General features: G+C 45.5%; 98 protein-coding genes and 1 tRNA gene (1 of these 99 running past the window's edge). 30 read left to right on the forward strand and 69 right to left on the reverse strand.

What is annotated here, in order from left to right:
* Positions 1-503 precede the first annotated feature (503 nt).
* Positions 504-1379, reverse strand: coding sequence for a Tim44 domain-containing protein (locus tag V1U08_RS18495; protein WP_014231241.1), 876 nt, complete (start codon positions 1377-1379; stop codon positions 504-506).
* A 316-nt stretch (positions 1380-1695) separates the two neighbouring features.
* On the opposite strand from V1U08_RS18495, the gene V1U08_RS18500 reads away from it, so the two are divergent.
* The 3 genes from V1U08_RS18500 to V1U08_RS18510 all read left to right on the forward strand — a co-directional run bounded on the left by V1U08_RS18500 (position 1696) and on the right by V1U08_RS18510 (position 5239).
* On the forward strand, positions 1696-2286 hold the full coding sequence (locus tag V1U08_RS18500) for a TetR/AcrR family transcriptional regulator (RefSeq protein WP_014231240.1): 591 nt from the start codon (positions 1696-1698) through the stop codon (positions 2284-2286).
* Positions 2287-2299: 13 nt separating this feature from the next.
* The gene (locus tag V1U08_RS18505; protein WP_065302123.1) at positions 2300-4174 is read left to right on the forward strand and encodes an MFS transporter; all 1875 of its coding nucleotides are present in this window, start codon (positions 2300-2302) and stop codon (positions 4172-4174) included.
* Positions 4175-4333: 159 nt separating this feature from the next.
* Positions 4334-5239 (forward strand): YeiH family protein, encoded by a 906-nt coding sequence (locus tag V1U08_RS18510; protein WP_443089737.1) that lies wholly within the window; start codon positions 4334-4336, stop codon positions 5237-5239.
* 25 nt (positions 5240-5264) lie between these two features.
* Here the strand turns inward: V1U08_RS18510 and V1U08_RS18515 are convergent, their stop codons facing one another.
* The 7 genes from V1U08_RS18515 to V1U08_RS18545 form a co-directional block, all read right to left on the reverse strand.
* On the reverse strand, positions 5265-5444 hold the full coding sequence (locus V1U08_RS18515; protein WP_020336157.1) for a hypothetical protein: 180 nt from the start codon (positions 5442-5444) through the stop codon (positions 5265-5267).
* A 120-nt stretch (positions 5445-5564) separates the two neighbouring features.
* Complete coding sequence (menE, locus tag V1U08_RS18520; protein WP_065302121.1) at positions 5565-6998, reverse strand: o-succinylbenzoate--CoA ligase; 1434 nt, start codon at positions 6996-6998, stop codon at positions 5565-5567.
* Complete coding sequence (menC, locus tag V1U08_RS18525) at positions 6983-7972, reverse strand: o-succinylbenzoate synthase (RefSeq protein ID WP_020336155.1); 990 nt, start codon at positions 7970-7972, stop codon at positions 6983-6985. The genes menE and menC overlap by 16 nt, the downstream gene beginning before the upstream one ends.
* A gap of 126 nt (positions 7973-8098) precedes the next feature.
* Positions 8099-8965: a 1,4-dihydroxy-2-naphthoyl-CoA synthase gene (gene menB, locus V1U08_RS18530; RefSeq protein ID WP_014231234.1), complete on the reverse strand. Its 867-nt coding sequence runs from the start codon at positions 8963-8965 to the stop codon at positions 8099-8101.
* 26 nt (positions 8966-8991) lie between these two features.
* The gene (gene menH, locus V1U08_RS18535; protein WP_330471216.1) at positions 8992-9786 is read right to left on the reverse strand and encodes a 2-succinyl-6-hydroxy-2,4-cyclohexadiene-1-carboxylate synthase; all 795 of its coding nucleotides are present in this window, start codon (positions 9784-9786) and stop codon (positions 8992-8994) included.
* On the reverse strand, positions 9773-11491 hold the full coding sequence (menD, locus tag V1U08_RS18540) for a 2-succinyl-5-enolpyruvyl-6-hydroxy-3-cyclohexene-1-carboxylic-acid synthase (RefSeq protein WP_330471217.1): 1719 nt from the start codon (positions 11489-11491) through the stop codon (positions 9773-9775). The genes menH and menD overlap by 14 nt, the downstream gene beginning before the upstream one ends.
* A complete protein-coding gene (locus V1U08_RS18545) occupies positions 11488-12795 on the reverse strand; it encodes an isochorismate synthase (protein ID WP_330471218.1) in 1308 nt (435 codons plus the stop codon). The genes menD and V1U08_RS18545 overlap by 4 nt, the downstream gene beginning before the upstream one ends.
* A gap of 217 nt (positions 12796-13012) precedes the next feature.
* On the opposite strand from V1U08_RS18545, the gene V1U08_RS18550 reads away from it, so the two are divergent.
* The 3 genes from V1U08_RS18550 (at position 13013) to V1U08_RS18560 (ending at position 16248) form a co-directional block, all read left to right on the forward strand.
* Positions 13013-14227 (forward strand): pyridoxal phosphate-dependent aminotransferase, encoded by a 1215-nt coding sequence (locus V1U08_RS18550; RefSeq protein WP_014231230.1) that lies wholly within the window; start codon positions 13013-13015, stop codon positions 14225-14227.
* Positions 14228-14317: 90 nt separating this feature from the next.
* The gene (gene yfbR / locus V1U08_RS18555) at positions 14318-14902 is read left to right on the forward strand and encodes a 5'-deoxynucleotidase (RefSeq protein ID WP_014231229.1); all 585 of its coding nucleotides are present in this window, start codon (positions 14318-14320) and stop codon (positions 14900-14902) included.
* A gap of 23 nt (positions 14903-14925) precedes the next feature.
* Positions 14926-16248 (forward strand): anti-phage deoxyguanosine triphosphatase, encoded by a 1323-nt coding sequence (locus tag V1U08_RS18560; RefSeq protein ID WP_239948929.1) that lies wholly within the window; start codon positions 14926-14928, stop codon positions 16246-16248.
* On the opposite strand, the gene V1U08_RS18565 is transcribed toward V1U08_RS18560, so the two are convergent.
* The gene (locus V1U08_RS18565) at positions 16245-16868 is read right to left on the reverse strand and encodes a tRNA-uridine aminocarboxypropyltransferase (RefSeq protein WP_065296543.1); all 624 of its coding nucleotides are present in this window, start codon (positions 16866-16868) and stop codon (positions 16245-16247) included. The two genes, V1U08_RS18560 and V1U08_RS18565, sit on opposite strands and share 4 nt — an antisense overlap.
* A 3-nt stretch (positions 16869-16871) precedes the next feature.
* Between V1U08_RS18565 and rrtA the strand changes: the two genes are divergently transcribed.
* On the forward strand, positions 16872-17423 hold the full coding sequence (gene rrtA / locus V1U08_RS18570) for a rhombosortase (RefSeq protein ID WP_020336146.1): 552 nt from the start codon (positions 16872-16874) through the stop codon (positions 17421-17423).
* An 81-nt stretch (positions 17424-17504) separates the two neighbouring features.
* On the opposite strand, the gene V1U08_RS18575 is transcribed toward rrtA, so the two are convergent.
* From V1U08_RS18575 to V1U08_RS18610, 8 genes are all read right to left on the reverse strand, one after another.
* Complete coding sequence (locus V1U08_RS18575; protein WP_031779272.1) at positions 17505-17789, reverse strand: ComEA family DNA-binding protein; 285 nt, start codon at positions 17787-17789, stop codon at positions 17505-17507.
* Positions 17790-17976: 187 nt separating this feature from the next.
* Positions 17977-19836, reverse strand: a complete 1860-nt coding sequence (gene ppiD, locus V1U08_RS18580) for a peptidylprolyl isomerase (protein ID WP_020336144.1) — start codon at positions 19834-19836, stop codon at positions 17977-17979.
* A gap of 203 nt (positions 19837-20039) precedes the next feature.
* Positions 20040-20312 (reverse strand): HU family DNA-binding protein, encoded by a 273-nt coding sequence (locus V1U08_RS18585; protein ID WP_014231223.1) that lies wholly within the window; start codon positions 20310-20312, stop codon positions 20040-20042.
* 191 nt (positions 20313-20503) lie between these two features.
* On the reverse strand, positions 20504-22855 hold the full coding sequence (gene lon, locus V1U08_RS18590) for an endopeptidase La (RefSeq protein ID WP_330471219.1): 2352 nt from the start codon (positions 22853-22855) through the stop codon (positions 20504-20506).
* Positions 22856-22985: 130 nt separating this feature from the next.
* A complete protein-coding gene (gene clpX / locus V1U08_RS18595) occupies positions 22986-24266 on the reverse strand; it encodes an ATP-dependent protease ATP-binding subunit ClpX (RefSeq protein ID WP_014231221.1) in 1281 nt (426 codons plus the stop codon).
* 70 nt (positions 24267-24336) lie between these two features.
* Complete coding sequence (gene clpP, locus V1U08_RS18600; protein WP_014231220.1) at positions 24337-24963, reverse strand: ATP-dependent Clp endopeptidase proteolytic subunit ClpP; 627 nt, start codon at positions 24961-24963, stop codon at positions 24337-24339.
* A 105-nt stretch (positions 24964-25068) separates the two neighbouring features.
* Positions 25069-26373, reverse strand: coding sequence for a trigger factor (gene tig, locus V1U08_RS18605; RefSeq protein WP_014231219.1), 1305 nt, complete (start codon positions 26371-26373; stop codon positions 25069-25071).
* A 292-nt stretch (positions 26374-26665) separates the two neighbouring features.
* Positions 26666-26851 carry a hypothetical protein gene (locus V1U08_RS18610; protein ID WP_020336142.1) on the reverse strand — a complete coding sequence of 62 codons (186 nt, stop codon included), beginning with the start codon at positions 26849-26851 and terminating at the stop codon, positions 26666-26668.
* 46 nt (positions 26852-26897) lie between these two features.
* On the opposite strand from V1U08_RS18610, the gene V1U08_RS18615 reads away from it, so the two are divergent.
* From V1U08_RS18615 to V1U08_RS18625, 3 genes are all read left to right on the forward strand, one after another.
* Positions 26898-28706 (forward strand): ATP-binding protein, encoded by a 1809-nt coding sequence (locus V1U08_RS18615; RefSeq protein ID WP_330471220.1) that lies wholly within the window; start codon positions 26898-26900, stop codon positions 28704-28706.
* Between the two features lie 2 nt (positions 28707-28708).
* Entirely contained in the window at positions 28709-30046 is a 1338-nt protein-coding gene (locus tag V1U08_RS18620; protein WP_330471221.1) for a sigma-54-dependent transcriptional regulator, read from the forward strand.
* A gap of 75 nt (positions 30047-30121) precedes the next feature.
* The gene (locus V1U08_RS18625; protein ID WP_065299294.1) at positions 30122-30304 is read left to right on the forward strand and encodes a hypothetical protein; all 183 of its coding nucleotides are present in this window, start codon (positions 30122-30124) and stop codon (positions 30302-30304) included.
* A gap of 39 nt (positions 30305-30343) precedes the next feature.
* On the opposite strand, the gene V1U08_RS18630 is transcribed toward V1U08_RS18625, so the two are convergent.
* The 14 genes from V1U08_RS18630 to V1U08_RS18695 form a co-directional block, all read right to left on the reverse strand.
* A complete protein-coding gene (locus V1U08_RS18630; RefSeq protein WP_014231214.1) occupies positions 30344-31705 on the reverse strand; it encodes a TRAP transporter large permease in 1362 nt (453 codons plus the stop codon).
* Positions 31706-31708: 3 nt separating this feature from the next.
* Positions 31709-32398, reverse strand: a complete 690-nt coding sequence (locus tag V1U08_RS18635; protein WP_065296539.1) for a TRAP transporter small permease — start codon at positions 32396-32398, stop codon at positions 31709-31711.
* Between the two features lie 69 nt (positions 32399-32467).
* Entirely contained in the window at positions 32468-33466 is a 999-nt protein-coding gene (locus V1U08_RS18640) for a TRAP transporter substrate-binding protein (RefSeq protein WP_020336137.1), read from the reverse strand.
* Between the two features lie 299 nt (positions 33467-33765).
* The gene (locus V1U08_RS18645) at positions 33766-34881 is read right to left on the reverse strand and encodes an ABC transporter ATP-binding protein (RefSeq protein ID WP_239948921.1); all 1116 of its coding nucleotides are present in this window, start codon (positions 34879-34881) and stop codon (positions 33766-33768) included.
* A gap of 5 nt (positions 34882-34886) precedes the next feature.
* Positions 34887-35744: a carbohydrate ABC transporter permease gene (locus V1U08_RS18650; protein WP_014231210.1), complete on the reverse strand. Its 858-nt coding sequence runs from the start codon at positions 35742-35744 to the stop codon at positions 34887-34889.
* Positions 35741-36664 (reverse strand): carbohydrate ABC transporter permease, encoded by a 924-nt coding sequence (locus V1U08_RS18655; protein WP_014231209.1) that lies wholly within the window; start codon positions 36662-36664, stop codon positions 35741-35743. Before V1U08_RS18655 ends, V1U08_RS18650 begins: the two co-directional genes overlap by 4 nt.
* Positions 36665-36746: 82 nt before the next feature.
* Entirely contained in the window at positions 36747-37994 is a 1248-nt protein-coding gene (locus tag V1U08_RS18660) for an ABC transporter substrate-binding protein (protein ID WP_330471222.1), read from the reverse strand.
* A gap of 161 nt (positions 37995-38155) precedes the next feature.
* Positions 38156-39598, reverse strand: coding sequence for an ATP-binding protein (locus V1U08_RS18665; RefSeq protein WP_330471223.1), 1443 nt, complete (start codon positions 39596-39598; stop codon positions 38156-38158).
* Complete coding sequence (locus tag V1U08_RS18670) at positions 39588-40313, reverse strand: response regulator (RefSeq protein WP_020336132.1); 726 nt, start codon at positions 40311-40313, stop codon at positions 39588-39590. Before V1U08_RS18670 ends, V1U08_RS18665 begins: the two co-directional genes overlap by 11 nt.
* A gap of 140 nt (positions 40314-40453) precedes the next feature.
* Positions 40454-41923 (reverse strand): protein adenylyltransferase SelO, encoded by a 1470-nt coding sequence (locus V1U08_RS18675; RefSeq protein ID WP_330471224.1) that lies wholly within the window; start codon positions 41921-41923, stop codon positions 40454-40456.
* Between the two features lie 159 nt (positions 41924-42082).
* Complete coding sequence (locus V1U08_RS18680; protein WP_330471225.1) at positions 42083-45076, reverse strand: M6 family metalloprotease domain-containing protein; 2994 nt, start codon at positions 45074-45076, stop codon at positions 42083-42085.
* Positions 45077-45345: 269 nt separating this feature from the next.
* A complete protein-coding gene (locus tag V1U08_RS18685) occupies positions 45346-46713 on the reverse strand; it encodes a TrkH family potassium uptake protein (protein ID WP_065296532.1) in 1368 nt (455 codons plus the stop codon).
* A complete protein-coding gene (locus tag V1U08_RS18690) occupies positions 46710-47372 on the reverse strand; it encodes a potassium channel family protein (protein WP_014231202.1) in 663 nt (220 codons plus the stop codon). Before V1U08_RS18690 ends, V1U08_RS18685 begins: the two co-directional genes overlap by 4 nt.
* Before the next feature lie 244 nt (positions 47373-47616).
* On the reverse strand, positions 47617-48846 hold the full coding sequence (locus V1U08_RS18695; protein WP_243976337.1) for a DEAD/DEAH box helicase: 1230 nt from the start codon (positions 48844-48846) through the stop codon (positions 47617-47619).
* Between the two features lie 194 nt (positions 48847-49040).
* Here V1U08_RS18695 and V1U08_RS18700 point away from each other — a divergent pair, with 194 nt between their 5' ends.
* Positions 49041-50354, forward strand: coding sequence for a hemolysin family protein (locus tag V1U08_RS18700; RefSeq protein WP_330471226.1), 1314 nt, complete (start codon positions 49041-49043; stop codon positions 50352-50354).
* A 64-nt stretch (positions 50355-50418) separates the two neighbouring features.
* Here the strand turns inward: V1U08_RS18700 and V1U08_RS18705 are convergent, their stop codons facing one another.
* Positions 50419-52380 carry a TonB-dependent receptor plug domain-containing protein gene (locus V1U08_RS18705; RefSeq protein WP_330471227.1) on the reverse strand — a complete coding sequence of 654 codons (1962 nt, stop codon included), beginning with the start codon at positions 52378-52380 and terminating at the stop codon, positions 50419-50421.
* A gap of 119 nt (positions 52381-52499) precedes the next feature.
* Here V1U08_RS18705 and V1U08_RS18710 point away from each other — a divergent pair, with 119 nt between their 5' ends.
* Entirely contained in the window at positions 52500-53228 is a 729-nt protein-coding gene (locus V1U08_RS18710; protein ID WP_330471228.1) for a 4'-phosphopantetheinyl transferase family protein, read from the forward strand.
* Between the two features lie 14 nt (positions 53229-53242).
* Here V1U08_RS18710 and V1U08_RS18715 read toward each other — a convergent pair whose 3' ends face one another.
* The 6 genes from V1U08_RS18715 to V1U08_RS18740 all read right to left on the reverse strand — a co-directional run bounded on the left by V1U08_RS18715 (position 53243) and on the right by V1U08_RS18740 (position 63293).
* The gene (locus V1U08_RS18715) at positions 53243-54187 is read right to left on the reverse strand and encodes a hypothetical protein (RefSeq protein ID WP_330471229.1); all 945 of its coding nucleotides are present in this window, start codon (positions 54185-54187) and stop codon (positions 53243-53245) included.
* Entirely contained in the window at positions 54180-58127 is a 3948-nt protein-coding gene (locus V1U08_RS18720; RefSeq protein WP_330471230.1) for an enterobactin synthase subunit F, read from the reverse strand. Before V1U08_RS18720 ends, V1U08_RS18715 begins: the two co-directional genes overlap by 8 nt.
* Positions 58128-58160: 33 nt before the next feature.
* The gene (locus V1U08_RS18725; RefSeq protein ID WP_330471231.1) at positions 58161-59039 is read right to left on the reverse strand and encodes an isochorismatase family protein; all 879 of its coding nucleotides are present in this window, start codon (positions 59037-59039) and stop codon (positions 58161-58163) included.
* A gap of 51 nt (positions 59040-59090) precedes the next feature.
* Positions 59091-60695: a (2,3-dihydroxybenzoyl)adenylate synthase gene (locus V1U08_RS18730; RefSeq protein WP_330471279.1), complete on the reverse strand. Its 1605-nt coding sequence runs from the start codon at positions 60693-60695 to the stop codon at positions 59091-59093.
* An 11-nt stretch (positions 60696-60706) separates the two neighbouring features.
* A complete protein-coding gene (locus tag V1U08_RS18735; protein ID WP_330471232.1) occupies positions 60707-61927 on the reverse strand; it encodes an isochorismate synthase in 1221 nt (406 codons plus the stop codon).
* Positions 61928-62195: 268 nt separating this feature from the next.
* Positions 62196-63293, reverse strand: a complete 1098-nt coding sequence (locus tag V1U08_RS18740) for a hypothetical protein (RefSeq protein ID WP_330471233.1) — start codon at positions 63291-63293, stop codon at positions 62196-62198.
* Positions 63294-63394: 101 nt separating this feature from the next.
* Here V1U08_RS18740 and V1U08_RS18745 point away from each other — a divergent pair, with 101 nt between their 5' ends.
* Positions 63395-64186, forward strand: a complete 792-nt coding sequence (locus tag V1U08_RS18745) for a 2,3-dihydro-2,3-dihydroxybenzoate dehydrogenase (RefSeq protein ID WP_330471234.1) — start codon at positions 63395-63397, stop codon at positions 64184-64186.
* A gap of 56 nt (positions 64187-64242) precedes the next feature.
* Here V1U08_RS18745 and V1U08_RS18750 read toward each other — a convergent pair.
* Positions 64243-64319: transfer RNA gene (locus V1U08_RS18750), tRNA-Arg, on the reverse strand.
* 204 nt (positions 64320-64523) lie between these two features.
* On the opposite strand from V1U08_RS18750, the gene folD reads away from it, so the two are divergent.
* Positions 64524-65384 (forward strand): bifunctional methylenetetrahydrofolate dehydrogenase/methenyltetrahydrofolate cyclohydrolase FolD, encoded by an 861-nt coding sequence (gene folD, locus V1U08_RS18755; RefSeq protein WP_014231181.1) that lies wholly within the window; start codon positions 64524-64526, stop codon positions 65382-65384.
* Positions 65385-65460: 76 nt separating this feature from the next.
* Here the strand turns inward: folD and V1U08_RS18760 are convergent, their stop codons facing one another.
* From V1U08_RS18760 to V1U08_RS18775, 4 genes are all read right to left on the reverse strand, one after another.
* Positions 65461-66660: a NupC/NupG family nucleoside CNT transporter gene (locus V1U08_RS18760; protein ID WP_014231180.1), complete on the reverse strand. Its 1200-nt coding sequence runs from the start codon at positions 66658-66660 to the stop codon at positions 65461-65463.
* Positions 66661-66900: 240 nt separating this feature from the next.
* Positions 66901-67848, reverse strand: a complete 948-nt coding sequence (locus V1U08_RS18765; protein WP_330471235.1) for a LysR family transcriptional regulator — start codon at positions 67846-67848, stop codon at positions 66901-66903.
* 74 nt (positions 67849-67922) lie between these two features.
* A complete protein-coding gene (locus V1U08_RS18770) occupies positions 67923-68894 on the reverse strand; it encodes a lytic murein transglycosylase (RefSeq protein ID WP_329346286.1) in 972 nt (323 codons plus the stop codon).
* Between the two features lie 44 nt (positions 68895-68938).
* The gene (locus V1U08_RS18775) at positions 68939-69223 is read right to left on the reverse strand and encodes a YcgL domain-containing protein (protein ID WP_014231177.1); all 285 of its coding nucleotides are present in this window, start codon (positions 69221-69223) and stop codon (positions 68939-68941) included.
* A gap of 197 nt (positions 69224-69420) precedes the next feature.
* Here V1U08_RS18775 and minC point away from each other — a divergent pair, with 197 nt between their 5' ends.
* From minC to minE, 3 genes are read left to right on the forward strand one after another with little or no spacing between them, the layout of a single operon-like run.
* Positions 69421-70083, forward strand: a complete 663-nt coding sequence (gene minC, locus V1U08_RS18780; RefSeq protein WP_020336114.1) for a septum site-determining protein MinC — start codon at positions 69421-69423, stop codon at positions 70081-70083.
* 17 nt (positions 70084-70100) lie between these two features.
* Entirely contained in the window at positions 70101-70913 is an 813-nt protein-coding gene (gene minD / locus V1U08_RS18785; protein ID WP_014231175.1) for a septum site-determining protein MinD, read from the forward strand.
* A gap of 2 nt (positions 70914-70915) precedes the next feature.
* Entirely contained in the window at positions 70916-71179 is a 264-nt protein-coding gene (minE, locus tag V1U08_RS18790; protein ID WP_014231174.1) for a cell division topological specificity factor MinE, read from the forward strand.
* Positions 71180-71306: 127 nt separating this feature from the next.
* Here the strand turns inward: minE and rnd are convergent, their stop codons facing one another.
* The 7 genes from rnd to V1U08_RS18825 form a co-directional block, all read right to left on the reverse strand.
* Positions 71307-72425 (reverse strand): ribonuclease D, encoded by a 1119-nt coding sequence (gene rnd / locus V1U08_RS18795; protein ID WP_041170305.1) that lies wholly within the window; start codon positions 72423-72425, stop codon positions 71307-71309.
* 79 nt (positions 72426-72504) lie between these two features.
* Positions 72505-74196 (reverse strand): long-chain-fatty-acid--CoA ligase FadD, encoded by a 1692-nt coding sequence (fadD, locus tag V1U08_RS18800; RefSeq protein WP_020336111.1) that lies wholly within the window; start codon positions 74194-74196, stop codon positions 72505-72507.
* A 105-nt stretch (positions 74197-74301) separates the two neighbouring features.
* A complete protein-coding gene (locus V1U08_RS18805) occupies positions 74302-75156 on the reverse strand; it encodes an alpha/beta hydrolase (protein WP_330471236.1) in 855 nt (284 codons plus the stop codon).
* 6 nt (positions 75157-75162) lie between these two features.
* Positions 75163-75720: a Slp family lipoprotein gene (locus V1U08_RS18810; RefSeq protein ID WP_330471237.1), complete on the reverse strand. Its 558-nt coding sequence runs from the start codon at positions 75718-75720 to the stop codon at positions 75163-75165.
* Between the two features lie 47 nt (positions 75721-75767).
* The gene (locus tag V1U08_RS18815) at positions 75768-76073 is read right to left on the reverse strand and encodes a hypothetical protein (protein ID WP_014231169.1); all 306 of its coding nucleotides are present in this window, start codon (positions 76071-76073) and stop codon (positions 75768-75770) included.
* Positions 76074-76122: 49 nt separating this feature from the next.
* The gene (gene tsaB, locus V1U08_RS18820; protein WP_330471238.1) at positions 76123-76824 is read right to left on the reverse strand and encodes a tRNA (adenosine(37)-N6)-threonylcarbamoyltransferase complex dimerization subunit type 1 TsaB; all 702 of its coding nucleotides are present in this window, start codon (positions 76822-76824) and stop codon (positions 76123-76125) included.
* A 57-nt stretch (positions 76825-76881) separates the two neighbouring features.
* Positions 76882-78792 (reverse strand): ATP-dependent DNA helicase, encoded by a 1911-nt coding sequence (locus V1U08_RS18825; RefSeq protein WP_014231167.1) that lies wholly within the window; start codon positions 78790-78792, stop codon positions 76882-76884.
* A 215-nt stretch (positions 78793-79007) separates the two neighbouring features.
* On the opposite strand from V1U08_RS18825, the gene purU reads away from it, so the two are divergent.
* The 3 genes from purU to V1U08_RS18840 all read left to right on the forward strand — a co-directional run bounded on the left by purU (position 79008) and on the right by V1U08_RS18840 (position 82048).
* Complete coding sequence (purU, locus tag V1U08_RS18830; protein WP_118117939.1) at positions 79008-79841, forward strand: formyltetrahydrofolate deformylase; 834 nt, start codon at positions 79008-79010, stop codon at positions 79839-79841.
* Between the two features lie 208 nt (positions 79842-80049).
* On the forward strand, positions 80050-81672 hold the full coding sequence (locus V1U08_RS18835; RefSeq protein ID WP_330471239.1) for a trypsin-like serine protease: 1623 nt from the start codon (positions 80050-80052) through the stop codon (positions 81670-81672).
* Positions 81673-81676: 4 nt separating this feature from the next.
* Positions 81677-82048 (forward strand): hypothetical protein, encoded by a 372-nt coding sequence (locus tag V1U08_RS18840; RefSeq protein WP_330471240.1) that lies wholly within the window; start codon positions 81677-81679, stop codon positions 82046-82048.
* Positions 82049-82166: 118 nt separating this feature from the next.
* Here the strand turns inward: V1U08_RS18840 and V1U08_RS18845 are convergent, their stop codons facing one another.
* Positions 82167-82760, reverse strand: a complete 594-nt coding sequence (locus V1U08_RS18845) for a VOC family protein (RefSeq protein WP_330471241.1) — start codon at positions 82758-82760, stop codon at positions 82167-82169.
* Positions 82761-83034: 274 nt separating this feature from the next.
* Here V1U08_RS18845 and argS point away from each other — a divergent pair, with 274 nt between their 5' ends.
* Both argS and V1U08_RS18855 read left to right on the forward strand, forming a co-directional pair.
* Positions 83035-84768 (forward strand): arginine--tRNA ligase, encoded by a 1734-nt coding sequence (argS, locus tag V1U08_RS18850; protein ID WP_014231162.1) that lies wholly within the window; start codon positions 83035-83037, stop codon positions 84766-84768.
* A 105-nt stretch (positions 84769-84873) separates the two neighbouring features.
* A complete protein-coding gene (locus V1U08_RS18855) occupies positions 84874-85302 on the forward strand; it encodes an HIT domain-containing protein (protein WP_330471242.1) in 429 nt (142 codons plus the stop codon).
* A 67-nt stretch (positions 85303-85369) separates the two neighbouring features.
* Here V1U08_RS18855 and V1U08_RS18860 read toward each other — a convergent pair whose 3' ends face one another.
* The 5 genes from V1U08_RS18860 to znuA form a co-directional block, all read right to left on the reverse strand.
* The gene (locus tag V1U08_RS18860) at positions 85370-85600 is read right to left on the reverse strand and encodes a FeoC-like transcriptional regulator (RefSeq protein ID WP_330471243.1); all 231 of its coding nucleotides are present in this window, start codon (positions 85598-85600) and stop codon (positions 85370-85372) included.
* Positions 85597-87873: a Fe(2+) transporter permease subunit FeoB gene (gene feoB, locus V1U08_RS18865; protein ID WP_330471244.1), complete on the reverse strand. Its 2277-nt coding sequence runs from the start codon at positions 87871-87873 to the stop codon at positions 85597-85599. Before feoB ends, V1U08_RS18860 begins: the two co-directional genes overlap by 4 nt.
* Positions 87873-88100, reverse strand: a complete 228-nt coding sequence (locus tag V1U08_RS18870) for a FeoA family protein (RefSeq protein ID WP_014231158.1) — start codon at positions 88098-88100, stop codon at positions 87873-87875. Before V1U08_RS18870 ends, feoB begins: the two co-directional genes overlap by 1 nt.
* 873 nt (positions 88101-88973) lie before the next feature.
* Positions 88974-92342, reverse strand: a complete 3369-nt coding sequence (locus V1U08_RS18875; RefSeq protein WP_330471245.1) for a helix-turn-helix domain-containing protein — start codon at positions 92340-92342, stop codon at positions 88974-88976.
* Positions 92343-92543: 201 nt separating this feature from the next.
* A complete protein-coding gene (gene znuA, locus V1U08_RS18880) occupies positions 92544-93425 on the reverse strand; it encodes a zinc ABC transporter substrate-binding protein ZnuA (RefSeq protein ID WP_239949853.1) in 882 nt (293 codons plus the stop codon).
* Positions 93426-93503: 78 nt separating this feature from the next.
* Here znuA and znuC point away from each other — a divergent pair, with 78 nt between their 5' ends.
* Both znuC and znuB read left to right on the forward strand, forming a co-directional pair.
* Complete coding sequence (znuC, locus tag V1U08_RS18885; protein WP_014231155.1) at positions 93504-94289, forward strand: zinc ABC transporter ATP-binding protein ZnuC; 786 nt, start codon at positions 93504-93506, stop codon at positions 94287-94289.
* Complete coding sequence (gene znuB / locus V1U08_RS18890) at positions 94282-95067, forward strand: zinc ABC transporter permease subunit ZnuB (RefSeq protein WP_020336308.1); 786 nt, start codon at positions 94282-94284, stop codon at positions 95065-95067. Before znuC ends, znuB begins: the two co-directional genes overlap by 8 nt.
* A gap of 128 nt (positions 95068-95195) precedes the next feature.
* Here the strand turns inward: znuB and sucD are convergent, their stop codons facing one another.
* The 8 genes from sucD to sdhC all read right to left on the reverse strand — a co-directional run bounded on the left by sucD (position 95196) and on the right by sdhC (position 104880).
* Entirely contained in the window at positions 95196-96068 is an 873-nt protein-coding gene (gene sucD / locus V1U08_RS18895) for a succinate--CoA ligase subunit alpha (RefSeq protein ID WP_014231153.1), read from the reverse strand.
* Positions 96068-97234: an ADP-forming succinate--CoA ligase subunit beta gene (gene sucC / locus V1U08_RS18900; RefSeq protein WP_014231152.1), complete on the reverse strand. Its 1167-nt coding sequence runs from the start codon at positions 97232-97234 to the stop codon at positions 96068-96070. The genes sucD and sucC overlap by 1 nt, the downstream gene beginning before the upstream one ends.
* 194 nt (positions 97235-97428) lie before the next feature.
* A complete protein-coding gene (gene odhB, locus V1U08_RS18905) occupies positions 97429-98634 on the reverse strand; it encodes a 2-oxoglutarate dehydrogenase complex dihydrolipoyllysine-residue succinyltransferase (protein ID WP_330471246.1) in 1206 nt (401 codons plus the stop codon).
* A 28-nt stretch (positions 98635-98662) separates the two neighbouring features.
* Complete coding sequence (gene sucA, locus V1U08_RS18910) at positions 98663-101488, reverse strand: 2-oxoglutarate dehydrogenase E1 component (RefSeq protein WP_020336307.1); 2826 nt, start codon at positions 101486-101488, stop codon at positions 98663-98665.
* A gap of 169 nt (positions 101489-101657) precedes the next feature.
* Positions 101658-102368 carry a succinate dehydrogenase iron-sulfur subunit gene (locus tag V1U08_RS18915; RefSeq protein ID WP_014231149.1) on the reverse strand — a complete coding sequence of 237 codons (711 nt, stop codon included), beginning with the start codon at positions 102366-102368 and terminating at the stop codon, positions 101658-101660.
* Positions 102369-102382: 14 nt separating this feature from the next.
* Complete coding sequence (sdhA, locus tag V1U08_RS18920; protein ID WP_014231148.1) at positions 102383-104149, reverse strand: succinate dehydrogenase flavoprotein subunit; 1767 nt, start codon at positions 104147-104149, stop codon at positions 102383-102385.
* Complete coding sequence (gene sdhD, locus V1U08_RS18925) at positions 104150-104494, reverse strand: succinate dehydrogenase, hydrophobic membrane anchor protein (protein ID WP_014231147.1); 345 nt, start codon at positions 104492-104494, stop codon at positions 104150-104152.
* Positions 104488-104880, reverse strand: a complete 393-nt coding sequence (sdhC, locus tag V1U08_RS18930; RefSeq protein ID WP_014231146.1) for a succinate dehydrogenase cytochrome b556 subunit — start codon at positions 104878-104880, stop codon at positions 104488-104490. The genes sdhD and sdhC overlap by 7 nt, the downstream gene beginning before the upstream one ends.
* 394 nt (positions 104881-105274) lie before the next feature.
* On the opposite strand from sdhC, the gene V1U08_RS18935 reads away from it, so the two are divergent.
* Entirely contained in the window at positions 105275-106564 is a 1290-nt protein-coding gene (locus V1U08_RS18935) for a citrate synthase (protein WP_014231145.1), read from the forward strand.
* Positions 106565-106640: 76 nt separating this feature from the next.
* On the opposite strand, the gene V1U08_RS18940 is transcribed toward V1U08_RS18935, so the two are convergent.
* The gene (locus V1U08_RS18940) at positions 106641-107399 is read right to left on the reverse strand and encodes a Nif3-like dinuclear metal center hexameric protein (RefSeq protein ID WP_014231144.1); all 759 of its coding nucleotides are present in this window, start codon (positions 107397-107399) and stop codon (positions 106641-106643) included.
* A 149-nt stretch (positions 107400-107548) separates the two neighbouring features.
* Between V1U08_RS18940 and V1U08_RS18945 the strand changes: the two genes are divergently transcribed.
* Complete coding sequence (locus tag V1U08_RS18945) at positions 107549-108301, forward strand: DUF1853 family protein (RefSeq protein WP_330471247.1); 753 nt, start codon at positions 107549-107551, stop codon at positions 108299-108301.
* Positions 108302-108407: 106 nt separating this feature from the next.
* On the opposite strand, the gene pgm is transcribed toward V1U08_RS18945, so the two are convergent.
* Positions 108408-110054 carry a phosphoglucomutase (alpha-D-glucose-1,6-bisphosphate-dependent) gene (gene pgm / locus V1U08_RS18950; RefSeq protein ID WP_330471248.1) on the reverse strand — a complete coding sequence of 549 codons (1647 nt, stop codon included), beginning with the start codon at positions 110052-110054 and terminating at the stop codon, positions 108408-108410.
* 89 nt (positions 110055-110143) lie between these two features.
* Complete coding sequence (gene seqA, locus V1U08_RS18955; protein WP_020333373.1) at positions 110144-110686, reverse strand: replication initiation negative regulator SeqA; 543 nt, start codon at positions 110684-110686, stop codon at positions 110144-110146.
* A gap of 152 nt (positions 110687-110838) precedes the next feature.
* Here seqA and V1U08_RS18960 point away from each other — a divergent pair, with 152 nt between their 5' ends.
* The 3 genes from V1U08_RS18960 to fldA all read left to right on the forward strand — a co-directional run bounded on the left by V1U08_RS18960 (position 110839) and on the right by fldA (position 112521).
* Positions 110839-111606, forward strand: a complete 768-nt coding sequence (locus V1U08_RS18960; RefSeq protein ID WP_330471249.1) for an alpha/beta fold hydrolase — start codon at positions 110839-110841, stop codon at positions 111604-111606.
* A 111-nt stretch (positions 111607-111717) separates the two neighbouring features.
* Positions 111718-111939, forward strand: coding sequence for a DUF2788 domain-containing protein (locus V1U08_RS18965; RefSeq protein ID WP_005461613.1), 222 nt, complete (start codon positions 111718-111720; stop codon positions 111937-111939).
* A 48-nt stretch (positions 111940-111987) separates the two neighbouring features.
* Positions 111988-112521 carry a flavodoxin FldA gene (gene fldA, locus V1U08_RS18970; protein ID WP_014231139.1) on the forward strand — a complete coding sequence of 178 codons (534 nt, stop codon included), beginning with the start codon at positions 111988-111990 and terminating at the stop codon, positions 112519-112521.
* Positions 112522-112574: 53 nt separating this feature from the next.
* Here fldA and V1U08_RS18975 read toward each other — a convergent pair whose 3' ends face one another.
* The gene (locus V1U08_RS18975) at positions 112575-113078 is read right to left on the reverse strand and encodes a DUF4442 domain-containing protein (RefSeq protein ID WP_330471250.1); all 504 of its coding nucleotides are present in this window, start codon (positions 113076-113078) and stop codon (positions 112575-112577) included.
* Positions 113079-113280: 202 nt separating this feature from the next.
* Here V1U08_RS18975 and fcrX point away from each other — a divergent pair, with 202 nt between their 5' ends.
* Entirely contained in the window at positions 113281-113730 is a 450-nt protein-coding gene (fcrX, locus tag V1U08_RS18980) for a ferric iron uptake transcriptional regulator FcrX (protein WP_329346395.1), read from the forward strand.
* 110 nt (positions 113731-113840) lie between these two features.
* Here fcrX and glnS read toward each other — a convergent pair whose 3' ends face one another.
* Positions 113841-115343 carry the 3' portion of a glutamine--tRNA ligase gene (gene glnS, locus V1U08_RS18985; protein ID WP_329346398.1) on the reverse strand. The gene runs 168 nt beyond the window's last position, so only the last 1503 of its 1671 coding nucleotides appear in the window; the start codon falls outside the window, past its right edge; the stop codon is at positions 113841-113843.

The raw sequence follows: 115343 nt of genomic DNA on the forward strand, positions 1-115343 counted from the left end.
GAGTGGCCAAAGGGAGCAGACTGTAAATCTGCCGGCACTGCCTTCGATGGTTCGAATCCGTCCCCCTCCACCATATTGAAAAGCCAGCTCATTGAGCTGGCTTTTTCGTTTTGCCCCTCGTTAACCTACAGACTTATAAACGTTATTTCCCTTCATTCACCTTCTCACTACTCATTCAGATATTGCGGCTCTTCAACACAGCTAAATACAAAGTAACAGACCGTTATTTATCCCCCTATGGCTAATACCCATAGTCCAAAATAACGGCAAGTTATTGAGCTAGAAGAAGCATGAGAAACAAGGTGTAAATTGCAGTAACGAGTTTATCGCATTACACGGGTCTAACGTGGCTAACACCGAGAGTAACCAAACACATGAATGAGAGTTTTTCTGGTACTGGTATTACTAGACTGCCCACCAAAACTTAATGGTAACTTTCAGGTACAAAAAATCCCGCTATAAAAGCGGGATTTTATTGATACTAAATTGAACGCTGTTGAAGATTAACCTTGAATACCAACAATCAACCAAGGTGCGTTAGGTACAGTTAGATCACGTTCAAGGTGCCAGATATCAGTGATATCTTCTTCGATACCTTCGACAGCATCGCGGTAACGGCCGCTAAACTGCAAGCTAAGCTCAGCTTTGTTTGCGTCGTAATCCGCACGAACAATCTCTGCATCAACGTACATCACATCAGTATGTTGTTCGCCATCCAGTTTCGCGCGCTCTGCTTTTAGATCATCAAGTAAGCTCGGAGAAACATATTCTTCAATCGTTTCTAGCTGGTTATGGTTCCACGCGCCTTGTAGGATTCGGTAGTGTTCGCGAGCACCATTCACAAATCCTGCCTGGTCAAAGCCCGGAGGAAAGTTATGTGGAACGTCACTTTGTGCACCGAAGCCACCAAAACCACCAGCATTTACGTTTGGCTGCTGCTCAAAATTTTGAGTGTTCGGCTGTTCGAACTTCGAGCTGTTACCACCAAATGCAGGCTGCTGACGATGCTGATTCATACTGCCCTGCTTCGCAGCCAACATGCCTCGCATCAGTTTAAAGATTAGGAAGGCAATCAAGCCAATAATAAGGATATCCATAAATTGGATACCTTCAAAAGCACCACCAAAGAATGCTGCCAGAAGGCCACCAGCTAAAAGACCTCCGAGTAAACCACCCATCAAGCCTTTCTTGCTTGAAGATTTGGCGGTTTGATCTTTACCGACGGTACTCGTGTTTGTTGTTTGCTTCTGTGTTGGCGCAGGCGCAGTCTTGTAGCTCTTACCAAAAGACTTACCACCACCAAACTTTTTCGCTTCTGCAATAGGTGTTACAGCAACGGTGAACATTAGCAGAGCAACAATCGAAAATATGCGTTTCATCGTTATCCTTACAATTGACGATAGTTATCCAAGAATGTGCCCAACTGAATCATCAGTTCTAGTGTTCAGATAGTGGCACGTCAAAGATGAGTGTTGAATCATCATACTCCGTATGCATGCTCATTAAAACAATCTAACCCGTCTGACATGTATCAGAATATTGCCAAAGTTACACTCGCTGATCATTTCTTATGCAAGTATCAGTAACAACAGACAAATCCACCTCTCGTTATGCTCATTTGGATACAGGATTTATTGACGGTGAATAACTAGCCGACTATCATATTGAACAATGTTCAATAAAGCAGTTTGAAGTATGGCGCGCAGAAACGATCACACCAGAGAAGAGTTAATAAACCTAACCTTAGCAACCGTTAAAGATTTTTTAGAAGAGAACTCTTATCACGAGCTTAGTCTTCGTAAGATCGCTAACATGATCGGTTACGTGCCAAGTACATTAGTTAACATTTTCGGTAACTACAACTTACTACTTTTACATGTTGTAGCTCAGACTCTGGATGAGTTATCCCAGGAGTCAAGAAAAGCGACAAGTGATTGTAAAAACGCAAACGAAGCACTGTTTGAACTGGCCTATTGTTACCACGATTTTGCCCTTAAACATCCATACCGATGGCAATTAGTATTCGAGCATAACATGAACGGCGCAGAGCTCCCTGAATGGCAAGCAAAACGCATTGATGGTATGACAGGGATATTAGAGTCACTTCTCGCGGAAATTGCGCCTCACCGCACAGACTCTGAAGTAATTCAAGCCAGTCGTGTGTTGTGGTCTGGCGTACATGGCATTACCCTACTCAGCGTAGATGATAAATTTTTCTCGAGTGAACCAGTGGACGGTAAAGTTTTAATAAGTAACCTGCTATCTAACTACCTCAATAACTGGTAATAAAGGATTCGACATGTCATCGGACAGACATCCCTCCTTACTTAGACAAAGAAAGTTCCTGCCTTATTTCATTACTCAGTTTTTCGGCGCTTTCAATGACAACATTTTTAAGAACGTTTTACTGCTTTTTGTCGCCTTTGCTGGTGCCGGAGCCTTACCTATTTCCAGCAACCTGTTCATCAATTTAGCCGCGGGTTTATTCATTCTTCCTTTCTTTCTGTTTTCAGCCTCAGCAGGTGTATTAGCAGACAAGTACGAAAAGTCCTGGTTTATCCGCAAGGTAAAGCTATTTGAAATTGCAATAATGGCTTTGGGCGCCATTGGCTTTATTACCGAAAGTTATGGCGTGTTATTACTGCTGCTGTTTTTGATGGGCACTCAGTCCGCATTTTTTGGCCCGGTAAAGTACGCTCTGCTGCCACAAAACCTGAATGATAAAGAATTGGTTCCGGGTAACGCCTTAGTCGAAGCCGGTACCTTTATCGCAATTCTGATTGGGACGCTGGGAGCCGGCATTATTGCCTCATCAGAGAATGCCAAATACCTCGCGGCATTTTGTGTGGTGCTATTTGCGCTGCTCGGTTATTTATCGAGTCGTTTTATCCCATTTTCAGCCGCTAGTGCACCGAACCTGACCTTCCGCTGGCAACCATATCAACAAACTAAGCACACCCTCTCGATCTGTAAGTCTGATCGGGTAGTCTTTCAGTGTATTATGGCAATCAGTTGGTTCTGGTTCCTGGGTGCTGCTTACCTGACCCAATTTCCAAACTTTACGAAAGTGTATCTGAACGGCACAGAAAGCGCGGTTTCCTTCTTACTTGCCCTCTTTTCAATCGGTATTGCGCTGGGGTCATTGCTTTGTAACTGGATTTCCAATCACCGAATTGAAGTCGGTATCGTGCCAATTGGCGCGCTGGGTATCACAATATTCGGTTACTTGATGGCGACCTCGATTCCAGGCGACTTACCTCAATTTCAAACTTTTAGTGAATTCATCGCCTTCCAGGATTACTGGCTTCTGTTTTTCTACCTATTGATGATTGGTGCATCAGGCGGGTTATTCATTGTTCCTCTTTACGCGTTAATGCAGCACCGAGCAAAAGAAACCGAACGTGCTCAGGTCATTGCTGGGCTCAACATCTTTAACTCGTTCTTTATGGTGGGTAGCGCGGTGTTAGGCATTGTCTGCTTAAGCGTGATTGAAATGACGATTCCGCAGTTGTTTGCGTTACTTGCAGTACTCAACCTCCTTGTCACTGTGTACCTGTTTATGCAGGTACCTATCTTCGTCGTCCGTTTTGTTGTTTGGATGCTGACTCACACTATTTACCGAGTCAAACACAAGAACCTGCATCATTTGCCAGAAAGCGGCGGTGCCTTGATTGTGTGTAATCACGTCAGTTATATGGACGCATTACTTTTAAGTGCGGTATGCCCTCGCCTAATTCGCTTTGTAATGGAAGAAGATTACGCCAACCTGACGCCGATACGCGGCTTCTTGCGCCGAACGGGTGTGATACCTATTTCAGCCAGTAATCGAAATTCAATCCGAAGAGCGTTCAATGACGTCGAACAAGCATTAGCCGAAGGCGATATCGTGTGTATTTTCCCGGAAGGTAAGCTGACCTCTGACGGAGAGATCCAAGAGTTCATGCGCGGTATTGATATTATTCTGCGCCGCAGTCCTGTCCCTGTTATTCCAGTAGCATTAAAAGGGCTTTGGGGTAGCTACTTTAGCCGATGCAAAGGCAGAGCTTGTAAAGGGCTTCCAACCAGATTCTGGTCGAAGCTGGAAATAGAAGCAGGCTCGCCAGTCCAGCCAAACGACGCAACGGCTCAATTGATGTTTGAGAAGGTGCGAGAATTACGCGGTGATTGGCGCTGATAAGCCCCGTTGAATCTATTCATTTGAACACATGTTTAGGATAACTGAACATGTGTTCAAATCATTAAGACAAACTGACCATAAGTGATGCGATATACTCACACTTTCACAAACAATAACGAATAATAAACCTTGAATAAAAAGTATCTTCTTTTTGGATTGGCGCTGCTGTTTTGCCTGACCCCTTTTGTATCCTCACCTATCGCGCTGGTTATTGGCTTTTTACTGACTAGCTTTGGCTTTGTGCCAGGCGAACTGCCGATCGCGTCTTTCACCAAAAAGCTACTGTCTTATTCCATTATCGGTTTAGGGTTTGGGATTAATTTCGAGCAGGCTCTGGCGGTTACGTCTGATGGTATTGGTCTTATCATCGCTACCATACTCGGTACATTGGTGATCGGTTCGCTCATTGCCAAAGCCATTAAACTTGAAACAACGACGGCGTACTTAATTTCTTCCGGCACTGCGATTTGTGGTGGCAGTGCTATCGCAGCCGTTGCCCCCGCGATTAGAGCCAAAGATGAACAGATTGGTTTAGCACTGGCAACTGTATTCGTCCTAAACTCAGTCGCCCTATTCGTATTCCCCGTAATTGGCCATGCGCTGGAACTAGACCAACATACGTTTGGCACATGGGCAGCCATTGCCATTCATGACACCTCTTCTGTGGTCGGCGCCGCATCGGCTTATGGTGAGGAAGCGCTTACCACAGCAACGACCCTCAAATTAGCTCGCGCGCTTTGGATCATTCCGGTTGCATTAATTAGTGCTGTGATTTTCTCGCGAGATAATGGAGAAGATGGTTCAAGTAAGATTGCGATTCCTTACTTTATTTTTTGGTATTGCGCGGCCATCGCGTTCAGTGACTTTTTACCTCAATTCGAGATGCTCTATCACGGTATCTTTACCGTTGCCAAGCAGGCATTGGTGGTGTGCTTATTCTTGATAGGATGCAGTATTTCCGTTTCCAAGCTGAAGTCTGCTGGTGCTAAGCCATTGCTGTTTGGTGTCAGTTTGTGGGTTTTAGTTTCCGTATCATCACTGATATGGCTATTGATTCACTGAGCCAATCAACCGTAGAAAGTATTAATCAAACGCTTTCTGACTCAGTTCTGCCTGACGCACGATCACTTCGTTGCTTATGAATAAAAACTAAAGCGATCGCGATAAGAAATGCGGTCAGTTCAGCTAAAGAGCGTGCTAACCCTTCACTGTTGAGTGAGATGCCTATTTGTAGCAGAACTGCCGCTACTAACGCAGTCTTGACCATACTGAACCTTATGCTTTTATTCTCTAGAATGAAGCGTAATTATGATTCAGTGTTATAAGGATACAAAATTCCCTTTCTGACTAACACATAGCAAAATTGACTAACCTTACTTAAGATTGGTCAATTCCCCTGCAGCCACTCTTTTACCGCTTTGCGAGAGACCTTTATTCCACCTGCTAATAATGTCTTTGGCATCGAGTGATACGCGATTGGCCACTTGAACTTCTCAAGTTTGGCCTGCAGGAAATGTTCGTAGTACTCTGAACTCATCAATTGGTCGGTTTGAATCACCGCTACAGGTCGATGTCCGAACTCCTTATCTTTAACGGGCACCACAATACTTTGCACCACAGTCTCGATCTGGTTCAGAACCGCCTCTATCTCTTCGCAATGAATGTTTTCACCACCTGAGATGAACTGATTATCAGCCCGACCAATAATCTTCAGCTCATTGCCCTGCCATTCTCCTAAATCCTTGCTGTCAAACCAGCCTGATTCGTCCACCAACGGCGTAATGTCACCCTGAAAAAAATAGCCAGATGCTAAGGTTTGCCCACCGATAAAAATACGACCATCAACTAACTTGATGTCGCGATTTTGGAGCACGTGGCCAGCATTGCTGATTTTGTCGATTTGCTTTGCTGTCACTGTAGACGCCGCTTCTGTCATGCCGTAGCCCAGCCAGGTTTCAATCCCCTGACTTGCTGCACGCAAAGCCAACTCATGATCGACATGGCTCCCTCCCAGCAAAACATGAGACAAAGACAGCTCTGCCTTGTCATCCAATAATCGTTTAAGTTGTGTAGGCACCAGTGAGGCATGAGAGACGCCTAAAATATCCTGTGCCAGTTGACCATCACCAATCTTCAGCGTTGCACCAACAAACAACCAACGATACATAATCGCCAGCCCAGAAACGTGATAGAGAGGCAATGACAACAACCAAGTATCCTGCTGAGTGAACGTAAACTCACTCAACAAACCTTGTGCTGAGGCGTAATGTTGTCGATGAGTATGCACCACGGCTTTCGGCACGCCAGTTGAGCCTGAAGTGAAGACAATCGACGCCGCATTATCAAGGCGATAACCGCTCTCTTGCTTGGCGTTTAATGATTGTGATGTATTCTTGGGACAGTTCAGTAATGTGCCGTTCAGAGCGGTTTGATCTTGTTTAGAATAAGAGGCCAATACTTCTTCGGTAAACCACATGAAACGCGGCTGTTTTGGCTGGTACAAAGTGTGCAACTTGCCGTTAAGTGCCTCGAACGGCTGTGGCATAGTTAATGCCGCAATAGCGCCTATCTGCTGCGCCGCCAGATATAACAACACCGTCTCAGCTTGATTCTTGCCGACGAGCGTAACAACACTTCCGCACCCTACTCCTTGCTCCCGCAAATAGTGAGCATAATGTTCAATACGAGATTCAAGCTGCTGCCAGGTTAAGGACTCTTCCGGAGTCACTAATGCAGTCGAAAATGGGCTCGTCTGAGCCCAGTAATTCCAAGGTGCAATCGCGCTATTTTCTGTCGCGAATGGCTCTACGCTGATTGCCACACTAATTCCTGCTCAGCGAGAGGGGCAATTGGAAGTTCACACTCTGGCCAACCTTGCTCTAACTGTGATTTAAACAGTCCGATGGTGTCTAATCCCGGAACTTCATCAGGAAGTTGCCATTTGGCAAAACGTGCAAGTTGAGTCAATCCTAAACTGGATTCGATACTTGAACTGATCACCGCTTTCATGCCCAGAGACTTTGCTTTTTCGATTAGCTTAATACAAAAATCAACGGAGCCAATCAGAGTCGGCTTAATGATGATAGCTTTTACGCCGGTTAGATCTTCGAGACGGAAATCTTCACGGCGAGACGCATCCTGTAGGGTTTCATCCCAAGCGATGGCGATACCAGTATTAATAGCGAACGATAGACTGTCGCCCGGTGAACGGCAAGGCTCCTCTAAGAATGAGATCCGTTGACGCAACGATGGTGTTACATACTTGGCGAACTGTTGAGCTTTTTCTGGTGTCCACGCTCGATTAGCATCAAGTCGCAAAGTGAGCTGAGGAATGGACTCCAGAAACAGGTTCACCAACATACCATCGCGAATAGGCTCATAAAGCCCTACTTTGATCTTGGCGACTTTGTCCCCTTCCATCTCGTTCAATTTGGGAATCAGTTCGTCAGGATCACCGGTACAAAGTGGCGCTGCTTGATATTGACCATCACGAGGCAACTCTCCAGCTAATTCAAGCTGAGCCATTGATAAGCCGAAAGCAACCGACGGCACCATATTGGCGTAATCAATCGGCAATCCAGCAACCCAACGTTCAGCCTGGTCCTGAAGCTGCATACCCGCCTCATCGCTAGTTTCGTGGCTAAACCCCACAAGAGGGGCAACTTCACCAAGGCCAACCTGCTCACCATCAGTTAACTCAATAACGTAACCGACACGCTCGGTCAATTTGTTATCACGCAGTATTACGCCACTATCCATGGGAAGGCAGTAACGGTAAATTTTCGCTTTACGCATAATCCTCTCCTAGTAGTCCGTATAGCCCAAGCACGCTAAAAGAAAAATCAGCGTCCTCCCGAAGGACAAGATCCTTGGGCTCTAAATTCAATTCAGAGAAGCCTTATGGCTTCTCTTCTATACGGATTAAGGGTTACGAGGGAATTTATCGAAGTCTGGGCGACGCTTCTCGTTAAAGGCGTTACGGCCTTCCTGACCTTCATCGGTCATGTAGAACATCATGGTCGCGTTGCCTGCCAGTTCTTGTAAGCCTGCTTGACCATCACAGTCAGCATTCAACGCCGCTTTCAGACAACGCAACGCCATTGGGCTGTGCTGAAGTACTTCACGACACCAGCGAACGGTTTCTTTCTCAAGATCTTCCAGTGGTACAACGGTATTCACTAAGCCCATATCTAATGCTTCTTGCGCATTGTAGAAACGACACAGGAACCAGATCTCGCGTGCTTTTTTCTGACCGACGATACGAGCCATGTAAGAGGCACCCCAACCGCCGTCAAACGAACCAACTTTAGGACCAGTCTGACCAAACTGCGCATTATCAGCTGCAATGGTTAAATCACACATCATGTGCAGAACATGACCACCACCGACAGCCCAGCCAGCAACAGAAGCAATGACTGGTTTTGGACAGGTACGGATGTCACGTTGGAAGTCCAGAACATTCAAATGGTGGGTGCCCTGATCATCTTTGTAACCGCCGTAATCACCACGGATCTTCTGGTCACCACCAGAACAGAACGCATCTTCACCCAAACCGGTTAAAATAATCACACCAACAGCAGAGTCATAACGTGCGTCTGCTAATGCATCAATCATCTCTTTCACTGTTTGAGGGCGGAACGCATTACGCACTTGTGGACGCGCGATGGTTATTTTCGCAATGCCATCTACAGACTTGTGATAATGGATATCATCGTATTTTTCGCTGCAATCTTTCCATTCAACCGGAGCGTAAAGTTCTTCTTCAGAAATGCCTACTGTTTTTGCCATGGTGATTCCCATTGTTATCGTTACTCTCACTTTAAGTGAGATTGAATTATTTGCTTTATATACATCGCAAATTGTTTGGGTTGCTCTTGATGGACGTTGTGTCCGGCTCCCTCAATTTGTCGATACATCAACCCGCTATTTGCTGCCAGTTGACAGAATTTTTTATCTTTCGCACCACAAAGGTAATAAACCGGTACTGGTTGCGCTTGTAATGCTGGTAACAGATACGACTGTGTTGCCAGCGATGTCGCACGTAACATCTTCGCGACAGCATCGCCAAGATTAGCACTACGCGTTGCAATCAATGTTTGTCTTTGCTCATGGTTTAGTGAAGAAAACACCGTTTGCTGATACCAATCGCTCAAAACATGTTCAATAGGTTCGATTTCAAAGCGCGACGCCCAGCGATAGTCGTTTTCAAACCTCGCTCGTTTCTCTGACTCTGTTTGAAGCCCGAAGTTTCCCCCCTCAATAAACGCGGCGCAAATATTGAGATCTGGAAAGCAGTTCTTGGCTAATCCATGCATGGCAATTCGGCCACCCATGGAGTAACCAATCAAAACAAGCGGTTGGTGAGAAGAAAATAATAAAGATAGTGTGGAATTAAGGGATTTGCAGCAATCATCTAAATCGGAGCAACAGGTAGCCTGGCTAGCCCCATGGCCGGGTAGGTCTATGGTCACCCGTTCAAACTCGGTCAACTCATCGATACAGGTTTGCCAATCCTCCCCACTTCCTAACAAGCCATGCAAAAACACCAAAGTAGGGAGTTTGACGCTTTGGTGTTTTCCAGTTGCCGTAAAGTATTTAGAACTTAGCATGCAGGTTTTTATTAAATATTTTAATCAGTTCCACCGCTTGGCTAGGTGGTGTTTGTACTTCTACTACCAGTGTGCCTTCGCCACGCTCAAAGTGATCGGAGACCAGTGCCTGATACTGTTCTAACGTTTTGGGCTGTTGGTAACTCAAGCCAAATTGTTTTGCTGCGTGTTCAAACTGATAACCATGCGGCATTTGGTAATAGGTCTGGCGATGCTCCTGTGGCACAGGGAGAATATCAAAAATGGCACCGCCGTCATTATTGGTAATAACGATAACAGCAGGCCGCTTCGCATGAGTAAACAGCGACAGAGAGTTAAGATCGTACAACGCGGATGTATCACCAATATAAACCAGTAATGGATTGTCACGAGAGCGCTGTACGCCAGATGCCGTAGCCAGAATTCCATCAATACCAGAAGCGCCACGATTAGAAAACACCTCACTTTTGCCCAGACGGCCAAACATATCGACTAAACGGACAAACAGGCTATTGCCAAGAAATACGTCTACGTTTTGCGCTCTTTCTTCGATATCAACCGCCACGGCAACTTCATTTAAGTCGAAGGTCGATACACCTAAAAACGAGTGTCTAATGTGCTGGCTGATTTGCTCAACGTCTGTTTTTAGCTGGCTTGCCCATCCAGACTCAATTGAATTTTCAGCAGAGACACGTTCCACCCAACTTTTTGGCGACTCAACCCAATGCAGTTGCGGCAGATGGCTTTGGTTATTTCGGCCTGGGCGCTGGGAAATATACCAATATTCAGTTTCTCGCTCTGCAACTCCCCGGGTAACCTGAGTTTCAATCCAATGATTAAGACGCTTGGAGATAATGCGGCTGCCGAACTGGATGATCAGTTCACACAATTCAAGCTGCTGTACCAGATTCGGCAAGGTCAACCATAAATCGTAGTGTCCCCACTCGGAGCTGACACCACTTTGTGGATCAGCCAATACCGGCCAACCCATCTTTTGAGCAAATGAAAGCGCAGCTTCGGACTCTTCTAAAGGCAAGCTACCAATGATCACAACACCTTTTTTCTGTTCCAAACAAGGGATGTCGCTGACTGCGAGAGACGAAAAACGCTGAGTGTAAGTACGGTGGCTCTCCCTCCAAGCGGTGACAGAGCTTAGATAGTGCTGATATTCGCGTTTAGAGCCTGTTGAATAGAGAGGCTCAGGGAAAGCACAGTTAATATGTACAGCGCTTCCTTCCCGCTGCTGTGTAAACATCACGTCATCAACGGATGTAAGCAACCAGTTAAGCGGCGTAGTTTCTGTCGGACTTGGCAGATTCAAGCTCGCAGACACATGTTGAGAAAAAATGCCCAATTGATTGATGGCTTGATTCGCTCCACAGCCAACCAGTTCTACCGGACGATCTGCGGTTAACAGCACCAGCTTCTCACCGGTTAATTTAGCTTCCGCAATCGCTGGCAGTAAATTCGCGACAGCAGTACCAGAAGTCACAATGACCGCTACCGGACTTTGACTGGCTTTCGCTAAGCCCAACGCCATAAAGCCTAATCCACGCTCATCAAAATGGGTATGAATCGTAAAATTAGGATTATCGGCGGCTTCCAGCGTTAACGGTGTTGAACGTGAACCAGGCGCGATGCACACATGCTCAACTCCAAATCGATTCAGCTCTATCAACAGTGTTTCAGACCAAATACGATTTAGTACGGCTTGATCATGACTCATGATGCCACTCCAAGTGGCGGGTGCTCAGAGATGAGCGTTAACAACGTTGACATTTTCTTATCCAGTTCAGCCCATTCATGCTCGGCAACTGAGCCAGGTACGATCCCTGCCCCAGCAAACAACTGAACTTGATCACCAAGTACCAAAGCACTTCTTATCGCGACACAAAACTCCGCACGTTCGTGACTAATGTACCCCATAGAACCTGCGTACCAACCTCGAGCAAACGGCTCATTTTCAAGGATGAACTGCATAGACTCTTGGCGAGGTAAACCAGCAACGGCCGCGGTAGGCTGTAATGCAGAAAGCAGCTGCACACCATTTATGCCAGCTTTGAGGCTTGCGTGGATATTACGTTTGAGATGCTGCACTTTTCTCAGTCGCACCAATCGGGGCTCCGTTTCCACCTCGACTGATTCAGAGTGAGGGGATAAACGCTCAACAATATCATCCACAACATACTGATTTTCTTTCAGGTTTTTAAGGTCTTGCGATAGCCAGTTAGCCAGTTCCATATCATGGGTCGCATTATCCCCACGACCAATGGTTCCAGCTAAAGCTTCAGTATGAAGTTCATGCCCCACCCGCACATAGAGACGCTCTGGAGTAGAGCCCATAAAGCTGTGCTTACGATCCAAACTGAACAGAAAATGGAAACTATGATGATTTTGGCTGGCACTTGCTTTGAGCAATTGTGCTGCACTCAACTCTCTATCGAGCTGAAGCGTGGAACGACGTGCCAGAACGACCTTTTTAAAGTCATCATTTTCAATACCATTGAGTACTTTGTCTACCAGGTCTCCCCACTCAGGCTGAGTCGGAGTATGCTCTATTAACCGTATGTGAGTAGAAATTGGCGTTAAGGCTGCGACATCACAAGCCAGCTTGTGTAATCCAGCTAATGTACGTGATGTATCTTCAGCAACATTAACCGCTAAAGACCATTGTTCATCAAAGCGAATCAGTTCTATTTGCGGCAAAAAGAAAAACGAGGTCATGCAGCGACGGTTTTTCTCATGCTGACCGTCAAAAGAGCGCCCGCCCCAAACTCGCTGGCCCTCCCCCAGAATCGTGTAGGCTGAACCAGGGTCGACAAAAGAATGCAATTGTCCTAGAGCGACAACTTCTTCACGAGTATCACGGGATTGCCAATAAAACTTGGGAAAAAGTGGTTGCGCATCAAGCCAATCAATCAATGAAAAGTGTGGTTTCTCGCCAAGAGGCTCGACCAAACGCATTGGATTGCCTTGTGCTTTCTGAACTCGCTTGATAATTCTTTGTACGGCTTGATGGAACTGTGACAAATCAACCTCGTAGTATGTGAGGATAAAGGGTAACTTATGGCTACTCTAAGTTTAGACCTAAAGCAAATCAAGGCTGTATGCGATCTTTTGCAAACTCGTAGAACAGCAAAGGTGCAAAACAAAGACTATAAACAGATAATTTACAGATATATATTCTATTAAAATACAAATTATTGTATTTTAATAAAGAAATTAACGAATTTTTAGGAATTAAACAATGCAAAATATCGGGATGTCGTCAAAACTCGATAATGTCTGCTACGACATTAGGGGTCCTGTACTCAAACATGCTAAGCGCATGGAGGAAGAAGGGCATAAAATCCTAAAGCTAAACATTGGTAACCCCGCCCCATTTGGTTTTGACGCCCCTGATGAGATTTTAGTCGATGTAATCCGAAATCTGCCAACTTCTCAAGGTTACTGCGATTCCAAAGGGATCTATTCGGCTCGTAAAGCCGTGGTTCAGCATTATCAGCGTAAAGGCATTCGCTCTCTAGACGTAGAAGATGTCTATGTAGGCAATGGTGTATCAGAATTGATCATGATGTCGATGCAGGCGCTGTTAAACAATGGTGACGAGCTGCTAATTCCTGCTCCGGATTACCCATTGTGGACTGCTTCTGTGGCACTATCGGGTGGTAAACCGGTTCACTATATTTGTGATGAGGAATCAGACTGGTATCCAGATTTAGAAGATATCAAGAGTAAAATCACACCGAAAACTCGCGGCATCGTTTTAATCAACCCGAACAACCCAACGGGTGCGGTTTACAGCCGTGATTTCCTACTTGAATTCATTGAAATTGCGCGTCAGCACAATCTGATTATTTTTGCAGACGAAATCTACGATAAAGTTCTTTACGACGGTGCGACACACACCTCTGTTGCGACACTAACTGAAGACGTACTCGTGATGACGTTCAACGGCCTGTCAAAAGCATACCGTGTATGTGGCTTCCGCGGTGGCTGGATGTTCCTTACAGGGCCAAAGCACCTCGCACCTGGCTATATAAAAGGCCTGGAGCTGCTCTCGTCAATGCGTTTGTGTGCAAACGTGCCAATGCAGCACGCGATCCAAACTGCACTGGGTGGATACCAGAGTATCAATGAACTGATTTTACCTGGTGGTCGCCTGCTCGAGCAGCGTAATCGCGCTTATGAGCTGATCACGCAAATCCCGGGGGTATCGTGCGTTAAGCCGAAAGGAGCTATGTATCTGTTCCCGAAAATTGATACCAAGATGTACAACATCAAAAACGATCAGCAAATGGTGTTGGACTTCCTGAAACAAGAAAAAGTACTTTTGGTTCAGGGTACCGGCTTTAACTGGCCTAAACCGGATCACTTCCGCATCGTGACACTCCCACATGTCGAAGATCTTGAAACCGCAATCGGACGATTCGAGCGCTTCTTAACGACTTATAGCCAGTAATGAATCACTGGTAGTAATTAGTCCTGATCTCTCATATGCTTAGAGGAACTCCTAGTGAGTTCCTTTTTTACACCAGAAACGGAGAAAGCTATGAAAGAGAGCCATTTTTTCGCCCACTTGGCAAGAATGAAGCTGATCCAACGCTGGCCTTTGATGCGCTCTGTATCACCAGAAAACGTTTCGGAACATAGCTTACAAGTCGCTTTTGTTGCCCATGCCCTCGCGTTAATCAAAAACAAGAAGTTCGGAGGCGCTCTGAACCCTGAACGCATTGCCCTTCTCGCGATGTATCACGATTCAAGTGAAGTGCTTACTGGTGATTTACCAACGCCTGTTAAGTACTACAATCCAGAAATCGCGAAAGAATATAAAAAGATTGAAGCCGCTGCAGAGCAAAAGCTTCTGTCTATGCTTCCTGAAGAATTTCATGAAGACTTTGCCCCATTTCTTCTCTCTCACTCTGCACACGAAGAAGACGCAAAAATTGTCAAACAAGCGGATTCTATTTGCGCCTATTTGAAATGCTTAGAGGAATTGAGTGCAGGTAACCACGAGTTTGCTTTAGCGAAAAAGAGACTTGAAGTGACATTGCAAGAGCGTCACACACCAGAAATGGATTACTTTCTGACTACCTTTGCACCAAGCTTTGAGTTGTCACTGGATGAAATCAGTTAAGGTCTTAGTCAAAGGAGATATTCGTGTCATTTGAATTGCACTCACAATGGCAACAACGCCATGACGATGAACATAAGATCCGTCGAGATGATCATCGAAGTCCTTATCAGCGTGACAGAGCCCGAATCCTGCACTCTGCCGCATTCCGTCGCCTACAGGCTAAAACCCAGGTGCACGGTAACAGCTTAGAAGACTTTCACCGCACCCGTTTAACCCATTCACTTGAAGCGGCTCAGCTGGGAACGGGAATCGTTGCTCAGCTCAAAAAGAAACAAGCAGAATTTCGCGACCTATTACCATCAGATAGCCTGATAGATTCGCTCTGTCTGGCACATGACATCGGTCATCCTCCATACGGGCATGGTGGTGAAATCGCGCTAAATTACATGATGCGAGAACATGGTGGCTTTGAGGGTAATGCACAAACTTTTCGCATCGTGACCAAGCTAGAGCCGTATACAGAACACTTTGGCATGAACTTGTCGCGCCGAACTCTGCTTGGCCTAATAAAGTACCCCGCTCTAATAAGCCAGACTCGCTCAACCGTTTTACCTGCGCCAGCAGAACACCAACGAAAACTGAAAGCGCACGAATGGTACCCAGCGAAAGGAATATACGACTGCGACAAAGCGCTGTTCGACTGGGTACTCGAGCCGCTTACAGACGATGACAAAGCTCAACTTAGCCAAATGCGCAATGAGCCAGAATCCGATTTGGAACACAGCAAAACGCGCTTTAAATCGCTTGATTGCTCCATCATGGAGTTAGCCGATGATATCGCTTATGGCGTTCATGATTTAGAAGATGCGATTGTTCTCGGCATGGTGACACGCCATCAATGGCAAGAAGGCGCTGCCAGCCAGTTAGCCGACTGTGGTGACCCGTGGTTTGAGGCACATATCGACTCCATTGGGCAAATGCTGTTCAGTGGTAAACACCATGAACGAAAAGACGCGATTGGCGGTATGGTCAATGCATTGCTGACCAGCATTTCAATTAAGCCCGTTGATGTCGCCTTCACTAGTCCGCTTCTCGCCTGGAATGCTTGTTTAGAGCCGCAAACAGCAAAAGCCCTCGATGTTTTGAAACACTTCGTTAGCCAGTACGTCATCCAGGTTCCACAAGTGCAAATTGTGGAGTACAAAGGTCAACAAATCATCATGGATATCTTTGAAGCGCTGACGGCTGCGCCTGAACGTTTACTTCCGATACACACCAAAGAGCTTTGGTGTCAGGCTGACACTGAAAGCGACAAAATGAGGGTCATTGCTGACTACATTTCAGCCATGACCGACAGCCATGCGCAGAAACTGCATCGACAATTATTCTCGTCGATCGTGCTTTAGTCGTTACTGTCCTTCAGATAATTCTTTTCAAAAACGCCCGGAGGCATCTGGGCGATTTGAAACTCAATCATCTTTTCAAACACATTCAGCAGAGGCGTAAAGTTCTGTTGAGGTTCAAGTATGCTTAGTGCATAAAAGCCCGCTTCGACCGTCGATAAACTGTTCTGAGAAGGTGCTTTTCGGATCGTATAACCACCCTGAAGGTTTGCAGGCAACTTAACCGTTGGTAAATCATGTAGGTTGGTTGAAAGCTGCCACATCTTGTACGCTTTCTTCCAGGTTCCATCCAACAAGATAAGACGAATTTTCTTGTTGTTTATACGCTTCTCTTCTTCAACTTCAGACAGGCATACGGATTGCTCCGATGGGTAGAGAATCAAATGCTCATAATCGCCATCCGCCAGTAAGTTGTTTAAGGATTCATCCTGAGAAAAATCTTCACCGATCAAACAAGTACAGTTGTCTAAGCTTAATTTTAGAATCCGTGCCGTACCAAGTGGCCGATGCTCTTCACTACTATGTTGAAGAATGATAAGTTCGACTTCGCTTTCTAGCGGTACAATCCAAGAGCAAATACAAGCTTTGCGCGATTTTCCACACTGAGAACAATAACGAGACATAGAGTGAACCTTTATACTTTGCTGACTATCATCAGCGTTATCTGCGTAGCACTGCAATTTGAACCAATGGCGAGCCTGAGCGAGTGGCACGCCTATAATATTCGCCACGGTGAATGGTGGCGAATCGTAACAGGAAATTTAACTCATACCAACTTTGCTCATTTAGGCATGAACCTGGCCGGACTATGGATTATTAGCTTTGTTTTCCGCCCGAGTACAAAAAACTTCCTCATTGTCTTTCTACTGCTGTGTACTTTCGTCGGTGCTTTGAATTTGTTCACCAACATGAAAGTCTATGTGGGACTTTCTGGTGTGCTGCATGGCCTGTTTGGCTTTTGGGCGTTAAGAGAGGTGTTCGAAGCCAGAAGAAGCAGCTTATTACTCGTTGGCGGTTTGATAGCTAAAGTGGTTTGGGAACAGCTTTACGGCCCATCAACAAGCACAGCAGCAATGATTGGTGCACGCGTCGCAATTGATGCCCACCTATTTGGGACGATTGGCGGTCTGGGAATGGCACTGCTAGAAAAAGGCAGTCGTCGCCGTTTGTTTGGGTAAAAAAACCGAGCCAAGAAATAACTTGGCTCGAAAAACAGTAACCGGATACTAAACTCAATAATACAATGAAAAAAGCCGTGGCTAGAGGATGATGCGACCTTCGTTTTTCTTCAAAGTAGCATCTCCGATTCCCTTAACATTCCCCAGGTCACTCACTGTTTTAAATGGGCCATGCTCTGTACGATAATCGACAATATCTTGCGCTTTCTTTTCACCAATCCCTTTCAGCATTGTTGCAATCTCTTCAGCTGTCGCTGAATTGATGTTTACGGTAATTTCAATTCCTTCATATTTATCCGCTGTTGTATCTGCTGCCAACCCAAACGGTGCAAATACGCATAACAATAAAGTTAAAACCCATTTCATATTAAACATATGCTCTCCCTATTAGTTGAGATATAAATTTCAACGATGGTCTCAGTATTGTTGCTGGTAAAAACATCGGAACTAATTTAGGTAAAGCTCGCTATTCATTGAAGTTTGTTGAGCAGAAAATAAAACGGGCCGCTTGCGCGACCCGTTTTAGTTAACATGCAAATTACATTATTAATGCTTAGTTGCTCACAACAAAGTATTCGATGTCGGTATTCGCTCGTAGTACTGCCAGTACAGAAGACAGATCTTGTTGCGAAGATGAACGTTCCATCTGCATTGCTACTTGATCCTCTAGGGCACTATCTAGCTCAGAGTTAACCGCATCCAGTTCAATAACAACAACGTTGCCTTCTAGATCTTTCGATTGCGCGTATACAGGCTTACCTTCAACTGGTTTTGCCATAGCAAATACAGTCTGTGCAAACGGAGAGCGACGATCTACTGTTTCTTTCTCGCCGAACGCTAAGTTATTTTCAGCAAGAACTTCCGTTTTGCCTTCTTTCAGAGCCGCGACAACTTTTGTACCAAGCTCTAGTGCACCTTGCTCACCTTTCACTCGTGAAAGTTCAGTAACCACTTGGTCTTTCACTTCGTCAAGAGGAAGAACCGTCTCAGGGCGAGCCTCTTCAACACGAACAACGACAATGTGTTCAGGTGCCACTTCGATCGCTTCAGAGTTAAGGCCGTCTTCTTTAACTTCAGGGCTTAGGATAGCTTGCATCACAGCAGGGTTACGAAGTACTTCTGGTGCATCCGCTTGAGAGACAAAGCCAGTCGTTTTCACTTCTTGATCTACCGCTTTCGATGCGTCGTCCAATGAATCTGGGTATTCAAAGGCAACACGTTCAAGCTCATTCTGTAGCTCATAGAATTTATCAACCGCTTTCTGATCAACCAGTTCTTGTTTGATTTCAGCAGCTACATCAGCAAATGGTTTTGCAACTGAATCTTTTAGCTCTTCAAGCTTGATAATGTGGTAGCCGAAATCAGACTTCACTAGCTCTGACACATCGCCAACGTTCTCAAGTGCGAAAGCCGCTTCCTCGAACGCCGGGTCCATTACATCACGCTCAATCCAACCTAAGTCACCACCAATTTCAGCGCTGCCAAAGTCATCAGATTTTTCTTCTGCAAGTGTTGCGAACTCAGCACCGTTATTTAACTCATCCAAAATAGCTTGAGCTTTCGCTTCATCATCACCTTCTACCAGAATATGAGCGACACGACGCTGCTCTTCTGAAGAGTATTTATCAAGGTGCTCGTCGTAGTACTTTTGCACTTCTTCATCAGATACTTCGATCTGTGTTTTCAGCGCTTCAGCAGACAGTTCAATGTAAGCCACTTTAGCTTGCTCTGGGCGAGTAAAGTTATCTTGGTTTGCTTTGTAGTAGTCTTGAATTTCTTCATCGGTTAGTTCTACGTTTTTCGCAAACTCTTCGAAATCGATAGCAACAGTGCGAATATCACGAGTTTGAGTGAAAAGCTCACCTTGAACTTGTACTTCACCAGGAAGAGTGAACTCACTGGTTTGTAGAGCATTAAGCAGCTGCTCACGAACGAGCTCACGACGCATGTATTCAGCAAAAGTATCTGGAGAGAAACCTGCGCGACGTAAAGACGCTTGGTAGATTTCCTGATCGAATTGGCCGTTTGACTGGAACTGAGGCATTTCCAGAATCATGCTACGAACCTGCTCATCGCTGATTCGAAGACCAAGTGCTTCTGCTTGCTGATCAAGCAACACATCATTGATCATACGATCAAGAACCGATTTGCGGAAAGATTCAACGTAGGCCGGATCTGCCAGCATTTGAGAGAAGTAGTCACCCAATTGAGCTTGCATGCGGTTACGCTCATTTTGGTAAGCCATCTCGAACTCGCCACGAGGGATATCCGTGTTACCAACTTTCGCTGCTGCGTTGTTAGTGCCACCAACAATGTAGCTACCTACACCTGCGAATACGAAAGACAGGATGATAAGCCCAAGGATAATTTTGACCGCGATGCTATTCACGCCTTCGCGTAGTCGATCCATCATAATTTAATTGCTCTCCACAATTGAAGCCTACTGCTTCTATCTAATAGAAATAATGCCGCAATAGTACCAGAAAAAGAAATGCGCATCAGTATGATGCGCATAATTTAAGAAAGTTCGGCCCGAAGATTGTAAATTTTTGTTCGAAACGAATTGTTTGAGCAAAAGTTATTCAAATAGCCTTTATAGAGTCAAAGCCCTATGAATTAGTTCACTGAATCTTTTAGTGCTTTACCAGCTTTGAATGAAGGCACTTTTGCTTCTGCGATTTGGATTTCTTCACCAGTTTTTGGATTACGACCAGTACGTGCAGCGCGAGTACGAACGCTGAAAGTACCGAAACCAACTAGAGCAACTTGGTCACCTGTTTGAAGCGTACCGCTTACTGCTTCAATGAATGCATCTAGTGCACGACCTGCTGACGCTTTAGAAATATCTGCATTTTCTGCGATTTGTTCAACTAACTGAGTTTTATTCACTGTAATTTCCCCTTTGTGCCATCTGTGATTATTTTTGTGATGACTTTTCGTTCCATAATTAATAAATATGCTTCACCCCTTATACATAAAGGGCTGAGAGCTATCAAAACTAACTTAGCGCCCAAAAAAAACGCTGACAAGCCTTTTTAGGCTTATCAGCGCAAACTTTTACTTATTTTTGCTACACATCACTATTTTTTAGCTTCAAACTCAACGCCCGTCGGGTCTCGCTCGAGTGCAACTTTCAGTACTTCATCAATCCACTGAACCGGGATAACTGTCAGATCTGCGATAACATTCTCTGGAATATCTTCCAAATCACGCTCGTTATCTTTTGGAATCAGTACCGTTTTAATGCCGCCACGATGTGCCGCAAGTAATTTTTCTTTTAGACCGCCGATAGGCAAAACTTCACCACGTAGTGTGATTTCACCCGTCATTGCCACTTCCGCTTTCACTGGGTTACCAGTTAATGCCGAGACCAAAGCAGTGCACATTGCTGTACCAGCACTTGGGCCATCTTTTGGTGTCGCACCTTCAGGAACATGCACGTGGATGTCTTTCTTCTCGTAGAAATCGGTGTTGATACCCAGCTTTTCAGCACGAGAGCGAACAACTGTCATGGCCGCTTGGATAGACTCTTGCATCACGTCGCCAAGAGAACCCGTCTGTGTCAGTTTACCTTTACCCGGCATAGACTGAGTTTCAATCGTTAGCAAATCACCACCAACTTCAGTCCAAGCCAAACCAGTCACCTGACCAATACGGTTGCTTTCGTCAGCTTTACCATAGTCAAAACGCTGAACACCCAAGTACTCTTTCAGGTTATCCATGGATACGGTCACAGACTTGATGTCTTTATCCAGCAAGATATTCTTCACCGCCTTACGACAGATCTTAGAAATTTCACGCTCTAGGTTACGTACACCCGCTTCACGAGTGTAGTAACGAATAATGCCGACAATCGCTGAATCCTCGATAACAATCTCGTTTGGCTTCAGTCCGTTACGCTTCAACTGCTTATCTACCAAGTGGCGTTTCGCGATGTTCAGTTTTTCATCTTCTGTGTAACCAGAAAGACGTATAACTTCCATACGGTCAAGAAGCGGACCTGGGATATTCATCGAGTTAGACGTCGCAACAAACATTACATCCGACAGATCGTAATCTACTTCTAAGTAGTGATCGTTGAATGAGTTGTTTTGTTCAGGATCCAAAACTTCTAGCAGTGCAGATGCTGGATCACCGCGCATGTCAGAAGACATCTTATCGATCTCATCTAGAAGGAATAGCGGGTTTTTAACCCCAACTTTAGACATTTTCTGGATAAGCTTACCCGGTAGTGAGCCGATGTAAGTACGACGGTGGCCACGAATCTCAGCTTCGTCACGCACACCACCAAGCGCCATACGCACATATTTACGCCCAGTCGCAGATGCGATTGAACGGCCAAGTGAGGTTTTACCCACACCTGGAGGACCAACAAGACAAAGGATTGGACCTTTCAGCTTGTTAATACGGTTTTGTACTGCCAAGTATTCCAGAATGCGCTCTTTGACGCGCTCCAGACCGTAATGATCTTCGTTTAGAATCTCTTCTGCCTTAGCCAGGTTCTTTTTCACTTTAGAACGCTTAGCCCAAGGAACGCTCACCATCCAATCGATGTAGCTACGCACCACTGTTGCTTCCGCAGACATTGGAGACATCATCTTAAGCTTTTGTAGCTCTTGCTCTGTCTTTTCGCGCGCCTCTTGAGGCATTTTGGACTCTTCGATTTTATTCTGCAGCGTTTCAAATTCATCCGGCGCATCTTCCATCTCACCTAGCTCTTTCTGAATCGCTTTCATTTGCTCATTCAGATAGTACTCGCGCTGAGACTTCTCCATTTGCTTTTTAACGCGGCCACGGATGCGTTTTTCAACTTGCAGAAGATCGATTTCCGACTCCATTTGGCCCATCAGGAATTCCAAACGCTCGGTAACGTCGATGATCTCAAGTACCTGTTGCTTGTCGACCAATTTCAAAGGCATGTGAGCTGCGATGGTATCGGCTAGACGCGCGGCTTCATCAATCCCATTTAGCGAAGTCAGAACTTCTGGTGGGATTTTTTTGTTCAGCTTGATAAAGCCTTCGAACTGGTTGATCGCACTACGAACAATAACTTCTTGCTCACGCTCATCCAGCTCAGGTGTCACGATGAATTCAGCTTCAGCCAAGAAGAAATCACTCTCTTTAAAGTGATTAATCTTCGCACGCTGCTGACCTTCAACCAGTACTTTTACTGTGCCATCAGGAAGCTTTAAAAGCTGAAGAATGGTGGCTACCGTACCTACCTCAAATAGGTCGTCAACCGTTGGCTCGTCTGTATCCGCTTGCTTTTGTGCCACAAGCAGAACTTGTTTGTTTGTTTCCATCGCTGTTTCTAGACAGCTAATCGATTTTTCACGACCAACAAACAATGGAATGACCATGTGCGGGTAGACCACTACGTCACGTAGAGGTAGTACCGGGATCTCGATACTCTCGGAACGTTCCAAGTTCATATAATTCTCTCTTCCGCTTTCACGTTTAACGTATTACTTAAGGCAGTATATGGGGGCTAATTGTTTGGATTCAATAAGAGAAATAAAAAAAGGAGGTAATTACTTACCTCCTTTTTATTCATGGCTTGATTTACTCTGCTCCAGCGGCCTGATTATCGGCGTTGCTGTAAATAAGCAGCGGTTCTGACTCGCCATTGATGACTGATTCATCAATAACCACTTTACTCACATCTGTTGCAGATGGTAGCTCGTACATGGTTTCAAGTAGAACACCTTCCAGAATTGAACGTAGACCACGAGCACCCGTTTTACGCTCCATCGCTTTCTTAGCAATCGCGCGTAGTGCGTCTTCACGGAACTCAAGCTCAGCATTTTCTAATTCAAACAATGCTGCATACTGCTTAGTCAACGCATTCTTCGGTTCACATAGAATCTGAATAAGCGCTTCTTCATCAAGCTCTGTCAATGTAGTAGTTACTGGCAGACGGCCGATGAATTCAGGAATCAGACCGTATTTCACTAGATCTTCAGGCTCAACCTGAGTAAATAGCTCACCGACAGTTTTGGTTTCATTCTTAGAACGAACTTCAGCACCAAAACCTATACCAGTACCTGTTGCTACACGTTGTTCAATCACTTTATCAAGGCCTGCGAATGCACCACCACAGATGAACAGGATCTTAGACGTGTCCACTTGTAGGAATTCTTGCTGAGGATGCTTACGACCACCTTGAGGTGGAACAGAAGCAACCGTGCCTTCGATAAGTTTTAACAGTGCCTGCTGAACACCTTCACCAGATACGTCACGCGTAATGGATGGGTTTTCAGCTTTGCGTGAAATTTTATCAATTTCATCAATGTATACGATGCCGCGTTCAGCCTTAGCTACATCGTAATCACATTTTTGCAGAAGCTTTTGGATGATGTTTTCTACGTCTTCACCCACGTAACCTGCTTCGGTTAACGTAGTTGCGTCAGCCATTGTAAATGGCACATCCAAGAATCGAGCTAACGTCTCAGCAAGCAATGTTTTACCACTACCTGTAGGACCAATTAGAAGGATATTACTCTTACCAAGCTCTACACCTTCGCTCGTTGTATCACCATTGCGTAAACGCTTGTAGTGGTTATATACCGCAACTGCAAGCACTTTTTTCGCGTAATCTTGCCCGATCACATAGTCGTCAAGGTGTTCGCGGATCTGTTTTGGCGTTGGTAACGCTTCAGATTCTTTCTTAGGGAGAACATCCTTAATTTCTTCGCGAATTATATCGTTACATAAGTCGACACATTCGTCGCAAATGTACACTGACGGACCTGCGATTAGCTTGCGAACTTCGTGCTGACTTTTGCCGCAGAAAGAACAGTACAGCAATTTACCGCTGCCACTTTCTTTGCTTTTATCTGTCATTCGCTAACCTCTTAGCCTTTACTCTTCATGAATGAGTGTATATCAATTTTTGCCAAAATGCGCTGGCAAATTACTCGCCGCGATGGCGTAACACTGCATCCACGATACCGTATTCCACAGCCTGCTCTGCTGACATGAAGTTGTCACGATCAGTATCGCGCTCAATCACTTCAAGTGGCTGGCCTGTATGTTCTGCTAACAACTTGTTTAGCTTCTGCTTGATAGTCAGGATTTCCTGAGCATGGATTTGGATATCAGAAGCCTGACCCTGGAAACCACCTAGCGGTTGGTGGATCATCACACGTGAGTTAGGCAGAACGTAACGCTTACCCGGAGCACCACCAGCAAGTAGGAAGGCACCCATTGAGCATGCTTGGCCCATACATACTGTGCTTACATTCGGTTTAATAAACTGCATGGTGTCATAAATAGACATACCTGCTGTTACGCTGCCGCCTGGAGAGTTGATGTATAGGAAAATATCTTTATCTGGATTTTCAGATTCTAGGAAAAGTAGTTGAGCCACGACAAGGTTTGCCATGTGGTCTTCCACTTGACCTGTTAAAAAAATCACACGCTCTTTTAGCAATCGGGAATAGATGTCGTAAGAACGTTCGCCTCGGGAAGTTTGTTCAACCACCATTGGTACTAGTGCGTCCATAATTGGCGACATTGCATTTTTTTCTTGGTAGCTCATATTCTTATGTCCCTAAAATAAATGGTCCGGATGATGAGTATCATACGGACCATTGTTAGCAGAATAGTTAACGTGAAGTCAACCTTCTACGCAAGATATTGCTTATTAAGCAGGTTGTTGCTGGTTAAGTAGCTCGTTGAAGCCTACTTCTTTCTCAGAAACTTGTGCTTTAGCGATGATCGCGTCGATTGCTTGCTCTTCTAGCGCTACGTTACGCATGTTGTTCATCATTTGCTCGTTTTGCTCGTAGTAAGCAATAACTTCTGATGGATCTTCGTATGCAGTCGCCATTTCTTCGATTAGCGCTTTAACTTTCTCGTCGTCCGCTTTTAGCTCTTCAGACTTGATTACTTCACCAAGTAGAAGACCTACAACTACGCGACGTTTAGCTTGCTCTTCGAACAGTTCACGTGGAAGCTGTGCAGCTGCTTCTGGGTTACCACCGAAGCGTTGTGCAGCTTGCTGACGTAGAACTTGGATTTCTTGGTCGATAAGTGCAGCAGGTACGTCGATTTCGTTTTGCTCAACTAGACCGTCAAGAGCTTGCTCTTTGATGCGGTTCTTAACAGCTTGCTTAAGTTCGCGTTCCATGTTCTTACGAACTTCAGCTTTAAGCGCTTCTACACCGCCTTCAGCAACACCGAACTTAGAAACGAATTCGTCGTTAAGCTCTGGAAGTTCACGTGCTTCAACTTTGTTCACTTTGATAGCGAATTTCGCTGCTTTACCTTTTAGGTTCTCAGCGTGGTAGTCTTCTGGGAAAGTCACGTCGATGTCGAATTCCATACCAGCAGTCTTACCTGCGATACCGTCTTCGAAACCAGGGATCATGCGACCAGCGCCCATTTCTAGTGGGAAGTTCTCAGCTTTTCCGCCTTCGAACTCTTCACCGTCGATAGAACCAACGAAGTCGATGCTTACGCGCTTGCCGTCTTCTGCTGCTTCTTCAACTTCAGTCCAAGTTGCTTGCTGCTTACGTAGAGTATCGATCATCTCTTCTACGTCTGCATCTTTAACTTCAGTTACAGGCTTCTCTACAGAAATGTTTTCTAGGCCTTTAAGCTCTACTTCTGGGTAAACTTCAAAAGTTGCTGTGAAAACTAGGTCTGCACCTTCTTTGTTTTCTACAGGAGCGAAAGTTGGCGCGCCAGCTGGGTTAATTTTCTCTTTTACGATCGCTTCGATGAAATGACGTTGCATAACTTCACCAAGAACGTCTTGACGTACTGCTTTGCCGTACATCTGAGCAACCATTTTTAGAGGCACTTTACCCTTACGGAAACCATCGAAACGACGGTTTTTAGCGATGTTGCGTAGTTCAGCTGTTACAGCGTCTTCGATGTTTGCAGCTGGAACAGTAATGTTTAGACGGCGCTCTAGGCCCTCTAGCGTTTCAACAGTAACTTGCATTATATATAAACCTCTAAAGTGGCTCGGTTTTCCGAGCGTATGAGCGTAACTCACCTGAGTTAACGCTTCATCCTTGTGTTGTGTTCTGTCCGAGCACCTAATTTAAATCGAGTATCGATACTGTTCATCAGTACCGGACTAATCAGTGATATCTTCAGTGTCATCACCAAAGGTATCTCCTATTAGCCTCAAGACAGATTTTTAGACGCGACATTCTAGCGATCTGTTACTACCCTGTCGAGCCAATAGCCACTATGTGGACATTGTCTGCACTAAATTCTCGAATGTTGCCTCATTTTTTGTAAAAAATGCGATAAAACACCCGCATCAGAAACATCGGCATATCTAGAATGGGGACAATAGCGACTTTTTCAAGGGAATCGACCGCTTTTTTTATTGAAAAGCGTAAAAAGAGATCTTGCTCTTGTTTTACTCCACAGACTTGGCAACTAAATCCCCAATCTAACCTACAAGCCATTAACATTTCTTAATTACGAAGAAGTAGCAAAGTCAGGAACGAAGGAATGTCACAACGAAACCGTATTCTACTGATTTTTTTCGCCTTATATTTCCTGTGTGCGTTTGTTGGCGGCCACTGGGTCTGGAAAAACAGTTATCAATCGCTACTGGATAAACACCAGTCTCAGCTTGAACAGTTTTCTAGCCATATTAAGAACAAATTGGATAAGTACGCTCATATACCTAACCTACTGGCAAAAGATGCACCTTTGTTTGAGGCATTGCTGCACCCAAAAAATAGCGCTCAACTTGAAGTGACGAATCGCTACCTGGAATCAGTAAATCAAGTCATTGCGGCTTCCGACACTTATCTCATTGATCAATGGGGAACCACCATCGCCTCCAGTAACTGGCGGCAAAGGCATTCATTTGTCGGGCGCAATTTTGCTTTTCGTCCTTATTTCAAACAAGCCATCATCGGTGAGCAGAGCCAATACTACGCGCTTGGGTCAACGTCTGGTAAGCGGGGCTACTACTACTCTTCTCCCATCGTTTACGCAGGCGGCGTGATTGGCGTTGTGGTCGTAAAAATGGATTTGAGTAAAATCGAAGACAACTGGCAGCAGCCAGATAGCGTATTTGTCGCCAGTGATCCTAACGGCATTGTGTTCATGAGCAGCAGAACGGACTGGCTACTCAAAAGTTTACAACCGCTTAGTGAGGTAGAAAAAAAACAAGTTTGGGCCAGCCGACAATACCTCGAAACGCAAATTCGTAGTTTAAATTTCGTCGGAGATCTGAGCCTACCTATTAGCGAATTAAAGCAAGGTTACCCATACAATAAAGGCACTCTGGTGGTTTCTTCTCTCGCTCTTCCCGAGATAAAACTGACCATGAGGGTATTGTCACCTAAACAATCAATCGTTTGGATAACCTTAGGTTACCTGCTGGTACTTACTCTCATTTTTACCATTCTATTCCTTATCGGCCAGCTGATTTATCACCGCCAACAGCGCCATTTGCAACTCGAGCTGATTCAGCAAGAAGCCAATCAAAAACTGGAATATCAAGTAATGGCTCGTACTGCGGAATTGCAAGCAGAGATAGCTCAACGAACAGAGGCAGAGCAAACACTGCGTGTCACTCAGGATGAGTTGGTTCAGGCAGCAAAACTCGCTGTACTGGGTCAAATGTCCGCAAGCATTAGCCATGAGCTGAATAATCCCCTTGCGGCAATTCGCAGTTTCGCGGAAAACGGTAAGCTATTCTTACAAAAAGAAAAATTTGAACGAGTCGAAGACAATTTAAGCCGTATTTCAGCGCTCACTGATCGTATGGCGAATATCAGCCAACAACTGCGCTCATTTGCCAAGAAAACCAGTGGTACTGAGCTAACCAAAACTCGACTGTTACCTGTCGTCGCCTCTGCCAAAGAGTTAATGAAGCCTGCTTTCAAGTCAGCCCGCGTAAACTTGTCGACCGATCTAATGACACAGGATGCAGAGGTTTTTATCAACACGATTCAGCTGGAACAAGTCCTAGTCAACCTGCTAAGTAACGCGATTGAAGCGGTCAAAGATCAAGAGAATAGACAGGTCTGGCTTTCGATAGAACATGACCAGAATCGAAATCAAATCATGGTTCATATCGATGATAATGGCCCAGGGATAGGACAACGCTCCCTCACCGAGCTTTGTGAGCCATTTCTAACTACCAAGAAAAATGGCCTGGGTTTGGGACTGTCCATATCACAGCAAATATTGAGTGGAATGAACGGCCAACTAAGTGCTTACAATCAAGCGCAGGGTGGCGCTAGATTCTCAGTTTGTTTACCTGTAATAGCAATACACGCTGAAAAAGGTTCAGAGGAATAATTATGTGTCAGGTGTTTTTTATTGATGATGAAGCGGATCTCAGGCTAGCAATAGAACAGACGTTCGAACTGGCCGATATCGACGCACAGTTTTTCCCCGATGCAGAGTCCGCTCTGCTGGCGATGAAAAACGGAGAGGAACCTGGCGTTGTTATCACTGATATTTGTTTACCCGGCATATCAGGAATGAATCTACTTAATACTCTGGTGCAAAGAGACAACCACCTGCCAGTGATCATGATTACCGGGCATGGTGACATCTCAATGGCGGTGAACGCATTACATCAAGGTGCCTACGACTTTATTGAAAAACCATTTTCTCCCGAACAGTTGGTTGAAACGGTCAAGCGCGCGATCGAAAAGCGTCAACTTACGAATGAAAACGAAAAGTTACGGCAATCACTCAAAGCCAGTCAGGCTCTCGGTCCCCGAATTATCGGCGAAACGGCCAGTATCCAGATGCTACGCGATACGATTTCTCACATTGCCGATACCGATGCCGATATTTTGTTGTTCGGTGAGACAGGTACAGGTAAAGAGCTCGTCGCTCGCTCATTACATGAACAAAGCTTGCGCAGAAATCACAACTTTGTCGCCGTAAACTGTGGTGCGGTACCGGAAAACCTGATCGAAAGTGAACTCTACGGCCATGAAAAAGGCGCATTTACTGGCGCAGAAAGTCGCCGGATTGGTAAATTCGAATTTGCTCAAGGCGGGACGTTATTCCTGGATGAAATCGAATCCATGCCCATTCAAGCACAGATTCGACTACTGCGCGTTCTTCAGGAGCGGGTTATTGAGCGAGTAGGCTCAAACGAACTCCTTCCCCTTGATATTCGTGTAATAGCGGCAACCAAAGTGGATTTAAAACGTGCCGCCGAAGAAGGAACATTTCGTCAAGATCTCTACTATCGACTGAATGTGGTCACACTGGATTTACCCCCTCTGCGGCTGCGCAAAGAGGATATCCCTGCTCTCTTCCATCACTTTTTGCTCGTGGCGGCCTCTCGATACGGAAAAAGCTCTCCGAGCTTGTCGTCTCAAGATCTGGCGACTTTGATGGCGCATGACTGGCCCGGCAATGTGCGAGAGCTGAGAAATGCAGCAGAGCGCTTTGTGCTACTTGGGAAATTGATTCAACTCGGAGATACAAGCCCGGTTCCGGTTCCTTCCTCTAGCCTGGCTGAGCAAGTGGCAGAGTTTGAAAAAGCAGCCATTGAGCGCGCATTGCTCGAGCATAATGGCAGTATTAAGCAAACCATGACTCAATTGAATGTTCCTCGCAAAACACTGTATGACAAAATGCAACGCTATCAGATTGATAAAGATCTGTATAAATAAAACCTGACATCACATTTGTCGCTTTAGTCAACCTGTCTCATACTATTTATAGTTCCATGGTTGGTAGCGCTGAACATGAATGAGAAAACGAAGATACCTGTGATTAGGGAAACAGTGGTTGTCGACGGGCATTATCAGGAAGAGCGACGCTCCGGTGAGGATCGCAGAAAGAATAAACAAAAATGGCATGGCTACGAGCGAAGAATAAACTCTCAGCCCAGAAGACATGACTACAAATCAATAGACGAAGAGGTGTGACATGTCACACCTCTTTTTGTATTAATGAGTCTGAGCCCGTTATTTGGTAATAATCTCCGGCCCCATCAACATCGTCGGTAACCATGTTGAAACCCATGGAATGTACGTTACGATAATGAGGAACAGGAACATTACCGCCACCCAAGGCAACGCCGCTTTAACAACACTCATCATCGACATTTTAGCCACCCCTGCAGTAACAAAGAGGTTAAGCCCTACAGGCGGCGTGATCATCCCAATCTCCATGTTCACCACCATCATGATACCCAAATGAATAGGGTCAATCCCTAAAGCAATGGCGATAGGAAATACCAGTGGCGCCACAATGATCAACAAACCAGAAGGTTCCATGAACTGGCCGCCAATCAAGAGCAGAACGTTTACCACGATCAAAAATGTGATTGGACCTAAACCAGCAGAAAGCATCGACTCGGTGATCATCTGCGGGATGCGTTCTTCTGTCAGAACATGCTTCAGTATCAGCGCGTTTGCGATGATAAACAGCAGCATTATCGTCAACTTACCGGCTTCAAACAGCGTTTGCTGAGTGTCTTTGTGAACAAAACTCTGAATGACTTTCACCACAGCAGGCTTAGTATTCTGTTTATCGGCAAACGGCCCCATGTCCTTGTAAACAAAGTTTGCTATTAAGAAGGAGTAGACCGCTGCCACTGCCGCCGCTTCGGTTGGTGTAAAAATCCCGCCGTAAATACCACCGAGAATAATGATTACCAGCATCAATCCCCAGATTGCGTCCTTAGCTGCCGCGATGGCTTCTTTCCAGCCTACAAAAGGTTGTTTCGGTAAGTTCTTAACTCGGGCAGCAATGTAGATGGCAATCATCAGCATCACACCGGCTAACAACCCCGGAATAACACCACCCAAGAACATACGACCTACCGACACATCTGTTGCTGCTGCATACACAACCATTACGATAGAAGGTGGGATCAGGATACCAAGTGTACCTGCGTTACAAATAACCCCTGCGGCAAAATCTTTGGAGTAGCCGTTTTTGATCATGCCTGCAATAACGATGCTACCAATCGCAACTACCGTCGCCGGTGACGACCCTGACAGCGCGGCAAACATCATACATGCCACAACTGAAGCCATAGCAAGACCACCACGGAACCAGCCGACCATTGCAATCGCAAAACGAATGATGCGCTTCGCTACACCGCCAGTGGACATAAAGCTCGATGCGAGGATGAAAAACGGGATAGCAAGTAAAGTGTAGTGTCCTTCAAACGCATTAAAAAGCGTTTGAGCAACCGATGCCAGAGACGCATCTGAGTGCCACATCAAAAATAAAATACTGGATAGGCCCAGTGAAACCGCGATCGGAACGCCCAACAGCATGAAGCCAATCACCATCAAGAATAACCATAAAATATCCATAGGTTAGTGCTCCTTGTTCTTGTTGTTATCTTGGCTGTTGTCTTTGCCCTGCGTGGGTTCCATCACATCACCCGCATCTTTAAGCTCTTCTTTAAGTGCTTCTAACTCTTCTTCACCTTCATGGCTGGAAATCAGACGGTCAAGCTTGCCAGTCAGTATTTGGTAGGCTGCCTGAGCAAAACGAAACGTCAGTAACGCCATACCAATTGGCAGTGCCATGTAAGGAATAAATCGAGGCAGCTTCTCGTAGCGCTCGCCTTCGTTGAGCCAGTCAGCCATAAACTGCAACATCTCTGGCATCGGAATATCATCCGTCTCGTACCATGCTCGCTCTGTGGCAAACGGGTACCAGTAATTCCATGAACCAATGAGAAGTAGAATTGAAAATGTCAAACAACATGACACGGCAAGCAAAGCACAAGCTTTTCTAAACCGTTCAGGTAATAAGTTAATCACCACGTCAACACCGATGTGAAAATGCTTTTTCACGCCGTATGAAGCGCCTACGAGAACCATCCAGGCAAAAAGAAAAACGGTAACTTCAAGCGCCCAAAGAATATTGTCATTGAATAAGTAACGCATCACGACGTTGACAAATGTCAGCATCGTCATCGCTCCGAGGAAGAAAGCAATTAAGGTTTCTTCAACCTTGTCGGTAAACTGACCGACTTTCGAAAAAAATGAGTGTTCCATAACGGTACATCGCTCGAATCAGGTAAGTTTGGCTCCCGACGAACGGGAGCCGCTTATCATTATGTTGAGTTATTTTTGGTTGGCCGCTAATGCCGCTTCAATTAACTCTGAACCAATGTCTTTTTCAAACTTGTTCCAAACTGGTTTAAGCGCTGCTACCCATTCTTCACGCTGTTCTGGCGTCAGCTCGCGTACCACACCACCAGCTTCGATAACGTACTCTTTGTTTTGTTGCTCTACACGGTTTGACTCAGCATTACGGGTTTGAGTCACTTCTTTAAGAATGGTCGCAAGCTGGTCACGTACGTCGTCTGGAAGTCCATCCCACCACTTGGTAGAAGTAACCACTAGGTAATCCAAAATTCCGTGGTTGGTTTCAGTGGTACCGTCTTGAACCTCGAAGAACTTTTTACCGTAGATATTCGACCAGGTATTTTCCTGACCATCGATAACTTTGGTTTGTAAGCCACCGTACACTTCGGCAAATGACATTTTTTGTGGGTTAGCACCTAGTTGTTCAAACTGCGCAACCAATACATCGGAAGCTTGTACGCGGAATTTAAGCCCCTTAGCATCTTCCGGGTGAACCAGTGGTTTGTTGGCTGAGATTTGCTTCATACCGTTGTGCCAGAACTCTAGTCCTCGAATACCACGTCGGTTCATCGCATTCTTAAGCTTTTCACCCGCCTCAGAGTTTTGGAAGCGGTCAACAGCGTCTACGTCATCAAAAAGGAAAGGAAGGTCGAACAAACGGAATTTTTTGGTGAACTTTTCAAACTTAGACAGTGAAGGTGCAGCAAGTTGTACGTCCCCATTCAACATGGCCTCAAGTACTTTGTCATCATCGTAAAGCGTCGAGTTAGGGAACACTTGCATACACGCCTTACCGTTCATCTCTTCATTGACACGCTTTTCAAGCAGCGACGCCGCGATCCCTTTCGGGTGTTTGTCGGTGTTGGTTACGTGGCTGAATTTGATGACCAGCTCACCAGGGTCACAGTTTGCGGCAGCGTTAAAACTGGTAACAGCAAGAATTGAGGCAGTTAGTAGGGTAACAGGCTTAAACATTATTATTCTCCTTGATAAATGAACAACCCCATCACTGGGTGTTGATACATCTACTAAAGCAAGGACCGAACCACTTTCTTTAACTACGTTTTTATTGTTATAAATCAGATGGTTAAAAAGATACCATTCACGATATATTTACCTAGATCACAAAATTATTTTTGAAATGGGTGAAATCTACCCACGCCAAATGATTAAGTGGGTGGATTTAGACACATCCGTAAATCAGCAAATAAAAATGGCAGCCGCTTGGCTGCCATTCAAAAGTTAAGAGTTGTTGATTTGCCTTGCTCTTATCCTTAGTGAAACTCTATTCGTTGCTCAGTTGAAGCGTCGAAGAAAACCGCCTTGGACAAATCAAAATGCAGCGGCGCGACCTGACCGACCTTTACATCAAACTCCGGAGACAATCGACAAGCGACTTCTTGATCGTTAACCTTAATCATCGCGATGGTATCTGGCCCCGTTGGCTCAAGGACTTCAAGCTGTAAATCAAGCTTGGTAGATGTGGCAGACTCTTGGTTCTCACTGTCCGTAATATGTTCCGGACGCAAGCCAATCACAATCTCTTTGCCGTCTTGTTTTCGCATCGAAGCTGGCAGCTTGATGTGATGCTCCTGCGCGTTACTGCCTGTCACTTTTATCACGGGGTTATCCTGAGCATCCAAATCGACCATGGTTTTAATGAAGTTCATCGAAGGTGAGCCCATAAAACCTGCGACAAACATATTATTAGGCTTGTTGTAGATTTCTTGTGGTGTTCCGAGTTGCTGTAACTCACCGTCTTTCATTACCGCAATACGGTCCGCGAGTGTCATCGCTTCAATCTGGTCATGCGTTACGTACACAATCGTCGTATTCAGTTGCTGGTGAAGACGCTTGATCTGGTGGCGCATTTCAACACGCAGCTTCGCATCTAAGTTCGAAAGTGGCTCGTCAAACAGATACAGCTTCGGGCGACGAGCAAGCGCACGTCCCATCGCAACTCGCTGGCGCTGACCACCTGATAATTGCGAAGGCTTACGGTCAAGCAGATGATCAATCTGTAGCATTTCCGCCACTCGCTCCACTTCGGCATCAATTGCCTCTTTCGCCATTTTACGAATCTTGAGACCAAATTCGATGTTGCCTCTTACCGTCATATTTGGATATAGCGCATACGATTGGAACACCATCGCAATATCGCGATCTTTCGGTTCCACATTCGACACATTATTACCGTCAATCACGATGTCACCGGAGCTGATGTTCTCTAAACCCGCAATGGTGTTCATCAGTGTCGACTTGCCACAACCAGATGGGCCAACCAAGATAAGAAACTCTCCCGAATCGATACTGATATCGATACCTTTTAACGTCTCTTGTTCCGCTTTTGGATAGGTTTTACGGATTTGTTTAAGTTCGAGTGTTGCCATGATAATTATCCTTTTACCGATCCAGCCGTAAGGCCACGAACAAAGTATTTTCCTGCTAATACATAAACGAGTAGCGTTGGTAACGCCGCAATGATCGCCGCCGCCATATCGACGTTGTACTCTTTCACCCCTGTACTGGTGTTAACTAAGTTGTTCAGGGCAACCGTAATTGGCTGTGTTTCGGAACCTGAATAGACGACACCAAACAAGAAGTCATTCCAAATAGCGGTAAACTGCCAAATCACCGTCACCATGATGATTGGCGTCGAAATTGGCAGAAGAATTTTAAAGAAAATGGTAAAGAAACCTGCCCCATCCAACTTCGCGGCTTTGACAAGCTCATCCGGAATACTGATGTAGAAGTTACGAAAGAACAGCGTGGTAAACGCCATACCATAAATCACATGAACGATAACCAAGCCGGTGGTTGTATTTGCCAAACCTAATTTGCCGAGCACCGCCGCCATTGGTAACAAAATCACCTGAAACGGAATAAAGCAGCCAAACAGCAACAAGCTGAAGAACAAGTTTGAACCTCGGAATTGCCACTTAGTCACCACATAACCATTAAATGCACCCAGCAGCGTCGAGATCGCCACAGCAGGGATCACCATTTGGAAAGAGTTCCAGAAATACCCTTTTACCCCTTCACATTTCACGCCCGTACAAGCGCTGTCCCACGCCTTATACCAGGCATCGAAGACCCATTCGGTTGGCAGACTCATCAAGTTGCCCGCTTTAATATCTGGCAGGGTTTTGAATGAAGTCACCACCATTACGAACAACGGCATCAAATAAAATAAGCAAAAAAACGCTAACCCGAAGTAGATAAACAGCCGAGAGAAATTCACACTACGCATCATGATTTTTTCTCCCTAAGCTCTGAGTACAAATAAGGAACTAAAATGGCGAGAATACCTGCCAACATCATCATCGCGCTTGCAGCCCCCAAACCTATCTGACCACGAGTAAATGAGTGCGCGTACATAAACAGTGCTGGCAAATCTGAAGAGTACCCCGGGCCACCAGCCGTCATCGCTGTTACCAGGTCGAAGCTCTTAATCGCAATGTGTGAAGTGATGATTACCGAGCTAAAGAAAACAGGTCTTAAGCAAGGCATAATGATGCGCCAGTAAATGGTTGGCAGACTTGCGCCGTCGATTTGTGCCGCTTTGATAATGGATGAATCAATGCCGCGCAAACCCGCCAGAAACATCGCCATGACAAAACCAGACGACTGCCAAACAGCGGCTATCACCAAGGTGTACACAGATAGGTCAGAATTTACTAACCAGTCAAATTTGAAATTGGTAAAACCCCAGTCCTGCATCAGTTTCTCTATTCCTAAACCAGGATTGAGAATCCATTTCCAGGCGGTACCCGTCACGATAAAGGAGAGTGCCATCGGATAAAGATAAATGGTCCGAATTGCACCTTCCTGACGAATATTTTGATCAAGCAAAATGGCTAAGCCCACGCCAAGAACAATAGCGATGAGCATAAATAGCAGCCCAAAAATACCAAGGTTGCTAATAGACGTGATCCAACGATCGTTATCCATCAGCTTTTCATACTGAGTAAAACCAACAAAGTTAAAGCTTGGCAGAAAACGGGAGTTGGTCATTGATAATGCCGCCGTCCAGAAGATGTAACCATAGATGCATACCACAGTTACCAGAACGGTCGGGGCAAGGACGATTTTCGGTAACCAGTGCTGAAGTCTGTCCGCCAAACTGAGTTTCGCGTGGGACTTCTTTGGATACCGATTCACAACATGCTCCATAACGAATCCTTACGTCTTAAAGGAAGGGCGCATAGGCTCCCTACAAGCCTGTACGCCCTTTAGGGTGTGATCTGTCAATGGATTAGATAGCGGCTTTCACTGCTTTCGCTAGCTTTTGTGCTGCTTGTTTCGGATCCGCATTGTCGTCGTTGAAGAAGTTGGTCACAACGTCATAGATTGCACCTTGTGCATAGCTTGTGGTCGACAGGCCGTGTGCCATACTCGGCACTAAATCACCGGACTGCGCACTGGCTTTGAAGGTTTCCATTGAGTCCAGAGCACATTGGTCAAATTTCGCCATATCCATATCAAGACGAACTGGAATGGAGCCTTTGTTCAGGTTAAAGACTTCCTGGAACTCTTTGGTCAGAATAGTACGAGCTAAGTCTTGCTGTGCCTTCTTGTTCTCTTCGTTGCTGAGTTCAAAGAAAGCAAAGCTATCAATGTTGAACGTAAATTGACCGTCAGTGCCTGGCGCAGGCGCACAAATGTAGTCTTTACCCGGCACTTTACCCGCCGCAGTAAATTCACCTTTCGCCCAGTCACCCATGATCTGCATAGCCGCTTCACCGTTAATCACCATCGAGGTCGCAACGTTCCAGTCACGCCCTGGTGAGTTAGCGTCAATGTAGTCGTGGATCTTCTTAAACTTGGTGAAGACTTCGACCATTTTATCGCCAGACAATACGCCCATATCTAGGTCTACAAACGCTTTGTTGTAGTCTTCACTTCCCAGCACGTCCAGTGCGACGGCTTCGAACACGGTCGCGTCTTGCCAAGGCTGCCCACCATGAGCAAGTGGGATAAAGCCGGCCGCTTTAATTTTGTCTGCCGCAGCAAAAAACTCGTCCAGCGTTGTTGGAAGTTCTACACCTGATTTTTTCAGCACTTCCGGGTTTGCCCACAGCCAGTTAACACGGTGAACGTTAACCGGTACAGCCACATACTCATCTTTGTACTTCATCACTTTAGTGACAACAGACGGTAGTAGGTCATCCCACTTTTCCTGCTTCGCCGTACTTTCCAGTGAAGTAAGGAAACCTAAGCTGCCCCACTCCTGAATATCGTGTCCTTTGATTTGAGCCGCCGATGGAGGATTGCCAGATACCGCGCGAGTTTTAAGCACGGTCATCGCTGACTCGCCACCACCACCAGCGACTGCAAAGTCTTTCCAGGTATGATTTTGTTCTTCTAACATTTGTTTCAGAACAGCCGCAGATTTTGCTTCACCACCAGCCGTCCACCAGTGAAGCACTTCGACTTCACCCGCGTTAGCCATGTTTGCCGCAGAGAGCAGAGAAAGAGTTAGTAGGGTTTTATTTAGTTTCATTATTATCTTCCGTGTATTGGATTAGACATTCAGGTCGACGACTCGATGACCTCAAGCGTTCATACTTGAACTAAAGTCAGTCTATCCAACGAGAAAATTTTGATTGAAACAAAGCGTAACTTTAACGTAACAATCATGTTACATTAAAATTTTAATTGATATTAAACAAACACTTGAACACGTAACCCGCGACTAGGCAAGTTGTCAATTATGAGATCTCCGCCATGACCGTGGAGAATATTACGGCAAATCCCAAGCCCTAACCCGTGGCCCTGATCATCATCAGCCAACCGATAGTACGGCTCGAATACCATGTCGAGCTGATCTTCTGGAATGCCCGGCCCCTGATCACAAATCTCAATTTTGACCCGGCCATCAAAGTTGGTGAGGGTTATTTCCGCTTTTTCCCCATATTTCACCGCATTATCAACCAAGTTGCCGATAACGCGTTTTATCGCCAATGGCTTTGCAACGATTGATGTAATGGGACTAGGCGAAAACGTCACCCGTGTTTGTTGCTGATTATAAGGCTCAATCACGCTAGTAATGACGTCATTCAGGTCAACATTGACCGTATTTTCATGCAACTCTGTATCTCTTACGGTCTGAAGTGCCCCTTTCACCATCATTTCCAGATCATCAAGATCACGGTTAAATTTTTCACGTTTGATATCACTTTCCAACAGCTCAGCGCGCAGCCTTAGACGGGTAATGGGCGTTTTTAAATCGTGGGAGATTGAAGAAAACAATTGTTCCCTATCAGAAATATAATGACGAATTCGCTGCTGCATCCGATTAAATGCTCGTGTGGCGGTGACCAGCTCACTAGCGCCCTCTTCTTGTAGCGGAGCCTGCTCTACGTTCATACTCATTTCATTGGCGGCTTTTGCCAATCGCTTTAACGGCTTCACCTGCCTTTTCATCAGCAAATAAGTGAGAACCAATAAAATCGTGGTAGAAAAAATCAGAAACAGGATCTGCTCTCGCTCAATTAAGGTATCGTCTAGATTGACGTAAGGGGCTGGCAGCAAAGCGGCGATATAGAGCCACTCATCTTTGGCAAGTTCGAGCTGCACAACTAACACCGGAGGATCGATTGGGCTCAACGTTAGGGTGTGATGTGCCCACGACTTGGGTAAATCGCTCAAATAGATATCGTTTTTCAGCAAACGTAAGTTTTCTGGCAACGAGAAGTCGACCAAAATTGTGTCTACTTTGGGAAGCTTCTTATTCAGCACCTCTTCTATCGCTTCGAGAGAAGCCAACTTAAGCGGAGTATCTTTGATCGGTTCAACTATCAGTCGTTCTCTGTTAAATGACACAAAAAACCGCGTTCCGCCCATATTGCGAATCTGGTCGAGCACAATGTGTCGATAGCCAACTGGTAACGATTGGAAGAAAGTCACCGTTGAGGAAAACATATTCGCCATGCTTTGAGACGCATCGCGAATCCCAGCCAGCTCTTTCTGTTTTGACTCGGAATACCAAATGGTTGTTGCTACGCCTTGTGCCAAGATAACAGCTAATAACGTTAAGCCTAATGTACGATTAACCAGTGAATTAGGCTTAAATCGCCTGAGAAAACGCCACCATTTATTGTTCATAACTGACTGGCACAGCGAGTAAGTAACCGTTGCCTCGCATCGTCTTTATGTAATGTGGATATTTGGTGCTTTCACCGAGACGTTGACGCAAACGGCTGAGCTGAACATCGATGCCTCGTTCAAAGGGTAACGCTTCCCGACCTCGCGTCTCTACTGAGATCGTATCTCGGTCTATTATTTGATTCGGACGTTTTAGAAAAAGCATCAACAGCGAAAAATCACTGCCGGATAAATCGTGCGATTGTTGGGTTTCTTGGTGGGTTATTCTGTGTGACAAAGTGTCCAACAGCCAGTCACCAAAACGAATAGGCTTGGCTGTTAAAGGGCTGACTTGCTCTTCTTTGGTCACTTTAACTCGGCGCAATACGGCTTTAATGCGCGCATTAAGATGACGCGGATTAAATGGCTTGGCGAGATAATCATCAGCGCCGATTTCTAAGCCGATGATCTGGTCGGTGTCATCTGAAACTGCGGTCAACATAATGATTGGTGTAGACGAATGCCGACGAACCGCCTGACATAAAGAAAAACCATCTTCACCAGGTAACATCACATCGAGCAAAATAAGGTCAGGGTACCCATGTTGCTCAATGTGAAGGTGCATTTGCTCACCATCATTCACGGCACTGACGATATATCCTTGTTTCGTCAGGTACTCCTGTAGCAATTCACAAATTTCTTGATCATCATCTACGACCAGAATTCTAGCTGACATTCTTCCATCCAATGTATCACTTATAGTTCAGAGCAAGTGTAATCGGTACCAGAATTCATATTCAGCGATAATTTATAAATACTTTGAACCTGTCGCGGATAAATGTCACATCTTATTAACAAACCACTAAAATAAATCCCTTATGATGAGCAGCTTATTTCCATTTTTTTGCCCCACTCTGGTGGCAATTTCGCGTACTCTTCAAACTCCGGCTGAGAATCGTAAGGGTGACGCAGTAGTGCGGCCAACCGATTGACTTCACTGAAATCGCCTTCTTCGGCTTTATCTATTGCTAGTTGGGCCAAGTAGTTACGAAGAATGTACTTCGGATTCGCACGACGCATTTGTTCACAACGCTGTTCTGTGGTGACTGGTTTGCCTAGCTCATCGACTTCTAACTCGCATCGTGCCAGATAAAGATCCAACCACGCTTGGGCTGCTTCACGATCAATAAACAAATCAATCACATCTTGAGGCGACTTTTTGTCTAAGTTAGATAGCGTTCTAAAAAAGCGCGTGTAGTCTGTTTTGTTCTGATTGAGTAACTCAAACATAGATTCAAACAAGCGCGAATCTTCATCGATTCTGTTTTTTAAACCAAGCTTACTGCGCATCAAGCGACTAAATTGCTGGCTTAAACGAACCTCAAACTGGCCAAGTGCGGCTTCTAAATCTGTACGCTCCACCAGCGGAGATAACGCGTGCGCCAGTGCCGAAAGGTTCCAAAGTGCAACTCGCGGCTGCTGGTCAAACGCATAACGCCCCTGATAGTCGGAATGATTACAGATATAGCCAGGATCGTAGTCATCCAAAAATCCAAATGGTCCATAATCGAAAGTTTGACCAAGGATAGACATGTTGTCGGTGTTCATAACGCCGTGGGCAAAGCCAAACGCTTGCCATTTCGCAATCATGTCCGCCGTTTTCTCCACAATATTGGCAAACATCGCAGCGTATGGTTTTTCGGCTTGAGCACAGTCAGGCAGGTGCCATTCTATGACCTTATCCGCCAACAGCTTCTGCTCTGCCAGTTGATTGGTGTAAAAGAAGTGCTCAAAGTGACCGAATCGAATATGAGTTTCCGCCATACGAATTAACATCGCGCCGTTTTCCGTTTTTTCACGGTAAACCGGCGTATCGCTGACCATCATACCCAGCGCACGGGTAGTCGGTATCCCGAGTCCTTGCATGGCTTCACTGCACAAATACTCACGAATTGTCGAACGCAGTACTGCTCTGCCATCACCCATGCGCGAATACGGCGTAAGACCTGCGCCTTTTAGGTGGATATCAAACCACGTACCATCCTGTCGCTGAATTTCAGCCAGTAACAACCCTCGACCATCGCCTAAATCCGGATTGTAAGTACCGAACTGATGCCCTGCATATTTCATCGCTAGTGGACGAAATTCATCAAAGTTTGCTTGGCCAGAAAACACCTCAAGCAACTTTTCATCGGCTATAGGGGGCAAACCAAACTGCTGGGCAAAATCACCATTCCAAACCACCCATTGAGTGTTCAATAACGGTTGTGGCTCTATGAAAGTGAAAAATGCCGAAGGCAGTTGGCTGTAACGATGGGTGAAATTGACCCCTTGCCAAATGGACATATTGGGTTCCTTATCTAAAAAGACTAACTACTAGTCAGTATACGTCCGATCCCAATCACCATTCAGCCATGAATTAAACATGGGTATTTATGGCTTCTATCGCTCGAAAACAAATAAGCCACTCGAAGTGAGTGGCTTACGTCTAAAACGAAATTGGTATTAGTGACGACGTCTCCAACCTAACAGCGCAAGTAACAGAAGTGACCAGTTACCGACACTTCCGCCGCCACCTGAGCTCTTACCTTTATTACTACTGGATGCGACAACTTCAACGCTTATTGCACCTTTTGCTGTCGCGCCTGTACCATCAGAAATCACGTACTCCAACGTGACAGTATCAGCTGCGCTATCTGGGGCCTGATAAGTCACCTTACCATTTTCAACATACGCTGAACCAATACCTGAAACGTTGTCCACACCTTGAACCACAAGGCTGTCGCCGTTCATATCGGTGTCATTCGCCAGTACGTCGATCACAATGCGTTCATTCACCGCTACCGTCACCGCATCAGCTGAGGCAATCGGTGCGCTGTTTTGAACTTCAAGCTCGACCAAAGCGATAGATAAAGCTGCACTCACATCGGTCACCGTCAGTTGGAATGTGAAAACGTCCCCTGCTTTAGCTCCCTTAGGAATCTCGAAACTGGCAGTCACATCACTTGGCTTACTCAAAGATAGAGTATCGCCAGCAACCTGCTTCCACTGATAAGTCAAAGCGTCACCATCGGGGTCACTGCTGTTAGCTGCTGATAACGATACACGGTTCCCAGCTTTCAACTCGGTGCTAATGACATCGATAACAGCATTTGGGGCCGCATTGAACCCTATTACTTCAATCGAAACATTGACTGTAGAAGAAGCGAGCGAGCCATCTGCCGACACCAAGCGGTATTGGAAGCTGTCAAATCCGACAAAGTTATGATCAGGTTGGTACTGATTGTCTGTAATGGTGCCGTGGACAGGCTGTTGAAATACCTCAACCTCAAACTGGTAGTCGGAAGCAACGACGTCGTTAGACATCAAGTTCAGTGACAATATTGTGTTCTTATCCGTCAGGTAAATATCTGGCTGTGCTTCAACAATCTTAGCGTTTTCGTAGTTCAGCAATACAGCAAACGGAACCGTTGAGAAGCTAGACTCAAGCAAACCTTCAGAATACTGCTCACTGCTCTTGCCAACCCACATCTTGGGTTGAGTTGCTTTCTCCATATCCAATAAGCGGCTAAAGTTGAAGCTTTCTTCGAATTCACCGCCTTCAATTTCAACCACAATAATATGTTGACCAGCACTTAACTGTGTCGCGTGCGGAAATAGAATCCGAGATGACTTCTTGAAACTACCTTGTTGCAATAGTTCCGCATTTTGTTGATTCAATACCAAGCTATATTCATTATTACCCTCGTTAGGGAAGCGCCACACGCGAAAGGTCATATCGCGCTGTGGTGAACTTTTCTTAGCATAGATCTGTAATCCATCCAACTCTGTATCTCGACTTAAATCAAGCAGCACTGCGAGAACATTTTCATCATTTGAGAAGACGAATTCTTGATGGAAGGTGTTTAACCACGCCGATTTATTCGCGTCATTCAGTTTAGTTAGTAAAAAACTACCGCCATTTGCACTGCTAGAAATATCTGAAATCGAAACATCAGTGTCGAACCCTGTGATGACATTCAACCCTGGGTTAGAGAAATCAGAAATCTCGCTGCCGCCATTTGGGTATAAATCCCCTTGATCGCTTCGTTCGCCCTTTTCCAATTCACCTCTGCCATCCGCTTGCATCACTTGAACTTGCATATTCCCCAATCCATTGAACTGATTGAGAATGTTGACAGACATGGCAAGTACACCTTCAGCCGCCAAAGCTTGGTCATAATCTTTGAAAGTTCGATTTTCTAAATAAACTCGCGGACCATATTCTTTGAGGTATGGATCAAGGTAGACCAGCTTAACTTCATCATCTGTTAATCCGTGAGGCATGTTACTTTGATGAGCAATCGTCGGTACTACAAAACCAGCGGCATGCCTGCTCCATGCAGTCATATTGACTGGCGTTTCACCAGGATAAGAATCGCTGGGCTTCATCGCCCATGAGCCCGCACCCATGACGCCCCAGGTACCGATCGATGCCTTACTGTATCGAGCGTAAAGATCAGGCAATCCGAGCATTAGGTGCCCTAGTTCATGAACGATAACCCCTAAGGTAGATTGGTGCGTTGCCTGATAGTCAGCAAACAAGCAGTAGTCTTTAATAGTCGTGCCATCGATTTGAACATCGTTATGAAAGTACCTATGAGGCCAGATTGCCGGCTTGTTTAGAACTCCCGTCGAACGGTCGCCACCAGCAAACACAAACATGACCGACAACTCTGTCGCATCCACGGTGCCATCCCGATCACGATCGTAACTCGACAAATCTATATATGGGTCAAGCTTGCGATACGCTTCTGCGAACACAAGGTTCATTTTATCTGTACAAAGGCTATCGCTGGTACTGGCATGACAATCTGGATGACGAAGTGGTACAGTCACGTCAATCACACCATCGTTCACCGTGCCGTAGCTTTCAATCGCTGGGATAACCTTATATTTCCCCAAAGAGTTCTTGTCATAGTAGTCAACGACACTTTGCCCGTTTTGATCGAAGACTCGTTGCTCAAAATCATGCTTCATAACCTGATTAGTAAACGAAACCTGGACAACTAAGAGAGGTTGCTGCGTCACTCCAGAGCTACTCATTGCCCTATAAACTACATTTGTATCTGAAGCTGCACGTAATAGGTTCTTACGCGCCATAGGCTCCATGGTTCGTAATGAGGAAAGGTGGGGCTGGATAGATAAATCTGGTCGAGACTTGGAAGATTCGGGCGCTACAGAAGTTTGCGTTTTCTTTATACCAGTAGACACTAATTCTAGGGCGTCTGATTCACGTAAAACTTGCGCAAAAAACCACTCTCCGTCTCTCTGTATAAGTGCGTTACCTTGCTTATCTTCAAACCAGTGAAAATCTGCGGTCCCTCTTAAAATCGCTTCGCTTGACGTTCCGTCAGTTAACTTGATTTCATGCCAGATAGGTGACGGTGGTGTGGTTGCCATACTCTTTCCTGCCAGTAAAGCAGATAACACGGTTAACGCAACTAGGTTGAATTTCAAAATACGACTCCTTGTTCTCAATTCGCTTTCAGCACGCTACATCAACGCCTATAGTCACAGTTTCCATTGGTGGAGCTTATGCCTGAAAGATAAGTCCGGCCGTTAATATAGATTTGTCGAATGCATGGTACAGAAAGGTGAAAACGATGGCATAAAGGTTCGAAATTTCACAAACAAATTTGCGTGGCAGACCTCGTATTTGATCCAGATGGGAGATCGCTGCTTTTTAAACAGCGATCAAAGCAAGGTTCTGATGTTTCTCTTATAAATCAACCGGTCAATACCGTATCTTCAGGGTATTTAATCAGAGTAGGTTCTGGGCGAGCTAACATATAAGCCAAAGTCAAAGGACCGATACGGCCAATGATCATCACCACGATCATGATGTATTTGCCCGGTTCCGATAGTTCTGCCGTCAGACCTGCGCTAAGGCCGACTGTGGCAAAGGCGGATATCGTCTCAAACATGACTCTATCAAACGCCGCATCCTCTGTGATCATCAATAGGAACATTGCGGTTGTCAGTATTGCTCCGCTCACCACAATAATCGCGAGCGACTTAGTGACAGTTGGCCAGTTGACGGTGCGTTTGAATATCACGACGTGTTTCTTTTGGCGTAAAAAAGTCCAGGTCGCCAAAAAAGCAACGGTAAAAGTCGAAACCTTAATCCCGCCGCCAGTTGAGGTAGAACCAGCACCAATCAGCATCAGAATAATCATTATGAGTAAGGCTGGCTGAGAGAACTGAGATAAATCAACACTATTAAAACCAGCGGTACGTGCACTCGCCGACTGGAAAAATGCCGCAAGCCACTGCGCTGACAAAGGTAGTGATTCCATCGTATTCGGATTACTTCGCTCTAACAGCCAAAACAGTAACGTGCCCACCAACAATAGTACTGGCGTCGCAATCAGCATGATTCGGGTATGAAGATGGAAGGAGTTAAACCCTTTACGCCAGTTTAACCAGATATCCCCGACAACAGTAAAACCTAAGCCACCGAAAATGAACAACCCTGCAAGGGTAAAGATCACCAAAGGGTCATTCACAAATCGGGTCATGCTATCTGAGAATAAGGCAAAGCCTGCGTTATTAAATGCGGAAATTGAATGGAACAACGCGTAGAACATTCCGGTCTGCCAGCCCATTTCCGGCACCCAACGAAAAGACAGAACGATAAAACCCAGCGTCTCTGCCACTAGGGCAAATACCATGATTTTTTTAATCAGATTACGCAGGTTAACATGCCGATCCTGACCGAGCGCTTCTTTGGCCAATGCTTGCTGACGTAAACTCAACCGCATACCGAATAAATAGAGCAGCACAGCAGACAAAGTCATTTGCCCTAATCCACCAATTTGCATTAGGCACATTAAGAGAACTTTACCCGCCAACGTGAAGTGCTGACCGGTATCCACAACGCCGAGGCCCGTTACACTGATCGCAGAAGTCGCCGTAAATAAAGCATCGGTGATTGATAATCCGCTGACAGAAAAGACGGGAAGCGTGAGAAGTATCGCAGAGGGCAATAGCACTCCGAGAAAACTCATTAGGATAATCCGAGGCTCGCTGCCCTTCTCTTTTGTCCTTTGGCTATCTGGGACGTAAAATAAGCCTTTTTGGTGAAAATGCATCATAGTGACTTCAATGTGCGGGCCAGTTTTTCCTCTGGGCCAACCACAATCATAAGGTCGCCAATTTCTAAGGTCACATCCATGCTGGGCGCTTTAGTGATTTCTGGGCCACGTTTAAAGCCAAGAACTTGCACACCTTCAACCTGACATAGAGACAGCTCGCCTAGCTTTTTGCCCATCCAGCGAGAACCAATCACAAACTCGGTCATTGCCAAGTCGCTGCCTAATGGATGGAAATCGAGCACTCGCCTGTCGAGCATTTTACGTGCAACACGAATCCCCATGTCACGCTCTGGCATGATGACATGATCAGCCCCAATTTTTTGCAGGACTCTGGCCTGAAAGCGGTCGTTCGCTTTTACCCAAATCGATCTTACCCCTGCCTCTTTCGCAATCAAGGTGGCTAGAATACTGGCGTTAACGTCGGTGCCAATCGCAATCATCACCATATCGTAATCATCGAGTTTTAGCTCAGCGACCGTCTCTTCGTGGGTGCAGTTTGCAACGATAGCCTGACTCACAAACCCAGCGACTTCTCTTACTTTTTCTTCGTCAATATCTACCGCTAAAACTTGAGAGCCCGCATCTTGCAGCTCTTTACATACAGCCAAACCAAATCGACCAAGGCCGATAACAGCGAATTGCTTATCACCTTTTTTCATTTATGCCTCTTTTATGCATTTAGTAGCAAGAGAAAAATTCTGCGCCTATTTTTTCCCCTGTGCAAACCAGACGACAGAAAATTAACCAAAGCCTTACCAAGCTTAGGTTACAAATGTTAAGCGTATGACATGATTTGTTTTTTTTCATCGTTATGCTTAACAAAAGATAGATATCTAAAGATCAAGAATATAAAAAAAGCCGCATTAAAATGCGGCTTACTATCAAGAGGTATTTACCCTGCTATCAATCTCTCGTCTGACGTTTATCAGATTGCGAACGGTCTTCCTGAGGTTTGCGCTTATTCTTTGGCACATAGTTAAGAATAGAAATTGGTACTGGTTTTCTTGGTGCAAATCCGTCAATTTCAACACGCTCAAGCAAGTGGCCTAATCGGCTTTCAATCATGCATAAGTTTTTGAAGTCGTCCTTTGATACCAGTGAAATCGCTTCACCTTGCGCACCAGCGCGACCTGTACGTCCAATTCGGTGTACATATTCATCCGCCGGGTAAGGTAAGTCGTAGTTAATAACCACTGGCAGATTATCGATATCGATACCGCGAGCTGCAACGCCTGTCGCGACCAGGTACTGGATCTCCCCGGCTTTAAACTGCTCAATCAGCTCCTGACGCACACGCTGATTACGCCCACTGTGGAATGCTTCGGCAACAATGCCACGCTTCTCCAGCTGGCTGACCAATTTCGCAGCGCCGTGTTTGGTTTCGATAAAGATCAGAACTTGTGACCAGTCATTCTCTTTGAGCATGTGGCTCAACAATGACGATTTCATGTCTTTATCGACGGTTGTAATCCACTGCTTAATGTTTGATTTAGAAGCACTATGTTTCGCAATGGTAATCTCTTCAGGATCGACAATCGCATTCTTGGCTAAGTCACGAACTGGGTTAGAAAGCGTGGCGGAAAACAGCAGGCTTTGCACATCCTCTGGCATGCAATCAACGATTTTATCTATTGCATCGATGAAGCCCATATCCAGCATCTTGTCTGCTTCATCTAAGACCAGCATTTCTACTTCATCAAAGTGAATCGAGCGTTGACCGTACAGGTCAATCAGACGACCCGGCGTACTGACTACAATGTCCACGCCCTCGATCAATGCTTGCTTCTGCGGTGCGTATTCAACGCCACCAAACATTGCCATTGAGCGTAATGGCAGGTTCTTACCGTAGGCTTCAATGCTTTGGTGTACCTGAAGCGCTAGCTCACGCGTTGGCGTAAGAATGATGGCACGCGCACGTTTTTTACGCTGCGTTTCACCCTGACTGAGCTTCTCTAAGATTGGTAATACAAAGCTGGCTGTTTTACCGGTACCGGTTTGCGCTGCTGCGATCAAGTTACTCCCGCGCAGTACAATCGGAATGGCTTTTTGCTGAATAGAAGTCGGTTTTTCATAACCTAGCGCCATCACTGCATCAGTGATTGGTGCGCTTAAACCAAGCTTAGAAAATGGCATAGAAACGTCTCAACGGAGGAAATGGGCGCGTAGTGTATCAGTAACAGAGTGATTAATCAGCTTAGCTGTACTGAGAAGTTCTACCCTTTAAATAAAACATAAGCTTAGCAAGAAAACGGGATTTATCCGCTACTTCACATTTACTCAGCCGGAATCTCGCTATGCTACTAACGTGTGGATGACTGGAAGGCTTCATGGATATTTTATTGCTAGTAGGATTGATAGGTTTAATTACGCTCAATGGCGTCTTTGCGATGTCGGAAATTGCATTGGTCGCAGCCAAAACAAGCCGTCTAAAAACGATGGCAGAAAACAGCAAACGCGCAACACTGGCTTTGGAACTCAAGAATAATCCGACACAGTTTTTATCAACGATCCAAATCGGCATCACTGTAATTGGTCTACTAAGCGGCATCTTTGGCGAAGCCACACTCTCCGTTCCTTTAGGGCAATGGTTAGTGAGTCAGGGTGTAGAAAAAGAGATTGCCAACTTTGTAGCCACGTTTAGTGTGGTTTTGTTGATCACATACTTCGCCATTGTGATAGGTGAATTGGTACCCAAACGTATCGCGCAAAATAATGCAGAAATGATTGCCATCAATGTGGCTTACCCAATTCATTGGTTAGCCAACTTAGCCCGACCATTTGTTTTTCTTTTGACTGTTACCACCGATACCTTGCTCAGGATATTGGGGCAAAATGAGAGTAAAAGTGAGGTCGTCACAGAAGAGGATATCGTCGCCATCGTCAGCGAAGGTTCCGAATCTGGCGCTATAGAGCCTCAGGAACAATTGATGATCCAAAATCTTCTCCATCTTAACGACCGCCTTGCACTCTCGTTAATGACGCCTCGCTCTGAAATTCATTACCTCGACGCCACACTACCCATTGACGCAACCCTAAAAAGCCTTCGACAAACCCAGCACTCGGTTTGGCCAATATGCAAAGGCGGACTGGATAACATCATCGGTACGATTTCTTCCAAAGTGCTGTTGGATGAATATGACAAGCTCTCGATTGAACGGCTTAATAAACGTCTAAAGCAACCGCGTTTTGTACCCGAGTCGATGAAAGGGCTGCCTTTACTGAACTATATGCAACAAACCAGTACCGAGATGGTATTTATCGTCGACGAATATGGTGATGTTCAAGGGTTAGTAACCTTCTATGACTTACTCAAGTCAATCGCCGGAGAGCTGGGTATGGAGCCTCAGCACATATGGGCCAAACAGCAAAAAGACGGCAGTTGGCTGATGGACGCACTCATCCCATTAAATGAACTCAAAAACAAACTCCAGCTGAGCAACATTGAAGGAGAAGAAAGCGAAGGTTTTCAGACCCTAAACGGCTTCCTTACTTGGTTAATAGATCGTGTGCCTGCTCAAGGAGAAATCATCGAGTACCAGAACTGGCGATTTGAAGTACTGCTGATGAAAAGTAACCGCATCGTGCAGGTTAAAGCATCCCAACAAGTGCCTGCGGAAACACACGAAGAGCCTGAGACTTAGAAGTAAGCGGAATAAAAAACGCCTCCAGTGGGAGGCGTTCTTTATTGATGTGAAGTCTACTGAATTAGAACAAGTAAGTTGCACTTACGTATGCGCTGCGGCCTTTCTCTGAGTAACCGTAGTAGTCATCTTCATCATCCAACTCAACGTCAAAGATGTTGTTCAAACCCGCTTTCAGGTTCACTTGCTGGAGGTCATAAGAAACGCCCAGACCAACCAATGTGTAGCCGTCCACAGTTTTATCTTCGCTACTTAGATTTGTGATCACCTGCTTACCGATGTAGTTGACGCGAGCAAAAGTGGTCAACGAGTCGAATACTTGCCAGTTCACATCCAAGTTTGCTAAGTGTTCAGGCGTATCTGTTAGCTTTTCGCCAGAGCTCTTATCCTCTGCATCCGTGTATGTGTAGTTCGCTGACAAATTGATGTTCTTAGTAATGTCATACCAAGCTTCCAGCTCTATACCTTTGATTTCTGCTCGGCCAATGTTTTGGTAAGTGATGATTGGCATGGTGCCATCCATACCCACTGCGGTGCTGGTGTCTCGCTCGATTTTGTTCTTAAGCTTAGAGTAGTAGTAAGTCAAGCCCAGACCTAGCGAGTCCGTCTCGTAAGCCAGGCCCGCTTCATAGCTTTCTGACTCTTCCGGTTTCAAATCATCGTTACCGGTTAACCAGCAGCGGTTACCACAACTTATCACACGAACTTGGTCGCTGCTCTCCATCATGCCCGGAGCACGGAAGCCACCGCCGCCGCCCGCTTTTGCAACAAACTCATCAGTAAAACTGTAGACTGCATAAGCACGTGGGCTGAAGTGGCTGCCGTAGACCTCATGGAAGTCTTCACGACCACCCAGCGTCAGCGCCAGCTTATCCAAATCGAACTCACTCTGCAGGAACACTGCACCTTGGTGGTAATCAATATCACCAGAAGGGATGTCGCGACTGTTGGTCAGTTCAGAGGTACGGAATTCGCCGCCAAATACCCATTCATGGCTGTCTCGCCATAAACCAGACAGTTTGAAATCGGCGTAATTATTCTGCAACTCCACGTCCGCCGAGCCATTGGTGTACGCGGTACTGCCGTCATTCAAATCCATGGTTTCGCCATACAAACGAGCCTGAGAGTCAAACCCCGACCAATTACCTTCATGCGTTAAACCGTAATTCCAGCGCGTAGAATCCTGAGTATTGGTTTGGTCTCCGGAACGAGGGTGCACCCACTCGGCTTTTCGTTCGTCCTTGGTGTAAGTTACATCGGCAATCAGCTTTTGCTCGTCTGTCAGTTGCCATGACATTTCACCAAACACGTTTGTGGTATCTTTTTTCTCCAAAGCATCGTAATCAGGCGTCGCATCGGTGCGCCATGGGTCACGAGTCGAGCTTTCAACGATGATGCTACCTGCCAGTTCTGGCGTCAGTTCACCACTTGCGTAAGCATGGCCTTTCCAGCCATCGCCGCCATTACCTTCTAGCAAACTTTCATATTCAAGCCCTAGCGAGCCAGCCATCTCTTCTGTTGGTGTTTTTAGAATCACGTTCACTACGCCACCCATCGCCTCTGAACCGTACAGAGAAGAAACCGGGCCGCGCACCACTTCGATTCGTTCAATTGCCGTCAAAGGAATCGTCGATAGATCAAAGTCGTTACCACGAATTAATGCATCTTGAGAATTGATACGACGGCCATTAATCAGGATCAGAGTATGCTTTGACTCAAGACCACGAATACGAATGGTGTTACGACCGTACGCGGCGCTGCTTAAAACACTGACGCCTGTAGCACTACGTACTGCTTCAGAGATGTCTTTCACTGGCATCTTTGCGATGTCTTCCGCAGTAATAACCGACACAGATGCAGGAGCAGTAAGCTCAGAATGTTGAGTTAATGACGCGGTAACAACCACGCGTTCCATTTCTGGATTTTCATTCTGCTGCGCTGCATTAGCTTGACCGCTAAAAGCAGTCACTACTGCTGCGGCCAAAATGGAAGGCATAAACGAAGGCTTTTTCACTTGAGTATTCACTGCATATCCTTATATCTATTTTTTGTATTAATTAGGCTCGCCAACTTTAATAAATAACTGTATAAATAGCAATAATTATCAGTTGCATTATCATTTGTATTTTTTGGTTGGTTTTTACTGTGAATAACAAGAGTTTGAAAAATATTAAGTTAGATGAAATTCTCTCCCCTAACTGCTTCCACTTTGGGACAACCAGTCCGCTGATTCAGATGGTGAAAGCCACATCAGATATGTACGCCAAAGCAGGCTTACCTTTAGAAGAGGAACATATTCAGAAATCAGTACCCAAACGGCAGGAAGAATTTAGAGCTGGGCGCCACGCCGCACGTGCCGCAATCAGAAAACTGGCATCAGACAATGCTTTTGCGGATCAATCCCCCATTTTGGTTGGCGCATCTAGAGAACCTGTTTTCCCCAACACTGTTAGCGGCAGTATTAGTCATACAGACTCCCTGTGCTTGGCAGCGTGTGCGGTCAAAAATGATGTGCCAAGTATTGGGATTGATGTTGAAAACAATCAAAATCTTGCCGCTCACCTTCTTCCTGCGATTTACACAGCCAATGAACAACATCACCTACAGAAATCAGACACCATCCCAAACGTGCTGATATTCAGCATCAAAGAGAGTTTATTCAAATGTCTGTTTCCATTCGTGAGGGTATATTTCGACTTTTTAGATGCCGAAATTGCGCTGCACCCCGAGACGGAAAACAGCGGACAGTTTCAGTTTGAGTTGATTGGAGATAACCGAAGGGATCTCCAATCCGCCCTGCCAGATCTAACGTTTCACGGTCATTATTGCTTTACCGAACAAACCGTTTTCTCGCTGTGCTTTTTTACGCCTTAAATTACCAAGAGTCCCTATTCAATCACCTTTTGAATTACCACTCTCTGGCGCTGATTCACAAGCGGTAGCCTCTTCTTTAGCTGCGCTTTCCACTTCTGGGGAATTTCAACGCCAGCTGCACTCAACTGCCGGGTTTGTGGGCCTAAATACCAGTAAGCATCCACCAACTGATCAACGGGTGTCTCAGAGTAAGGATTCACCGTAGGTTTGTTAGGAACCAGATCGGCAAAGTTCATCTGGCTAAACCTTGGCTGTTGGGTGGAATAGATACCCAATTCCAGCGAGTCTTGTTCAAGCGTTGTCGGCAACATATGTGGCCATACCGAAACGTATTGGACACCAAATCTCTGTGCGGCTAACACCCCGAAAGGATGATGGCGAGTTGAGCCAAATGTAGGAGAACGCTTGAGAATATGCCTTGCGCCGACGAGCACGATCACCCCTTTGTCATTTTGGCGCTTGATGACTTCAATACCTTCAACCAGAGCCTGATCTCGCTCTGCATTAAGCTGGGCAAGCTGTGACGGATGACGAAGTTCTTGCCAATCGAACGGAGGCTCGGTCAGTACAACTTTGATAGGAGTGGTACGCTGTGCGTTTGCTTGCTTTAAGCGTCGAAAAAACTCGCCATAGCAAGGGTGCATCCAGGCAGGAAAAGCGATGGAATCTAGCCAGACCGCAGCCAGCTCATCGTCAGAAATGTCACCTCCTGACAGGTAATCATCCAACATTTTTTGATGCTTGGCGTTACCAAACTCGACAAACAGATGAGTAAACACACCATCCAACTCCTCAGAGAGCAACACCTGCGTCATTTGCTCAAAAAGGTCCGCATACCAGTGCGCTTCACCAATAGCCAAAACAGAGCCAGACTCCAGTTTGCCTTTGAAGAAAGTCAGAGGGGAAATGCTCCCCTCCCACTTATTATCTGGTAACAACGGATGACCTGAATTAAACATCGAATTTCGCTCTCAGTTCTTCAACCATTCGGGTTCCAATAAGACGTAACATGTCTGGTCGCATCATATCTCGGTGAATACAATCAACATCCACGACATTGATTTCACCATCCATGTAATTAAACCAACCATTGCGATCCAAGAATGACTCTTCTGGTGGCTTCTCAGCATTGAAGAACAACATATCACCCTGATAACGATAATCTACCGAATCTCGTACGCGATGGTTGTTGTTGATCACCACTTCGATCATCGCAGATATGGTCTCGGAGCTCAGGTGAGCCATCGACGATCCCGCATCTTGTAAGATGTCGATAACTTCTGGCTTAGTAATGCTGCTATGCGCTGATTCATCAAACTCAACGCCCGCCATTCGAATCAATGCCCCCAGAGCTTGCTCTTCGCCAGGTGGATTCATGGTCTGCCACTGCTCTGTAGGGTAGGAATCAAGCAAAGTAAGTAAACCGACTTCTTGTCCCTGCTGTTGCAGGATACCCGCCATCAAGTGCGCAATCATGCCACCAATAGACCAGCCAAGTAGATGGTAAGGACCGAAAGGCTGTTCTTCACGGATTGCAGCGACATAATCTTCTGCCATCTCCTTCATCGTTTTCGGCAAAGCCAAAGAAGGATCGCCAAGGTTACGAGCCTGCACACCATATAGAGGAATGTTAGATGGAATAATTGGCGTCAGCGCCGCATAACACCAGCTTAGACCACCTGCAGGGTGAACACAGAATATGGCGGCTTTACCCTCGCGTTTACGCAGTGGCAATAGCATATTAAGCGCTTCATCACTTTCGCTACCATTCAGTTTGGCTGCAATGCCCGCGACGGTCGGAGACTCAAAGACTGCTGCCAGCGATAGCTCAATGCCCATGATCTCTTTAACATGCGCAATAAGCTGCGCCGCTAACAGAGAGTGTCCGCCAAGCTCAAAGAAGTTATCGTCAACGCCTACCGCAGGCAGCTCAAGTAACTGGCAGAACAGCTTACACAAGCGTTCTTCGACTAAGTTACTCGGTCCTTTTGTACCGACCTGACCAGACAGATCGGGTTTTGGTAACGCATTGCGATCGAGCTTGCCATTTGGTGTCAGCGGGAACGTATCTAACTCAACAAAATAGCTTGGTACCATGTATTCAGGCAGAGGATCAGCAAGATACTTCTGTAGCTGCGCAACATCGATAGGTTGCCCAGTACCTTCTGCTGTGACGTAGGCCACCAGACGTTTATCTCCATCGCTGTATTCTTGAGCCAACACCGCAACTTGCGCCACATTAGGGTGGCTTGCTAGGGCATTTTCGATCTCCTCCAGCTCGATTCGGAAACCACGAATTTTGACCTGAAAATCACTGCGGCCACAGTATTCTATCGCCCCATCTTCACGCCAGCGTGCGAGATCGCCCGATAAGTACATTCGGCTTCCTGTTGGGCCAAATGGATTGTCAATAAACCGCTCTGCCGTCAGTTCTGGCTGGCCATGATACCCGATAGCAAGCTGACGACCTGCAATATAAAGATGACCAACTACGCCCGGTGGTACTGGGTTAAGCGCATCATCCAGAATATAGATTTGCGTGTTCCAAACCGGGCGACCTATTGGGGTCGAGCTGCCTTGCGCATTAGCTTCACTCGGCCAGTAAGTCACATCGACGGCTGCCTCAGTTGGGCCATATAAATTATGCAGCGGCGCATCGAAAGATTGGTAATATTGGTTCACTAACTCAATCGGCAAGGCTTCCCCACTACAAAATACCTGACGCAAACTTTCGCATCGCTGGGCATCCGCCTGTTGAACAAAAATCTGCAGCATCGAAGGAACGAAATGCAATGTGGTGATCTTTTGACTGTGAATGAGTTCCTGCAGATAAACCGGATCTTTGTGTCCGTCTGGTTTTGCAACCACCAAACAAGAGCCGACGATCATTGGCCAGAAGAATTCCCACACTGACACATCAAAGCCCGCAGGTGTTTTTTGCAACACGCGATCATTGGCATCAATCGGATATTGATCGTGCATCCATAGCAATCGGTTCACGATAGCATCATGGCTCACCACCACGCCTTTGGGCTTACCAGTCGAGCCGGAGGTATAAATCATATAAGCCGGCGAATGTGGTTCTGGCTGAACTTGGGGTGGTAGCGGCTCTACATTCTTATAAATCGCAGGAAGTGTTTCATCATCGACAAGTTTACTCTCGTACTCGGGCGGCAACTTGGATTGTAATGCCGAAGTCGAAAACACGAGCTTAGGTGCAGAAGATTCCAGCATGTAATGAATGCGACCTTCTGGGTAGTCTGGGTCAATCGGCACATACACCGCACCTGCAGCGAGAATGGCCTGTTGTACAACGATTAACTCTTCACTACGCGGTACACAAACAGCAATGCGATCTCCTGCTTCCACACCTTGGGCGAACAGCCAGTTCATCAAAGAGTAGACCTTTCGACTTAACTGCTCATAGGTGAGTGTTTGATTCTCAAAAATCAGTGCCGGAGCATGAGGCGTCAAGATGCGTTGTCTTGCCATCAAGGCTGATAAGGAGGTTTCTGGAACAGAACGAGCGGTATCGTTCCAGGTATTGATCACTTTTTCTCGTTCACCAGCAAGCAAAATGCTGACATCACTGATTTTACACTGACTCGCACCCTGCTCTTGAGCAGCAGCAAAAAAGTCACTCATAAAATGGAACAGACGCTGCTGGTGTTCATGAATATCACGCTCTGAATAAAGCTCGGGGTTGGCATCCATATCCACATGCAACTCGCCGCCAAGCTCATAGCAGTACAGAGAAATGTCATCCACGGGCCCTGCTGAAAGGTTATGTGCCTTAGAATTTAGCTCTCCAAACTTATGCTCATACTCAAACGGCATAATGTTCACCAGCGGACCAAACAGGTTACGGTTGTCTTTGACCAGATTAAGTTCTCGGTGTAACTCTTCATAACGGTAGCCTTGATGACGACGTACAGAAGAGAACTCTTGGTTGACCTGCTTGACCAAGGTTTTGATATCCAGCCCGTCATCAAAGCTGACTCGTACTGGCAGAATATTCACTCGCATTGCAGGCGTTTGAATTGCCACGGAGCCTAACCGCCCCATGAGTGGCACACCAAGCACCACTTCCTTCGAGCGAGTCATACGATGAACGTATGCCGCAATAGAGGCGATAAGAACACTGTACCAGTGTGTACGGCACTGCTTCGCCAATAATTCCATCTGCTGAAAATCGCTGACTGGCATCACACCCTTGAGGCGCAGAAAGTGATCGGAAGTGACCGTTGGCTGACCTGCTAAGTTGACCGTGTCTGAGTGGTCTGCATAGCGCTGTAAGTAAAAAGCGCGATCGTTTTGATACTTCTCTGAGGCTTTGTAGTTGTTGTCTTCTGTAAGCATCGCTTGCTGATCAACAAACTCAACCTGATCAAACGGTTTGCCTTTGATAAGTTGGCTGTAAATATGCGCGACTCGGGACACAATTAATGACATGCTGTAACCATCAATTGCGATATGGTGCAGTGATAAAAACCAAACGAATTTGTCTTCCGCCAGCTTAAGCAGCGCCATAGAAAAAAGTGGCCCCTGCTCTAGGTTGACGGGTTGTTTCAATTGCACTTTCATCCAGTCAATCGCGGCATTCAAAGGCTCTGATTCAGAAGAAAAATCAAAGCGGTCCACTTGCCAAGGCTGTCGCTCTATCACCATACGAGGCCCTTCGGTCGTCGTGACAAATTTAGCATGCAATGAGTCAACTTCTTCAATAGCGGCTTTGACTGCCTCGACGAAACACGGCTCATCAACCTCACCGTCAATCAACAGATATTCGCCAGTTTTATAAATTGGGTTTTCTGGATCTCGAAGCTGCGCAAACCAAATCCCTGCTTGCGCATCCGTTAGCGGTAGCAACTGCTCCGCCGTATAAGGTAAATCGTACATTTCCGTTCCTTTACTACTTGTCCTTGCCTGGCACTAGGTGCGCTTCTTCTCAATCAATTGCCACCAGTGAGCCAAACAAGGCTGAGCAGCAAGCTCCATAAAACTTAAATCCAACCCCGCCTGTTGCCAGTCACCGACCAGAGACATAATTCGAACCGAATCCAGACCGAAATCGAGCAAGCTATCCTGTGGTTCGATTTCTTCAGCAGGAACGTCAAGCAAAGTCGCCAGTTGCAGAGCTAATTCTTGCTCAGATTGAGGAATCTCGTGAGTAATTGGCATATCGCTGACCTGGCTCAGTAGTTGTTGTTTGTCCAAAACATAACCACATCGGCCCGCGACATAATTCAGTGCCATTTCATGCTCGCTCTCAGAAAAGTCCGCCACCGCATCAGAAACCATAAAGGCTTGAATGTCGGTCATGAACGCTTCAGAAGCGGTCTGTAAACAACCAATATGCGCGTATACACCAACGATGATCAGCTGGTCACGTCCGGTTTCATCCATCATGGATTTAAGCGGCGTGCGCTGGAATGCACTGTAGCGCCATTTGGTATAAACGATGTCTTGCTCTGTTGGCGCAAGATCAGGCAGGATTCTCGTAATAGTGTCATCAGCTTTTAGACCCGGCCCCCAGAAGTCCGTCAGTAATGCTCTATCGTCCTGACACTGATCACCAGGTTGAGCGGTGTATACCACTGGTATGCCTGCTTCAATACAGGCTTGTTTGATCTGTTGGATGTTCTGCGTCAAGGTTTGAATCAGCTCGCTGTCCAAATCGTAAAAATTCAGAAAATACTGCTGCATATCGTGGATCAGTAATACGGCACGCTCTGGATCTACCGACCAAGATACGCGATTTTGGGGGATCGCTTTAGATAACGGATAACCCGCAATAGCTGGAATTGCCATGAGGCATTTCTCCTAAAATTCGTAGATAAAAGTCAGGTTTGGTTGAGTGGGTTAAACCAACTCAAGGAGTTTGTTCTTGTTGATCTTTCCGACAGGGGTTTTCGGCAATACATCGACGAAAATGACGCGATCTGGGATCTTAAATTCGGCCAACCCTCGATTTCTCAGGAAGCGCTTTATTTCGATCGGTTTCGGTTTATCTTCAAGACAAACTAATGCGGCACAACTGCGCTCACCCAGATAATCATCTGGTATCGCGATAACAGCCGCATCATGGACGGCGTCATGCACCATCAAATGATTTTCGATCTCTTGTGCTGCGATTTTCTCTCCGCCGCGGTTGATCTGTTCTTTATCACGCCCGACGACTTGTAAGTTCCCTTCTTTGGTTAACACCACCACATCGCCTGTTCGGTAATAGCCCCCTGCAATAAAGGAACGTTGATTGTGCTCCGGTGCGTTGTAGTAGCCGCGAATCGTGTACGGGCCTCGTGCGCATAACATGCCAGCCGTACCCTGATGCACAGGTTCGCCCATTTCGTTAACAACGAGTATCTCATCAGCGGGTGACATCGGCCGACCTTGCGTAGACACGATGACGGAGTCTGGATCGTCCAACCTTGTGTAGTTCACCAGCCCTTCCGCCATACCGAATACCTGTTGCAACGTGCAGTTTAATGTCGGTTTGACACGTCTCGCAGCCGCTTCACTAAAGCGCGCACCACCGACCTGAAGCACTTGTAACGAGCTGATGTCATATTGGGACCGAGGCGCTTCATCTAGCCACAACAACGCCAAAGGTGGCACCAGTGCTGCTACGGTAATCTGATGGTTTTCAATCAATTGAAATGCGGTCTGTGGACTCGGATCAGGCGAAAGCACCACCGTTCCACCAGCCATAAAACATCCTAGAGCACCAGGCGAGCTCAACGGAAAGTTGTGCGCAGCGGGTAGGACACACAAATAGCGAGTTTGATGTGAAAACTTGCAAACATCATTGCTGGCGCGAACACTGTAGAGGTAATCCGTATGGGTACGCGGAATCAACTTTGGCGTGCCGGTTGTGCCACCAGATAACTGGAAGAAAGCAAAGTCTTGTTCCTGCATCGGCTCGGTTGCCGCGTTCGATAAGAAAAGTGAGTCTAGGTCGACACTACCCGTTGGTTTTAGACTGTTATCACCGGCCCAGACAATGGTCTCCAACGTTGGTAATTCATTCGCGACTTTTTGCGCAATATCGGCGGTATCGACACCCATTTGTGGCGCAGTAATTAACGCTTTTGCCTCAGTAAAATGACAAAAGTATCGAATCTCATAATATCGGTGGGCCGGTAAAGCTAATACTGGCTGAACACCAATTTTCAATAGAGCAAAAAAGCTCAGGTAAAACGCGCCGATATTGGGTAAGTGTAAGACGGCTTTATCGCCAGCCTTTAGTTTCAGCGTTTGTTGGAAGCCTGCTGCCAGTTCATCAACCTGATCGGCTAATGCTTGGTAAGTCCATTGCTGGTCACCAGACACAAGTGCAACCTGTTCGGGATAGGTTCCAGCGCTGGCTTCAAGCATCTCCGGTATAGTTTGCTCTGTCCAATAGCCAGCTTCCTGATACTGGCGTACAGCCTCTTCTGGCCAAGGTGTAAACCCAGATGCTTTCATGCTTGGCAGTTTCACACCACTACCTCCATGTTGTCCTGAACTTCAATGCCAATTGCATTCAGTACGGTACGCATTTTGTTGCCCGTTTCTTCTAGCTCACTTTGTGGCTCAGAACCACTGACAATTCCCGCCCCGGCGTAAACGCGCAGACGCTTTTTTTCCACTTCTGCGCAGCGAATCACTACGACCCATTCACCATTACCGCGGGCATCCACCCAGCCGACCAGGCCAGTAAAGTAACCACGATCAAAAGGCTCAACTTTTTCGATAAAATCGTAGGCCTGAGCCGTCGGATAACCACATACCGCAGGCGTTGGATGAAGTGCACTGGCAAGCTTAAGCACACTGGCGGCAGAGTCCGAAATCGTACCTTCGATGCGAGTCGACAGGTGCAGCATCGCTTTGGTTTCAATAACCGAAGGCACCATTGGCACATAAAGATTGTGGCACCAAGGCTGAAGTGCTTTTTCTACTGCATCAACAACCACGGCATGTTCATGGAGATCTTTACTGCTCTCCATCATCAGTTCGCCTTGTTGCTGGTTCATCGTTTCGTTATCACTGCGTCTGCGTGAACCAGCCAATGGGTTAGAGCAAACATGCGGCCCTTTGCGTGAGACCAATAGTTCAGGGCTCGAGCCCATTAAGTAAGTATCACAACATTCGCCCCCTAAACGGGTTGAAAAGGTATAACCGCCCGGATTTTGTTTTAGCAGCGTTTTAAGAAATTGAGCCCGATCTATCTCTTGTTCGGTATCCACTTGCATTGTTCGTGAAAGAACAACCTTCTCCAAATCAAACTCTTTTCGGGAACAGGCATTCGCTGCTTGAGCGACACTGCGCATGTATTCTTCAGGAGCTGGAATTGGCTTTATCGAAGACGGAACGCACTGGTTAGAACCATCCACGGTTGCCACTTTGTCCGGACGAATCGGTGATGTCGTACATAGACGTTCAGGCACAATAAAATGCACAGGATTGTGCTCAGAAAACGGGATGACACCAACCGCAATAGGGTTGTCGCTTTCATCTTCCTTGACCGATTCGAGTAGCTGACTAATACAAGAATCTAATTCTGAGAACCTGATTTTTTGGGAAAACTCTGCAGCAATGCCTTGTGTCAGTAACGTCACAGTCGGTGAACTGAAGAAAAACGAAGCATCATCCGAATGAGCGTTAAGAAACTCTGTGAGCATAGTACTGCTCCCCATTGAGTTACGAAGCATAATCATCTCTCAAATTATATTAAACATAGGACCACAAATGAGAATCCCTCTCAATTTCGATGTAAGAGTACACATACTGTTACATTTGATCAAATGCTTTTAATAACTATTATCATTCGTATTATTTACAAATTAGAGGTTTGTTCCATTTTGGTAACATATGAAAAGAGTTCGGAAACCATCATTGAGATATAAGGAGAAACAAAAACGGCTGATGATGTCACCACTCAGCCGCTTGCGTTGGTACTACTTGTATAGATAACAGGGTTGAACACTACCCCTTGCTGGTAAAACCGTACTGTTCATCACTGCGTTCAATAAGCTCATTAAAGCTCTCTTGCATTTTGCCGCCGATGATATCAACTCGGCGATGCATCTCTTCAACCCAGTCACGATCTGCGACTACGTCACGAGGAAGAACCATGGTTCTCTGGTTTTCGCCTAGATAAAGAAAGGCATCAAACAGGTCACCAACCTGTGCATCCATATCGTCCATTGCGGCAAGTTTGTAACGTGCTTTTGGCAAAAAATCGATCAAACGTAGATCCCACATTGGTCCCTGATCCACTTCCAATACGGCTGGTGATTTCAGTGAACTAAACGTCTTTACTACCTTTGGGTCAGTCATCGGCCAAATCAAATAAGTGCTGTCAGGAAAGGCTTGCTGCAGACGCGTTGCCAGCGGCCAGTCTGTTTCCTGTGTTTTCTTTACATAATCTGCTGGCGCATTAACCAAATGAAACGCACCAAAAATCATCAATGCTTTTTCATTATTCTTGATTCGTTCAGACGCGACTTGATAGAAATGATCGGTCTTATTCTTCGCTGCTTTCTTCCAGACTGTAACGTCCTGCAAGGCATCCCAGTCAAAAGGCGCTTCAGCCAGATGCACTTGAATTTTCTTGCCCTCAGGTAAAGCTTCGTTGCGCTGCTTTATGGCTTTGAAAAAGTCTCGATAGACATCTGGCATCCAAGCCATAAAGTACAACGAACCTCTTAGCATCGTATTCAATTGGCTCTCACTGACTTCCCCTCCAGCAAGGTAATCATCCAGAATCGATTGGTATTTAGCGTTACCAAACTCCACGACGATATGATTCACCTGCTCGGAAAACTCTGGCTTAGAGACTAACTCGGTCGCATAACGAATAAACGCGTCATTCCAGTGATAATCTCCAATCGCGACAAAGTTATGCGTGTCAAAGGCCTGCAAAATGGCATCATCTGCGTACTTTGCTTGCTTAACCACTTGCGCCACTTCTTTTGGTGGTAAATCAACCTTAGCCGAGTGAGGTAAATACTCACATCCAACTAAACTCACGAGCCCTACACTTAGTAGCCATGGCTTTATTTTTCGACTTAATTTCCTCATGACCTATTCATTTCCTAGTTAACAAGATGACAACGATAACAAAAATAATTATCATTTACACAACTAAAGTTACCCATCTGTATCACGAAAAGGATGTTTAGATGAATGAAAACCGTTCAGAATTCAATGGCAAGTTATGCCTGGTCACTGGCGCTGGTCAGGGAATTGGTCTCGCATGCGCCAAAAGTTTATTAGCACAAGGCGCACAAGTGATTGCCTGTGATGTGAGTGAACAGACGCTAATGAATTTGATGAGTTCGATTCCTGACGAACAACAGGTCAGAACCACCCTTTTACCATTTGATCTGGCAAGTCCTGAATCTATCCAATCTGCCTGCCAACGTTTAGAAAATGAAAAACTCATTCCAGAATATATTGCGACCTGCGCAGGTACCTTACACCTCTCCCCTATTCTTGACCTGCCTTTGGACGCACTCAGTAAAACATTGGATGTAAACCTCAAAGGTACTCTACTTTTAACCCAGCATATGGCTAAGCTATTAGTTAAAAACGGGAAAAGAGGCGCCATCGTAGCGGTCGGATCAAATGCAGCCGATACTCCAAGAAGCAATATGTCTGCATACTGCACATCGAAAGCTGGGCTCCATATGTGGATGCAGTGTTTGGGACTAGAGTTGGCTGAGCATGGTATTCGCTGCAATATCGTCAGTCCGGGGTCAACCAGAACTCCAATGCAGGAGCAAATGTGGAATGAGTCTTACGGTGAAAAAGAAACGATTCGCGGCAATCTGGAATCGCATCGTATTGGCATCCCCCTGAATAAAATAGCCGAAACCAAAGACATCACCAATGCGATCGAGTTTCTGCTCAGCGACAAATCAGGACATATCACCATGCATGATTTAAGAGTCGATGGCGGCGCTACTTTTTAGCCGTATAAACGACAAAGCCCCGACAACTCATCGAGTTATCGGGGCTTTTGAATAAATGGCACGCCCTATAGGATTCGAACCTATGACCACATCCTTAGAAGGGACGTGCTCTATCCAGCTGAGCTAAGGGCGCGCTACAGGGAAAGGATTATACGAGTTAAAATGGGTAAATCAACGGCTTTTAGTAACATTCTGATCTGAATGCCTAAAAAAAGGTCACTGAATCAATGAATGCTCAAAAACACCTCAGAGCAAACGTTTGCGTATGGATGTTAAATAGAAATTCTGCGACAATGCGCCGCAGATTATCTGCCTTCTAAAATTTATAAGGAAAGTCATGACTGCTCAAAATATTGATGGGACTCTCATTTCCCAAACTGTTCGTTCTGAAGTTGCAGCACGAGTAAAAGCTCGCGTTGAAGCTGGATTACGTGCCCCTGGCCTTGCAGTTGTTCTAGTTGGTGAAGACCCTGCTTCTCAAGTTTATGTTGGCAGTAAACGCCGCGCTTGTGAAGAAGTGGGTTTTGTTTCCAAGTCTTTTGACCTTCCGGCATCAACCACTGAAGCAGAATTGCTAGCGTTGATCGATGAGTTGAACAATGACAACGAAATTGATGGCATTTTAGTTCAGCTTCCACTTCCTGCTGGAATTGATAGCACTCATGTTTTAGAGCGTATTCATCCAGAGAAAGACGTGGATGGCTTCCACCCTTATAACGTAGGCCGTCTTGCACAGCGTATCCCTAAACTACGCTCTTGTACGCCGAAAGGTATTATTACCCTGCTTGACCGCTACAATATTAATCTTCGTGGTAAACACGCTGTGGTTGTAGGAGCTTCAAATATCGTTGGTCGTCCAATGACACTTGAGTTGCTATTGGCGGGCTGCACAACGACGACCTGTCACCGCTTTACTAAAGACTTAGAGAGCTACGTTCGTCAAGCCGACGTCGTTGTTGTCGCAGTAGGTAAACCAAACTTCATTCCTGGCGAATGGATTAAGAAAGGCGCTGTGGTTGTCGATGTGGGTATCAACCGTCTTGACTCTGGTAAGCTGGTTGGCGACGTGGAATACGATAAAGCACGTGAAAGCGCGAGCTTCATTACTCCAGTACCTGGTGGCGTTGGTCCAATGACAGTAGCAAGCCTGATTGAAAACACAATGCTGGCTTGCGAGCAGTTCCATACGGACAAGTAATCTCAGATCGCTAAATACTAAAAAGGCTCCTCTCGGAGCCTTTTTTCTTTATGTTGTGTAAATTTAGTCTAAATCGTTAAAGACTTAAAATCACACCCGCAATGGATGCACTCATCAAGTTCGCCATCACACCCGCGACAATCGCGCGAAATCCATGCTTAGAAACAAACGCACGCTTCTCTGGCACCAATGATCCCAAACCACCAATAAGCATTGCCATGCTTGAGATGTTCGCAAAGCCACATAGTGCAAAAGTCACAATCGCTTGAGAGTGTGCACTTAGCTGCGACTTCACTTCTGCAAGTTGGATAAAAGCAACAAACTCATTTACTACGATTTTATTACCGATCAGAGACCCTGCCGTGATCGCCTCTGCCCATGGAACACCTAACAGCCAAGCAACTGGCGCAAATACGTAGCCTAAAACGAGTTCGAAGCTTAATGGTGTGCCAATAAGATCGCCAAACCATCCCAAAATGCCGTTGAGCAATGCAATCACACTGATGAAAGCCAACAGCGTGCCACCAACTGCAACCGCGATACGAACACCCGCCATCGCACCATCTGCCAATGCTTCAACTACATTGGTTGCTCGTGGGATTTCAACTTGGCTAAGATCGATTTCCTCAGCTTGGTTTGTGTCTTCCGGCATCAGAATTTTAGCCATCAACAAACCGGCAGGAGCAGACATAAACGCCGCCGCGATCAGGTAATTTAAGTCTACACCCAAAGATGCATAACCGACCAACGTGCCACCAGCAACCGAAGCCAAACCACCAGTCATTACTGCAAAGAACTGAGAATCCGTCATGTGCTTTAGATAAGGTTTAACCATTAATGGCGCTTCAATCGTACCAACAAAGATATTGGCTGTAGCAGATAAAGACTCAGCACGACCAATGCCTAACAGCTTTTGGATACCACCACCTATAAAGTTAATCATTCTTGGCATAACACCAATGTGGTAAAGGCCAGCAATAAGCGAAGAGAAGAAGACAATAATGCCGAGTACATTGATAGCGAAAGTGAATCCGCCTGTCGCCAAATTGCCGAATAAAAACGCGATGCCTTCCTGACCATAGTTGATTAAGTTCGATACTACGCTGCTCACTGAATTTAGAGCGTCTCGCCCTGCTGGTACATACAGAACCAATAGTGCAAACAATACCTGTAAGGCAAAAGCAAGTGAGACGGTTCTGAGCTTTATATTTTTTCTATTTGTAGAAAGTAGCCATGCTACGAAGAGTATGGCTACGATACCAATAAGTGAATTCATAAATTGGGTCCGACAGAAGGGGAATGGTAAAGGCGTCGGATTGTATAGCGGACTCAAAATGCTGCAACTTGAGGTTGTTAACAGTGTGAAAAGTTTCAGTGGTCAATATTTAAACTAAACATTAAACTATTGAATTTGCTAATGATAAACGTTTGCTTTTTGTTGTTATTTCCATATGGAAAAATTGTTTATAGATTCAGAAAAATTTTTGTGACAAAAATCACCTTATGTATACGATCGTCATGACTTAGGAATGGAGATATACGGTGCTAATCTTTGATCCCAAAGACACGGATTACCGATCTTCTGTTTTATAAAGTTGATCACCGCAGATATTTTTTTCGGCATGTGCTGTCGGCTCGGATAAACCGCATAGAAAGGCATCGACTGGCTGGCTTTCCATTCCGGGAGTAATTGAATTAGCTTCCCAGTTCTGAATTCATCGCCAAGCAAATACGTCGCGAGATAAGCGATCCCCCACCCTGCGATTGCAGCGTCGCGAACCGCTTCAGCAAGATCAACAGAATAGTTACCGGAAACTTTGACGTTTAGTTCCTGCTGATCTTTTGTAAATGCCCATCCGGTGTAATCACGCTCCCAGCTTCTGTAGATCAGGCAGTTGTGCAACGATAGATCGTCAGGTTCCACTGGCTTATCATGTTTAAGCAGGTAGTCTGGAGACGCCGCGACAACAAACTGGCAATCCGTTAATCGCTGGGCAATGTAACCTTCGGGCAAGTGTTCATTGTTGGTTACCCATAAATCCAAGCCTTCAGCTAACATGTCCACCTTGTAGTCGAACAAGTGCACTTCAACCTCAAGTTGAGGATACCGTTCTCTTAGCTCCTGAATAGCAGGAATGATATGTAAAGTGCCGAATGATTGCGAAATGCCCAACCGCACAAGCCCAGCCACTTCATCTCTCTGGCTTTCCATTTCCAGCGTTGCGCTGCTGACAGCCTGAACGACCTGCTCACAATGATGATAGAAGGTTTTGCCCGCTTCAGTCGGAGTAAAACTTCTCGTGGTGCGTTGCACCAGCTTAATACCAAGTGAGTTCTCTAATTGGCTAAGTTGTTTACTCACATGGGAGACGGATACGCCGAGGCTTTTTGCTGCCGCCGTAAAGCTTTTGTGTTTGATCAATGCAGAGAAAATGACCATTTGAGCAGCACGTTCAGATAACACGAATTACCTCGATTTAAATGCAGTAAAAACTAAGGGCTCCGAAGAGCCCTTAAGAACGATAATTTATTCAGGAACTAGTATGTGATGCGATCAGCTAAGTGGCTAACAGCTAAAGCGAAGTAGTAAGAGCGGTTCCACTTCATCAACACATTGTAGTTATTGTAAACCAGATAAGTTCGACCGTTTTCATCGTCAGGCATAATCAGCCAAGCTTTGATATCGTCATCCAGTTTAGGTAGCGGGCTGCCATCAAACTTGGTGATACCTAATTTGCTCCACTCCTGCAGGTACTTACCCTTCTCTTCGGTTCGACCTTCCAAGTTATGATCAATGCCTTTCGGAACTTTTACCTGACGTCCCCAAGTGTAATTGTCATCCCAGCCGGATTTGCTCAGGTAATTCGCTGTTGAAGCAAACACGTCCGCTTTGGTTTGCCAGATGTCTTTCTTGCCGTCGCCATTACCATCCGCTGCAAAGCGAAGGAAGGAGCTTGGCATAAACTGACACTGCCCCATCGCACCCGCCCATGAACCTTTAAAATTCTCAAGTTCAATATGGCCTTGATCCAGAATCTGAAGGGCAGCCATGGTTTCTTTACGGAAGAACTCTTCACGGCGACCTTCAAATGCCATGGTAGAAAGCGCGTCTATGACACGGAAGTTACCCGTAAACTTACCAAAATTACTTTCCACGCCCCACAACGCGACAATAAAACGTGGCTGAACGCCGAAGGTCTCACCAATGCGTTTAAGATCCGTGTAGTGCTCTTTGTATAATTCTTTTGCTTGCTTAACCTTCCACTCTGGGACTGCACGCGGAATGTACTCATCCAGCGTCAGTTTTTTCTCAGGTTGGTTTCGGTCTGCTTTCACCGCTCGTGGCTTATATTCAACATTAGCGAAAGCGGCGCTGATGACCTGCTCGGAGATGCCTTGAGCACGCGCTTCTGCACGCAACTTATCCAGGTATTCCTCAAAACCTTCACTACTTGCAAAGGCTGAGGCGCACATGCCAACGCTAAGCAGTGTAGCCAGTATTTTTTTCATATTCCCCTCCTTGAGCAAGGCAGAAGTCTCAGCAAGATATGGAATTATTTCCTGTCTTTTTGCTGAGCTTTTTGTTCTTTATATTTTTCTAACAGATTTTCCGGTGGTGGCGGAACCTGCAGGAAGAAACCATCGTTAATTAATGAGGCTTTCACTTTCTCGATATCCACCTGCGCCAATGTACGACCATCAAGTTTAATCGTCATGACAGCGATAGGCTTACCGAACATCTGCATCAAGGTGTCAGGAACCTGTGAAAAATCATCCTTTTTCGGAATATAGAGATAAGTACCTTCTTTTTTAGAGCTTTTATAAATAGAACAAAGCATGACACGCCTTTTATGCTGATTTAGCCGTTTTTATTACGGATTTAGTTGGAAACGTAAAATTGCCGCAAACTTAATAGCAAATTTGAGATTAATTCACCGAATTGCTTGTTAGAGAACTTGCTGCGCCAAAAGATGAAATATAACATGATAGACCTAGTTTAAGGCAACGCTCTTTCAACAGAGGCAAGAAGTCCACGATGACCCATTCACCAGACCTTAAAGGTAGCAGCTTTACTTTGTCAGTTTTACACCTTTCTGACAGCAAGATAGAAAAAACTATCGAATTTTTGCAAGAAAAAGTGTCTCAGGCACCGTCATTCTTTGCATCAGCACCTTTAGTTATCAATATATCGAAAGTCGAAGGCGACATTGATTTTCCTAAACTCAAGCAGGGCATAGCCGACGCTGGGTTCATTCCGGTCGGTGTAACGGGCTGTAAAGATAAACGTGTACAGAACCTTGCTTCTGAAGCTGGCTTCGCCATCATGTCCGCAAGTAAATCGCCGAGCCAGGCACCCGCGAAAATGGCGCCAACTAAGTTCGTTCGTACACCGGTTCGCTCTGGTCAACAAATCTACGCGAAAGACGGTGATTTAGTGGTACTAGCACATGTTAGCGCTGGGGCAGAAGTTATTGCCGATGGTTCTATTCATATTCACGGAACTTTGCGCGGGCGCGCAATTGCAGGCGCTAGTGGGCAGCATGAAGCGCGGATTATTTGCCACGATTTACAAGCAGAACTAGTATCTATTGCTGGAGATTACTGGTTAAGCGATCAAATTGAGAGTGAGTATTGGCAGCAGAAAGTAATGATCAGTAGAGCCGAAGAATCATTACATCTCGAAACACTCACGATTTAGTATAAAAAGGAAAACAAATGGCACGCATTATTGTAGTAACGTCTGGTAAAGGTGGCGTCGGTAAGACCACTTCAAGCGCAGCCATCGCCTCTGGCTTGGCTTTAAAAGGCAATAAGACTGCGGTAATCGATTTCGATATCGGTTTACGTAACCTCGATCTTATTATGGGCTGTGAGCGTCGCGTAGTTTATGACTTTGTGAACGTCATTAACGGTGAAGCGACACTAAACCAAGCGCTGATCAAAGATAAGCGCACAGAAAACTTATTTATTCTTCCTGCATCACAGACACGCGACAAAGACGCACTCACGAAAGATGGCGTACAGCGTGTATTTACCGAATTGGACGAGATGGGTTTTGATTTCATCATCTGCGACTCACCAGCAGGTATCGAGCAAGGTGCTCTAATGGCGCTCTACTACGCGGATGAAGCCATTGTGACCACCAACCCTGAAGTCTCATCTGTGCGCGACTCAGACCGTATTTTGGGTATTCTGGATTCGAAGTCGCTACGAGCAGAGCAAGGTTTAGAGCCTGTGAAGCAACACCTTCTGTTGACTCGATACAACCCGATGCGCGTAAACCAAGGTGAAATGCTGAGTGTTGAGGACGTTGAGGAGATCCTTCACATCCCGCTTCTGGGCGTGATTCCTGAAAGCCAGGCGGTGCTTAACGCATCAAACAAAGGTGTGCCAGTAACGTTTGATGAAGAGACAGACGCGGGCATGGCTTACTCTGACACAGTAGACCGCTTACTTGGTAACAAGGTAGATTTTCGTTTCCTTACAGAGGAGAAGAAAGGGCTCTTTAAACGACTGTTCGGAGGATAGACATGTCACTATTAGAATTTTTCCGCCCACAGAAGAAAAAATCCGCAAGTCTAGCCAAAGAGCGTTTGCAAATTATTGTGGCAGAACGCCGCAGCCAAGATGATCCGGCACCGTCTTATCTGCCTCAGTTAAAAGAGGATATCCTGAAGGTGATCGGCAAATACGTAGACATTGACCCGAACATGGTTGATTTAACGTTTGAGCATAAAGACGATGATATCTCGGTGCTTGAGTTAAATGTAAAACTGCCTGACGACGAGAAGTAATTCGGATTTAGGTGTTTGTGAAGTGAAATCAGTCATTGGTTTACTAACAAACACCTACATTTCTACATTGCACACTGCATAAAAAAGGTTGGCTACATGGCCAACCTTGTTCTATCTACATCTTGCGCTACTTAAGCGCTTTATTCATTTTTTCGCCGATAAGTTCAAGACGCCAGTTTTGCATCACATCAGGCATTCTTGCCGGATCACGGTCCTTTTTCCATACCCAGCTAAGCAACTGATTGATCTGCTTTTTAGAGGCAAGGAACTCAGTAGCCAAGCCAGATTTCTGTGATGCACTTTTCACAATATCTTTCATGTTCTTGAAGACCTGCTTATAGCCTGGGTAGTCCATAAGACGTTCAATTTTCTCAGGGTATTCATCCGCAGGTGTCTGCTTGGCTTTTTTAACGATATCAGCAATCTTTGCACCGTGACGGTTAACGGCTCGGATATCAATGCCTTCCGCTTCCATTTTCTTAAAGCTTGTTAAACCAAGGCGGGCAACTGTTAATAAGTCCCCTTCTTTGAAAACAAAGTTCAGAGCAAGGTCACGTTTGATTGCCTGACGGTAACGCCAAGTGGCCAGCGGTTTTAAGACAGCCAACTCTGCCGGTTTAAGTTGCCATGCACCTTTGATATCAAGGTACGCATTTTCTTCGTTCACTTCACGAATACGCTTCGAAACCAGTAAATCGCTCTCCTGCTGCACCGCATGCCACCAGCCAGCTTCGGTGACTTTATCGAGCAAGATTTCGTAAAGCGGCAGCAAGTAGTGCACGTCAGCCGCAGCATAATCAAGCTGCTTTTGCGTCAGCGGACGAGCCATCCAGTCTGTGCGAGACTCACTCTTATCCAGTTCAACACCCAGATATTCTTCCACAAGCGTCGCAAAGCCTGTTGATAGCCCATGCCCAAGAAACGCAGCCATAAGCTGGGTATCGACCATCGGAAATGGCGTGCAACCAAACGCATTCTGGAACACTTCGAGATCTTCACCACATGCATGCAGAACTTTTAATACCGAGGTATCTTTCAAAAGTTCAACAAATGGTGACATGTCCGTCAGTTCTGTCGGATCGATTAAGGAAAGATTATTGCCGTCGAAAAGCTGAATCAAACCTAGCTGTGGATAGAAAGTTCTGATCCGTACAAATTCCGTATCCAACATAACGACATCTGCGTCTCTGGCTTGAGCGCAAACTTGTTCTAGGTCTTTGTTTTTAATAATAATCTTATAATTCACATGCTTCTCGCTATAAAAAATGCCAGCAAAACGCTGGCATTCTATCATTTTTTAATTCCGGCGACTTCACGAAATCGACTTATGCGCTCTTCTTCGCAAGCTCTGCATCGTTTTCTTCACGAAGAACACGGCGTAGAATTTTACCTACGTTAGTCTTCGGTAATTCTTCACGGAATTCAACCAGTTTTGGCACCTTGTATCCCGTTAAATGTTCACGACAATGTGCAATCACTTCATCTTTCGTTAAGCTTGGATCGCGTTTAACGACATAGATTTTCACCAGCTCACCAGAAACATCGTTAGGCTGACCAATCGCTGCAACTTCCAGAACTTTACCATGCAATGCGACAACATCTTCGATTTCGTTCGGATAAACGTTAAAGCCAGAGACCAGAATCATATCTTTTTTACGGTCAACAATATGAAGGAAGCCTTCGTCGTCAAACTTAACAATATCACCGGTTGATAACCAGCCTTCTTGGTTGATGGTGTCTTTGCTAGCCTCCGGACGCTGCCAGTAACCTTGCATCACTTGAGGGCCACGAACCTGAAGTTCACCCGTTTCGGTATTTGGCAGAGCATTGCCCTCTTCATCAACGATACGAACTTCTGTCGATGGAACAGGCAAACCTATAGACCCATTGTATTCGATAAGATCATGCGGGTAAGCGGCCACCAGAGGAGAACATTCTGTCAGGCCATAACCTTCTAACAGATAGCAACCTGTTGTCTTCAGCCATTTTTCTGCAACGGCGCGCTGAACGGCCATACCACCACCGACAGACAGTCGCAGATTGCTAAAGTCCAGCTCATGGAAGTCTTCATTGTTAACCAGAGCGTTAAACAGCGTATTAACCCCGGTGATAGCAGTAAATGGATGCTTTTGTAACTCTTTTACAAAGCCCGGAATATCACGTGGGTTGGTAATCAGCAGGTTACGGCCACCCATTTCAATAAACAGCAGGCAGTTAACGGTTAATGCAAATACGTGATAAAGCGGTAATGCGGTCACAACCAGTTCTCTACCAGGAGTCAGCACCGGGCCATACGCACCTTTCGCCTGCAATACGTTTGCAATCATATTGCGATGGGTCAGAATCGCGCCTTTCGCCACACCCGTCGTACCGCCGGTGTATTGTAAAAATGCAATATCATCGCCAGACATAAATGGCTTCACGTACTGTAAACGACGACCTTTGCCTAACGCTTTACGCATTGAAATCGCACCAGGCAGGTTATATTTTGGCACCATACCTTTAACGTATTTCACGACAAAATCGACAATCGTACCCTTCGCTCGCGGCAACATCTGCCCAAGGCTGGTCAGCACAACATGTTTTACAGAGGTGTTCTCAACAATTTGCTCTAACGTATTAGCAAAGTTAGAAACAATCACGATCGCTGTCGCACCAGAGTCGTTGAGCTGGTGTTCAAGTTCACGAGGAGTGTATAACGGGTTCACGTTTACCGCGATGCAACCTGCACGCAAAATACCAAACAGCGCAACGGGGTATTGAAGCAAGTTAGGCATCATCAGAGCAACTCGGTCACCCTTTTTTAGCTTTAACTCATTTTGTAGGTAAGCGGCAAATGCACGACTACGCTCTTCCAGCTTTCGGAAGGTCATAACCGAGCCCATGTTCATAAATGCTGGTTGGTCTGCGTACTTTTGTACAGACTGCTCAAACATTTCAACCAAAGACTCATATTGGTCTGGGTTAATGGTTTCAGGTACGTCACTTGGATAACGTGAAAGCCATGGTTTATCCACGATATTACTCCTCGTTCATCGCTGTCTTACGATAACAGCCTTTTTATTTTGAGGGCTATTACAGCACAGCGAAGGTGCTTGAGCACGAAACTCCCAAACACTTGTTTAAATTTTGTTAACTACACCAAGAATTCCGTCTGAAACTTCGAGTATTTGCTCTAAATGACAGTGATGACCTCCCGAGACAGTAATCACTTGTGGTGAATTCTGCCCCCAATCAGCTTGGCTGGAAGGTAAATTTTGGAATCCTTGGTCGCCCAATACGATCAGGTGTGGACAACGTATTTGGCTGGTGATTGAGTCCGCATGCTCTTGCGCCATTCGGTAAAGCGAAGCGCATTTTAACTTAGCGTCATGTCGCCAAAACCAGACATTTTCACGCTGTACTGTTCCGCGTTCTACGATTGGCAGAAGCTGTTCAGCGGTCAGTTGGTTGGCTTGCATGCGTAACTTTAGAGCCAGTTCAAAAGAAGATAGGGATCGTTCAGGCTTATTTTGTTGCCGATGTCGACTCAAAATGCCATCACGAAGTCTTTGCAAACTATTGGAAGGCACCTCGGTAAGAGGACCAGCACCTTCGATTTGCACTAACGCTTCGACCTGCTCAGGAAACGCAGCACTATAGCAACTTGCGACTAAAGCACCAAGTGAATGACCTACTAATACCAGCCTGTTTGGCGATAATTCATCCAACAACTCATATAAGTCGGCAATATAATCGTGGAAGAGGTAATAATTGTCGGATGATTTGTGGCTGGACAAACCATGCCCAAAGTGATCAATGGCTAATAAATGGAGAGTTGGGTTGAGCTGATGCATTTGCCCCATCAACGCTTTGAAGCTACCTGCGTTGTCTAACCAACCATGAAGAAAAACGACTGACAAGTCAGCCGTTTTTTCATTACCTATTTCAAGGGCTGCCATTGTTCCGGCAGCAAGTTCAAATCGACGCTCATGCATAGCAGATTATTTGACCTGTTTGATGATTCTGCCATCTTGCGGGAAATCATGACGCTCCATACGGCAGTTAATTGAATAGCAAGGGTAAAGGAAAAGTGGTGTATCGTAAGTTCGTACTCGCTCTTCTATCGTCCATAAACGGTAGCCCTGACCTTTCATCAGAGGGAAGATGTATTCACGCTCGCCGATTTTCCCTTCTTCTTCACCCGCACTTTTTCCGACCACTGTGACTAAACGCCCTTTGCTAAATGCCACAGGCTCTAAATAACCATCGAAGTAAACGGCAAAACGGCCTGCTGGTTCAGCACTAATATCGGGCTTGCCCGTCTCGCTAATGGGTAAATTAACGATTTCTACGCGCGTTTTGTCTTTGAAGTTGTCGACTTTAGCGATGATCCCCCCTAGACGGACATCACTATTTACAAGCCCTTGCGACTCAGCAAACGTTTTATAGTCTGTAAGAACTTGCTCAGTTGTTGCATGCAATTCTTCAGGAAGAGAACTGCACGCCGACAGCCCAAACGCAGCTAACAAAACCAGAAAAATGTGTCGAGAAAATGTCATAAGCTACCATTGAAATCTATTTATCGGGAACGAATGAGTTTCGTCCATTACACATAAATATCGACACCAAGCAATTGAGCCAGTTCCTCTTTTTTCGCTCGATTCATGACATCCATGTACTGTTCCATCGCTTTTCGTGCATTTCCCTCGGGAAGATCGTACTGCACTTGCGCTCTGTGAATCTGGGATTCATCCACTTGCTTTATGGAATGCGCGACCGCATTAGCAACTTTAGACGTCTGACCGACAGGTTGCTTAATCTGAGATTCTTTTACCTGCTTCTTTTTACTGACTTTGTTCGTGCGAGTCGAACCTGCTATCAGCGAGGGCGGTAATCCATTAATCGACGCCATAACGTTCCATAAAAAAGCGGGGTAATCCCCGCTTTTATCTCAATCTAAATTATTCGCGGCCCGGAAGTTTCTTCCAGGTCACATTATCGCGCAGATAAACCGGACTTGATTCTTCAACCGGAACCGTGTTGCCTTTTTCTAACTCTTGCTTAGCCAGAATCACGATGTCTTGAGAATCAGGGTAAAGTACGTCACTTGAAGTAACACTGAATGGCAAATTGGCCAGCTCTTCCTGATAAGCCCCCCAACCGGTACCTGCCGTTGTCCAGGTTTTATCGTCGGCTTGAGCTTCTTCAACCAGACGTGCAGGCGGAATCACACACTCTTCATCCACACCGGCCCACTCACCATTTTCCTGGCGAGAATAACGCGCCCAGTACACTTCACTCATGCGTGCATCAATAGCAACGGCAACATCCGTCGAACCATGAAGACGGTAGCTTGCTTGTGCCATCGCAGCGAGTGTTGACACACCAATCATCGGCAATTCAGCACCAAACGCTAAACCTTGTGCAATGCCGATACCGATACGAACACCTGTGAAGCTACCCGGACCACGACCAAATGCCAGTGCATCCAGTTCTTGTAGAGTCAGACCCGCTTCTTTCAACACTTCATCAACCATAGGTAAGACTTTTTTCGTATGGTCACGAGGTGCAACTTCACTGCGTGAAATCACTTGATCATTAACCAGTAGTGCAACTGAACAGTTTTCAGTTGATGTATCGATGGCAAGAATTTTTGCGCTCATTTAACTCTCTACAACTCTATTTGATTTGATTATGCCACAACACAGGTCTGTGGCTGATTATCCTGCTTTAAGGAAAGCTTTGATTCGTTCTAAATCTCGTGTTCTTGGAATCGGCGGTAAACTTCCCAAGAAGGTGCCACCATAATCTCGGGTCACCAGGCGATTATCACAAATGATCAATGCTCCATGATCTTTCTGATCCCGAATCAAGCGTCCTACGCCCTGCTTTAACGTAATCACCGCATCTGGAATTTGCACTTCAGCAAAAGGCTCGCCGCCACGCAGTCGACAATCTTCGATTCGGGCTTTGAGGAGCGGGTCATCAGGGGCGGTAAACGGTAATTTGTCGATGATAACACAGCTCAGTGCATCACCTCTAACATCGATCCCTTCCCAAAACGCACCCGTTGCCACCAGCAACGCATTTCCGAGCTCCATAAACTCTGCCAAGGTTTTTTGTTTACTCATTTCACCTTGCATCAGAACAGGCAAATCCAGTGTTTCACGGAACTGTTCACCCAACTCACGCATCATGCTGTGAGAGGTGCAAAGAAAGAAGCAGCGCCCCTGATTCTCTTCAATGACTGGCGCTAACATTCTCACCAGTTTATCCGCGAGCCCCGGACTGTTTGGTTCTGGTAAATAACGAGGTACACATAAGCGCGCTTGTTTTTCATAATCAAACGGCGATGGCAACGAAAACTGCTGTTTGGGCTTCAGACCTAAACGCTCGGTAAAATGTTTAAAATCTCCCGATACCGCCAAGGTTGCGGAGGTAAAGATCCAAGACCCCTGCTTAATTTCAATTTGCTCATGAAACTTATCGGCAACGGAAAGCGGAGTGATGTGCAACGCAAAATGACGGGGTGAGGTGTCATACCAATAGGAGTAACCTGTGATGTCGACGTCACATACACGGTTGATCCGACCTTTAATTAAATTGGCACGTTCAAATGCGGCATCCAGCAGTTGGCTGCGGCCTAATGCAATTTTGAGAACATCAATGGCAAGATCGAGACTGTCGGTTAGCCGAACCAGTTCACGCTTGATGGATTCCGACTGCATCGCTTCTCGCCAGTTGCCACGAAATCCAGGTTCGCCAAGCACAATTCTCATGTCCATGGCACTTTGCAGTAACTTATCCCCGACCTTCTGCAATTGACGCATGTCTTTTGCTTCGGTTCGATAAGCGATTTCAATGTCTTTAGCCAGGTCATGAATTTGACGGCTAGAGACCGTCTGCCCAAAATACTCACTGGCAATGTCGGGTAACTGATGCGCTTCGTCGAAAATAAAGACGTCCGCCTCTGGGATCAACTCACCAAACCCAGTTTCTTTAATCGCAAGGTCAGCAAGAAACAGGTGATGGTTCACCACAACCACATCGGAATCCATGGCTCGTTTGCGTGCTTTTAGTACAAAACAGTCGGTATAGCTTGGGCATTCTTTGCCCAAACAATTGTCGTTCGTCGATGTAATCGTCGGAATGATCATGCTGTCTTCCGGCAAATCTTCGCAGTCACCTAAGTCACCCGTTTTGGTTTCGGAAGACCACGATCTCACCTTAACTAATTGAGTCAACAACGTGGGATCAGACTCGTTAGTGTGGCTTTCCACCATCTGACGGCTAAGGCGATCCAGACAAAGGTAGTTGGAGCGCCCTTTCAGTAACGCTACCTGACCATAAAAGCCAAGTGCATTCACCATGAGTGGTAAATCTCGATGGTACAGCTGCTCCTGCAGGTTTTTAGAACCGGTACTGATGATGACTTTCTTGCCGCTTAACAGAGCAGGAACCAGGTAAGCAAAGGTTTTGCCTGTTCCTGTCCCGGCTTCCACTACCAGTTGACTCTGATCTTTGATCGCACTACTGACGGCTTCTGCCATATCAATTTGGGGCTGGCGAGCCTGAAAGCCCGGTATAGCTTTACCTAAAGCGCCCTCAGAGGAGAATGTTTTTGCGATCATATCTGGGTCTGATTAGAAAAATTGCCGAGATTATAACAGACGATTGGCGCAGACATCAGCCTACAATATGACCTGCTTATTACTCATCGTAGATATTTTGTTGAAACCAGTCCCAGAATAGATTATTTATGGTGGAACATTGCGGTACGGTTGGTTCCTGTCAGCCAACGCACTTTTCGTACGCTTCATTTTTATTGCATGGAAGTCCCTAGTTTATGGAAAAGAAAACCCTGTTAACCCATTGTTCAGACGCTCCGGGTTTAATCTCAAAAATCACTAACATTTGTTACAAGCATCAACTAAATATCATTCACAATAACGAGTTTGTTGATAACACCAGCGGGCACTTTTTCATGCGAACGGAGTTGGAAGGTTACTTCAACGATCAAACTCTTCTCGCCGATTTGGATCAAGCGTTACCAACCGGAGCAAAACGCACACTGGTTAGTTCTCGCCGCAAGCGCATTGTTATCTTGGTAACGAAAGAAGCGCACTGTCTGGGCGATATCCTGATGAAAAATTACGATGGTGGCTTGGATGTTGAAATCGCGGCGGTCATTGGTAACTACGACAAACTGCAAACGCTGACTGAGCGATTTGATATTCCTTATCACTATGTGACGCATGAGGATCTCAGCCGCGAAGAGCACGAACAAAAAATGCTCGAAGTCATCGGCCAATACGATGCGGACTACATCGTTCTAGCGAAGTACATGCGCGTATTAACTCCATCATTTGTTGAGAAATACCACCACAAAATCATCAACATTCACCACAGTTTCTTGCCAGCGTTTATTGGTGCGAAGCCTTACCAACAAGCCTATGACCGTGGGGTTAAGATCATCGGTGCTACAGCGCACTTTGTGACCAATGATTTGGACGAAGGTCCGATCATTAAGCAGGACGTAATTCCTGTCGACCACAACTTTAGTGCACAGGACATGGCGCAAGCAGGTCGTGATGTCGAGAAGAACGTCTTAAGTAAAGCGCTTAATAAAGTGTTGAATGACCATGTCTTTGTCTACGGCAATAAGACCGTGATTCTGTAATAACCTCTTCCGTCACATACCAGAACGACAAATAAACCCGCCTCTTTGGCGGGTTTTGTCTTTTCAGCACTATCCTGAGCTTTTAACGTTATAACTAAGCGATCTGCGCCGAAATTTTTCCATTTACTTACAATCATTTACCTCACGAATAATTTGGTTTATAAATCAATCTCCTTATAATAAACCAATTTAATAACGAGGAATTAAAATGAAAAAAACGTTAGTGGCTTTTCTGATTGGGATGACTTTACCTGCAACCACAATGGCAGATACTGACACTCTTAATCCTTTTCAGAATGATGTATCCACACGAATTATTGGCGGAGAGCCAGCCAATACAACAGACTGGAGATTTATTGCTTCAATCGTACATAAAGACCAGCCAGCCTACCTTGGTCACTTCTGTGGTGGTAGTTTTCTTGGCGGAAAATACGTATTAACCGCAGCGCACTGTGTTGCAGACACCAATGCAGATGATATCGATATCGTGCTTGGCCTCCACGACCAAACAAATGAGTCTCAAGCGCAGCGTATCGCAGTTCAAAATATCTATACACATCACGCCTATAATAGTTATACAACGAACAACGATATCGCCCTTATCGAACTTGCACATAGTGTCGATAGCGCGACTATCGAATTAGCAACGCCTACAGTGTTAGATAGTGTGCAAGCAGGGGACAAGCTCCATGTCGCGGGCTGGGGCAATACCTCGACCACAGGTACAGTATTCCCAACCGTGCTACAACAAGTGGATCTGGAATATGTAGACCGCGCTACGTGCCAAAATCTGGAGGGAAATTATTCCAATGTATCAGATGATGGCATTTGTGCTGGGTACATCTCGGGAGGAAAAGACAGCTGTCAAGGAGATAGCGGCGGACCACTCATTGTCGATGATAACGGCATCAATAAACTGTTGGGTGTGGTTAGTTGGGGTGAAGGGTGTGCTCAACCTGAGGCCTATGGCGTTTACGCCAATGTGGCCCACTTTCAGCACAACGGCTGGATAGATAGCCATCGTAATACCATCAGCTATACCCAGTATCGCGATCTTCGTCTGGTTGAAAGAAAAGCTCAACAGGAGACCTTTACCATTCGTAATGACGAGGTAGATTCTCCACTCAACATCACCGATGTTACCCTATCTAGCGGACTAACAATTGCCGAAAACACTTGTATAGAGACCTTGAGTCCTTCTGAAAGTTGTCAAATTACGGTGGGCTACTACCCAACTTATGCAGCTTCAATAGATACGATTGAAGTTACCACCGATCACCCGAAACTACCTAAGCTTTCGACCACCTTTGAATATATGGGTGTTGATAAGGCCAGCAATTCGTTGAGCAGTGCCATTCCGCTGACAGGTGTTAATGTTTATACCAATAATTACGCTTGGACAGCCGAAAATGGTGAACTTCACTCTGCAGATATGGGCGCTGCTACTGGTGAGTCTATCTTGTACCTCACTGATCTGCCTAAAGGCAAACTGACGATGGATCTAAAAGTGTTATCCGATGGTTTTGACTATTTTGTCGTCTATATTAATGGTCAAATGTATGATTACACCAACCAGCTTCTAGATTACACCGAGGTTTCAGCCGATCTTTACAGAACGTCAAATACGGTTATGTTGGCTTACGTGAAAAACTACGCAGAGACTGGTGGTTTTGACGCACAAGCGAATATTCGTAATATCAAAATGGCGGCTAGCGCGGATAACGATGGCGATAATAGTGTTAAGAGCAAATCCAGCTCAGGTGGCAGCTTCTCTATTGGTCTGTTAATGCTGCTGGCTGCTGGCTCATTCCTTCGCCGAAAAAGAGGATAATCAGATGAAATATGCATTCAAAACAGTACTGCTTAGCTTGAGCTCTATCAGCTTGGCCGCTTGCTCAGCGAATGCAGAGATGCAAGAAGGTCTCACATCTGAGCACCAAGCAATGATGATTGAAGCTTACCGAGTGAGTGAGAATAAGGTTTCATTTATCGCTGAGTCGACCGGCTGTAGTCAAAACGATGACTTTAGCCTGAGAGTGGAGCAAAATTCTCAAACAGAGGTTCTGGTCACCATCGTCAGAGACAAAATGGATCATTGTAAACGAATGCCGTTTTCAAAGACCTTCACATTACCTTTGGGCGAAGAGTTACAAGGCAAAAAGCTATCCATCTCAAACCCAATGGGCAAGTCACTGACTAAAAAGTAATTCGCTAATTTAAAGGGAGCCTCAGCTCCCTTTTCATCTTCTACAACAGAGGAAATTACCAACGAACTTGTTGAGACGGCAGTAATAAGCCAACCTCTCAGCTCGAACGAGCTTGCTTTTATGCTTCAGACTCGACAATCGCCTTTAGTGAATGCGGATGAAGTTTGATACATACCCCTTGGTATTTAAATGCCACCGTTGGGTTGTTGAGGCGTTCCCCTTCCCCTTTCGGACTCGATAATTTCGTTTTCACGCCAATCTCTTCCAACTTTTCAAACTGCGCACCGAAATCCGGGTAAGTGTGTCTTAGATCAGCGAGAAACTCATCCGCCGTATCCGCATGAGACGGGATGACAAACTCTACATGCTCCCAACCTTCTGTTGGGTAAATTTTGCCTTCTGCCGGATACGGTAACTCCAAACACTCAATTTTCCACCCCCGGCTTTCTAGCATGTTTTCAAACTCAATCACGATGATTGGACGGCCATTGATATGCGCCTGAGAAATGACTTTACCGTACTGAGCCCATGCTTGATGGGCTTGTTGCGCCGTTTGAGTATCGTTGATACGCAACGCAATATGGTCAGCCTGAGCCAAACTCAAATCCAAGTGAAGCATTGAAGCCAGTGCTTCAATTTTTTCCACAAACGCGTCCAAGTCCTGGAGCATCAATTCGGGTGTTAAGCGTTTTTCTACTAATTCAGTCGTCATCGGTATTCTCTGAAAGGAGGATTTTGTCTTTTATAGAGTCGCAATAGTAAACCTAAAGCGCCTTATACCCAAATAGCTTCACTATGATGGGTTCAGCGAGGCAGGGCTTGTTTGGATGTACATTTCCATTCAGTCGAAAAAGTATAAATTTCCCCAAATCCTCTCTGTATGAAAAGCAATAAAGTTGTTATCATTAGCGCCATTTTTGTGAACTCCAACAGAACTCGACTCTGATTATAACGGGTTCTTAGTCCTCGAATTGAAGGAAACTCGTGTGAATATCCAAGCACTTATTAATGACAAAGTATCTCAGGCTCTAGAAGCCGCTGGCGCACCTGCAGGCAGCCCTGCAGCCGTTCGTCAATCAGCAAAGCCACAATTTGGTGACTACCAAGCAAACGGCGTAATGGGCGTTGCTAAAAAACTGGGTACTAACCCACGAGAATTTGCACAGAAAGTACTGGATGTTCTAGACCTTGACGGTATCGCGAGCAAAACAGAAATCGCTGGCCCTGGTTTTATCAACATTTTCCTAAGCGAAGAGTTCTTGGCGAAACAAGCGGATGCAGCACTAGCAGATTCACGTCTGGGTGTAGCAGAAGAAGAAGCGCAAACTATCGTCGCTGACTACTCGGCGCCAAACGTTGCAAAAGAAATGCACGTTGGTCACCTGCGTTCAACCATCATTGGTGACGCTGTTGTACGTACTCTTGAGTTCTTGGGCCATAAAGTGATTCGTGCGAACCACATCGGTGACTGGGGTACTCAGTTCGGCATGCTTATCGCTAACCTTGAGCGTGTACAACAAGAGTCTGGCGAAGTGTCTATGGAGCTGGCTGACCTTGAAGCCTTCTACCGCGAATCTAAAAAGCTTTATGATGAAGACGAAGAGTTCGCAGTAAAAGCGCGCAACTACGTAGTGAAACTACAAAGCGGCGACGAGTTCTGCGCAGAAATGTGGAAGAAACTGGTTGACGTAACTATGATCCAAAACCAACGCAACTACGACCGTCTAAACGTTTCACTAACTCGTGAAGACGTTATGGGCGAGAGCATGTACAACGACATGCTACCTAAGATTGTTGCAGACCTAAAAGAGCAAGGTCTTGCGGTTGAAGATGACGGCGCGCAAGTTGTTTTCCTAGACGAGTACAAGAACAAAGACGGTGAGCCTATGGGTGTTATCGTTCAAAAACGCGATGGCGGCTTCCTGTACACCACAACAGATATCGCATGTGCAAAATACCGTTACGAAGAACTGGGTGCGAACCGCGTACTTTACTTCATTGACTCTCGTCAGCACCAGCACCTAATGCAGGCTTGGACTATTGTTCGTAAAGCTGGCTACGTGCCTGAGTCAGTTTCTCTTGAGCACCACGCATTCGGCATGATGCTAGGTAAAGATGGTAAGCCATTCAAGACTCGTGCGGGCGGTACAGTACGTTTAGCGGACCTTCTTGATGAAGCAGAAGTTCGTGCAGCGCAGCTGATCGAATCTAAGAACCCAGAGCTAGATGCAGAAGAGAAAGAGAAGATCTCTAAAACAGTTGCGATGGCAGCAGTTAAATACTCAGACCTTTCTAAGCACCGTACGACTGACTACGTGTTTGACTGGGATAACATGCTTGCGTTCGAAGGCAATACTGCACCATACATGCAGTATGCATACACTCGTGTTGCTTCTATCTTTGCAAAAGCAGGTGTTGCCATGGATGACCTTCAAGGTGATATCCAGGTTACTGACGAGAAAGAAAAAGCGCTCATCGCAAAACTTCTACAGTTCGAAGAAGCGGTTCAATCTGTCGCTCGCGAAGGTCAACCACACATTATGTGTAGCTACCTATTTGAACTAGCAGGCCAGTTCTCTAGCTTCTACGAAGCGTGCCCTATCCTAGTTGCAGAAGACGAAGCTGTTAAACAAAGCCGTCTGAAGCTTGCTGCACTAACAGCGAAGACCATCAAGCAAGGTCTGTCTCTACTAGGTATCGAAACGCTAGAGCGCATGTAAGCGAATCTTAGCTAACGCTTAAAAACAAAGGCTGACGTGAGAGCGTCAGCCTTTTTGTTTATACTGAATTCAATCAATACAATTAAAAATGAATTGGAAAACAAAATGAGTTTTGAACTGCACCCTCAACTAGCAAAAGACACTACTGTTATTGGTCATTTTCCACTTTGCGTTGCTCTGCTACATAAAGATAATGCCGTACCTTGGGTAATTCTGGTTCCCAAGCGTGCGAACTTAAAAGAGCTGCACCACTTACCCATGCACGATCAGAGACAGTTCTTGTTAGAGTCTCAGGCGGTGAGCCAAGCTCTTGAAGCGACATTCCTTCCAGACAAGCTCAATATGGGAGCACTGGGTAACATGGTGCCTCAACTCCATATTCACCATATCGCACGTTTTAAAGATGATATTGCTTGGCCCGGGCCTGTTTGGGGCAACACCAAAGGTGAGTTCCGCAGTGACGAAGAGCAAGACGAAGTCCTTGGGCGCATTCAGAATGTATTGTCACTCAGTTCTATTTTCCAAAAAGTATAGATCTGGCGCAGACTCCAGAGACGAAAAAGCCGCCCGTTAATAAGGCGGCTTCTTTCTGTCCGACGGTTTACATCGTCACTGTCAGTGATAATCCATCTTGCCGCGTCACCGAATAACGCACGCCAGTCACATGATGTGCTTTATTGGTGTCAACCAAACGGGTAATACGACCTTTTTTAATCCACACACTCAGCATTGCGTCGGCACCATCTTCACTCATGCCAAACTGTTTTGCCAACTCTGACTGCGACACCGCGCCGTTATCTGCAATATAGTTATAAAGCTGTTTTAAGATCATGCCACTTGTACCTCGAGCGAACCTTGCTGCTTCTTACCAATGCGCTTAAAGACACGATAAGTACCAAAGAAGATCGCCACGATCACTGCCATCCATATACCGCTTGTAACTGGACTGTCCGCAAAGTGCATCATTTGATGATAGAAAGTCGCCGTTAGGTAAGCCAGCCCCATCGTCCAAACCGCAATAAAACGAGCGAAGTTATTACCAAATTCACGCACATACGCCCCCATTGCAGCAACACATGGCGTGTACAGCAGGATGAAAATTAAGTACGCAAACGCAGCATGACCAGAAACAAACTGAGATTTAATGTTGCCAAAAATAGAGGCATCAATTTCTTGCTCTTCTGCTACCGCGTATGAATCGGTTAAGTCACCAACCTCGATGCCTAATGGATCTGAGTAACTAAGACCGGCAAGGTTCTCAGGTATACTCATGACCGCTTCTTCTAAGCTACCTATTAGGTCGTATTCCGCTTCATCACCGTCAGTTGGCGTGGTATATAAGCTGTTCAGCGTACCGACTACAGCTTCTTTCGCGAAGATGCCGGTAATAATACCCACTGTCGCAGGCCAGTTATCTTTTTCAATACCAATTGGCGCAAACACGGGAGTAACAACCTGTGACGCTTTTGAAAGTACAGATTTCTCGCTATCTTCATTACCAAAGCTGCCATCAGTACCAAGTGAGTTTAGGAAGCTAAGCAGCGCCACCACAATAACAATGGTTTTACCTGCCCCGAGTACAAAACGCTTGAGCTTTTGCCAGGTTTTAATCACAACATTCTGCAGTGTCGGTAGCTCGTAGTTAGGCATTTCCATGACAAAGCTGTCACTGCTACCCGGGTAAAGGGTATTTTTAAGGAACAGGCCGGTGAAAATGGCAGCCACAATACCAAGCAGGTAAAGCGCAAATACAACGTTTTGACCTGAATCAGGGAAGAACGCTGCTGCAAACAATGCGTAAACAGGTAGGCGAGCACCACAAGACATAAACGGAACCATGGATGCTGCCAGCTTACGTTCACGTTCTTGATCAAGAGTTCGGGTAGCCATAATAGACGGGACATTACAGCCAAACCCTAAAACAAGCGGTACAAAGGCTTTACCTGGCAAGCCGATTTTCTGCATCACTTTATCCAGAACAAACGCCGCGCGAGCCATGTAACCAGAGCTTTCTAGTACTGCGAGGAATAAATATAGACAAGCAATGACTGGAATAAAGGTAGCGACCGTTTGAATACCACCACCAATACCATCTGCAAGCACAGTCACTAGCCATACAGGTAAGTGATCATCAAGTAGGTAATGGCCACCATCAACCAGTAACGCACCAACTCCGATATCAAAGAAGTCAATAAATGCGCTGCCGATATTAATCGAGAACATAAACATCAAATACATGACAGCAAAGAAAAACGGAATACCTATCCACTTATTTAAGATAAATTGGTCTAGCTTTTCTGTCACACTGCGACTAAGTTTGCCCTCACTACGGCGAATCTTCTTACACTTCTCATGCAAATGCGTATATTTGATATCCGCAACATGTAAATCAATATCCAGATCAAGCTTTGCAATCGACTCTAAAACCGTGCTTCTATCACTTTCTGAAAGACTGTTTAGAACCAGGGTGTCTTTTTCTAAGGCACGAATAGCAAGCGCACGATGAGAGACGGTTTGATCACTAAAAAGCGTTGAGACTTTTTCAATCGCCGCTTCCATTTGTTGACCATAGTTCAACGACATCTCTTTAAGCGCAACACCCTGAATGATGGATTTGTGCAATCGTTCTTTAAATTCTGCGACTTGTTTTTTGTCCGTCGCCGACAAACTGAGAACCGGGCACCCCAATGTCTTCTCTAACTCGGCCACGTTAATTACTTGACGTTCGCGCTTTAGCGCATCCATCTTGTTCAGAACGACAATCATCGGACGACCAAGCTCGCGAAGCTGCAGCGTCATGTATAGACTGCGCTCCACACTTGTGGCGTCGACAACATTGATGATCAAATCAGCTGGATGAGTCAGTACCGCACGTGAAGCAATTGATTCATCGATACTGTTGCTATCATTTCCGCTGTCTAATGAGTAAATGCCAGGAAGGTCTGTAAGCAAAAACTGGTCACCGGCATGTTTAAATTGACCCGTCTTTTTCTCGACAGTCACACCAGCCCAGTTACCGACCTGTTGCTTTGCGCCTGTTAAACCATTAAAAAGAGTCGTTTTGCCACTATTAGGATTACCTACCGTAAGTACTTGATACTGCATTACACCCTCTCCACTTCGATTTTTTGAGCAATCGTCTCTCTTACTGCAACAGACACACCACGAACTTCAACTTGTAATGGGTCACCCATTGGAGCTCGCCTAATAACTTTGACTACTGTGTTAGGCAATAGCCCCATTACCATTAGCTTTTTTCTTACGTCAGGTGAAAGACCATCTAATAAACGAATAGTCACCGAATCGCCGGGTATAATTTCTGATAGCTTCATTATGGCTCCAACATGATTATTGCTAATGATAAATATTTTCATTTAATAAATTGATGCTGCAATATTACTCCTATGTCTCCATTGATTTATTGTGTGAAATCAAAGTTACCATAATTGTTATCACCCCCCTTTAAACGTCAACTTCGTCAAGTTTGGACACGTCAATTTCGTCAAAACTATCTTTATTGGCGATTTTTATCTTTATCAAAACGATAAGAACCCAAGCTAAAACTATAATTATTTTTTATATATCAATTATTTAAATTAACCACTCAAATATTGTCGCTTTTTTCACATTAATGTGTCGTTATTTTTATAAGAAAAATAAGTAACCCCTCGTATAGTTAACTCATCGAGAGGGCGACCTCTCAAATGTATTCCAGAGGTGGCATGTCTCATGCCACTCCGGCAGCAAGCGAAGGTGTCCTTGACACCCGTGGTATAGTCCCCCCGGCTATACCACGATATTTTTTCATTGTTCCCTCCCTATTAAACCACTACTCAAACCACACATTTACTTCCCTAATCGATATAGCTTTACACTAATAGACAAAGACACACGTTAGCTTTAGACATGTCAGCAACTTAAATAATCTGGCACTAACCAAGTGAGCGTTGGAAAGCGTAATGACACAATAATGTCTCTTTCTAAGACAACACCATCCAACGACGACGGTATGATGCCAAGCCGTGAAGACGTTGAGTTGAATTACTAGATAGGGAGAAGCGCTGAGCTTAAGAAAGAAAAATGGGGACAGTTCTGAGTGGCAAAAATTAGCTTTAATTTTCGCCGGAAAAGAACCGAGAGATAAATATCGCCCACTTAACTCAGAGAGCTATCGGGAGCTAAAACGACAAGTAGCATGACGTGACTTATTGGTTCTCTTGAGTCAGTGCAAACTTAGAAGGAGGCAAGCCAAAATATAATCTGAACTTCTGGCTAAAGTAAGACGGGTCGTTGAAACCACAATTAAATGCAACTTCACTGATTTTCTCTCCGGCGAGTAGCTGCTCACAGGCGGTTTCTAAGCGTACTTCTGTTAGATAATCTTTTAACGTTCTTGACGAGGCTGATTTGAAACGCCTTTGCAAACTGCGTTCCGACATAAATAACATTTTTGCCGCAGATGCAGTACCGAACTCAGCATCGTGGTAATGCTCAGCCACAAGCTGGTAAACCTTTTGCAACCACTCATCTTCCGGGCTAACTAAGTCTTCAAGCTCTTTATCTGGCGCAAACTCTGATAAAGGCTCATCTACATGACTAAGCTCTTGAGCGACTGGCCATGTGATCGCAATTTTGTTCTGCGACTCGGAAGTAAATACCGCTAAATGCCCCCCACTCTCACTGACTAACTGTGAGATGCTGTCTATGCCCAGATCGTTAGCATTCCCATTTGAAGCCCGACTTAACGATACCTTGTTCGTCAATTGGCTACCGTAATCGATAAAATTTAACCATACGGATTCACTTCCTTCAGACAGCATTATTTTGACCGTTTGTCCGCGATATGAACGCTTAATGATATTGGCAAAAATACTGTTAAAAATGACGTCTAGGTTGAAGCTCTCCAGAGCGATTCTACTCGATTTGTTTTCATCAATAATCTCAACCAGGATACCCGCTTTCGAAAAGTCTTCTTTCCATACATCCACTACAGATTGGGTTATTTGGCTCAAATTGTAGTTTTGGCTGCCGCCACAAGATTCATCCGGAACACTTCTCAATTCATTTAATTGCCAATAGGCTTTAGCAAAATGATCTTGCGTTAACGCATCAATTGCCTGGGGATATTTAGAAGCAAGATGATCAACGCTTGATTTGATTGATTGAGCAACATGATCAACCAACAGGTTTCTCACTTGGATCTGCTTGCGAAGTTGTTGGTTGCTGGCGAGCAGTACACGGCTTTGGTGTCTGAGCTGATTGGTTTTGAGAGTAACTTGTGCGGCCAACGCCCGATTGACTTGAACCATATAGCGAGAGCGCCAATACGTGAGTAAGCCCATAATAATGAGCGTGGCCGCTAGGAAAGCAAATATCGCCAGAGAAGATAAATACCATGGTTGCTTTACCTTAAAGCGAGACTCTAATCCAATCAGACCCGCAGCAACTTGAGACTGGCTACTTACCTGAAGATGATACTCGCCAGAATTAAGGTGTTCTAAGGTAAGTTGTCCGCCTTCCAATGTTTGCCAAGGCTCACCGTCACTCAATCGATAATACAAGTTTTGGCTATCGGGCCTTGGCATGGTGCCAAAACGGAAGCTTAATGATGAGCCATAAGGTAATTCAACGCCATCAAGGTTGGCACTTCCTACCTGAATAACTTCATTTTCATGCACTACCTGGCTAACGATAAACGTGGACTCAGGGGCGTTGGAGACCCTCAGAGTTGAGGCTTTGGCTTTGACCAGACCATATTTCGAGCCAAGCACTAGCTCGCTATCCTGATCTTCATCTCCCTGTATTACAGTACATATTCCTGGCAGAAACTCATTGTTTATCAAACCGGATGAAGAAGAGAAATGCTTTACCAACTCTCCAGAAAGATGGTAGTAGCTCAGCCCGACAGACGAAGCAAGCCAGACACCTTGAGCGTCACCGATCATGCAGGCAGGTTTGGCATTAGAAACGCTCAACTCTACAACTTGCTCTGAATCACCGACATTAACCGTTTTAAATAAACCATAAGACGAAGAAAACCAAAGATTTCCGTCAGCGGCAGTGAGAATATCTAGAGATTCACCGAATTTTTCCGAGAAACGCTTGAAGCGAATTTGTTCATTGTCATATTCATAAACGCCGTGATCAGTACCAATCAATAATCGATCTTGCGTATCGTACAAGCTTGTTATTTTTGCAGGTAAGTACTGGCTAACCAACCATTCACTGCCTAGATTCCTTACCCGTTGATTGGCGATATCAACGTTATACAATTGATAGCCGCTCGCAACCCAAAGACGTGAAGCATCATCAGCGGCAAGGTGTTCAACCGCATGTCCTGCCATTACTTGTAAGTAAGGAAAAGAGACCTCTTTTAAACCATCAAGATCGAATACTTTCAACCCTTCCGAGGTTGCGAGCCAAAGCAATCCTTCTTGAAACACGAGATCATTGATTGGAGTGTGAGACTCGAGGATTATTTCGTTTCCGTGCAATCCTCTCCGGTAGAGTTTGTAATCATCTGCAAACCACAAGGCACCATCAGGTCCCGTCACTGTTTTTCGGATTCTTCCCGATAGTGTTTGTGAATCGTAACTACTGAAGGTAATCCGCTCAAACTTTTTACTGAACATGGAGTAGTAACGAATCCCCTGACCCGTTGCTATCCACATCCCCCCCATGTTGTCACTCAACAGTGAGAAAATCTTATTACTGTCGAGCTCTAACTCTAGGAAACTCGAGGATTCAACTTCCGTCACCTCCCCAGTCAAAAACGAATATAAGTACAAACCATGTTCCGTCCCAACCCAATACTCTTGGTTGGTCTCAGCAAACGTTAATACATGTGATCCGCCGACTTGGGTAACTTGCTTATTCGGCTCATTGATATTGAAAACCAACGCTCCCCGAAGCGTCCCAACCAATATTTCCCGTCGTGTAGGAGAGTAGTAGATTTTTTCAATGTAGTTCTGACCAGATTCAGCGACATGGTCAAAGGCCTTTCCTTCAGACAGATAGAAGCCCGAAGTCGTGGCAAGTGCCCATTTATTTTCTATAAAAATCGCATCATTAATATAGACGTAACTGTTGTTACTATGATGATAAAGATGGAGTAATGAATACGTTTTTAACTCACTGGTTTCTATATGGTAAGTATAAAAGTGTGCACCATCACTAACCCAGATATAGTGGTTAGAAGCGCCGATCTTTCTGATTTGGGAGCCGGGGTTAAGGCTGAACACTAAACGCCGCTCTTGATTTGGGTAGGTTTGGTAGACTTCATTCTCAACGAAAGTCCAAAACGCACCTTTATTGTAGGCAAGTTGCTTGACAGGGCTCTTCAAAAAACTGCCTGATTTAGGAAGTATATTCTGGCCATCATAGAATAAAACGCGTCCATGAACGTCGTGTATCCAAAGGCCACCTTGCTCGCCTAAATACAAATTTTCCGCCGCAACAAAAGTCCCCTTAACCTGCGTAGGCAAAGGGTAAAAAATCGCATTGGCTTTATTAAACGCAAATGCATGACATGAAATAACGGCTCCAACGAGTAATAGAGCCAGATAGCGTAGCAAGACGAAACCTTTAATATCTAAACTTATGCCGACTCGTCACATTTCATGTCTTCCTCGACATGGTTATTTCGAGTCGCTAATTATTGGATAATAATATCTCAATTGGCTGTTGATAAAAGGCTCGCCTTACCAAAGGTTGCAATTCTTACTGCTGGATCACGTAAAAAAAGAAAATTCCGACAGAGAATAACAACCCTATAACTATTTGTTGCCTAAACACTGCTCGAAGCTATCTGCCATACCTGACAGAAAAGTGAAGTAACTTCCCGGTTTAGATTCAACTGAGCTGCCTAACGGATCTAACTCACCTTTAGCCACATTACTGCCACGCATTACGCTTTCAACGACTGCTGGGGTAAATTGTGGTTCCGAGAACACACAGGCAACATCTCCAGAACTGAGCGCTTTACGTATTTCAATCAATGTTTTTGCACCTGGCTTGCGGTCTGGACTTACAGTAAAGGCACCAAGTTGATTCAGTTGATAGCGCTGTTCAAAGTAGCCGTAAGCATCATGAAATACAAAATAGCCTTTATCTTTTACTGTATCGAGCTTGCGCTTAATTTCACTATCCGTTGCGGCTAATTGCGCTTCGAAATGAGAAAGGTTTTCTCTATATTTATTCGCGTTAGTAGAGTCAATCTCGATAAGCTTTTCCGCCAATGCGTTAGCGACTTGTTTGACTGGTTCAACGCCAAGCCAAAAATGCGGGTCGTAAGAGCCATGGTTATGCCCGTCGTGATCATGATTGTGCTCATTATCAAATTCACGTAATGATAAATTAGGGATATCACTGATCGTCATTGTATTTGCTTTTCCTGCCACGACTTTTTCAAGAAAAGGCTCTAAGTCATGTCCGTACCAAATGACCAGATCAGCTGAGGCGACTTTCTTCACGTCTGAAGGACGCAGAGCGTAATCATGCGGGGAAGTATTTGACTGGAGCAATACCTCTGGCTCCGTCACGCCTTGGGTTAGCTCTGCCACCACCAATTGAATAGGTTTTATACTGGTAAGCACTGTCACCGCCTGCGCAGGTAACGTTAGCATTGCCGAAGCAATAAGAATTAAAGCTCTTTTCATAGTTTTACTTGGGATATCGAGTGGAAAGTGCAATAATGTTACATTATAACATTATTGATTTGCAAACGAGTTTCATTCATGTCCTCATTAGTCCATCTGGAACACTTATGCGTCGAATTCGATGAGCGCAAAGTTCTGGACAACATCAGCATGGAATTAACCAAGGGTAAAATAACGACCCTGATTGGCCCCAACGGCGCTGGGAAATCAACTCTAGTAAAAGTCATTTTAGGGCTCCAGAAGCCAACTAGTGGGAAATTATCTAAAAAAAAGAAATTAAAAATTGGTTACGTCCCACAAAAGTTAAAGCTCAATGACTCTTTACCATTAAATGTCACTCGCTTTTTAAATTTGGCAGGCAAATACAGCAAGCAAGAGTGTATTGATGCACTGAGGCTTGTCGGCGCTGAACACCTAATCAGCAGCAATATGCACAGTCTGTCTGGTGGTGAAAATCAGCGTGTCCTCCTCGCACGAGCTTTGCTTCAGCGTCCTGAGCTTCTTGTTCTTGATGAACCCGCTCAAGGCGTGGATATTCAGGGACAAATCGACCTGTATGATTTAATAGAGAGCATTCGTCACCGCTTTGATTGCGCTATTTTTATGGTTTCCCATGATTTGCATTTGGTGATGGCTAAAACTGATGATGTGATTTGCTTACATCACCACGTTTGCTGCTCCGGTTCTCCTGCGACAATTACCCAGGATCCATCTTACATCGCCTTATTTGGCAATGCAGGTAGAGAATCACTGGCCTTTTATCATCACGACCATCATCACCATCACGATCTGTCCGGTGATCCGGTTTCCGGTGATGCATCATCTTGCGCCAAGCATAACCACGGACACCATCACCATGATTGAGTTTCTGCTCCCTTCTATTCTTGCTGGTATTGGCATCGCAATTATCGCAGGGCCATTAGGCTCATTTGTCGTCTGGCGGAAAATGGCCTACTTTGGCGACACACTAGCCCACGCCTCTCTAATGGGTCTGGCGCTAGGTTTTTTGCTTAATGTGAACATTTACCTGGCTCTACTTGTGTGCTGTTTGGCGCTCGCCGTACTGCTGGTAACGCTACAAAAACAACAATTGGTCGCCACTGACACCTTACTCGGTATTCTGGCGCACAGCTCACTATCAGTAGGCTTAGTATCGGTTAGCTTTCTGGATAACGTGCGCGTTGACTTGATGAGTTACTTATTTGGTGATTTGCTCGCTGTTTCATTGCAGGACTTGATATTTATTTATGCGGGTGTTGTTGCCGTTAGTGCATGTTTATACATTTTCTGGCGCCCATTGCTATCGAGCACAGTCAGCGAAGAGCTTGCTGCAGTAGAAGGTGTGAATACCGATCTTGTGCGTCTGGTACTGATGTTGATGGTAGGTGTTGTGATTGCAGTGGGCATGAAGTTTGTCGGTGCGTTGATCATGACATCACTGCTTATTATCCCAGCGGCAACGGCTCGAAAACTGTCTTCCACACCAGAACAGATGGCGCTGTTTGCCTCCATTATCGGTTCGATTTCTGTATTGATGGGGTTAAGCCTGTCCTGGCACTTTGACACACCAGCTGGCCCTTCCGTTGTGATAAGCGCAACTTCGCTGTTTATGCTAAGCCAAATCATCCAACGTAAAGCATAAGAATGTTGTCTGTTTGAGTTTGATTATTGCGAAGTTTCACTCGCTTTACTTGTTTTCATTCTTAACCAAACTCCACGATCAAAAAAGCCTGGCAATTGCCAGGCTTTTGTATTCTAACAAATTGGAAATTACCAGCCTGTTACTTCGCGTAGACCTTTACCGATCTCTGCTAGAGATTTAACTGTCTTAACGCCAGCTTCTTCTAGTGCCGCGAACTTGTCTTCAGCAGTACCTTTACCACCAGAGATGATCGCACCAGCGTGACCCATACGCTTACCTGGAGGCGCAGTTACACCAGCGATGTAAGAAACAACTGGCTTAGTCACGTTCTCTTTGATGAACGCTGCCGCTTCTTCTTCTGCTGTACCACCGATTTCACCGATCATTACGATCGCTTCAGTTTCTGGGTCTTCTTGGAACAGTTTCAGGATATCGATGAAGTTTGAACCTGGGATTGGGTCACCACCGATACCAACACACGTAGACTGACCGAAGCCTTCGTCTGTCGTTTGCTTAACTGCTTCGTAAGTAAGTGTACCAGAACGAGATACGATACCCACTTTACCTTTCTTGTGAATGTGACCAGGCATAATACCGATCTTACACTCATCAGGAGTGATAACACCCGGACAGTTAGGACCGATCATGCGAACGCCAGTTTCTTCTAGCTTCACTTTTACGTCGATCATATCTGTTGTAGGGATACCTTCCGTGATAGTTACGATTAGCTCGATACCTGCGTCAATCGCTTCTAGGATTGCATCTTTACAGAAAGGTGCTGGTACGTAGATTACTGTCGCTGTTGCGCCAGTTGCTTCTACTGCTTCGCGAACTGTGTTGAATACAGGTAGACCTAGGTGAGTTTGGCCGCCTTTACCTGGAGACACACCACCAACCATTTGCGTACCGTATGCGATAGCTTGCTCTGAGTGGAAAGTACCTTGACCACCAGTGAAACCCTGACAGATTACTTTAGTGTCTTTGTTAATTAATACAGACATTATTTAGCCTCCGCAGCAGCAACAACTTTCTGAGCAGCATCTGTTAGCGACTCAGCAGCAATGATATCAACATCAGAATTAGCAAGAACTTCGCGACCTAGGTCTGCGTTAGTACCTTCTAGACGAACAACAACTGGTACGTTTACACCTACCTCTTTAACCGCACCGATAATACCTTCTGCGATCATGTCACAACGTACGATACCACCGAAGATGTTTACTAGTACTGCTTTCACGTTGTCATCAGATAGGATGATCTTGAATGCTTCTGCAACACGTTCTTTAGTAGCACCGCCACCTACGTCTAGGAAGTTAGCAGGTTTGCCGCCGTGTAGGTTTACGATATCCATCGTACCCATTGCAAGGCCAGCACCGTTAACCATACAGCCAACGTTACCGTCTAGTGCTACGTAGTTCAGTTCCCACTGAGCTGCGTGCGCTTCACGCTCATCTTCTTGTGATGGATCGTGCATTTCACGAAGTTTAGGCTGACGGTATAGAGCGTTTGAGTCGATGTTGATTTTGCCGTCAAGACATAGCAGGTTGCCTTCGCCAGTAACAACAAGTGGGTTGATCTCTAGTAGAGCAAGGTCGTACTGAGCGAACATCGTGCCAAGACCCATGAAGATCTTAACGAATTGTTTGATTTGGTCACCTTCAAGACCAAGTTTGAACGCAAGCTCACGACCTTGGTAAGCTTGTGGGCCTACTAGTGGATCGATTGCTGCTTTGTGGATTAGCTCCGGCGTTTCTTCCGCAACTTTTTCGATTTCCACACCGCCTTCAGTAGAAGCCATGAAAACAATCTTACGGCTAGCACGGTCAACTACCGCGCCTAGGTAAAGTTCGTTTGCAATGTTTGATGCTTCTTCAACAAGGATTTTTGTTACAGGCTGACCATTTGCATCTGTTTGGTAAGTTACTAGGTTCTTACCTAGCCACTTTTGCGCAAACTCTTTTACGCCATCTTTTGTATCGTGTAGCTCTACGCCGCCCGCTTTACCGCGGCCACCAGCGTGAACCTGACACTTAACGACTTTCTTAGCTGTGCTAATACGGCCTGCTGCTTCAAAAGCTTCTTGTGGTGTATCACACGCGTAGCCTTCTGGCACAGGTAAACCGAATTCTGCAAACAGCTGTTTGGCTTGGTATTCATGCAAATTCATTTCGATATTCCGTTTGTTTTTTCCCAAAGGGATTTATTATTTCCATAACGCTGCAGTCTTGGCTGCTTGTACGTCTGTAGGGTCTTCTCAAATCAATCACTTAGTGATTCAGATGAAGGCCAGACGTCGAGCTAGTCTAGCCATTGAAATTTTTAACGTCTAGCTACGCAAGGCAACTAGACGTTTTAGCGATATTAAACGTCTAATAGGAGACGTGCTGGATCTTCTAGTAGCTCTTTAATGGTTACTAGGAAGCCAACTGACTCACGACCATCGATTAAACGGTGATCGTAAGATAGCGCTAGGTACATCATTGGCAGGATTTCAACCTTACCGTTCACAGCCATTGGACGCTCTTGGATTTTGTGCATACCAAGAATCGCCGATTGCGGTGGGTTGATGATAGGCGTAGACATTAGTGAACCGAACACACCACCGTTAGTGATAGTGAAGTTACCGCCCATTAGCTCATCTACTGTTAATTTGCCGTCACGACCTTTAATCGCTAGCTCTTTGATACCTTTTTCGATATCAGCAAAACCTAGCGTGTCACAGTCTTTCAGTACTGGAGTTACCAGACCACGTGGCGTAGATACCGCCATGCTGATGTCGAAGTAGTTGTGGTAAACGATATCATCGCCATCGATAGACGCGTTTACTTCTGGGTAACGTTTTAGCGCTTCAGTTACGGCTTTCACGTAGAAAGACATGAAGCCTAGACGTGTACCGTGACGCTCTTCGAACTGGTCTTTGTACTGCTTACGAAGATCCATGATTGGTTTCATGTTCACTTCGTTAAACGTCGTTAGCATCGCTGTGCTGTTTTTCGCTTCTAGAAGACGGTTAGCAACAGTCTTACGTAGGCGCGTCATCGGTACGCGTTTTTCACTACGTGCCGCTGCAGGAGCTTCAACTACTGGCGCTTCAGCTTTTGTTGCAGCTTTTGCGTTTGCTAGGTGTGCTTCAATGTCTTCACGAGTGATACGACCGCCAACACCAGTGCCTTTCACTTGGCCAGCTTCTAGGTTGTGTTCAGCCAGAAGACGACGAACTGCTGGGCTTAGCGCATCATTGCTCTCTTCAGTAAGTACCGCTTTGTGACGCTTATCTGGAGATGCTTGTGTACCTTCCGTTTTATCTGCTGTTGGTTCACCAGCAACTGCACCCGGCTTGATTTTAGCCAGAAGCTGTTTTGAAAGTACCGTCGCACCTTCTAATTCAACAATAGCTTCTAAAACACCAGCTTCCGGAGCTGGTACTTCTAGCACTACTTTATCTGTTTCGATATCAACCAGTACTTCATCACGCTCAATAACGTCGCCTGGTTGTTTGTGCCATGTCGCAACGGTTGCATCTGCAACTGATTCAGGTAAATCTGGAACCAGAATTTCAATTGTCATATCTGTTTCTTCCTTTAACTTCTAGTTCTTAATTCGAAGTTTTTGAGTTCACGTTCAGAGCGTCTTCAACCAACGCTTTTTGTTGTTTCAAGTGCACCGACATGTAGCCAACTGCTGGCGAAGCAGAAGCTGGGCGACCTGCGTATTTAAGATCTGCACCTGCAGGAATAGCGGCACGGAAGTTATGTTGACTACAGTACCAAGCACCTTGGTTCTGAGGCTCTTCCTGACACCACACAAAGTCTTCAACATTTGTGTATTGAGCAATAGCGGCTTGTACTTCTTCCATCGGGAATGGGTAAAGCTGTTCAATACGCACAATTGCGACATCTTCTTGCTCGTTGTTGCGACGCTGCTCAAGTAGGTCGAAGTAAACCTTACCAGAACAGAATACAACGCGTTTCACTTTGCTTGCTTCCAGATTATCGATTTCTGGAATAGCCGCCTGGAAAGTACCTTCTGCAAGGTCTTCGATAGTAGACGTACAAAGTGGATGACGAAGCAATGATTTAGGAGACATTACAATCAGTGGTCGACGCATTGGGCGTACAACCTGACGTCGAATCATGTGGTAAACCTGCGCTGGCGTTGAAGGAACAACTACCTGCATGTTTTGCTCTGCACACAACTGTAGGTAACGCTCTAGACGCGCAGATGAGTGCTCTGGACCCTGACCTTCATAGCCGTGAGGCAGAAGCATCGTTAAGCCACATAGACGAGCCCACTTCTGTTCACCAGAAGAGATAAATTGGTCGATAACCACTTGAGCGCCGTTCGCAAAATCACCGAACTGTGCTTCCCAAATCGTTAGGCCGCCTGGCTCTGCGGTTGCGTAGCCGTACTCAAACGCCAATACCGCTTCTTCTGACAATACAGAGTCGAATACCTGGAAAGGACCTTGCTTGTCATGAACGTTTGCTAACGGAATGTATGTGCTTGCGTCTGTTTGGTTGTGAAGAACCGAGTGACGGTGGAAGAAAGTACCACGACCCGAGTCCTGACCAGAAATACGGATACGCTTGCCATCGTCAACCAAAGTTGCGTAAGCCAGTGTTTCCGCCATACCCCAGTCAATCGCTTTTTCACCAGTCATCATTGCCAAGCGGTCGTTATAAAGCTTGTTTACTCGACTTTGTAACTTATGACTTTCTGGGTACTGACATAGACGAGTACCAAGTTCAACCAAACGTTGTTTGTCGTATTGAGAGTCCCATTGCATGTCCCACTCGTGACCTAGGTATGGAGACCAGTCAACAGAGTGCAATGCCATTGGACGCCACTCTTTCACCACAACTTCACCGCGGTCAAGCGCATCACGGTATTCGTTGACTAACTGAGTTGCAGTCTCAATATCTGATTCGTTTTTATCGATCAGAACATCGGCGTAAAGCTTACGTGGTGTTGGGTGTTTCTTGATTTTTTGGTACATCAAAGGCTGAGTTGCATTTGGCTCATCTGCCTCGTTGTGGCCATGGCGGCGGTAACATACCAAGTCAATAACTACATCACGTTTAAACTCGTTACGGTAATCCAATGCGATACGCGTAACAAACGCAACCGCTTCTGGATCATCAGCATTAACGTGGAAAATCGGTGCCTGTACCATCTTAGCGATATCAGTACAGTACATGGTCGAGCGAGTATCACGTGGGTTAGATGTCGTGAAACCTACTTGGTTGTTAACAACAACGCGAACCGTACCACCAACGCAGAAACCACGTGACAGAGACATGTTGAATGTTTCCGCAACCACGCCCTGACCAGCAACAGCTGAGTCACCGTGAATAGTGATAGGAAGAACTTTACTGCCTTCTTTATCACCTAAACGGTCTTGACGAGCGCGCACAGAACCGATAACCACTGGGTTTACGATTTCTAAGTGCGATGGGTTAAATGCTAGCGCTAAGTGAACATCGCCACCCGGAGTCGCGAAGTCGGCAGAGAAACCTTGGTGGTATTTAACGTCACCCGTTCCCCACGTTTCATCATGCTTGCCTGCAAATTCATCAAACAGATCTTGTGGTTTCTTACCGAGTACGTTCACCAACATGTTCAAACGACCACGGTGTGCCATACCAATAACCACTTCGCGCATGCCACTGTTACCTGCATGACGGATCAATTCTTTGGTCATTGGGATAAGCGCGTCACCACCCTCTAGAGAAAAGCGTTTTGCACCCGGGAATTTTGCGCCTAAGTAACGCTCAAGGCCTTCAGCTGCTGTTAGCTCTTCTAGGAAAGTACGTTTCTCATCGTTGTTGAATGATGGCTGGCCTACGACAGACTCAAGACGTTGTTGAATCCAACGCTTTTGCTCTGTGTCAGTCATGTGCATGTATTCAGCACCGATGGAACCACAGTAAGTTTTTTTGAGGGCTTCGTAAATGTCTCTCAACTTCATGGTTTCTTGCCCAATAGCAAAAGAACCTACGTTGAAAGTTTCTTCGAAATCTTCTTCGGTAAGATTATGAAATGCTGGATCCAACTCAGCAACGGTTGGACGTTGCCATAGACCTAGTGGATCTAATTCTGCAGCCTCGTGTCCGCGGAAACGGTATGCGTTGATTAGCTGTAGAACTTTTACTTGTTTTGCATCGACATCTGGGTCACTAACTTGGACATTGTAATGCTTTGTTTCTTGAGCGAGTCGTCGGAAGTAGTCACGGACACGTGAGTGCGGCTGTTCTGCCACTTCTTTTGAAGGCTTAGGCAAGCCATCAAAAACACGTTTCCACTCCTCACTTACCAGATCGGGATCACTTAGATACAGTTCGTAGAGTTCCTCTACATACGTTGCATTGGCGCCAGCCAAGTGTGAAGACTCGAGCCATGCCTTCATCACGCCGTTGTGCATATTTTCCCTTAACCAGTAGTTTTCACGTTTGCTTCGGTCTACGCCGAGCTATAAATAGCCGACTTAAAAAATCGGCAATTTTAATATTCGTCTACTCGAGTTATGCAGTTGCAGCGCAGTGATGGGGTTTACTTTACACAACACTGCAACTGGTTCATCTACGAGTAAATTACACCGAGCGATTTACCAGCATCGACTTGATATGGCCGATTGCTTTCGTCGGGTTAAGTCCTTTCGGACAAACACTTACACAATTCATGATGCCATGGCAACGAAAAACGCTAAATGCGTCATCAAGATCAGACAAACGTTCATCTGTTGCCGTATCGCGGCTATCAATTAACCAACGGTAAGCCGCTAGAAGACCTGCAGGACCGATGAATTTGTCCGGGTTCCACCAGAATGACGGACAAGAAGTTGTACAACATGCACACATGATACATTCGTACAAACCATCTAAATGAGCACGGTCATCTGGTGACTGCAGATTCTCACGAGAAGGTGGTAATGCACCATCATCGATCAAGAATGGCTTAACTTTCGCATAGTTATCATAGAACTGCGTCATGTCAACAATAAGATCACGTACCACAGGTAGACCTGGTAGTGGACGAATTACGATCTTGTCGCCTTGTAGTGCAGACAATGGCGTGATACATGCCAAGCCGTTTTTACCGTTCATGTTCAGGCCGTCAGAGCCACAAACACCTTCACGGCATGAACGACGGAATGCGATGCTTGGATCTTGCTCTTTAAGCAGAATCAACGCATCCAGAACCATCATGTCTGAGCCTTCTTCTACATCAAGTGTGTAGTCTTTCATGTAAGGCTTAGTGTCTACATCCGGGTTGTACCGGTACAAAGAGAAGTTCAGTTTCATAGTCATATCCTCCCTTAGTATGTACGTACTTTCGGCGGGAACGCGTCACGGTGTACTGGCGTCATGTTAACATCACGCTTAGTCATCGCTTCAGTTTCCGGGTTGTAGATTGAGTGGCATAGCCAGTTCTCGTCATCACGATCTGGGAAGTCGAAACGAGCGTGCGCACCGCGGCTTTCCGTACGGTAGTTCGCAGCAACTGCTGTTGAGAACGCTGTTTCCATCAAGTTATCTAGCTCTAGACACTCAATACGCTGAGTGTTGAACTCTGAAGACTTGTCCGCTAGGTGAGCATCTTTTAGACGTTCACGGATAACTTTAAGCTCTTCCAGACCTGTTGCCATCGCATCACCTTCACGGAATACCGAGAAGCTGTTTTGCATGCAGCTTTGCAGATCTTTACGGATTTGTACTGGATCTTCACCACCTGTGCTGTTTTCCCAACGCATAGTACGCGCCAGAGAAGCTTCGATGTCTGATTCAGTTGCAGGACGAGCTTCAACTTGTGCTGCTAGTGTTTCACCAAGGTGAAGACCTGTAGCACGGCCGAATACCACCAAGTCTAGTAGTGAGTTACCACCTAGACGGTTTGCACCGTGAACCGATACAGAAGCGATTTCACCACAAGCGAATAGACCTTGAACTTCCGCTTCGCTGCCATCAGCAAGCTGTTTAATTGCTTGACCAGAAACCTGAGTTGGAACACCACCCATCATGTAGTGACAGGTTGGGATTACAGGAATTGGTTCTTTGACTGGATCAACGTGTGCGAATGTACGAGACAGTTCACAGATACCAGGTAGACGTGACTCAAGCACTTCTTTACCAAGGTGATCCAGTTTCAGTTTAATGTGTGGACCCCATGGGCCATCGCAACCACGACCTTCACGGATTTCGATCATCATTGAACGAGCAACCACGTCACGACCAGCAAGGTCTTTCGCGTTTGGAGCGTAACGTTCCATGAAACGTTCGCCGTCTTTGTTCAGAAGATAACCACCTTCACCACGACAACCTTCTGTTACAAGAACACCTGCGCCAGCGATACCCGTCGGGTGGAACTGCCACATTTCCATGTCTTGCATCGGAACGCCCGCACGTAGAGCCATACCAACACCATCACCAGTGTTGATGTGTGCGTTAGTTGTTGAAGCGTAGATACGACCTGCACCACCAGTAGCAAGAATGGTTGCTTTTGATTTGAAGTAACAGATTTCGCCTGTTTCCATACAAATCGCTGTACAACCCATGATCGCGCCATCTTGGTTTTTCACCAAGTCTAGTGCATACCACTCAGAGAAAATGGTTGTCTTGTGCTTAACGTTTTGTTGGTAAAGCGTATGAAGAAGCGCGTGACCTGTACGGTCTGCCGCTGCTGCTGTACGTGCAGCCTGCTCACCACCAAACTCTTTTGACTGACCGCCAAATGGACGCTGATAGATAGAACCATTGTCAAAACGAGAAAATGGAAGACCCATTTTTTCTAGTTCGATAACAGACTCAGGACCATTCTTACACATGTATTCGATAGCGTTTTGGTCACCAATGTAGTCAGAACCTTTTACGGTATCGTACATGTGCCACTGCCAATCATCCTTATGCGAGTTACCTAGAGCAACGGTGATACCACCCTGCGCAGATACTGTATGAGAACGAGTTGGGAATACTTTAGATAGCAAAGCACATGAAAGGCCTTGCTCTGAAATTTGTAGTGCAGCGCGCATACCTGCACCACCAGCGCCGATTACTACGGCGTCAAACTCACGAACTGGAATAGACACTTACGCACCCCACAAAATAAATAGACCAGAGAAGACATAACCGAATAGAACGGCAATAACACCAAGTTGTAATGCGCCACGAAGTTTCGCGCACTTAATATAGTCGGTGAACACTTGCCACATACCAACCCAAGCGTGAATCAGTACAGAAACAAGAGCCAACATGGTGAATACTTTGGTGAAAGTGCCACCAAAGAATTGGGTCCAAGATGCGTAAGAGATATCTGAGAATGCACAGAAGCTAACCAGATAAATCGTGTATAGAGTCATAATGATGGCAGTAGCACGAATCAGTAGGAAATCGTGTACACCGTTACGACCAAATGAAGAAACGTGTTTTACCATACCATTATCCCCGCCAATAGTGACAATACTGCAGTCGCACCAAAAGCAGCTTTCGCGCTCATCGTGCCTGAATCTAGCTCTTCAAAGTAGCCTAGATCCATCATCAGGTGACGGATACCACCAGCAATGTGGTATGCAAGTGCAGTTAAAATGCCCCATAGGATGAATTTTACGAAGAAGCTATCGACGATATCGGCGGCTTCCATAAAACCCATTGGGGATGACAGAGAAATGGACAGTAACCAAAGTAGTATACCTACCGCAACAAACGTGATTACCCCGGACACACGGTGCAGGATGGATGCGATTGCTGTGATAGGAAAGCGGATGGTCTGTAAATCTAAATTAACAGGTCTTGACTTTCTTTCTTTCACGGGCTTGCTCACTCAGCTCCATTGAGCATTTATTGTTATAACCAATTTCAGCGTCCAAATGTACAAAAGTTAACATTTATTTAACAGATACGACCGATAATCACCGAGAATATTGTAAACAAGTTGTTAACACCGGGAGCCATCACCAAACCTCACACTTTGTTATAGCCCCGAATTTATAAGGATTTAACTAAAATTTTCTTTGCCAATATACGGCGAGCAACATTCTAATACAATTGGTGTAACAAATTATGCTACATAGAACAGATTTTTAACGATTTTCAAAGAAAAAATCATAACAAGTGCACACAAAGATGTAGAAAAATTGACTTTACGCCTTAACAACAGTAAAAACATGGCACACAAACATCCTGGACGGATTAAATAATAAACAAAGGAGATTGTTATGGCGGATAAGAAAGCGACCCTTCATGTTGAAGGCAAAGCGCCAATCGAACTGCCAATTATGGAAGGTACTTTAGGTACTCCTGTAATTGATGTTCGTAAACTAGGAGCTAATGGTTACTTTACTTTTGACCCTGGTTTTCTTGCCACTGCATCTTGTGAATCATCAATCACATATATCGATGGCGGCAAAGGTATTCTTTTGCACCGCGGTTACCCGATTGATCAATTAGCCAATAACGCAGATTACCTAGAAGTATGTTACATCCTTCTTTATGGTGAAGCCCCTACCCGAGACCAATACGAGCAATTTAAGAAAACCGTTACTCGTCATACTATGGTACATGAGCAAATCGCAAGCTTCTTCCACGGCTTCCGACGTGATGCTCACCCAATGGCGGTAATGTGTGGCGTAGTCGGTGCATTAGCAGCCTTCTACCACGATTCGCTCGATATTAATAACGACGAACACCGCGAAATTGCGGCCTACCGTCTAATTTCGAAAATGCCTACGCTGGCAGCGATGTGTTACAAATACTCTATCGGTCAGCCATTTATCTACCCACGCAACGATTTAAGCTACGCGGAAAACTACCTACATATGATGTTTGCAAACCCATGTGAAGAGTATGAAGTGAACCCTGTCGTTGCACGTGCTATGGATAAAATCTTTACTCTACACGCGGATCACGAACAAAACGCGTCAACATCAACAGTACGTCTTGCTGGTTCTTCTGGCGCTAACCCATTTGCATGTATTGCCGCTGGCATTGCATCTCTTTGGGGCCCAGCGCACGGTGGTGCTAACGAAGCATGTCTGAAGATGCTGGAAGAAATCGGCAGCGTCGATAACATTCCAGAGTACGTAGAACGTGCGAAAGATAAAGATGACCCATTCCGTTTGATGGGCTTCGGTCACCGTGTTTACAAGAACTACGATCCACGTGCAACCGTAATGCGTGAAACGTGTCACGAAGTTCTAAAAGAGCTAAACATCCAAGATCCTCTACTAGACGTAGCGATGGAACTTGAGCGTATCGCTCTTTCTGATGAGTACTTCGTTTCTAAGAAACTGTACCCGAACGTAGATTTCTACTCAGGTATCATTCTTAAAGCGATCGGTATTCCAGTATCAATGTTTACGGTTATCTTCGCTCTATCTCGTACCGTTGGCTGGATTGCTCACTGGAACGAAATGCACAGCGATCCGCTAAACCGCATTGGTCGTCCTCGTCAGCTATACACTGGTGAGGCACAACGTGAATTTTCTCCGCTTCATGAGCGTGAATAATCACTGAGTGAAATGCTAAAAAAAGGGTTGAGATGTGAGTCTCAACCCTTTTTTATTTTTTGCTTATTGTTCTGCGCTAAACCGGATTATCAATATCCACAAACTCGACTTGTAAGCCGTACTCATCAGCCAACCACTTACCAAGCGCTTTGATACCGTAACGCTCTGTTGCATGATGTCCCGCTGCAAAGTAATGAATGTCCATTTCTCTCGCAGTGTACGTTGTGCGCTCAGATATTTCACCGGAGATAAAGGCATCTAGCCCGTGCTGCACGGCCAATTCAATAAAGTCTTGCCCGCCACCAGTGCACCAGCCTACGGTCTCAATCATTTTATCTGCATTTTCTGGTGCAATATGCAGGGGTTCTCTCTCAAGTACTTGATTGATCTTGCTCGCAAAATCAGCACCTGACATCGGTTTTTTCAAACGTCCATACATCGCGACTGACTGCGGATGACCTTCTAGGCCGCCTTCAACGTCAATTTCCAACAATTTTGCCAGCTCAGCGTTGTTGCCAAGTTCAGGGTGAATATCAAGAGGAAGATGATAACCGTACAAATTAATATCATTTTTAATTAAACTGCGGATTCGCTTTCCTTTCATACCGCGAATTGGTTCAGGTTCACCTTTCCAGAAGTATCCATGATGGACAAGCAATGCGTCGGCATTAAGTTCAACCGCTTTATCAATCAAAGCCTGTGAAGCCGTAACACCGGTAACTATGCGGTTTACGGTTGGAATCCCTTCTACCTGCAGCCCATTCGGGGCGTAATCTTTGATTAACTGTGGTGATAGTTTGTCGTTAAGAATCTGTTCTAGCTTTAAGTTATTCATCATCACTTCCAATTTCTAATGCATGTTTAAAGTGTATATCGAACCTAGATACTGATGCCAGACATCGTGTCCCCATCGTTGGCAAATTTCGTTACAATAATACTGCTTCGTCACTTTATTGCTAAAGCTAAGGGTTAAAAGGAAACGGGATGAATCAATTGCAACGCTTTTATGATTGGATCGCAAAATCACCACCACTTTTTCAATTGCGACCACCGTTTGCAACACTTGAAGATTTATCCGTAGCGCCGTTATGCGAATCTGAACAATATAGCGGTAATCCAAGACTGGGCTTTTTATATCAGCATTTGTGCACGGCTGTGCTTTCTAATTCCGAGCGATACCAAGTTGTCGCAGAGGAGATTCAACTCAATGACCACACTGGAAGAACGATTGGTGCAGTGGATTTAGTGTTGCAAAATACGGAGTCAGGTCAGTTGGAACATTGGGAAGTTGCCATTAAGTTCTACCTGCTTCATCAAGGCGTTTGGTACGGCCCCAATGCCCATGATCAATTACATAAAAAACTGGATAGAATGCTGACTCATCAATTAAAAATGAGCGCAAGGCCTGAATTCCAGCAAATTCTCCCACTAGATACTCCACCAGAAGAGCGATTGCTGATGCAAGGCCGTCTCTATATAAACCCGTTTTCTTCGGAGACAACGCCAACGGAGTGTTTGGGTTATGAGCTTAATACCTCTCAAATAAGCGGGTATTGGTGCTACCAAAGTCAATGGGACTTGATTCCAAAGCCACTTTATCATCTGAGCAAACCTTGTTGGGCGATGGGTACCGATGACTTTTCCCACCCTATTGAGAAACCGTCGGGCCGATTTGAGCATGCACAAACTGAAGATGGTGAGTTCTGGTTTATTGTACCGGATCAGTGGCCAAACTAGCTTTGATGCGCTGAACGTTATCTTCTGTAATCTCGGCAAAACCAAAATAAAAAGGGTTGATGCTTTAACATCAACCCTTAACGTTTCCATTAAAAAATTGTCTCGTTTACAGACCTGCGGCTGCAAATACCTGATTAACAATTTCTTGCGCTTCGGCTTCGATTTGTTTTAGGTGCTCTTCACCCTTGAAGCTTTCGCAGTAAATTTTGTAGATGTCTTCTGTACCAGATGGGCGAGCCGCAAACCAACCGTTTTCAGTGGTGACTTTTAGACCACCGATCGCCGCACCGTTACCAGGAGCGTGAGTGAGGCGTGCCGTAATTGCATCACCAGCCAGTGTTTCTGCAGAAACCATTTCCGGAGACAGCTTTTTCAGTACGTCTTTTTGAGGACCATTTGCTACTGCTTGAATTCGGTTGTACTTAGATTCACCATGCTTCGCCGCCAGCTCTTCGTAGTACTCTTGAGGGTTTTTACCCGTTACTGCTGTGATTTCTGCTGCTAGTAGACAAAGCAGGATACCATCTTTATCGGTTGACCAAGGAGTGCCATCTTTACGTAGGAAAGAAGCACCCGCACTTTCTTCACCACCGAAGCCAAACTTACCCGTGTAAAGGCCATCAACAAACCATTTAAAACCAACTGGTACTTCACATAACTCGCGACCAAGATCCGCTACAACACGGTCGATCAATGCGCTCGAAACCAAAGTCTTACCAACCGCGACGTCTTTACCCCACGCATCACGATGACGGTATAGGTAGTCGATACATACAGCCAGGTAGTGGTTTGGATTCATCAAACCTTTTGGTGTCACAATACCGTGTCGGTCATAGTCTGGGTCATTACCAAACGCCAAATCGTATTCATCTTTCAGCGCCAACAGACCTGCCATTGCGTATGGTGAAGAACAGTCCATACGAACAACGCCATCTTTATCCAGTGACATAAATTGGAATGATGGGTCAATCGCTTCACTAACCAAAGTCAGATCTAGGTTGTATGCCTTGCCAATTTGACGCCAGTAATCGATACCGCTACCACCTAATGGATCAACACCAATCTTTAGGTTCGCTTTTTGGATAGCTTCCATATCGATCACGTTAACCAGATCATCGATATATGGTTTGACTAAATCGACTTCCACAAACAAGTCAGAAGATTTTGCTTCTTGTAAAGGCAGACGTTTCACGCCTGTTAGCCCTTCGGCGATCAGTGCATTCGCACGGTCTTCAATCGCTTGAGTCAATTCCGCTTCCGCTGGTCCGCCATGAGTCGGATTGTATTTGATACCGCCGTCTTGAGGTGGGTTGTGCGAAGGAGTGATCACAATGCCATCCGCTTTCTCATCGTGTTTGATGTTATAAGTCAGAATAGCGTGTGAGATACCTGGAGTTGGTGTGTAGCCATTATCTTGCTGAACGATCACTTTTACACCGTTCGCAATCAAAACTTCGATAACACTAGAAAAAGCAGGCTCTGACAATGCGTGCGTATCTTTACCGACAAACAGTGGCCCTGTCGTGCCCTGCTCTGCACGCACTTCTGCAACCGCTTGTGCAATAGCCAATATATGATTTTCGTTAAAGGTATGCTTGTCTGCAGTACCACGGTGACCTGATGTACCGAATTGAACCTTGTGGTCTGGGTTGGTCGAATCAGGTTGAAGTAAGAAATAATTCGCAACTAACGCCGGAATATTATGAAGATCTTCCTGCTGCGCTTTTTGCCCAGCACGAGGGTGCATAGCCATGTCTGACATCCTTTCTATAAAAATAACAAACTAAAAAGCCTCATAATATCCGCTAAATGCTAAACATTATGAGGCTTCTATCAGGTTTCTTAGATTGAACCTGTTACTTTTTCTATCAAGTCCGGTTGGAATCCCATGTGCGCCATCACTTGTTCAACCATTTGTCTCTTGCGGCTGGTATTATTATTTGTGATAACCCAGAACGGTGTTTCTGGAATGGCCTTAGGTTTGGTTGTATTGCCGTTAGCCAGCAGGGTTTCTTCATTATCAGCAAAGTAAACGCGCTTGCGTCCCTTCACATTTGTCGCTTGTGCGAATCCTTCTGGATTTAATTTGTGTAATGTTGATAGAACCAACATGAAGCGATCAATCGCTTTTTTAAGATCAGCAAACTCATCAGATATTAGCAGTGAACGCATTTCTTTCACTGTATCTATTTGCTCTGTTTTACCTGCATCTTTACTTACTACAATCCCTTGTGGCTTCTCTACTACAGGCGCAACTTTTGCTTCCTGCAACTCACCATCAAGGTTTAAAAGGCGTCGCAAAATATCCGAGGCACTTTCGCCGATATGCTTAGTTTGACCAGCAATGTAACGGTATAGATCCTCATCAACCTCAATTGTTTTCATTCGCTTTTCACATTCTCAATGTTTAAACTCTGTGGAATTATACCCAAATAACTTCAAGAAGCTAGGTTCAGCGAGAATGACTTGGAGTCATTTGGCTATACAATGAGATCCTTGCGGATACTCCACGTTAAACCCATCACGAATAAGATAAAATGTCAGCATTACTCAACTATAAGCAGGAAGGCCAAGGCCAAACAGTTGTTTTGATTCATGGATTGTTTGGTAGTTTAAGTAATCTGGGCCTTTTGGCTCGTGATCTTGTCCAAGATTACTCGGTGATCAGTATTGATCTACGCAACCATGGCCTCTCTTTCCACTCGGATACCCACACGTACAGCGATATGGCACAAGACGTTGCCGAGTTGCTTCACCACTTAAACATTGATCCGGCCATCATTATCGGGCATTCGATGGGTGGTAAAGTTGCGATGAAACTTGTCGACATCGCCCCACAATTTGTCAAACAACTGGTTGTATTAGACATCGCTCCGGTCGCCTATACGACGAATCGTCATGACAACGTTTTTAACGGTCTTCAAGCGGTCATAGCCCAAGAACCAACGAGCCGCCAGCAAGCAATGGATGTGCTGGCGCAACACGTTGAGATAGATGGCGTGAGACAGTTTCTTTCGAAGTCGCTATATAAAGACGGAGATAAAATGGCGTGGCGCTTTAACGTAGACGGCCTGTTGAAAAATTACGCGGAAATTATTGGCTGGCAAGAGATAACACCAACCGAGATCCCAACCCTCTTTATTAAGGGTGGAGATTCAGATTATTTAATGCCAGAGCATCAGCCTGCCGTACAAAGACAATTTAAGCGTGCCAAAGCACATATCATCGCCAACACAGGGCATTGGTTACATGCAGAAAAGCCAGCCGAAGTCATGCGAGTGATCAGGAAACACATTTCGGCTTAACAAATTCACCAACAACCATTGATTATTGGAATAACCACTCTGGTATTGCATTAACTTTACTGGTTAACAGTGGTATAGTGCGCGCAATAATTTTCGGCATGAAGGACTACAATGCTCTACGACTACATGGATATGCTCGAATCTATCGGGCTCGATCTTCTTTTTGCTGCTATCTTCTTCTTCATCGGGATGGCAATAAAAGATGTGCTAAAGCAAGGCAATGTACCTGTTTTTGGTCGTCGTATTGTATGGTTAGTCCTTTTTCTAGGCTGCGCTGGTTTTATCGCAAAAGGGATAATTCAGCTAACGTGGGAAGGCTCGGGGTTAGGCTAAACCCTTAGTACCATCGCCAACAACAAACAATGTAAAGGTATAGACTCTATGGCAAGTGTAGGTATCTTCTTCGGTAGCGACACAGGTAATACTGAAGCCGTTGCAAAGATGATTCAAAAGCAACTAGGTAAGCAACTAGTTCACGTTCAAGACATCGCGAAAAGCAGCAAAGAAGACATTGATAACTTTGATCTTCTACTTCTAGGTATCCCGACTTGGTACTATGGTGAAGCTCAGTGTGATTGGGATGACTTTTTCCCAGAGCTTGAGCAAATTGACTTCTCTACGAAGTTAGTTGCTATCTTTGGTTGTGGTGACCAAGAAGACTACGCAGAGTACTTCTGTGATGCGATGGGCACCGTGCGTGACATCGTTGAGTCAAAAGGCGGCACTATCCTTGGCCATACATCAACTGAAGGCTATGAATTCGAAGCGTCTAAAGCGCTTGTTGAAGGCGACGATAGTCAATTCGTCGGTCTGTGTATCGATGAAGACCGTCAACCAGAGCTAACCGATGAACGTGTTGAGAACTGGGTAAAACAGATTTACGAAGAGATGTGTTTAGCTGAGCTTGAAGGCTAATCGCAAAATCTTATTTAAGACCTCCGCTCTGGAGGTCTTTTTGTATGTAACGTTTATGAGGATTCCGTTACGATCTCCTCCTCTCGGTACTGAGGCTTTTTACGAACATAGAGCTTGCGTTTTACCTCAGACACTACGTTCCCATCCTTATCCTTGATATGAATAATGAACTCGGGAAACCATTTGTCTCCATTACGTGTCTTTTCAAATATATCTTCAATCATCCCTTCTGAGATTTCAAAATCTGCGTACAAGTCACTGTGTCCGGGCTTAATGAAGTTAATGCTGGCTTCTTTATCCCACACATAATATTCCTCCCGCAGAATCCCAATCAGCATCATTGAGTAAATGGGATCTGTAAGAGAAAAAATACTTCCTCCATATTGAGTCCGATTGGCGTTCTTATTCCACCAGCTCAATTTCAAACGTACTTTCACCAAACGAAAGTCTTCAGAAATATGTAAGATTTTAATTCCAGCTCCCCAGAATGGGGGCCAAAGATTGAGCCCAAATTTTATGATTCCTGGTTTGTAAATTTTGGCAATCCGCTTATCCATTGCAATCCCTGCTCTCTGCGCGATTTATGTTACTAAAATGTAACTGGTAAGAGGTCTAATATAATTGACCAATTTCTAATTTACAAAGAAAGAATATATTAACCCTTTGAAGTTCGTGGTTTAATGTTTTTGGCCATTCGCCTATAATGGTAGGAATATTGAATTCTGTTAAATCGCTGCAGATGATCCAACGGGAAAGTATATGTCAGATAATAATCAGGCGCTGAAGGATGCGGGTTTAAAAGTAACCCTTCCAAGGCTAAAAATTCTAGAAGTACTTCAGCAGCCAGACTGCCAGCACATCAGTGCTGAAGATTTGTACAAAAAGTTGATTGATCTAGGTGAAGAAATCGGTCTAGCAACCGTTTATCGAGTACTCAACCAATTCGACGATGCAGGTATCGTCACTCGTCACCACTTCGAAGGTGGTAAATCAGTTTTTGAACTGTCGACTCAACACCACCATGACCACCTAGTTTGTCTAGACTGTGGTGAAGTTATTGAGTTTTCAGACGATCTTATCGAAGAGCGTCAAAAAGAAATTGCGTCTAAATACAACGTAACTCTGACTAACCATAGCCTTTACCTATACGGTAAATGTGGTGATGGTAGCTGTAAAGACGATCCAAACGCACACAAGCCAAAGAATTAATCACTAAATATAAATAAAGCGCTCAATGAGCGCTTTTATTTTAACGGTTATCTCTTCACCAAATATAAAAGATGCCAGTCTCAGGACTGGCATTTTTATTTTTAGCTCAATTAGTTAGCTTCAATTTTCGCCCAAGTATCGCGAAGACCAACTGTGCGGTTGAACACTAGTTTATCAGCGCTTGAGTCTTTCGAATCAGCACAGAAGTAGCCCATACGCTCAAATTGGTAGCCTTCCTCTGCTTGTGCAGACGCTAGACTTGGCTCAACGAAACCATTAATCACAACAAGTGAGTCAGGGTTAATCGTCGAAGCAAAATCTTCAGCAGCAGCAGGATTCGGAACCGTGAATAGACGGTCGTATAGACGAATTTCCGCTGGTAATGCTTTATCCGCTGATACCCAGTGGATTACACCTTTTACTTTACGGCCGTCAGCAGGGTTCTTACCCAGAGTATCAGCATCGTAAGTACAGAAAATGGTAGTGATGTTGCCTTCTGCGTCTTTTTCAACACGCTCAGCTTTGATCACGTAAGCACCACGAAGACGCACTTCTTTACCTAGCACCAAACGCTTGTACTTCTTGTTCGCTTCTTCGCGGAAGTCTTCACGCTCAATCCAAACTTCACGAGTAAACGGTACTTCGCGCTCACCCATTTCTGGTTTATTTGGATGGTTAGCAAGAGATAAGCTTTCTACCTTACCCTCTTCAAAGTTCTCAATAACAACTTTTACAGGATCAAGTACAGCCATTGCACGCGGTGCATTTTCGTTCAGGTCATCACGAATACAAGATTCTAGTGAGCCAAACTCAATCATGTTGTCTTGTTTTGTAACCCCAATACGTTTACAGAACTCACGAATAGATGCTGGCGTGAAGCCACGACGACGTAAACCAGAAACAGTTGGCATACGCGGGTCATCCCAGCCGTTTACTAACTTTTCAGTCACTAGTTGATTCAGCTTACGCTTAGACATTACTGTGTATTCTAGGTTTAGGCGGCTGAACTCGTACTGATGAGGACGACAATCAATGGTGATGTTGTCTAGTACCCAGTCGTAAAGACGACGGTTATCCATGAACTCAAGCGTACAAATTGAGTGAGTGATGCCTTCTAACGCATCTGAGATACAGTGGGTAAAGTCGTACATTGGGTAAATGCACCACTTGTCACCTGTTTGATGGTGAGTAGCAAAGCGAACACGGTATAGTACCGGATCACGCATGACCATGAATGAAGAACCCATGTCGATCTTAGCGCGAAGACAAGCTTTACCTTCTTCAAACTCACCCGCGCGCATTTTTTCAAACAACGCCAGGTTTTCTTCTACAGGGCGATCACGGTACGGGCTAGGCTTACCTGGCGCTTTTAGTGTGCCGCGGTATTCGCGAATCTGCTCTGGACTTAGCTCATCTACATACGCTAAGCCTTTATTAATCAATTCAATTGCATATTCGTAAAGCTTATCGAAGTAGTTTGATGAGTAACATACTTCACCACTCCACTCGAAGCCTAACCAGTTTACATCTTTCTTGATAGACTCAACGTATTCGATGTCTTCTTTTTCAGGGTTTGTATCATCAAAACGTAAGTTACATTGACCCTGGTAGTC

The organism is Vibrio sp. YYF0003 (assembly GCF_036350715.1).
GTDB lineage: Bacteria > Pseudomonadota > Gammaproteobacteria > Enterobacterales > Vibrionaceae > Vibrio > Vibrio natriegens.

What these genes read in the sequence shown, in the direction of transcription:
- V1U08_RS18495 (WP_014231241.1), bottom strand. Translation starts at nt 1,379, where the DNA reads ATGAAACGCATATTTTCGATTGTTGCTCTGCTAATGTTCACCGTTGCT.
- V1U08_RS18500 (WP_014231240.1), top strand. Translation starts at nt 1,696, where the DNA reads ATGGCGCGCAGAAACGATCACACCAGAGAAGAGTTAATAAACCTAACC.
- V1U08_RS18505 (WP_065302123.1), top strand. Translation starts at nt 2,300, where the DNA reads ATGTCATCGGACAGACATCCCTCCTTACTTAGACAAAGAAAGTTCCTG.
- V1U08_RS18515 (WP_020336157.1), bottom strand. Translation starts at nt 5,444, where the DNA reads ATGGTCAAGACTGCGTTAGTAGCGGCAGTTCTGCTACAAATAGGCATC.
- menC (WP_020336155.1), bottom strand. Translation starts at nt 7,972, where the DNA reads ATGCGTAAAGCGAAAATTTACCGTTACTGCCTTCCCATGGATAGTGGC.
- menB (WP_014231234.1), bottom strand. Translation starts at nt 8,965, where the DNA reads ATGGCAAAAACAGTAGGCATTTCTGAAGAAGAACTTTACGCTCCGGTT.
- menH (WP_330471216.1), bottom strand. Translation starts at nt 9,786, where the DNA reads ATGCTAAGTTCTAAATACTTTACGGCAACTGGAAAACACCAAAGCGTC.
- menD (WP_330471217.1), bottom strand. Translation starts at nt 11,491, where the DNA reads ATGAGTCATGATCAAGCCGTACTAAATCGTATTTGGTCTGAAACACTG.
- V1U08_RS18550 (WP_014231230.1), top strand. Translation starts at nt 13,013, where the DNA reads ATGCAAAATATCGGGATGTCGTCAAAACTCGATAATGTCTGCTACGAC.
- yfbR (WP_014231229.1), top strand. Translation starts at nt 14,318, where the DNA reads ATGAAAGAGAGCCATTTTTTCGCCCACTTGGCAAGAATGAAGCTGATC.
- V1U08_RS18565 (WP_065296543.1), bottom strand. Translation starts at nt 16,868, where the DNA reads ATGTCTCGTTATTGTTCTCAGTGTGGAAAATCGCGCAAAGCTTGTATT.
- V1U08_RS18575 (WP_031779272.1), bottom strand. Translation starts at nt 17,789, where the DNA reads ATGAAATGGGTTTTAACTTTATTGTTATGCGTATTTGCACCGTTTGGG.
- ppiD (WP_020336144.1), bottom strand. Translation starts at nt 19,836, where the DNA reads ATGATGGATCGACTACGCGAAGGCGTGAATAGCATCGCGGTCAAAATT.
- lon (WP_330471219.1), bottom strand. Translation starts at nt 22,855, where the DNA reads ATGAACTTGGAACGTTCCGAGAGTATCGAGATCCCGGTACTACCTCTA.
- clpX (WP_014231221.1), bottom strand. Translation starts at nt 24,266, where the DNA reads ATGACAGATAAAAGCAAAGAAAGTGGCAGCGGTAAATTGCTGTACTGT.
- clpP (WP_014231220.1), bottom strand. Translation starts at nt 24,963, where the DNA reads ATGAGCTACCAAGAAAAAAATGCAATGTCGCCAATTATGGACGCACTA.
- tig (WP_014231219.1), bottom strand. Translation starts at nt 26,373, where the DNA reads ATGCAAGTTACTGTTGAAACGCTAGAGGGCCTAGAGCGCCGTCTAAAC.
- V1U08_RS18610 (WP_020336142.1), bottom strand. Translation starts at nt 26,851, where the DNA reads ATGGCTTGTAGGTTAGATTGGGGATTTAGTTGCCAAGTCTGTGGAGTA.
- V1U08_RS18615 (WP_330471220.1), top strand. Translation starts at nt 26,898, where the DNA reads ATGTCACAACGAAACCGTATTCTACTGATTTTTTTCGCCTTATATTTC.
- V1U08_RS18620 (WP_330471221.1), top strand. Translation starts at nt 28,709, where the DNA reads ATGTGTCAGGTGTTTTTTATTGATGATGAAGCGGATCTCAGGCTAGCA.
- V1U08_RS18625 (WP_065299294.1), top strand. Translation starts at nt 30,122, where the DNA reads ATGAATGAGAAAACGAAGATACCTGTGATTAGGGAAACAGTGGTTGTC.
- V1U08_RS18630 (WP_014231214.1), bottom strand. Translation starts at nt 31,705, where the DNA reads ATGGATATTTTATGGTTATTCTTGATGGTGATTGGCTTCATGCTGTTG.
- V1U08_RS18635 (WP_065296539.1), bottom strand. Translation starts at nt 32,398, where the DNA reads ATGGAACACTCATTTTTTTCGAAAGTCGGTCAGTTTACCGACAAGGTT.
- V1U08_RS18640 (WP_020336137.1), bottom strand. Translation starts at nt 33,466, where the DNA reads ATGTTTAAGCCTGTTACCCTACTAACTGCCTCAATTCTTGCTGTTACC.
- V1U08_RS18645 (WP_239948921.1), bottom strand. Translation starts at nt 34,881, where the DNA reads ATGGCAACACTCGAACTTAAACAAATCCGTAAAACCTATCCAAAAGCG.
- V1U08_RS18650 (WP_014231210.1), bottom strand. Translation starts at nt 35,744, where the DNA reads ATGATGCGTAGTGTGAATTTCTCTCGGCTGTTTATCTACTTCGGGTTA.
- V1U08_RS18655 (WP_014231209.1), bottom strand. Translation starts at nt 36,664, where the DNA reads ATGGAGCATGTTGTGAATCGGTATCCAAAGAAGTCCCACGCGAAACTC.
- V1U08_RS18660 (WP_330471222.1), bottom strand. Translation starts at nt 37,994, where the DNA reads ATGAAACTAAATAAAACCCTACTAACTCTTTCTCTGCTCTCTGCGGCA.
- V1U08_RS18665 (WP_330471223.1), bottom strand. Translation starts at nt 39,598, where the DNA reads ATGAACAATAAATGGTGGCGTTTTCTCAGGCGATTTAAGCCTAATTCA.
- V1U08_RS18670 (WP_020336132.1), bottom strand. Translation starts at nt 40,313, where the DNA reads ATGTCAGCTAGAATTCTGGTCGTAGATGATGATCAAGAAATTTGTGAA.
- V1U08_RS18675 (WP_330471224.1), bottom strand. Translation starts at nt 41,923, where the DNA reads ATGTCCATTTGGCAAGGGGTCAATTTCACCCATCGTTACAGCCAACTG.
- V1U08_RS18685 (WP_065296532.1), bottom strand. Translation starts at nt 46,713, where the DNA reads ATGATGCATTTTCACCAAAAAGGCTTATTTTACGTCCCAGATAGCCAA.
- V1U08_RS18690 (WP_014231202.1), bottom strand. Translation starts at nt 47,372, where the DNA reads ATGAAAAAAGGTGATAAGCAATTCGCTGTTATCGGCCTTGGTCGATTT.
- V1U08_RS18695 (WP_243976337.1), bottom strand. Translation starts at nt 48,846, where the DNA reads ATGCCATTTTCTAAGCTTGGTTTAAGCGCACCAATCACTGATGCAGTG.
- V1U08_RS18700 (WP_330471226.1), top strand. Translation starts at nt 49,041, where the DNA reads ATGGATATTTTATTGCTAGTAGGATTGATAGGTTTAATTACGCTCAAT.
- V1U08_RS18715 (WP_330471229.1), bottom strand. Translation starts at nt 54,187, where the DNA reads ATGTTTAATTCAGGTCATCCGTTGTTACCAGATAATAAGTGGGAGGGG.
- V1U08_RS18720 (WP_330471230.1), bottom strand. Translation starts at nt 58,127, where the DNA reads ATGTACGATTTACCTTATACGGCGGAGCAGTTGCTACCGCTAACGGAT.
- V1U08_RS18725 (WP_330471231.1), bottom strand. Translation starts at nt 59,039, where the DNA reads ATGGCAATTCCAGCTATTGCGGGTTATCCGTTATCTAAAGCGATCCCC.
- V1U08_RS18730 (WP_330471279.1), bottom strand. Translation starts at nt 60,695, where the DNA reads ATGAAAGCATCTGGGTTTACACCTTGGCCAGAAGAGGCTGTACGCCAG.
- V1U08_RS18735 (WP_330471232.1), bottom strand. Translation starts at nt 61,927, where the DNA reads ATGATTATGCTTCGTAACTCAATGGGGAGCAGTACTATGCTCACAGAG.
- V1U08_RS18740 (WP_330471233.1), bottom strand. Translation starts at nt 63,293, where the DNA reads ATGAGGAAATTAAGTCGAAAAATAAAGCCATGGCTACTAAGTGTAGGG.
- V1U08_RS18745 (WP_330471234.1), top strand. Translation starts at nt 63,395, where the DNA reads ATGAATGAAAACCGTTCAGAATTCAATGGCAAGTTATGCCTGGTCACT.
- folD (WP_014231181.1), top strand. Translation starts at nt 64,524, where the DNA reads ATGACTGCTCAAAATATTGATGGGACTCTCATTTCCCAAACTGTTCGT.
- V1U08_RS18760 (WP_014231180.1), bottom strand. Translation starts at nt 66,660, where the DNA reads ATGAATTCACTTATTGGTATCGTAGCCATACTCTTCGTAGCATGGCTA.
- V1U08_RS18770 (WP_329346286.1), bottom strand. Translation starts at nt 68,894, where the DNA reads ATGAAAAAAATACTGGCTACACTGCTTAGCGTTGGCATGTGCGCCTCA.
- V1U08_RS18775 (WP_014231177.1), bottom strand. Translation starts at nt 69,223, where the DNA reads ATGCTTTGTTCTATTTATAAAAGCTCTAAAAAAGAAGGTACTTATCTC.
- minC (WP_020336114.1), top strand. Translation starts at nt 69,421, where the DNA reads ATGACCCATTCACCAGACCTTAAAGGTAGCAGCTTTACTTTGTCAGTT.
- minD (WP_014231175.1), top strand. Translation starts at nt 70,101, where the DNA reads ATGGCACGCATTATTGTAGTAACGTCTGGTAAAGGTGGCGTCGGTAAG.
- minE (WP_014231174.1), top strand. Translation starts at nt 70,916, where the DNA reads ATGTCACTATTAGAATTTTTCCGCCCACAGAAGAAAAAATCCGCAAGT.
- V1U08_RS18805 (WP_330471236.1), bottom strand. Translation starts at nt 75,156, where the DNA reads ATGCATGAGCGTCGATTTGAACTTGCTGCCGGAACAATGGCAGCCCTT.
- V1U08_RS18810 (WP_330471237.1), bottom strand. Translation starts at nt 75,720, where the DNA reads ATGACATTTTCTCGACACATTTTTCTGGTTTTGTTAGCTGCGTTTGGG.
- V1U08_RS18815 (WP_014231169.1), bottom strand. Translation starts at nt 76,073, where the DNA reads ATGGCGTCGATTAATGGATTACCGCCCTCGCTGATAGCAGGTTCGACT.
- tsaB (WP_330471238.1), bottom strand. Translation starts at nt 76,824, where the DNA reads ATGAGCGCAAAAATTCTTGCCATCGATACATCAACTGAAAACTGTTCA.
- V1U08_RS18825 (WP_014231167.1), bottom strand. Translation starts at nt 78,792, where the DNA reads ATGATCGCAAAAACATTCTCCTCTGAGGGCGCTTTAGGTAAAGCTATA.
- purU (WP_118117939.1), top strand. Translation starts at nt 79,008, where the DNA reads ATGGAAAAGAAAACCCTGTTAACCCATTGTTCAGACGCTCCGGGTTTA.
- V1U08_RS18835 (WP_330471239.1), top strand. Translation starts at nt 80,050, where the DNA reads ATGAAAAAAACGTTAGTGGCTTTTCTGATTGGGATGACTTTACCTGCA.
- V1U08_RS18840 (WP_330471240.1), top strand. Translation starts at nt 81,677, where the DNA reads ATGAAATATGCATTCAAAACAGTACTGCTTAGCTTGAGCTCTATCAGC.
- V1U08_RS18845 (WP_330471241.1), bottom strand. Translation starts at nt 82,760, where the DNA reads ATGACGACTGAATTAGTAGAAAAACGCTTAACACCCGAATTGATGCTC.
- V1U08_RS18855 (WP_330471242.1), top strand. Translation starts at nt 84,874, where the DNA reads ATGAGTTTTGAACTGCACCCTCAACTAGCAAAAGACACTACTGTTATT.
- V1U08_RS18860 (WP_330471243.1), bottom strand. Translation starts at nt 85,600, where the DNA reads ATGATCTTAAAACAGCTTTATAACTATATTGCAGATAACGGCGCGGTG.
- feoB (WP_330471244.1), bottom strand. Translation starts at nt 87,873, where the DNA reads ATGCAGTATCAAGTACTTACGGTAGGTAATCCTAATAGTGGCAAAACG.
- V1U08_RS18870 (WP_014231158.1), bottom strand. Translation starts at nt 88,100, where the DNA reads ATGAAGCTATCAGAAATTATACCCGGCGATTCGGTGACTATTCGTTTA.
- znuA (WP_239949853.1), bottom strand. Translation starts at nt 93,425, where the DNA reads ATGAAAAGAGCTTTAATTCTTATTGCTTCGGCAATGCTAACGTTACCT.
- znuC (WP_014231155.1), top strand. Translation starts at nt 93,504, where the DNA reads ATGTCCTCATTAGTCCATCTGGAACACTTATGCGTCGAATTCGATGAG.
- znuB (WP_020336308.1), top strand. Translation starts at nt 94,282, where the DNA reads ATGATTGAGTTTCTGCTCCCTTCTATTCTTGCTGGTATTGGCATCGCA.
- sucD (WP_014231153.1), bottom strand. Translation starts at nt 96,068, where the DNA reads ATGTCTGTATTAATTAACAAAGACACTAAAGTAATCTGTCAGGGTTTC.
- sucC (WP_014231152.1), bottom strand. Translation starts at nt 97,234, where the DNA reads ATGAATTTGCATGAATACCAAGCCAAACAGCTGTTTGCAGAATTCGGT.
- odhB (WP_330471246.1), bottom strand. Translation starts at nt 98,634, where the DNA reads ATGACAATTGAAATTCTGGTTCCAGATTTACCTGAATCAGTTGCAGAT.
- sucA (WP_020336307.1), bottom strand. Translation starts at nt 101,488, where the DNA reads ATGCACAACGGCGTGATGAAGGCATGGCTCGAGTCTTCACACTTGGCT.
- V1U08_RS18915 (WP_014231149.1), bottom strand. Translation starts at nt 102,368, where the DNA reads ATGAAACTGAACTTCTCTTTGTACCGGTACAACCCGGATGTAGACACT.
- sdhD (WP_014231147.1), bottom strand. Translation starts at nt 104,494, where the DNA reads ATGGTAAAACACGTTTCTTCATTTGGTCGTAACGGTGTACACGATTTC.
- V1U08_RS18935 (WP_014231145.1), top strand. Translation starts at nt 105,275, where the DNA reads ATGGCGGATAAGAAAGCGACCCTTCATGTTGAAGGCAAAGCGCCAATC.
- V1U08_RS18940 (WP_014231144.1), bottom strand. Translation starts at nt 107,399, where the DNA reads ATGAATAACTTAAAGCTAGAACAGATTCTTAACGACAAACTATCACCA.
- V1U08_RS18945 (WP_330471247.1), top strand. Translation starts at nt 107,549, where the DNA reads ATGAATCAATTGCAACGCTTTTATGATTGGATCGCAAAATCACCACCA.
- pgm (WP_330471248.1), bottom strand. Translation starts at nt 110,054, where the DNA reads ATGGCTATGCACCCTCGTGCTGGGCAAAAAGCGCAGCAGGAAGATCTT.
- seqA (WP_020333373.1), bottom strand. Translation starts at nt 110,686, where the DNA reads ATGAAAACAATTGAGGTTGATGAGGATCTATACCGTTACATTGCTGGT.
- V1U08_RS18960 (WP_330471249.1), top strand. Translation starts at nt 110,839, where the DNA reads ATGTCAGCATTACTCAACTATAAGCAGGAAGGCCAAGGCCAAACAGTT.
- V1U08_RS18965 (WP_005461613.1), top strand. Translation starts at nt 111,718, where the DNA reads ATGCTCTACGACTACATGGATATGCTCGAATCTATCGGGCTCGATCTT.
- fldA (WP_014231139.1), top strand. Translation starts at nt 111,988, where the DNA reads ATGGCAAGTGTAGGTATCTTCTTCGGTAGCGACACAGGTAATACTGAA.
- V1U08_RS18975 (WP_330471250.1), bottom strand. Translation starts at nt 113,078, where the DNA reads ATGGATAAGCGGATTGCCAAAATTTACAAACCAGGAATCATAAAATTT.
- fcrX (WP_329346395.1), top strand. Translation starts at nt 113,281, where the DNA reads ATGTCAGATAATAATCAGGCGCTGAAGGATGCGGGTTTAAAAGTAACC.